The sequence below is a fragment of the Brevundimonas sp. genome (assembly GCF_035999125.1).
GTDB lineage: Bacteria > Pseudomonadota > Alphaproteobacteria > Caulobacterales > Caulobacteraceae > Brevundimonas.
Map to the genome: position 1 here is coordinate 1 of NZ_DASYGX010000002.1, position 108,553 is coordinate 108,553.

General features: G+C 69.3%; 125 protein-coding genes and 2 pseudogenes (1 of these 127 cut by a window edge). 74 read left to right on the plus strand and 53 right to left on the minus strand.

All coding sequences use genetic code 11. The features are described from left to right. Nucleotides 1-241 (plus strand): annotated as a pseudogene (gene tuf / locus VGN45_RS00205) (elongation factor Tu); the annotation flags it as partial. A 67-nt stretch (nt 242-308) separates the two neighbouring features. Here the strand turns inward: tuf and VGN45_RS00210 are convergent. After that, a complete protein-coding gene (locus VGN45_RS00210) occupies nt 309-470 on the minus strand; it encodes a hypothetical protein (RefSeq protein WP_327458190.1) in 162 nt (53 codons plus the stop codon). Between the two features lie 142 nt (nt 471-612). Between VGN45_RS00210 and VGN45_RS00215 the strand changes: the two genes are divergently transcribed. The 31 genes and pseudogenes from VGN45_RS00215 (at nt 613) to rplQ (ending at nt 19,099) form a co-directional block, all read left to right on the plus strand. Further along, nucleotides 613-1,755: a GNAT family N-acetyltransferase gene (locus VGN45_RS00215; RefSeq protein WP_327458191.1), complete on the plus strand. Its 1,143-nt coding sequence runs from the start codon at nt 613-615 to the stop codon at nt 1,753-1,755. Between the two features lie 3 nt (nt 1,756-1,758). Then, nucleotides 1,759-2,658: a transcriptional regulator gene (locus VGN45_RS00220; protein ID WP_327458192.1), complete on the plus strand. Its 900-nt coding sequence runs from the start codon at nt 1,759-1,761 to the stop codon at nt 2,656-2,658. Between the two features lie 159 nt (nt 2,659-2,817). Next, nucleotides 2,818-3,702, plus strand: coding sequence for a GIN domain-containing protein (locus VGN45_RS00225; protein ID WP_327458193.1), 885 nt, complete (start codon nt 2,818-2,820; stop codon nt 3,700-3,702). 284 nt (nt 3,703-3,986) lie between these two features. Beyond that, a complete protein-coding gene (gene rpsJ / locus VGN45_RS00230) occupies nt 3,987-4,292 on the plus strand; it encodes a 30S ribosomal protein S10 (protein WP_003164367.1) in 306 nt (101 codons plus the stop codon). Nucleotides 4,293-4,311: 19 nt separating this feature from the next. After that, the gene (rplC, locus tag VGN45_RS00235) at nt 4,312-5,073 is read left to right on the plus strand and encodes a 50S ribosomal protein L3 (protein ID WP_327458194.1); all 762 of its coding nucleotides are present in this window, start codon (nt 4,312-4,314) and stop codon (nt 5,071-5,073) included. Further along, nucleotides 5,073-5,711, plus strand: a complete 639-nt coding sequence (gene rplD / locus VGN45_RS00240) for a 50S ribosomal protein L4 (protein ID WP_327458195.1) — start codon at nt 5,073-5,075, stop codon at nt 5,709-5,711. Before rplC ends, rplD begins: the two co-directional genes overlap by 1 nt. Beyond that, the gene (locus VGN45_RS00245) at nt 5,711-6,016 is read left to right on the plus strand and encodes a 50S ribosomal protein L23 (protein WP_327451285.1); all 306 of its coding nucleotides are present in this window, start codon (nt 5,711-5,713) and stop codon (nt 6,014-6,016) included. The genes rplD and VGN45_RS00245 overlap by 1 nt, the downstream gene beginning before the upstream one ends. A 4-nt stretch (nt 6,017-6,020) precedes the next feature. Beyond that, complete coding sequence (rplB, locus tag VGN45_RS00250) at nt 6,021-6,857, plus strand: 50S ribosomal protein L2 (RefSeq protein WP_327458196.1); 837 nt, start codon at nt 6,021-6,023, stop codon at nt 6,855-6,857. Between the two features lie 3 nt (nt 6,858-6,860). Beyond that, complete coding sequence (gene rpsS, locus VGN45_RS00255) at nt 6,861-7,139, plus strand: 30S ribosomal protein S19 (protein WP_125256857.1); 279 nt, start codon at nt 6,861-6,863, stop codon at nt 7,137-7,139. Between the two features lie 3 nt (nt 7,140-7,142). After that, nucleotides 7,143-7,523 carry a 50S ribosomal protein L22 gene (rplV, locus tag VGN45_RS00260; protein ID WP_327458197.1) on the plus strand — a complete coding sequence of 127 codons (381 nt, stop codon included), beginning with the start codon at nt 7,143-7,145 and terminating at the stop codon, nt 7,521-7,523. Further along, complete coding sequence (gene rpsC / locus VGN45_RS00265; RefSeq protein WP_327458198.1) at nt 7,523-8,275, plus strand: 30S ribosomal protein S3; 753 nt, start codon at nt 7,523-7,525, stop codon at nt 8,273-8,275. Before rplV ends, rpsC begins: the two co-directional genes overlap by 1 nt. A gap of 3 nt (nt 8,276-8,278) precedes the next feature. Then, nucleotides 8,279-8,719 carry a 50S ribosomal protein L16 gene (gene rplP / locus VGN45_RS00270; protein ID WP_327458199.1) on the plus strand — a complete coding sequence of 147 codons (441 nt, stop codon included), beginning with the start codon at nt 8,279-8,281 and terminating at the stop codon, nt 8,717-8,719. Further along, nucleotides 8,719-8,916 carry a 50S ribosomal protein L29 gene (gene rpmC / locus VGN45_RS00275; RefSeq protein WP_055832148.1) on the plus strand — a complete coding sequence of 66 codons (198 nt, stop codon included), beginning with the start codon at nt 8,719-8,721 and terminating at the stop codon, nt 8,914-8,916. The genes rplP and rpmC overlap by 1 nt, the downstream gene beginning before the upstream one ends. Before the next feature lie 10 nt (nt 8,917-8,926). Next, a complete protein-coding gene (rpsQ, locus tag VGN45_RS00280) occupies nt 8,927-9,169 on the plus strand; it encodes a 30S ribosomal protein S17 (protein WP_327458200.1) in 243 nt (80 codons plus the stop codon). Nucleotides 9,170-9,187: 18 nt separating this feature from the next. Next, complete coding sequence (gene rplN / locus VGN45_RS00285) at nt 9,188-9,556, plus strand: 50S ribosomal protein L14 (RefSeq protein WP_327458201.1); 369 nt, start codon at nt 9,188-9,190, stop codon at nt 9,554-9,556. A 1-nt stretch (nt 9,557) separates the two neighbouring features. Next, nucleotides 9,558-9,866 carry a 50S ribosomal protein L24 gene (rplX, locus tag VGN45_RS00290; RefSeq protein WP_327458202.1) on the plus strand — a complete coding sequence of 103 codons (309 nt, stop codon included), beginning with the start codon at nt 9,558-9,560 and terminating at the stop codon, nt 9,864-9,866. Beyond that, entirely contained in the window at nt 9,866-10,426 is a 561-nt protein-coding gene (gene rplE / locus VGN45_RS00295; protein ID WP_327458203.1) for a 50S ribosomal protein L5, read from the plus strand. The genes rplX and rplE overlap by 1 nt, the downstream gene beginning before the upstream one ends. A 19-nt stretch (nt 10,427-10,445) precedes the next feature. After that, entirely contained in the window at nt 10,446-10,751 is a 306-nt protein-coding gene (gene rpsN / locus VGN45_RS00300) for a 30S ribosomal protein S14 (RefSeq protein WP_125256866.1), read from the plus strand. Nucleotides 10,752-10,764: 13 nt separating this feature from the next. Then, nucleotides 10,765-11,163: a 30S ribosomal protein S8 gene (rpsH, locus tag VGN45_RS00305; RefSeq protein WP_327458204.1), complete on the plus strand. Its 399-nt coding sequence runs from the start codon at nt 10,765-10,767 to the stop codon at nt 11,161-11,163. A gap of 1 nt (nt 11,164) precedes the next feature. After that, nucleotides 11,165-11,698: a 50S ribosomal protein L6 gene (gene rplF / locus VGN45_RS00310; protein ID WP_327458205.1), complete on the plus strand. Its 534-nt coding sequence runs from the start codon at nt 11,165-11,167 to the stop codon at nt 11,696-11,698. Between the two features lie 3 nt (nt 11,699-11,701). Continuing rightward, nucleotides 11,702-12,058 carry a 50S ribosomal protein L18 gene (gene rplR / locus VGN45_RS00315; RefSeq protein ID WP_327458206.1) on the plus strand — a complete coding sequence of 119 codons (357 nt, stop codon included), beginning with the start codon at nt 11,702-11,704 and terminating at the stop codon, nt 12,056-12,058. 12 nt (nt 12,059-12,070) lie between these two features. Beyond that, entirely contained in the window at nt 12,071-12,679 is a 609-nt protein-coding gene (gene rpsE, locus VGN45_RS00320) for a 30S ribosomal protein S5 (protein WP_327458207.1), read from the plus strand. Nucleotides 12,680-12,681: 2 nt separating this feature from the next. Then, nucleotides 12,682-12,876: a 50S ribosomal protein L30 gene (rpmD, locus tag VGN45_RS00325; RefSeq protein ID WP_327458208.1), complete on the plus strand. Its 195-nt coding sequence runs from the start codon at nt 12,682-12,684 to the stop codon at nt 12,874-12,876. Nucleotides 12,877-13,012: 136 nt separating this feature from the next. Then, nucleotides 13,013-13,453: pseudogene (gene rplO / locus VGN45_RS00330) on the plus strand (50S ribosomal protein L15); the annotation flags it as partial. A gap of 279 nt (nt 13,454-13,732) precedes the next feature. After that, the gene (secY, locus tag VGN45_RS00335; protein WP_327458209.1) at nt 13,733-15,115 is read left to right on the plus strand and encodes a preprotein translocase subunit SecY; all 1,383 of its coding nucleotides are present in this window, start codon (nt 13,733-13,735) and stop codon (nt 15,113-15,115) included. 65 nt (nt 15,116-15,180) lie between these two features. After that, a complete protein-coding gene (locus tag VGN45_RS00340) occupies nt 15,181-15,744 on the plus strand; it encodes an adenylate kinase (RefSeq protein ID WP_327458210.1) in 564 nt (187 codons plus the stop codon). Between the two features lie 58 nt (nt 15,745-15,802). Next, nucleotides 15,803-16,525, plus strand: a complete 723-nt coding sequence (locus VGN45_RS00345; protein ID WP_327458211.1) for an energy transducer TonB — start codon at nt 15,803-15,805, stop codon at nt 16,523-16,525. A 164-nt stretch (nt 16,526-16,689) separates the two neighbouring features. Next, complete coding sequence (gene rpsM / locus VGN45_RS00350) at nt 16,690-17,058, plus strand: 30S ribosomal protein S13 (protein ID WP_327458212.1); 369 nt, start codon at nt 16,690-16,692, stop codon at nt 17,056-17,058. A gap of 12 nt (nt 17,059-17,070) precedes the next feature. Further along, nucleotides 17,071-17,460, plus strand: a complete 390-nt coding sequence (gene rpsK / locus VGN45_RS00355; RefSeq protein ID WP_141626275.1) for a 30S ribosomal protein S11 — start codon at nt 17,071-17,073, stop codon at nt 17,458-17,460. A 97-nt stretch (nt 17,461-17,557) separates the two neighbouring features. Next, entirely contained in the window at nt 17,558-18,577 is a 1,020-nt protein-coding gene (locus tag VGN45_RS00360) for a DNA-directed RNA polymerase subunit alpha (protein WP_327458213.1), read from the plus strand. A gap of 105 nt (nt 18,578-18,682) precedes the next feature. Continuing rightward, complete coding sequence (gene rplQ / locus VGN45_RS00365) at nt 18,683-19,099, plus strand: 50S ribosomal protein L17 (RefSeq protein ID WP_327458214.1); 417 nt, start codon at nt 18,683-18,685, stop codon at nt 19,097-19,099. 76 nt (nt 19,100-19,175) lie between these two features. On the opposite strand, the gene VGN45_RS00370 is transcribed toward rplQ, so the two are convergent. The 3 genes from VGN45_RS00370 to VGN45_RS00380 are packed head-to-tail and all read right to left on the minus strand — an operon-like array spanning nt 19,176 to nt 21,889. Then, nucleotides 19,176-20,114 carry a hypothetical protein gene (locus VGN45_RS00370; protein ID WP_327458215.1) on the minus strand — a complete coding sequence of 313 codons (939 nt, stop codon included), beginning with the start codon at nt 20,112-20,114 and terminating at the stop codon, nt 19,176-19,178. A 4-nt stretch (nt 20,115-20,118) separates the two neighbouring features. Next, nucleotides 20,119-20,982 (minus strand): hypothetical protein, encoded by an 864-nt coding sequence (locus VGN45_RS00375; RefSeq protein ID WP_327458216.1) that lies wholly within the window; start codon nt 20,980-20,982, stop codon nt 20,119-20,121. Beyond that, a complete protein-coding gene (locus VGN45_RS00380; protein ID WP_327458217.1) occupies nt 20,972-21,889 on the minus strand; it encodes an ABC transporter ATP-binding protein in 918 nt (305 codons plus the stop codon). Before VGN45_RS00380 ends, VGN45_RS00375 begins: the two co-directional genes overlap by 11 nt. Nucleotides 21,890-22,057: 168 nt before the next feature. Between VGN45_RS00380 and VGN45_RS00385 the strand changes: the two genes are divergently transcribed. Continuing rightward, entirely contained in the window at nt 22,058-23,440 is a 1,383-nt protein-coding gene (locus tag VGN45_RS00385) for a trypsin-like peptidase domain-containing protein (protein ID WP_327458218.1), read from the plus strand. Nucleotides 23,441-23,449: 9 nt separating this feature from the next. Here the strand turns inward: VGN45_RS00385 and VGN45_RS00390 are convergent, their stop codons facing one another. After that, nucleotides 23,450-23,704: a DUF2164 domain-containing protein gene (locus VGN45_RS00390; RefSeq protein WP_327458219.1), complete on the minus strand. Its 255-nt coding sequence runs from the start codon at nt 23,702-23,704 to the stop codon at nt 23,450-23,452. Next, on the minus strand, nt 23,701-25,584 hold the full coding sequence (locus tag VGN45_RS00395) for an ABC-F family ATP-binding cassette domain-containing protein (RefSeq protein WP_327458220.1): 1,884 nt from the start codon (nt 25,582-25,584) through the stop codon (nt 23,701-23,703). Before VGN45_RS00395 ends, VGN45_RS00390 begins: the two co-directional genes overlap by 4 nt. 81 nt (nt 25,585-25,665) lie before the next feature. Between VGN45_RS00395 and ndk the strand changes: the two genes are divergently transcribed. Beyond that, on the plus strand, nt 25,666-26,085 hold the full coding sequence (gene ndk, locus VGN45_RS00400; RefSeq protein WP_327458221.1) for a nucleoside-diphosphate kinase: 420 nt from the start codon (nt 25,666-25,668) through the stop codon (nt 26,083-26,085). A 48-nt stretch (nt 26,086-26,133) separates the two neighbouring features. Here ndk and purN read toward each other — a convergent pair whose 3' ends face one another. From purN to purM, 3 genes are read right to left on the minus strand one after another with little or no spacing between them, the layout of a single operon-like run. After that, complete coding sequence (gene purN, locus VGN45_RS00405) at nt 26,134-26,727, minus strand: phosphoribosylglycinamide formyltransferase (protein WP_327458222.1); 594 nt, start codon at nt 26,725-26,727, stop codon at nt 26,134-26,136. After that, a complete protein-coding gene (locus tag VGN45_RS00410) occupies nt 26,724-28,106 on the minus strand; it encodes a M28 family metallopeptidase (protein ID WP_327458223.1) in 1,383 nt (460 codons plus the stop codon). The genes purN and VGN45_RS00410 overlap by 4 nt, the downstream gene beginning before the upstream one ends. Before the next feature lie 16 nt (nt 28,107-28,122). Then, entirely contained in the window at nt 28,123-29,160 is a 1,038-nt protein-coding gene (gene purM, locus VGN45_RS00415) for a phosphoribosylformylglycinamidine cyclo-ligase (protein WP_327458224.1), read from the minus strand. Nucleotides 29,161-29,240: 80 nt separating this feature from the next. Here purM and rnd point away from each other — a divergent pair, with 80 nt between their 5' ends. Further along, entirely contained in the window at nt 29,241-30,392 is a 1,152-nt protein-coding gene (gene rnd / locus VGN45_RS00420; RefSeq protein ID WP_414643369.1) for a ribonuclease D, read from the plus strand. Here the strand turns inward: rnd and VGN45_RS00425 are convergent. The 4 genes from VGN45_RS00425 to VGN45_RS00440 all read right to left on the minus strand — a co-directional run bounded on the left by VGN45_RS00425 (nt 30,389) and on the right by VGN45_RS00440 (nt 35,450). After that, nucleotides 30,389-30,757: a VOC family protein gene (locus VGN45_RS00425; protein ID WP_327458225.1), complete on the minus strand. Its 369-nt coding sequence runs from the start codon at nt 30,755-30,757 to the stop codon at nt 30,389-30,391. The two genes, rnd and VGN45_RS00425, sit on opposite strands and share 4 nt — an antisense overlap. Beyond that, nucleotides 30,757-32,259 carry a Ppx/GppA phosphatase family protein gene (locus tag VGN45_RS00430; RefSeq protein WP_327458226.1) on the minus strand — a complete coding sequence of 501 codons (1,503 nt, stop codon included), beginning with the start codon at nt 32,257-32,259 and terminating at the stop codon, nt 30,757-30,759. The genes VGN45_RS00425 and VGN45_RS00430 overlap by 1 nt, the downstream gene beginning before the upstream one ends. Then, the gene (locus VGN45_RS00435) at nt 32,243-34,459 is read right to left on the minus strand and encodes an RNA degradosome polyphosphate kinase (protein ID WP_327458227.1); all 2,217 of its coding nucleotides are present in this window, start codon (nt 34,457-34,459) and stop codon (nt 32,243-32,245) included. The genes VGN45_RS00430 and VGN45_RS00435 overlap by 17 nt, the downstream gene beginning before the upstream one ends. A 304-nt stretch (nt 34,460-34,763) precedes the next feature. Continuing rightward, the gene (locus VGN45_RS00440) at nt 34,764-35,450 is read right to left on the minus strand and encodes a chromosomal replication initiator DnaA (protein ID WP_327458228.1); all 687 of its coding nucleotides are present in this window, start codon (nt 35,448-35,450) and stop codon (nt 34,764-34,766) included. Between the two features lie 170 nt (nt 35,451-35,620). On the opposite strand from VGN45_RS00440, the gene aspS reads away from it, so the two are divergent. Continuing rightward, a complete protein-coding gene (gene aspS, locus VGN45_RS00445; protein WP_327458229.1) occupies nt 35,621-37,399 on the plus strand; it encodes an aspartate--tRNA ligase in 1,779 nt (592 codons plus the stop codon). 9 nt (nt 37,400-37,408) lie between these two features. On the opposite strand, the gene VGN45_RS00450 is transcribed toward aspS, so the two are convergent. The 3 genes from VGN45_RS00450 to VGN45_RS00460 all read right to left on the minus strand — a co-directional run bounded on the left by VGN45_RS00450 (nt 37,409) and on the right by VGN45_RS00460 (nt 41,370). Beyond that, the gene (locus VGN45_RS00450) at nt 37,409-38,374 is read right to left on the minus strand and encodes a pentapeptide repeat-containing protein (RefSeq protein ID WP_327458230.1); all 966 of its coding nucleotides are present in this window, start codon (nt 38,372-38,374) and stop codon (nt 37,409-37,411) included. 62 nt (nt 38,375-38,436) lie between these two features. Beyond that, nucleotides 38,437-38,928 carry a pentapeptide repeat-containing protein gene (locus tag VGN45_RS00455; protein WP_327458231.1) on the minus strand — a complete coding sequence of 164 codons (492 nt, stop codon included), beginning with the start codon at nt 38,926-38,928 and terminating at the stop codon, nt 38,437-38,439. Nucleotides 38,929-38,973: 45 nt separating this feature from the next. Next, entirely contained in the window at nt 38,974-41,370 is a 2,397-nt protein-coding gene (locus tag VGN45_RS00460) for a TSCPD domain-containing protein (protein ID WP_327458232.1), read from the minus strand. Between the two features lie 205 nt (nt 41,371-41,575). Between VGN45_RS00460 and VGN45_RS00465 the strand changes: the two genes are divergently transcribed. Both VGN45_RS00465 and VGN45_RS00470 read left to right on the plus strand, forming a co-directional pair. Continuing rightward, on the plus strand, nt 41,576-41,968 hold the full coding sequence (locus tag VGN45_RS00465) for an NADH:ubiquinone oxidoreductase subunit NDUFA12 (RefSeq protein WP_327458311.1): 393 nt from the start codon (nt 41,576-41,578) through the stop codon (nt 41,966-41,968). Next, nucleotides 41,965-42,627: a DUF2155 domain-containing protein gene (locus tag VGN45_RS00470; protein ID WP_327458233.1), complete on the plus strand. Its 663-nt coding sequence runs from the start codon at nt 41,965-41,967 to the stop codon at nt 42,625-42,627. Before VGN45_RS00465 ends, VGN45_RS00470 begins: the two co-directional genes overlap by 4 nt. Here VGN45_RS00470 and aat read toward each other — a convergent pair. From aat to VGN45_RS00490, 4 genes are read right to left on the minus strand one after another with little or no spacing between them, the layout of a single operon-like run. Further along, nucleotides 42,594-43,262 carry a leucyl/phenylalanyl-tRNA--protein transferase gene (aat, locus tag VGN45_RS00475; protein ID WP_327458234.1) on the minus strand — a complete coding sequence of 223 codons (669 nt, stop codon included), beginning with the start codon at nt 43,260-43,262 and terminating at the stop codon, nt 42,594-42,596. The genes VGN45_RS00470 and aat overlap by 34 nt on opposite strands. A gap of 4 nt (nt 43,263-43,266) precedes the next feature. Then, nucleotides 43,267-44,619, minus strand: a complete 1,353-nt coding sequence (gene accC, locus VGN45_RS00480; RefSeq protein WP_327458235.1) for an acetyl-CoA carboxylase biotin carboxylase subunit — start codon at nt 44,617-44,619, stop codon at nt 43,267-43,269. Between the two features lie 5 nt (nt 44,620-44,624). Continuing rightward, the gene (gene accB / locus VGN45_RS00485; protein ID WP_327458236.1) at nt 44,625-45,149 is read right to left on the minus strand and encodes an acetyl-CoA carboxylase biotin carboxyl carrier protein; all 525 of its coding nucleotides are present in this window, start codon (nt 45,147-45,149) and stop codon (nt 44,625-44,627) included. Between the two features lie 33 nt (nt 45,150-45,182). After that, a complete protein-coding gene (locus tag VGN45_RS00490; RefSeq protein WP_327458237.1) occupies nt 45,183-45,635 on the minus strand; it encodes a type II 3-dehydroquinate dehydratase in 453 nt (150 codons plus the stop codon). Between the two features lie 93 nt (nt 45,636-45,728). Here VGN45_RS00490 and thiS point away from each other — a divergent pair, with 93 nt between their 5' ends. After that, entirely contained in the window at nt 45,729-45,926 is a 198-nt protein-coding gene (thiS, locus tag VGN45_RS00495) for a sulfur carrier protein ThiS (protein ID WP_327458238.1), read from the plus strand. Nucleotides 45,927-45,935: 9 nt separating this feature from the next. Further along, a complete protein-coding gene (locus tag VGN45_RS00500) occupies nt 45,936-46,715 on the plus strand; it encodes a thiazole synthase (RefSeq protein ID WP_327458239.1) in 780 nt (259 codons plus the stop codon). Between the two features lie 72 nt (nt 46,716-46,787). Here the strand turns inward: VGN45_RS00500 and VGN45_RS00505 are convergent, their stop codons facing one another. The 3 genes from VGN45_RS00505 to VGN45_RS00515 form a co-directional block, all read right to left on the minus strand. Next, nucleotides 46,788-47,576 (minus strand): thioredoxin domain-containing protein, encoded by a 789-nt coding sequence (locus VGN45_RS00505; protein WP_327458240.1) that lies wholly within the window; start codon nt 47,574-47,576, stop codon nt 46,788-46,790. A 16-nt stretch (nt 47,577-47,592) separates the two neighbouring features. Beyond that, nucleotides 47,593-48,999 carry a M48 family metalloprotease gene (locus VGN45_RS00510; RefSeq protein WP_327458241.1) on the minus strand — a complete coding sequence of 469 codons (1,407 nt, stop codon included), beginning with the start codon at nt 48,997-48,999 and terminating at the stop codon, nt 47,593-47,595. Nucleotides 49,000-49,112: 113 nt separating this feature from the next. Beyond that, entirely contained in the window at nt 49,113-51,626 is a 2,514-nt protein-coding gene (locus VGN45_RS00515) for an Rne/Rng family ribonuclease (protein WP_327458242.1), read from the minus strand. 437 nt (nt 51,627-52,063) lie between these two features. Between VGN45_RS00515 and VGN45_RS00520 the strand changes: the two genes are divergently transcribed. The 3 genes from VGN45_RS00520 to prfB all read left to right on the plus strand — a co-directional run bounded on the left by VGN45_RS00520 (nt 52,064) and on the right by prfB (nt 56,940). Further along, on the plus strand, nt 52,064-53,275 hold the full coding sequence (locus VGN45_RS00520) for an N-acetylmuramoyl-L-alanine amidase (RefSeq protein ID WP_327458243.1): 1,212 nt from the start codon (nt 52,064-52,066) through the stop codon (nt 53,273-53,275). 84 nt (nt 53,276-53,359) lie between these two features. Beyond that, on the plus strand, nt 53,360-55,747 hold the full coding sequence (locus VGN45_RS00525; protein ID WP_327458312.1) for a penicillin-binding protein 1A: 2,388 nt from the start codon (nt 53,360-53,362) through the stop codon (nt 55,745-55,747). A gap of 70 nt (nt 55,748-55,817) precedes the next feature. Continuing rightward, nucleotides 55,818-56,940 (plus strand): peptide chain release factor 2 gene (prfB, locus tag VGN45_RS00530; protein WP_327458244.1). Its coding sequence is split into 2 segments (ribosomal slippage): nt 55,818-55,886 and nt 55,888-56,940, totalling 1,122 coding nucleotides; the frame shifts between segments, so codons are not numbered across the junction. 197 nt (nt 56,941-57,137) lie between these two features. Here the strand turns inward: prfB and VGN45_RS00535 are convergent. The 4 genes from VGN45_RS00535 to tyrS form a co-directional block, all read right to left on the minus strand. Then, nucleotides 57,138-57,674, minus strand: a complete 537-nt coding sequence (locus VGN45_RS00535) for a polymer-forming cytoskeletal protein (protein WP_327458245.1) — start codon at nt 57,672-57,674, stop codon at nt 57,138-57,140. Beyond that, nucleotides 57,664-58,809 (minus strand): peptidoglycan DD-metalloendopeptidase family protein, encoded by a 1,146-nt coding sequence (locus VGN45_RS00540; protein ID WP_327458246.1) that lies wholly within the window; start codon nt 58,807-58,809, stop codon nt 57,664-57,666. The genes VGN45_RS00535 and VGN45_RS00540 overlap by 11 nt, the downstream gene beginning before the upstream one ends. Before the next feature lie 197 nt (nt 58,810-59,006). Continuing rightward, the gene (locus VGN45_RS00545) at nt 59,007-59,474 is read right to left on the minus strand and encodes a peroxiredoxin (RefSeq protein WP_327458247.1); all 468 of its coding nucleotides are present in this window, start codon (nt 59,472-59,474) and stop codon (nt 59,007-59,009) included. Between the two features lie 12 nt (nt 59,475-59,486). Then, nucleotides 59,487-60,743: a tyrosine--tRNA ligase gene (gene tyrS / locus VGN45_RS00550; RefSeq protein ID WP_327458248.1), complete on the minus strand. Its 1,257-nt coding sequence runs from the start codon at nt 60,741-60,743 to the stop codon at nt 59,487-59,489. Nucleotides 60,744-60,946: 203 nt separating this feature from the next. Between tyrS and VGN45_RS00555 the strand changes: the two genes are divergently transcribed. Then, nucleotides 60,947-61,483, plus strand: a complete 537-nt coding sequence (locus tag VGN45_RS00555) for a DOMON-like domain-containing protein (RefSeq protein ID WP_327458249.1) — start codon at nt 60,947-60,949, stop codon at nt 61,481-61,483. Further along, a complete protein-coding gene (locus VGN45_RS00560; RefSeq protein WP_327458250.1) occupies nt 61,480-62,679 on the plus strand; it encodes a DUF1343 domain-containing protein in 1,200 nt (399 codons plus the stop codon). The genes VGN45_RS00555 and VGN45_RS00560 overlap by 4 nt, the downstream gene beginning before the upstream one ends. 76 nt (nt 62,680-62,755) lie before the next feature. On the opposite strand, the gene VGN45_RS00565 is transcribed toward VGN45_RS00560, so the two are convergent. After that, entirely contained in the window at nt 62,756-63,406 is a 651-nt protein-coding gene (locus VGN45_RS00565; RefSeq protein WP_327458251.1) for an alpha/beta hydrolase, read from the minus strand. 151 nt (nt 63,407-63,557) lie between these two features. Between VGN45_RS00565 and VGN45_RS00570 the strand changes: the two genes are divergently transcribed. Genes VGN45_RS00570 through VGN45_RS00610 form a run of 9 tightly spaced genes read left to right on the plus strand, consistent with a single transcriptional unit; the run spans nt 63,558 to nt 71,002 of the window. After that, complete coding sequence (locus tag VGN45_RS00570; RefSeq protein WP_327458252.1) at nt 63,558-64,037, plus strand: Rrf2 family transcriptional regulator; 480 nt, start codon at nt 63,558-63,560, stop codon at nt 64,035-64,037. Further along, a complete protein-coding gene (locus tag VGN45_RS00575) occupies nt 64,034-65,176 on the plus strand; it encodes a cysteine desulfurase family protein (protein ID WP_327458253.1) in 1,143 nt (380 codons plus the stop codon). The genes VGN45_RS00570 and VGN45_RS00575 overlap by 4 nt, the downstream gene beginning before the upstream one ends. Beyond that, on the plus strand, nt 65,176-66,642 hold the full coding sequence (gene sufB, locus VGN45_RS00580; protein ID WP_327458254.1) for a Fe-S cluster assembly protein SufB: 1,467 nt from the start codon (nt 65,176-65,178) through the stop codon (nt 66,640-66,642). Before VGN45_RS00575 ends, sufB begins: the two co-directional genes overlap by 1 nt. Continuing rightward, a complete protein-coding gene (locus tag VGN45_RS00585) occupies nt 66,639-67,244 on the plus strand; it encodes a hypothetical protein (protein WP_327458255.1) in 606 nt (201 codons plus the stop codon). The genes sufB and VGN45_RS00585 overlap by 4 nt, the downstream gene beginning before the upstream one ends. Next, nucleotides 67,245-67,994, plus strand: a complete 750-nt coding sequence (gene sufC, locus VGN45_RS00590; RefSeq protein ID WP_327458256.1) for a Fe-S cluster assembly ATPase SufC — start codon at nt 67,245-67,247, stop codon at nt 67,992-67,994. Beyond that, entirely contained in the window at nt 67,991-69,016 is a 1,026-nt protein-coding gene (sufD, locus tag VGN45_RS00595; RefSeq protein WP_327458257.1) for a Fe-S cluster assembly protein SufD, read from the plus strand. The genes sufC and sufD overlap by 4 nt, the downstream gene beginning before the upstream one ends. Then, entirely contained in the window at nt 68,995-70,233 is a 1,239-nt protein-coding gene (locus VGN45_RS00600) for a cysteine desulfurase (RefSeq protein ID WP_327458258.1), read from the plus strand. The genes sufD and VGN45_RS00600 overlap by 22 nt, the downstream gene beginning before the upstream one ends. Further along, a complete protein-coding gene (locus VGN45_RS00605; protein ID WP_327458259.1) occupies nt 70,230-70,616 on the plus strand; it encodes an SUF system Fe-S cluster assembly protein in 387 nt (128 codons plus the stop codon). Before VGN45_RS00600 ends, VGN45_RS00605 begins: the two co-directional genes overlap by 4 nt. Next, the gene (locus VGN45_RS00610) at nt 70,616-71,002 is read left to right on the plus strand and encodes an iron-sulfur cluster assembly accessory protein (RefSeq protein WP_327458260.1); all 387 of its coding nucleotides are present in this window, start codon (nt 70,616-70,618) and stop codon (nt 71,000-71,002) included. Before VGN45_RS00605 ends, VGN45_RS00610 begins: the two co-directional genes overlap by 1 nt. 85 nt (nt 71,003-71,087) lie before the next feature. Here VGN45_RS00610 and VGN45_RS00615 read toward each other — a convergent pair whose 3' ends face one another. From VGN45_RS00615 to VGN45_RS00625, 3 genes are all read right to left on the minus strand, one after another. Then, complete coding sequence (locus tag VGN45_RS00615; RefSeq protein ID WP_327458313.1) at nt 71,088-71,873, minus strand: 1-acyl-sn-glycerol-3-phosphate acyltransferase; 786 nt, start codon at nt 71,871-71,873, stop codon at nt 71,088-71,090. Between the two features lie 46 nt (nt 71,874-71,919). Beyond that, nucleotides 71,920-72,978 carry a GGDEF domain-containing protein gene (locus VGN45_RS00620; RefSeq protein ID WP_327458261.1) on the minus strand — a complete coding sequence of 353 codons (1,059 nt, stop codon included), beginning with the start codon at nt 72,976-72,978 and terminating at the stop codon, nt 71,920-71,922. A gap of 94 nt (nt 72,979-73,072) precedes the next feature. After that, nucleotides 73,073-74,575, minus strand: a complete 1,503-nt coding sequence (locus VGN45_RS00625; RefSeq protein ID WP_327458262.1) for a DEAD/DEAH box helicase — start codon at nt 74,573-74,575, stop codon at nt 73,073-73,075. Nucleotides 74,576-74,837: 262 nt separating this feature from the next. Between VGN45_RS00625 and VGN45_RS00630 the strand changes: the two genes are divergently transcribed. Continuing rightward, on the plus strand, nt 74,838-75,206 hold the full coding sequence (locus VGN45_RS00630) for a hypothetical protein (protein WP_327458263.1): 369 nt from the start codon (nt 74,838-74,840) through the stop codon (nt 75,204-75,206). 7 nt (nt 75,207-75,213) lie between these two features. On the opposite strand, the gene VGN45_RS00635 is transcribed toward VGN45_RS00630, so the two are convergent. Then, nucleotides 75,214-76,356, minus strand: coding sequence for a GNAT family N-acetyltransferase (locus VGN45_RS00635; protein WP_327458264.1), 1,143 nt, complete (start codon nt 76,354-76,356; stop codon nt 75,214-75,216). Then, nucleotides 76,353-76,811 (minus strand): RidA family protein, encoded by a 459-nt coding sequence (locus VGN45_RS00640; RefSeq protein WP_327458265.1) that lies wholly within the window; start codon nt 76,809-76,811, stop codon nt 76,353-76,355. Before VGN45_RS00640 ends, VGN45_RS00635 begins: the two co-directional genes overlap by 4 nt. Before the next feature lie 100 nt (nt 76,812-76,911). Here VGN45_RS00640 and VGN45_RS00645 point away from each other — a divergent pair, with 100 nt between their 5' ends. Beyond that, nucleotides 76,912-77,802 carry a hypothetical protein gene (locus VGN45_RS00645; RefSeq protein WP_327458266.1) on the plus strand — a complete coding sequence of 297 codons (891 nt, stop codon included), beginning with the start codon at nt 76,912-76,914 and terminating at the stop codon, nt 77,800-77,802. Here the strand turns inward: VGN45_RS00645 and VGN45_RS00650 are convergent. Further along, nucleotides 77,799-78,539, minus strand: a complete 741-nt coding sequence (locus VGN45_RS00650; protein WP_327458267.1) for a polysaccharide deacetylase family protein — start codon at nt 78,537-78,539, stop codon at nt 77,799-77,801. The genes VGN45_RS00645 and VGN45_RS00650 overlap by 4 nt on opposite strands. 24 nt (nt 78,540-78,563) lie before the next feature. After that, nucleotides 78,564-79,835: a DNA polymerase IV gene (locus VGN45_RS00655; protein WP_414643370.1), complete on the minus strand. Its 1,272-nt coding sequence runs from the start codon at nt 79,833-79,835 to the stop codon at nt 78,564-78,566. 117 nt (nt 79,836-79,952) lie between these two features. Here VGN45_RS00655 and VGN45_RS00660 point away from each other — a divergent pair, with 117 nt between their 5' ends. Continuing rightward, nucleotides 79,953-80,330, plus strand: coding sequence for a response regulator (locus VGN45_RS00660; RefSeq protein ID WP_327458316.1), 378 nt, complete (start codon nt 79,953-79,955; stop codon nt 80,328-80,330). Nucleotides 80,331-80,340: 10 nt separating this feature from the next. Then, the gene (locus VGN45_RS00665) at nt 80,341-81,705 is read left to right on the plus strand and encodes a PleD family two-component system response regulator (RefSeq protein ID WP_327458268.1); all 1,365 of its coding nucleotides are present in this window, start codon (nt 80,341-80,343) and stop codon (nt 81,703-81,705) included. A gap of 243 nt (nt 81,706-81,948) precedes the next feature. On the opposite strand, the gene rpmG is transcribed toward VGN45_RS00665, so the two are convergent. Next, on the minus strand, nt 81,949-82,116 hold the full coding sequence (rpmG, locus tag VGN45_RS00670) for a 50S ribosomal protein L33 (RefSeq protein ID WP_003164451.1): 168 nt from the start codon (nt 82,114-82,116) through the stop codon (nt 81,949-81,951). A gap of 109 nt (nt 82,117-82,225) precedes the next feature. Between rpmG and VGN45_RS00675 the strand changes: the two genes are divergently transcribed. Continuing rightward, nucleotides 82,226-82,786: a hypothetical protein gene (locus VGN45_RS00675; protein ID WP_327458269.1), complete on the plus strand. Its 561-nt coding sequence runs from the start codon at nt 82,226-82,228 to the stop codon at nt 82,784-82,786. 22 nt (nt 82,787-82,808) lie between these two features. Here the strand turns inward: VGN45_RS00675 and VGN45_RS00680 are convergent, their stop codons facing one another. The 5 genes from VGN45_RS00680 to VGN45_RS00700 are packed head-to-tail and all read right to left on the minus strand — an operon-like array spanning nt 82,809 to nt 86,843. Continuing rightward, nucleotides 82,809-83,213, minus strand: a complete 405-nt coding sequence (locus VGN45_RS00680) for a DUF5990 family protein (RefSeq protein WP_327458270.1) — start codon at nt 83,211-83,213, stop codon at nt 82,809-82,811. Then, on the minus strand, nt 83,210-85,063 hold the full coding sequence (locus VGN45_RS00685) for a sulfotransferase (RefSeq protein ID WP_327458271.1): 1,854 nt from the start codon (nt 85,061-85,063) through the stop codon (nt 83,210-83,212). The genes VGN45_RS00680 and VGN45_RS00685 overlap by 4 nt, the downstream gene beginning before the upstream one ends. A gap of 31 nt (nt 85,064-85,094) precedes the next feature. Further along, nucleotides 85,095-85,799, minus strand: coding sequence for an NUDIX hydrolase (locus VGN45_RS00690; protein ID WP_327458272.1), 705 nt, complete (start codon nt 85,797-85,799; stop codon nt 85,095-85,097). A gap of 37 nt (nt 85,800-85,836) precedes the next feature. After that, nucleotides 85,837-86,193 (minus strand): VOC family protein, encoded by a 357-nt coding sequence (locus VGN45_RS00695; RefSeq protein WP_327458273.1) that lies wholly within the window; start codon nt 86,191-86,193, stop codon nt 85,837-85,839. Then, nucleotides 86,190-86,843, minus strand: coding sequence for a hypothetical protein (locus VGN45_RS00700; RefSeq protein ID WP_327458274.1), 654 nt, complete (start codon nt 86,841-86,843; stop codon nt 86,190-86,192). The genes VGN45_RS00695 and VGN45_RS00700 overlap by 4 nt, the downstream gene beginning before the upstream one ends. A 154-nt stretch (nt 86,844-86,997) precedes the next feature. Between VGN45_RS00700 and VGN45_RS00705 the strand changes: the two genes are divergently transcribed. Next, a complete protein-coding gene (locus VGN45_RS00705; RefSeq protein WP_327458275.1) occupies nt 86,998-87,519 on the plus strand; it encodes a TetR/AcrR family transcriptional regulator in 522 nt (173 codons plus the stop codon). Between the two features lie 48 nt (nt 87,520-87,567). Then, a complete protein-coding gene (locus VGN45_RS00710) occupies nt 87,568-87,957 on the plus strand; it encodes a hypothetical protein (RefSeq protein ID WP_327458276.1) in 390 nt (129 codons plus the stop codon). A 7-nt stretch (nt 87,958-87,964) separates the two neighbouring features. Here the strand turns inward: VGN45_RS00710 and rnr are convergent, their stop codons facing one another. Beyond that, nucleotides 87,965-90,277: a ribonuclease R gene (rnr, locus tag VGN45_RS00715; protein ID WP_327458277.1), complete on the minus strand. Its 2,313-nt coding sequence runs from the start codon at nt 90,275-90,277 to the stop codon at nt 87,965-87,967. Between the two features lie 105 nt (nt 90,278-90,382). Here rnr and VGN45_RS00720 point away from each other — a divergent pair, with 105 nt between their 5' ends. The 5 genes from VGN45_RS00720 (at nt 90,383) to VGN45_RS00740 (ending at nt 94,842) form a co-directional block, all read left to right on the plus strand. Next, nucleotides 90,383-90,736 (plus strand): hypothetical protein, encoded by a 354-nt coding sequence (locus tag VGN45_RS00720; RefSeq protein ID WP_327458278.1) that lies wholly within the window; start codon nt 90,383-90,385, stop codon nt 90,734-90,736. Nucleotides 90,737-90,803: 67 nt separating this feature from the next. After that, nucleotides 90,804-92,204 (plus strand): cystathionine beta-synthase, encoded by a 1,401-nt coding sequence (locus tag VGN45_RS00725; RefSeq protein WP_327458279.1) that lies wholly within the window; start codon nt 90,804-90,806, stop codon nt 92,202-92,204. Between the two features lie 4 nt (nt 92,205-92,208). After that, on the plus strand, nt 92,209-92,940 hold the full coding sequence (locus VGN45_RS00730) for an alpha/beta hydrolase family protein (protein ID WP_327458280.1): 732 nt from the start codon (nt 92,209-92,211) through the stop codon (nt 92,938-92,940). Nucleotides 92,941-92,965: 25 nt separating this feature from the next. Continuing rightward, nucleotides 92,966-93,682: an alpha/beta hydrolase family protein gene (locus VGN45_RS00735; RefSeq protein ID WP_327458281.1), complete on the plus strand. Its 717-nt coding sequence runs from the start codon at nt 92,966-92,968 to the stop codon at nt 93,680-93,682. Continuing rightward, nucleotides 93,682-94,842 carry a cystathionine gamma-synthase gene (locus VGN45_RS00740; protein WP_414643372.1) on the plus strand — a complete coding sequence of 387 codons (1,161 nt, stop codon included), beginning with the start codon at nt 93,682-93,684 and terminating at the stop codon, nt 94,840-94,842. The genes VGN45_RS00735 and VGN45_RS00740 overlap by 1 nt, the downstream gene beginning before the upstream one ends. Before the next feature lie 4 nt (nt 94,843-94,846). On the opposite strand, the gene VGN45_RS00745 is transcribed toward VGN45_RS00740, so the two are convergent. From VGN45_RS00745 to VGN45_RS00780, 8 genes are all read right to left on the minus strand, one after another. Continuing rightward, nucleotides 94,847-95,215, minus strand: coding sequence for a hypothetical protein (locus VGN45_RS00745; RefSeq protein WP_327458282.1), 369 nt, complete (start codon nt 95,213-95,215; stop codon nt 94,847-94,849). A gap of 242 nt (nt 95,216-95,457) precedes the next feature. Next, nucleotides 95,458-95,709 (minus strand): hypothetical protein, encoded by a 252-nt coding sequence (locus VGN45_RS00750; RefSeq protein WP_327458283.1) that lies wholly within the window; start codon nt 95,707-95,709, stop codon nt 95,458-95,460. Nucleotides 95,710-95,734: 25 nt separating this feature from the next. Then, nucleotides 95,735-95,977 (minus strand): hypothetical protein, encoded by a 243-nt coding sequence (locus VGN45_RS00755; RefSeq protein ID WP_327458284.1) that lies wholly within the window; start codon nt 95,975-95,977, stop codon nt 95,735-95,737. Between the two features lie 6 nt (nt 95,978-95,983). Next, complete coding sequence (locus tag VGN45_RS00760; RefSeq protein ID WP_327458285.1) at nt 95,984-96,196, minus strand: cold-shock protein; 213 nt, start codon at nt 96,194-96,196, stop codon at nt 95,984-95,986. 198 nt (nt 96,197-96,394) lie between these two features. Continuing rightward, nucleotides 96,395-96,988: a fasciclin domain-containing protein gene (locus tag VGN45_RS00765; protein ID WP_327458286.1), complete on the minus strand. Its 594-nt coding sequence runs from the start codon at nt 96,986-96,988 to the stop codon at nt 96,395-96,397. A gap of 126 nt (nt 96,989-97,114) precedes the next feature. Further along, entirely contained in the window at nt 97,115-97,816 is a 702-nt protein-coding gene (locus VGN45_RS00770) for a TorF family putative porin (RefSeq protein ID WP_327458287.1), read from the minus strand. Between the two features lie 55 nt (nt 97,817-97,871). Next, nucleotides 97,872-98,804: a nitronate monooxygenase gene (locus VGN45_RS00775; protein WP_327458288.1), complete on the minus strand. Its 933-nt coding sequence runs from the start codon at nt 98,802-98,804 to the stop codon at nt 97,872-97,874. A gap of 64 nt (nt 98,805-98,868) precedes the next feature. Continuing rightward, nucleotides 98,869-99,639 (minus strand): energy transducer TonB, encoded by a 771-nt coding sequence (locus VGN45_RS00780; protein WP_327458289.1) that lies wholly within the window; start codon nt 99,637-99,639, stop codon nt 98,869-98,871. 67 nt (nt 99,640-99,706) lie between these two features. Here VGN45_RS00780 and queF point away from each other — a divergent pair, with 67 nt between their 5' ends. Then, nucleotides 99,707-100,168 (plus strand): preQ(1) synthase, encoded by a 462-nt coding sequence (gene queF / locus VGN45_RS00785; RefSeq protein ID WP_327458290.1) that lies wholly within the window; start codon nt 99,707-99,709, stop codon nt 100,166-100,168. A 67-nt stretch (nt 100,169-100,235) separates the two neighbouring features. Then, complete coding sequence (locus VGN45_RS00790) at nt 100,236-101,090, plus strand: DUF817 domain-containing protein (protein WP_327458291.1); 855 nt, start codon at nt 100,236-100,238, stop codon at nt 101,088-101,090. Here VGN45_RS00790 and VGN45_RS00795 read toward each other — a convergent pair. After that, entirely contained in the window at nt 101,087-101,671 is a 585-nt protein-coding gene (locus VGN45_RS00795) for a nitroreductase (protein ID WP_327458292.1), read from the minus strand. The genes VGN45_RS00790 and VGN45_RS00795 overlap by 4 nt on opposite strands. 45 nt (nt 101,672-101,716) lie before the next feature. On the opposite strand from VGN45_RS00795, the gene VGN45_RS00800 reads away from it, so the two are divergent. From VGN45_RS00800 to VGN45_RS00810, 3 genes are all read left to right on the plus strand, one after another. Continuing rightward, nucleotides 101,717-102,358: an NUDIX hydrolase gene (locus tag VGN45_RS00800; protein ID WP_327458293.1), complete on the plus strand. Its 642-nt coding sequence runs from the start codon at nt 101,717-101,719 to the stop codon at nt 102,356-102,358. Between the two features lie 17 nt (nt 102,359-102,375). Further along, a complete protein-coding gene (gene cysE / locus VGN45_RS00805; protein ID WP_327458294.1) occupies nt 102,376-103,197 on the plus strand; it encodes a serine O-acetyltransferase in 822 nt (273 codons plus the stop codon). Nucleotides 103,198-103,265: 68 nt separating this feature from the next. Then, nucleotides 103,266-103,475, plus strand: a complete 210-nt coding sequence (locus VGN45_RS00810; RefSeq protein ID WP_327458295.1) for a DUF3126 family protein — start codon at nt 103,266-103,268, stop codon at nt 103,473-103,475. A gap of 6 nt (nt 103,476-103,481) precedes the next feature. Here the strand turns inward: VGN45_RS00810 and VGN45_RS00815 are convergent, their stop codons facing one another. Beyond that, on the minus strand, nt 103,482-103,853 hold the full coding sequence (locus VGN45_RS00815) for a response regulator (RefSeq protein ID WP_327458296.1): 372 nt from the start codon (nt 103,851-103,853) through the stop codon (nt 103,482-103,484). Next, a complete protein-coding gene (locus VGN45_RS00820) occupies nt 103,853-105,352 on the minus strand; it encodes a sensor histidine kinase (protein WP_327458297.1) in 1,500 nt (499 codons plus the stop codon). The genes VGN45_RS00815 and VGN45_RS00820 overlap by 1 nt, the downstream gene beginning before the upstream one ends. A 107-nt stretch (nt 105,353-105,459) precedes the next feature. Between VGN45_RS00820 and VGN45_RS00825 the strand changes: the two genes are divergently transcribed. The 3 genes from VGN45_RS00825 to VGN45_RS00835 form a co-directional block, all read left to right on the plus strand. Then, the gene (locus VGN45_RS00825; protein ID WP_327458298.1) at nt 105,460-106,986 is read left to right on the plus strand and encodes a carboxylesterase/lipase family protein; all 1,527 of its coding nucleotides are present in this window, start codon (nt 105,460-105,462) and stop codon (nt 106,984-106,986) included. Nucleotides 106,987-107,187: 201 nt separating this feature from the next. Then, on the plus strand, nt 107,188-108,252 hold the full coding sequence (locus VGN45_RS00830) for a LacI family DNA-binding transcriptional regulator (protein WP_327458299.1): 1,065 nt from the start codon (nt 107,188-107,190) through the stop codon (nt 108,250-108,252). Between the two features lies 1 nt (nt 108,253). Continuing rightward, a protein-coding gene (locus VGN45_RS00835; RefSeq protein WP_327458300.1) for a TonB-dependent receptor crosses the window boundary here: on the plus strand, nt 108,254-108,553 show its 5' end (the start). Its footprint extends 2,688 nt past the window's final position; 300 of the gene's 2,988 nt are visible here — the first part of the coding sequence; the start codon lies at nt 108,254-108,256; its stop codon lies off the right edge, out of view.

The following is a 108,553-nucleotide window of genomic DNA, read 5'->3' on the forward strand; positions in this document are numbered from 1 at the left end:
GGAGGGCGGGCGTCACACCCCGTTCTTCACCAACTACCGCCCGCAGTTCTACTTCCGCACGACCGACGTGACCGGCATCGTGCACCTGAAGGAAGGCGTGGAGATGATCATGCCCGGCGACAACGCCGAGCTGACCGTCGAGCTGATCACCCCGATCGCCATGGAAGAGAAGCTCCGCTTCGCCATCCGCGAAGGCGGCCGCACCGTCGGCGCCGGCGTCGTGTCCAAGATCATCGCGTAAGCGACGGTCTCAGAACCTGAAGACTGCGAAGGCCCCGGGGTTTCCCGGGGCCTTCTGCTTTGCGAGCTCAGTCGTTGGGCTTGCCCGTGGCCGGATCCGTGGCGGTCTCGCCGCTGTTCGACGAGCCTTCGGAGCCCGCCGGCTCCTGAGCCGGATGGGGTGGTTCGCCGTCGCGGACGGGCTTTTCCTGTTCGTACTCGTTCTGGCGGCCGGGCTGGCGGGCGGTCATGGCGGGGCTCCGTGGTTTGCAAACGGCAACGCTCCGTTGTGGCGGCAGGTTTCGTTCACCATGCCCCTAAACCGTGCCGCAAGGGCGGATGGGGCAGGATGCGCTCCGGCCCGACGTGCGTTCGGGCGGACGGAGCCCGAGCATGACCCTGACGGTCGATCTGATCGTGCCGGACGAGCTGGACGCGCCGCTGACCGACGCCTGGCGCGGCATGGTCGACGCGAATCCGGATCTGGTGTCGCCCTATTTCCAGCCCGAATTCACCCAGGTGGCCGGAGCCGTGACGCCCGGCGCGCGCGTGGCCGTGTTCCGGCGCGGCGGCACGGTCGTGGGCTTCTTTCCGCACCAGAAGCGCGGCGGCGCGATCCAGCCGCTGGCGGCGCCGCTGAACGACTATCACGGGGTGATCGCCGCGCCGGGCGAGACGATCGGCCTGGAGCAGGCGGCGGACCTGTTGAAGGCGCCGCGTCTGAGCGTGGGCGGCTGGGTGGGCCCCTCGACCGGCGGCGAGCGCCGCGCCACGGTTCAGGCCGCCCTGCCGGACGGCTATGACGCCTGGTACGCCGAGCGGCGCGCGACCTTCGGCAAATACTTCAAGGACAAGGAGCGCGCGCGGCGGAGCCTGGAGACGGAGCTGGGTCCGATCCGGGTCGAGCGCGGCCTGACCGATCCGGCGCTGCTGGATCACCTGATCGAGCTGAAGCGCGAGCAGTATCGGCGCACGGGGCGGCACGACGTCTTCGCCTGCGGCTGGACGCGCGACGTGCTGCACGCGCTGACGCGGGATCACCGCGGCCGTTTCGGCGCGTCCATGGCGGCGCTGTGGGGCGGCGACCGGCTGGCGGCGCTGGAGATCTCGCTGCACGCCACGGACCAGTATCACTTCTGGTTCCCGGCCTATGACCCGTCGGTGGCGCGGTGTTCCCCGGGCATCCTCTTGAGCATGGACACCATGCGGATGGCGGCGGCGGAGGGGTTCCGGGTCTTCGACTACGGATTCCAGGGCGAGAGCTACAAGAAGTACTTCTGCAACGCCGAGCGCCGGATCGTGGAGGCGGTGATCGAGCGGCCGGGGCTGATGCGCAGCGCGGGGCGGGCGGCGGTCGGCCTGCTGAACGCCACCGGCGAGGGCCGGGGCAGCCGGCTGGGCGCCAGCGTGCGGCGCCGCTGGGCCGCGATCGAGGCCTGCGAGGTCACGACGGGGGCCCGGCTGAAGGGCGCTCTGTCCGCCGTGGGCGCCGCCGTCGCCAAACTGACCCCGTCACCCGCCACCGCGAGGGCCTGAGCCATGACCACCCGCTATGCCGGTCCGATCCGCGAGGCCGCCGTCCATTCGCATTCGCTGAACGCCCGGGGCTTCGCCGAGGACGCCTGGCTGGCGGCCCTGCTGGACCGCTGCCCGGCCGATCTGTTCGACATCAACCTGTACGACTACGACGCGGAGGGGCAGGTCAGCCTGCGCACCGGCGCGCGGGGGCGGCTGTCGGGGGCGGAACTGCTGGAGGCGATCAAGGCCGGGCGGCTGTGGGTCAACATCCGCGACGCTGCGGATGCCGCGCCGGACCTTTGGGACGCGGCGATGGCCGAGTTCACGCGCATCCAGAAGTCCTATCCGGGGATGAAGGCGGTCACCAACGCGGGCCAGCTGATCCTGTCGTCGCCCAAGGCGCGCGTTCCGTATCACTTCGATCCGGCCGGCGTGGTGCTGTTCCACCTGCGGGGGCGCAAGCGGGTGTTCGTCTATCCGGGCGACGAGGCGCACCTGCCGGAGCGGTGCATGGAACAGGTGGTGGCGCGCCAGACGACGGAGGAGCTGCCCTACGTCCGCGCCTTCGAGGGGGACGCCACGGTGATCGACCTTGAGCCCGGGCAGGCCCTGACCTGGCCGCTGTACGCGCCGCACCGGGTGGAGAACCTGGACCGGTTCTGCGTCAGCCTGTCGATGGACTTCCAGACCTGGCCGTCGCGCTGGCGCAACGGGGCGCTGTACACCAACGCCGTGCTGCGCGGCCGCGGCGCGCGGCCCCGGCCTACGGACGTGATGGCGACGCCCGAACTGGCGGCTCGCTGGGCGGCCTCGCTGGCGTTGAAGCGGGTCGGCGGGCTGAAGAGCCGGATCGCCCATTTCGAGCGCGACTTCGAGCCGGAGCTGGGCGTGGAGGACGGCGCGCGGGCGATCGTGAACTGATCCGACGTTCGGAGCGAGGAATTCGACGACGCCTCCGGAGAGACTTCGACGAGGACGAACACGACCATGAATTCGGCGTCATGACGTCGAGTTAAAATGACTTCGTCCGCCTCAGGGATCACGTTCCGCTCCAGAGATTTTGGAGAGGGAGCTCCCGCCATGAAGACCTTGTTCGCCGTTTCCGCCGCCGCCCTGGCCGTAGCCGCCGCCGCGCCCGCCGTCGCCCAGTCCGTCGAGATCGAGGACGCCGTGGCCCGCGTGGTCGTGATCGTGGAGGACCGCACGGACGTCGCCGTGTCGGTGGAGGCCGGCCGCGCCGACCTGCCGGCGCTGCGCGTGCGCCGCGAGGGATCCAAGACAGTGGTCGAGGGCGGTCTGGCCGACCGACGCTTCATGATGCGCCAAAGCCGGATCCGCGACTGCCGCTCCGGTCCGGCGGGCGGAACCCAGCCGGGGCAGGGGGCCAGCGTCGAGGTGCGCGGCGTGGGTCGGGTGAATCTGGCCGACGCGCCGCTGATCATCATCCGCGCCCCGCGCGCCGTGAAGGTGGCGGCGGGCGGCGGCGTCTACGGCACCGTGGGTCAGGGTGCGCGCGAGGTTGATCTGTCTATCGGCGGCTGCGGCGACTGGACCGTGCCGAACGTGGCCGGCGACGTGCGCGTGAACATCGGCGGCTCGGGCTCGGCGCTGCTGGGCGCCAGTCGGGAACTGGAAATCAACATCGGCGGCTCGGGCGAGGTGCGCACGGGCACGACTGGCGACTTCCAGGTCAACATCGGCGGCTCCGGCGACGTGATCCTGGCCGGGGCGACGGGCGGCCGGGGCGAGGTCAACATCGGCGGGTCGGGGGACGTCGCGGTGCGGGGCGGACGGCTGGCGGACCTCGGCGTCAACATCGCCGGATCCGGCGACGTGGCCTTCGACGGCACGGTCGGCGATCTGGACGTGTCGATCATGGGCGGCGGCGACGTACGCGTGGCCGAGGTGACGGGACGCACCGAACGCAACATCATGGGCGGCGGACAGGTGACCGTGGGCCGCTGAGGCCCGCCCCGCCACCTTTTCGCCGCTTGACGACGGGCGAGTCACCCGTCATAAGCCCCCACTCTTGTTGGACCGGCTGTGCAGTTCGCTGCAGACGCGGTCCGCAGGAACGCCTCAAGACCCTGTTCTTTGCAGACTCTTGGGTTCATTCGGCCTCACGGCTGCGCCGTGCAGGCCGATCGTTTTTGCGGATTGCGTACCCTGAGGGCTTCGGCCCGAAGGCTTCGGTCTTTGAAATGGTTCACAGGGACGCGGTCCTCCGACCGCTTGGGATAAGCACCGATATGGATCAAAGCATCCGCATCAGGCTCAAGGCCTTCGATCACCGCGTCCTCGACTTTTCGACACGCGAGATCGTCAACACCGCCAAGCGCACGGGCGCGACCGTTCGCGGTCCGATCCCGCTGCCGACCCTGATCGAAAAGTTCACCGTGAACCGTTCGCCGCACGTCGACAAGAAGTCGCGCGAGCAGTTCGAAATCCGCACGCACAAGCGCGTGCTCGACATCGTCGACCCCACCCCGCAGACCGTGGACGCGCTGATGAAGCTCGACCTGTCCGCCGGTGTGGACGTCGAGATCAAGATCTAAGAAGAGAAGGCGGGATCCGATGCGCACGGGCGTGATCGCCAAGAAGCTGGGCATGACCCGCGTGTTCGCCGAAGACGGCGCGCACGTTCCGGTCACTGTGCTTCAACTCGACGGCTGCCAGGTCGTCGGCCAGCGCACTCAGGAGCGGGACGGCTACGTCGCCCTGCAGCTGGGCGCCGGCACGAAGAAGGCCAAGAACACCAACAAGGCCCAGCGCGAAGTCTTCGCCAAGGCCGAGGTGGAGCCGAAAGCCTACGTCACCGAGTTCCGCGTCGACGCGGACGGCCTGCTGGACGTGGGCGCCGAGTTCACCGCCGATCACTTCGTGGTCGGGCAGAAGGTGGACGTCCAGGCGCCGACCGTCGGCAAGGGCTTCGCCGGCGCCATGAAGCGCTGGAACTTCGGCGGTCTGCGCGCCACGCACGGCGTCTCGGTCTCGCACCGTTCGCACGGTTCGACCGGCAACCGTCAGGATCCGGGCCGCACCTTCCCGGGCAAGAAGATGGCCGGCCACCTGGGCCAGGAGATCGTCTCGGTCCAGAACCTGACCGTCGTCCGCATCGACAGCGAGCGCGGCCTGATCCTGGTCAAAGGCGCCGTGCCCGGCCACGACGGCACGTATGTGAAGGTCCGCGACGCCATCAAGAAGGCCCGTCCGGCCGACGCCCCCTTCCCGGGCGGCATCAAGTCCAAGTCGGCCCCGGCCGCCGAGCAGCCCGCCGAGACCCCGGCGGAAGAGACCGCTCCGGCCGCCGAAGCCGTTGAAGGCGGTGAAGCGTAATGAAACTCTCGGTCATCAAACTGGACGGCAAGGCCTCGGGCGACGTGGAGCTGTCGGATGCCGTTTTCGGCATCACCGACATCCGCGGCGATCTGCTGGCCCGCTACGTCAACTGGCAGCTGGCCAAGCGCCGCGCCGGCACGCACAAGGTCCAGACCCGGAACGAGAACTCTCGCACCGGCAAGAAGATGTACAAGCAGAAGGGCACCGGCGGCGCCCGTCACGGTTCGCGCCGTGCGCCGCAGTTCGTCGGCGGCTCGCGCGCCTTCGGCCCGGTCGTCCGCGACCACGGCTTCTCGCTGCCGAAGAAGGTCCGCGCCCTGGCCCTGCGCCACGCCCTGTCGTCCAAGGTCGTCTCGGGCGATCTGGTCGTCGTGGACTCGGTGGACGTCAAGGAAGCCAAGACCGCCAAGCTGCGCGAGCAGTTCGGCAAGCTGGGCTGGACCAAGACCCTGATCATCGCCGGCCCGGAAGTGAACGAGAACTTCGGCCTGGCCGCCCGCAACATCCCGCACGTGGACGTGCTGCCGAACGCCGGCCTGAACGTCTACGACATCCTGCGGGCCGACAAGCTGGTGCTGACCAAGGCCGCCGTCGACGCGATCGAGGCCCGCTTCGCCAAGAAGGAGGCCGCGTGATGGCCGGCGCCCAACCCACCGCCAAGCACTACGACACCATCCTGGCTCCGGTGATCACCGAGAAGGCCACGATCCTGTCGGAGCAGAACAAGGTCGTCTTCCGCGTCGCCGACAAGGCGACCAAGGACGAGATCGCCGCGGCGGTCGAAAGCCTGTTCAAAGTCAACGTCGTCAAGGTCAACACCCTGGTTCAGAAGGGCAAGACCAAGCGGTTCCGGGGCATCCAGGGCCGTCGCGTCGACATCAAGAAAGCGATCGTGACGCTGGCCGCCGGCCAGTCGATCGACGTCACCACGGGGCTCTGATCCGATGGCGCTGAAGACCTACAATCCGACCTCGCCGGGCCGTCGCGCCCTGGTGCTGGTCGACCGCTCGGAGCTGCACAAGGGCCGCCCCGAGAAGTCGCTGACCGAGGGCCTGACCAAGTCGGGCGGCCGCGGCCAGGGCGGCCGGATCGCCGTGCGCTTCCGCGGCGGCGGGGCCAAGACCCTGTACCGCAAGATCGACTTCAAGCGTCGCAAGTTCGACGCGGTCGGCACGGTCGAGCGGCTGGAGTACGATCCGAACCGGACCGCCTTCATCGCCCTGGTGACCTATGCCGACGGCGAGAAGACCTACATCATCGCGCCGCAGCGCCTGAAGGCCGGCGACACGGTGGTCGCGGGCGAGAAGGTGGACGTCAAGCCGGGCAACGCCATGCCGCTGCGCTCGATGCCGGTCGGCACGATCATCCACAACATCGAGATGAAGCCGGGCAAGGGCGCCCAGCTGGCCCGTTCGGCCGGCGCCTATGCCCAGCTGGTCGGCCGCGACGCCGGCTACGCCCAGATCCGTCTCGGCTCGGGCGAGCTTCGCATGGTGCTGGACGGCTGCATGGCCACGGTGGGCGCGGTGTCGAACCCCGACCACATGAACCAGAACCTGGGCAAGGCCGGTCGCGTCCGCCACATGGGCTTCCGCCCGCACGTCCGCGGCGTGGCCATGAACCCGATCGACCACCCGCACGGCGGCGGCGAAGGCCGCACCTCGGGCGGCCGGACGCCGGTCACGCCCTGGGGCAAGGACACCAAGGGCACCCGCACCCGCAAGAACAAGGCGACGGACAAGTTCATCATCCGCAGCCGCCACGCCAAGAAGGCCCGCTAAGACATGGCTCGCTCATCCTGGAAAGGCCCGTTCGTCGACGGGTATCTGCTCAAGAAGGCCGACGCCGTCTCGTCGTCGGGCCGCAAGGACGTGATCAAGACCTGGTCGCGCCGCTCCACCATCCTGCCGCAGTTCGTCGGTCTGACGTTCGGCGTCCACAACGGCCAGAAGCACGTGCCGGTGTCGGTCTCCGAAGAGATGGTCGGCATGAAGTTCGGCGAGTTCGCCCCGACCCGGAACTTCCCCGGTCACGCGGCGGACAAGAAGGCCAAGAGGAAGTAACCGATGGCCCAGACCAAGAACGAGCGGCGCGTCGGCGCCACCGAGGCCCGCGCCAAGCTGGTGAACGTCCGGATCAGCCCGCAGAAGCTGAACCTGGTCGCCCAGTCGATCCGCGGCCTGCCGGTCCAGAAGGCGCTGAACGAGCTGGAATTCAGCCGCAAGCGCATCGCCACCGACGTCCGCAAGGCGCTCTACAGCGCCGTCTCGAACGCCGAAAACAACCACAACCTCGACATCGACAACCTGGTCGTCGCCGAGGCCTTCGTGGGCAAGAACCTGGTGATGAAGCGTTTCGCGAGCCGTGCTCGTGGCCGCTCGTCGCGCATCCTGAAACCTTTCGCGGAGATCACCATCGTGGTCCGCGAAGCCGGTGAGGCCGCCTGATGGGTCAGAAAGTCAATCCGATCGGTCTGCGCCTCGGCGTCAACCGCACCTGGGACAGCCGCTGGTTCGCCGGCGGTCAGGAGTACGCCAAGCTGCTGCACCAGGACCTGAAGCTGCGCGAGTGGCTGAAGGAGCGCCTGTCGGCCGCCGGCGTGTCGCGCATCATCATCGAGCGCCCGCACAAGAAGTGCCGCGTGACGATCTATGCCGCCCGTCCGGGCGTCGTGATCGGCAAGAAGGGCGCCGACATCGAGAAGCTGCGCAAGGACATCGCGGCCCAGACCGAAGGCGAGGTTCACCTGAACATCGTCGAGGTCCGCAAGCCGGAAGTCGACGCCCAGCTGGTCGCCGAAAACATCGCCCAGCAGCTCGAGCGCCGCGTGGCCTTCCGCCGCGCGATGAAGCGGTCGATGCAGTCGGCCATGCGTCTGGGCGCCAAGGGCATCCGGATGAACGTGTCGGGCCGTCTGGGCGGCGCGGAAATCGCGCGCATGGAGTGGTACCGCGAAGGCCGCGTGCCGCTGCACACCCTGCGCGCGGACATCGACTACGGCTTCTACGAGGCCAAGACGACCTACGGCATCATTGGCGTGAAGGTCTGGGTGTTCAAAGGCGAAGTGCTGGAGCACGACCCGATGGCCCAGGACAAGCGCTGGGCCCAGGAAGCGTCCGGTCCGTCGTCGAACGAAGGCCGCGAGCGCGGCCCCCGCGGCGACCGCGGTCCGCGTCGCGATCGCGGGCGTGAGGGCTAAGTCATGCTGCAACCGAAGAAGACCAAGTTCCGCAAGGCCTTCAAGGGCCGCATTCACGGCTCGGCCAAGGGCGGCTTCTCGCTGAACTTCGGCTCGTACGGCCTGAAGACGCTGGAGCCGGAACGCATCACCGCGCGTCAGATCGAGGCGGCCCGCCGCGCGATCACCCGCCAGATGAAGCGTCAGGGCCGGGTGTGGATCCGCGTGTTCCCCGACCTGCCGGTCACCGGCAAGCCGGCGGAAGTCCGCATGGGCAAGGGCAAGGGCGCCGTGGACCACTGGGCCGCGCGCTGCCACCCGGGCCGCATCCTGTTCGAAATCGACGGCGTGCCGGACGACGTGGCCCGCGAGGCGCTGCGCCTGGGCGCCGCCAAGCTGCCGGTCCGCACCAAGGTGGTCACCCGCCTGGACGCCGGCGTCGCCCATACGGAGGCCGCCGCCTGATGACCAAGATCGCCGATCTGCGGGCCCAGACGCCCGACCAGCTGTCCGACGAGCTGCTGAAGCTCAAGAAGGAGCAGTTCAACCTGCGCTTCCAGGCCGCCACCGGCCAGATGGAAAAGACCCACCGGGTCTCGGAAGTGCGCAAGGACATCGCCCGCATCTCCACGCTTCTGCGTGCGAACCGCGCGGCGGGTTAAGGAAACACCGATGCCGAAACGTATTCTCGAAGGCGTGGTCGTCTCCGACAAGGGCGACAAGACCGTCGTCGTCAAGGTCGAGCGCACCCTGCTGCACCCGGTCCTGAAAAAGACCGTCCGCCGCTCCAAGAAGTACCACGCCCACGACGAAGCCAATGCGCTGAAGGTCGGCGACGTGGCCCGCATCGTCGAGTGCGCCCCGAAGTCCAAGCTGAAGACGTGGGAAGTTCTCTCCCCCGCCTCGGCGTCGTAATCAGAAGGATCTGACTCCATGATCCAGATGCAAACTAACCTGGAAGTGGCCGACAATTCGGGCGCCCGCCGGGTCATGTGCATCAAGGTGCTGGGCGGCTCGAAGCGCCGCTACGCCTCGATCGGCGACACCATCGTCGCCTCCGTCAAGGAAGCCATCCCGCGCGGCCGCGTGAAGAAGGGCGACGTCGTGCGCGCCATCGTCGTGCGCACCGCCAAGGACATCAACCGCAAGGACGGTTCGGTGATCCGCTTCGACAAGTCGGCCGCCGTGATCGTGAACAAGCAGAACGAGCCCGTCGGCACCCGCATCTTCGGCCCGGTTCCGCGCGAGCTGCGCGCCAAGAACCACATGAAGATCATCTCGCTGGCTCCGGAGGTCCTGTAACATGGCCGCCAAGATCAAATCGGGCGACACCGTCGTCGTCCTGACCGGCAAGGACAAGGGACGCACCGGCAAGGTGACCAAGGTCCTGCCGACCGAAAACCGCGTCGTCGTGCAAGGCGTCAACATGGTTCAGCGCCACACGCGCCCGACCCAGGCTGACCCTCAGGGCGGCATCAAGAACAAGGAAGCGTCGCTGCACGTCTCGAACGTCGCGATCGCCGACGCCAACGGCAAGGCGACCCGCGTCGGCTTCCGCATGGACGGCGACAAGAAGGTCCGCTTCGCCAAGACGACGGGAGACGTCATCTGATGGCCGCCACCGAGAAATACACGCCGCGCCTCAAGGCCGACTACAACGACCGCATCAAGAAGGTGATGACCGAGAAGTTCGGCTACACCAACCCGATGCAGACGCCCAAGCTGGACAAGATCGTCCTGAACATGGGCATCGGCGAAGCCGTGGCCGACTCCAAGAAGGCCACCGCGGCCCTCAAGGACCTGACCATGATCGCCGGCCAGAAGGCCGTGCCGACCAAGGCCCGCAACTCCATCGCCGGCTTCAAGCTGCGCGAGGGCATGGTCGTGGGCGGCAAGGTCACGCTGCGCGGCGACCAGATGTACGAGTTCCTGGACCGGTTCATCACGATCGCCCTGCCGCGCGTGAAGGACTTCCGCGGCCTGAAGGGCACCTCGTTCGACGGTCGCGGCAACTACGCCACCGGTCTGAAGGAGCACATCGTGTTCCCGGAGATCAACTACGACCAGATCGACCAGATGTGGGGCATGGACATCATCGTCTGCACCACGGCCAAGACCGATGAGGAGGCCAAGGCCCTCCTCACCGAGTTCAAGTTCCCGTTCGTGAACTGATCGGGAAGGAAAGAGCACAATGGCAAAGAAGAGCGCCGTAAACCGCAACGAAGCCGTCAAGGCCCTGGTTGCGAAGTATGCCGCGAAGCGCGCCGCCCTGAAGGCGATCGCGAACGACGAATCCCTGCCGCTGGAGGAGCGCTTCGACGCGCGCCTGAAGCTGGCCGCCCTGCCGCGCAACTCGGCTCCGACCCGGATCCGCAACCGCTGCGAGGTGACGGGCCGTCCGCGCGCCTATTATCGCAAGCTGAAAATGAGCCGGATCGCGCTGCGCGAGCTGGGCAACAAGGGCCAGATCCCCGGCCTGACGAAGTCGAGCTGGTAAGGGGAACACGACCATGATGATCAACGATCCCCTGAGCGACATGATCGCCCGCATCAAGAACGCCGCGACCCGCAAGCGTTCCAAGGTGCTGACCCCCGCCAGCCGCCTGCGCCAGCGCGTCCTCGACGTGCTGCAGGACGAGGGCTACATCCGCGGCTACTCCCTGGTTCAGAACCCGGGCGAGTTCCCCCAGTTCGAGATCGAGTTGAAGTATTTCGACGGCCAGCCGGTGATCGCCGAGATCGCCCGCGTGTCGAAGCCGGGCCGTCGCGTCTACTCCGCCATTTCGGATCTGAAGCCGATCAAGAACGGCCTCGGAATCTCGATCCTTTCGACTTCGAAGGGCGTCATGTCCGACGCCGCCGCCCGCGACCAGAACGTCGGCGGCGAAGTCCTCTGCAGGGTCTACTAAGATGTCGCGCATCGGCAAGAAAACCATCGCCGTGCCGAAGGGCGTGACCGTCACGCTCGACGGCCAGACCGTCTCGGTCAAAGGCCCCAAGGGCGAGCGCTCCTGGACCGTGGCCGACGAGATCGAGGTCAAGCACGAGGGCGACGAGCTGTCGCTGGGCCTGAAGGCGGACACGCCGCGCGCCCGCGCCATGTGGGGTCTGTCGCGCACCCTGGTCGACAACATGGTCACCGGCGTCACCACGGGCTTCGAGAAGACTCTGGAGCTGGTCGGCGTGGGCTACCGCGCCGCCATGAAAGGCCAGGCCCTGTCGCTGCAACTGGGCTTCAGCCACGAGGTCGACGTGCCCGCCCCGGCCGGCATCACCTTCGCCGTGCCGAAGCAGACCGAGATCAAGATCTCGGGCCCGGACAAGCAGGCCGTCGGTCAGGTCGCGGCCGTCATCCGCAAGCTGCGTCCGCCGGAGCCCTACAAGGGCAAGGGCGTCCGCTATGCCGGCGAGAAGGTCCGCCGCAAGGAAGGCAAGAAGAAGTAAGCCATGGCCACGACTCTCAAGCAAAACGCCAAGCGTCGCGCCGAGCGCACCCGTCGCCGCCTCAAGGCGGTGGCCAACGGCCGTCTGCGTCTGTCGGTCTTCCGCTCGGACAAGAACATCTCGGCCCAGATCATCGACGACGCCCAGGGCGTCACGGTGGCCGCCGCCTCGTCGCTGGAAGGCGGCCGGGGCAAGAAGGGCTCGGACACCGCCGCGGCCGCTCAGATCGGCAAGCTGATCGCCGAGCGCGCCATCGAGAAGGGCGTCAAGGACGTCGTCTTCGACCGCGGCGGCTACATCTATCACGGACGGGTGAAGGCGCTGGCGGAAGCCGCGCGTGAAGCCGGCCTGAACTTCTAAGGGATCTGACAGATGGCACAGGCGCCCCAACGCGGCGGCGGCGGCAACGATCGCAACCGTCGCGACAACCGAAACGCTCCGGCCGTCGACGGCCCGGATTCGGACATCGTCGAGAAGCTGGTCCACATCAACCGCGTCGCCGCCACCGTGAAGGGCGGCCGCCGGTTCTCGTTCGCGGCCCTGATGGTCGTCGGCGACGGCAAGGGCCGCGTCGGCTTCGGTCACGGCAAGGCGCGCGAAGTGCCCGAAGCCATCCGCAAGGCGACCGAGGAAGCCAAGAAGACCATGATCAAGGTTCCGCTGCGCGAGAACCGCACCCTGCACCACGACGGCAATGGCCGTTGGGGCGCCGGCAAGATCATGATGCGCGCGGCCCCTCCCGGAACCGGCGTCATCGCCGGCGGTCCGATGCGCGCCGTCTTGGAAACCCTGGGCGTGCAGGATGTGGTGGGCAAGTCGACCGGCTCGTCCAACCCCTACAACATGATCCGCGCCACCTTCGAGGCGCTGAAGGTCCAGTCGTCGCCGCGCATGGTCGCGTCCAAGCGCGGCAAGAAGGTCTCGGACCTGATGGGCCGCCGCAACGACGGCGCCTCGGCGCCGGAAGCCGTGGAGTCCTGATCATGGCCAAGAAAGACGCCAAGACCGTCACCATCCGCCAGACCGGCAGCCCGATCCGCCGCAAGTCGGACCAGCGCGCCACCCTGGTCGGCCTGGGCCTGAACCGCCTCGGCCGCGAGGCCACCCTGGAGGACACCCCTTCGGTGCGCGGCATGATCGCCAAGGTCGCCCACATGGTGGAAGTGGTGGAAAAATAGGCAGTAGGTCTTAGGCAGCAGGCATTAGGGACGTTCGATCTTCTACTGCCTACTGCCTACTGCCTATTGCCTGATCAAATCCAAGCCGAGTCCGCGGCCACGTCCGCGGGCGCTAGCACCCGAAAGGATCAGGCACATGAAACTGAACGAAATCCGCGACAACGAAGGCGCCCACAAGAAGCGCATGCGCGTCGGCCGGGGCCCCGGCTCGGGCAAGGGCAAGACCTCGGGCCGCGGCGTGAAGGGCCAGAAGTCCCGCACCGGCGTGTCGCTGCTGGGCTTCGAGGGCGGCCAGATGCCGCTGTACATGCGCATGCCCAAGCGCGGCTTCAACAATCCGAACGCGCTGAAGCTGGCCGAAGTGAACCTGTGGCGTCTGCAGGACGCCGTGGACGCCAAGAAGCTGGACGTGAAGTCGGAGATCACGGGCGAGGCCCTGGTGGCCGCCGGCGTCATCCGCCGCGTCAAGGACGGCGTGCGCATCCTGGGCACGGGCGAGCTGAAGGCCAAGCTGAACCTGGTCGTCTGGTCGGCCTCGGCCGGCGCGGTGAAGGCCATCGAGGCCGCCGGCGGTTCGGTGACGCAACAGCGCATCGCGGCCGAGGAGAAGGCCGCCGCCCGCGTCGAGAAGCGCAACGCCGCCAAGGGCAAGGCTCCGGCCCCCAAGGCGCCGAAGGGCGACGCCAACAAGGTCTCGGCCCGCGCCAAGCGCACCGCCGCCCAAGGCGCCGGGAAGGCCGGCAAGTAACGAAAAGAGCGGGGCGGTCTGGCTGACGGACCGCCCTTCGCCTATCTGGACGCAAGCGCCGACATCGGGTCCGATGCGCCGCGTTCTGATCAGTCGGGGTGACGACACATGGCTTCGGCCGCCGAACAACTCGCAGCCAACATGAACATGGGCTCGTTCGCCAGGGCGACCGAGCTTCACAAGCGGCTGCTCTTCACGCTGATGGCCCTGCTGGTCTACCGCATCGGCACCTTCGTGCCGATCCCGGGGATCAACTCCGCGGCCTTCCTGCAGTTCTTCGCCGACCCCGACGGTCAGCGCGGCATCCTGGACATGTTCAACATGTTCTCGGGCGGCGCGGTGGAGCGGATGGCCGTCTTCGCCCTGAACGTGATGCCGTACATCTCGGCGTCGATCATCGTGCAGCTGATGGCCGCCGTGTACGGCCCGTGGGAGAAGCTGCGCAAGGAAGGCGGCGAGGCGGGCCGCAAGCAGCTGAACCAGTACACCCGGTATCTGACCGTGGCCCTGGCCCTGATGCAGTCGTTCGGCATCGCCGTGGGCCTGAACGCCCAGCCGGGTCTGGTCGATCAGCCCGGCCTGTTCTTCATCATCTCGACGGTCACCGTCCTGACGGGCGGCACCATGTTCCTGATGTGGCTGGGCGAGCAGGTCACCGCGCGCGGCGTCGGCAACGGCATTTCGCTGATCATCTTCGCCGGCATCGTGGCGGTGTTGCCGTCCACGACGGCGCGCCTGCTGGGCTTGGCCCAGCAGGGCCAGCTGTCGGCCTTCGTCCTGCTGTTGATCGGCGCCTTGGCGATCGCCACCGTCGTCTTCATCGTCTTCATGGAGCGGGCCCAGCGCCGTCTGCTGATCCAGTATCCCAAGCGTCAGGAAGGCAACCGCATGGCGGGCGGGGAGCGCAGCTTTCTGCCGCTGAAGGTGAACACCGCCGGCGTCATCCCGGCCATCTTCGCCTCGTCGTTGCTGCTGCTGCCGGCCACGGTGGCGCAGATGACGGCCAACGCCGACCTGCCGACCTGGATCTCGTCTTGGCTGCCGACCCTGACGGCTCAGCTCCAGAACGGCCAGCCGCTGTTCATGGTGCTGTACGCCGGCCTGATCATCTTCTTCTGCTTCTTCTACACGTCGATCACCTTCAACCCGGAGGACACGGCCGAGAACCTGCGCAAGTACGGCGGCTTCTTGCCGGGCATCCGTCCGGGCAAGCGGACGGCGGAGTATCTGGACTACGTCCTGACCCGTCTGACGGTGATCGGCGCGGCCTACATCACCCTGGTCTGCCTCGTGCCCGAGTTCCTGGTGGCGGGGATGGGCAACGCCGTCTACTTCGGCGGCACCTCGATCCTGATCGTGGTCTCCGTGACGATGGACACGGTCTCGCAGATCCAGTCGCACCTGCTGGCGCATCAGTATGAGGGCCTGATCAAGAAGGCCAAACTGCGCGGCCGCGGCGGCCGGGGCTCACCCGCACCGGTCCGGCGCTGACTTTTTGGTGGGCCAACGCGCTTCGCGCTACTTGAGCCCGAGCGCTTCGGGGAGGGGCTGACGCAATGAACCTGATCCTGTTCGGCCCCCCCGCCGCGGGCAAGGGCACCCAGGCCAAGCGCCTGGTCGAGACGCGTGGCATGGTCCAGCTGTCGACCGGCGACATGCTGCGCGCCGCCATCGCCTCGGGCTCCGACCTGGGGCTTAAGGTCAAGGACGTGCTGGCGCGCGGCGACCTCGTCACCGACGAGATCGTCATCGCCCTGATCGAGGACCGTCTGCCCGAAGCCGAGGCCGCGGGCGGCGCGATCTTCGACGGCTTCCCCCGCACAGTGGCCCAGGCGAAGGCCCTGGATTTCATGCTCGCCAAACGCGGCGCGCGCATTCACCGGGTGGTGCGGCTGAAGGTCGACGACGCGGCTCTGACCGCGCGGATCACCAAGCGGTTCGAGGATCAGGGCCGGCCGGACGACAATCCGGAGACCTTCAAGGACCGGCTGGCGGTCTACAACCGCAACACCGCGCCTTTGCTGCCCTATTACGAAGCCAAGGGCCTGCTGACCGAAATCGACGGCATGGGCTCGATCGATCAGGTCGCCGGCGCCATGGACGCCGCGCTCGACGCCTGAACGAAGCCTGACCGTTCGGCCTTTCGTGCGTTAAGCGCGGATGTGGCAAAACAGGCATATGACCGGAGTCCGGATCCCGCGTTCGTCCCCGCGCTGGCGCAAGCCGGCGATCTATGCCGCCGTGATCGCAGCGCACGCGGCCGTGCTGGCGGTCGTGGCGCGCACGGCGCCCACCCCGCTGCCGCCGCTGCCGTCGCCGCCGTTCCAGATCACCCTGCTGCGTCCGCCGCCTCCGCCCCCGCCTCCGCCGCCTCCCCAACCGGCCGTCGAAGTGGGCGGCGGCGCGCCGGCTGCGCCTTCGGTCGTGCGGCCGGCCCGAACCCCGCCGCCGCAGCCGGAGGTCGTCGCTCCGCCTGAACCCGCCCCTGAGCCGCCGGAGACCGTCGTCGGCGTCTCGCCCAATCCCGGCCCGACGCCGGGGCAGGGACAGGGCGGCGAGGGTACGGGGCAGGGCGGCGGCACGGGTGCGGGGACGGGCCCCGGCTCGGGCACGATCAGGGCGCGCCCCATCCGTCAGGCCACACTGGCCGAACTGCGGGCCCTGCATCCGCCGGCGGCGCGCGGCCGGTCAGGCCGGGCCGTGGTCACGTGTCAGGTCCAGCCGGACACACGGCTGGACGGCTGTCGCGTGACGTCCGAGACGCCCGTGGGGCAAGGGTTCGGGGCCGCCGGCGTGGCGGTGGCGACGCGCCATTATCGCTTCACCCCCTACGTCCGCGACGGCCGCGAGGTGGTGGGCGACATCACGGTGATCGTGGAGTTCGGCCGGCCCGGCAGGTGATCGGAGCGGCCCTTGGGAACCTTCCTGCCCGCCAAGTCTTGCCGGACGGTTGACGCGCGCTGAATCACGTCTATAAGAGCGCCCTTCCGCGAAGGGCGCCAACGCTCCAGGTCTGTTGACCGGAGCGTTTGTTGCGTCCGGTTTGCGCGTATCTGGAGATCTTCGTGGCCCGTATCGCTGGCGTCAACATTCCGACCAACAAGCGCGTCATGATCGCGCTGCAGTACATCCACGGCATCGGCCCGGCCGCCGCCAAGGACATCACCGGCAAGGTGGGCATCGAAGACGCCCGTCGCGTCAATCAGCTGACCGACGCCGAGGTTCTGCAGATCCGCGAGACCATCGACCGCGACTACACCGTCGAGGGCGACCTGCGTCGCGAGACGTCGATGAACATCAAGCGCCTGATGGACCTGGCCTGCTATCGCGGTCTGCGTCACCGCAAGGGCCTGCCGGTCCGCGGCCAGCGCACCCACACCAACGCCCGCACCCGCAAGGGTCCCGCCAAGCCGATCGCCGGCAAGAAGAAGTAAGAGAACCAGCTGATGGCCAAGGAACCGGGTCGCGTCAAAAAGCGCGAGCGCAAGAACATCACGTCGGGCGTCGCCCACGTGAACGCCAGCTTCAACAACACCATGGTGACCATCACCGACGCGCAGGGGAACGCCATCTCCTGGTCGTCGGCCGGGCACATGGGCTTCAAGGGGTCGCGCAAGTCGACCCCCTACGCCGCGCAGATGGCCGCCGAGGACGCGGGCAAGAAGGCCGCCGAGCATGGCGTCAAGACGCTGGAGGTGAACGTCTCGGGCCCCGGCTCGGGCCGCGAGTCGGCGCTGCGCGCGCTGCAGGCCGTCGGCATGACCATCACCACCATCCGCGACGTCACCCCGATGCCGCACAACGGTTGCCGTCCGCCCAAGCGTCGCCGCGTCTAAGCGCCGCCGCCGACGACGACCGCCGCATTTCTTTTCCGCCGGTCCCGCCTCACCTGACGAGGTTTAGGGGGACCGGCGACACTCGTTAGGGACACCTATGATCGAACGTAACTGGCAAGAGCTGATCCGTCCCGAGAAGCCGCAGATCGAGCTGGGCGCCGACGCCCAACGCAAGGCGCGCCTGGTGGCCGAACCCCTCGAGCGTGGCTTCGGCGTGACGCTCGGCAACGCCCTGCGGCGCGTGCTGCTGTCCTCGCTGCAGGGCGCGGCCGTCACCGCCATTCAGATTGACGGCGTGGTGCACGAGTTCTCGTCGCTGGAAGGCGTGCGCGAGGACGTTGTCGACATCGTTCTGAACATCAAGCAGCTGGCCCTGCGCATGCACGCCGAAGGGCCCAAGCGCATGACCCTCCGCGCCACGGGCCCCGGCCCGGTGACCGCCGGCCAGATCGACGTGCCGGCCGACATCGAGGTGCTGAATCCCGATCACGTCATCTGCACGCTGGACGACGGCGCGACTGTGCGCATGGAACTGACCGTCCAGAACGGCAAAGGCTACGTCGCCTCCGAAAAGAACCGTCCGGAAGACGCGCCGATCGGCCTGATCGCCGTCGACGCCCTGTACTCGCCGGTCAAGAAGGTCGCCTATCGCGTCGAGCCGACCCGCCAGGGTCAGTCGCTGGACTATGACAAGCTGATCATGGAAGTCGAAACGAACGGCGCCGTCTCGCCGGTCGACGCCGTGGCCTACGCCTCGCGCATCCTCCAGGACCAGCTGCAGATCTTCATCACCTTCGACGAGCCGAAGAAGGCCGAGGCCCTGTCGGAAGGCAAGCCCGACCTGCCGTTCAACCCGGCTCTGCTGAAGAAGGTGGACGAGCTGGAGCTGTCGGTCCGTTCGGCCAACTGCCTGAAGAACGACAACATCGTCTACATCGGCGACCTGATCCAGAAGACCGAGGGTGAGATGCTTCGCACCCCGAACTTCGGCCGCAAGTCTCTGAACGAGATCAAGGAAGTGCTGGCGACCATGGGCCTCAGCCTCGGCATGGACGTGCCGAACTGGCCGCCGGAAAACATCGAAGACCTGGCCAAGAAGTTCGACGACCAGATCTGAGTTCAACCCTCCGCCCGTCTCCCGCAGGGAGAATGTCGGGGCGGTTAGAAGAATACGGGCCAAGGTCCCTCAGGGGAAACCAGGCACGGAGTAGGAGAGACCCCGATGCGCCACGGCGCCGCCCATCGCAAGCTCGGTCGCACGACCAGCCACCGCCAGGCCATGTTCGCCAACATGGCCGCCTCGCTGATCAAGCACGAGCAGATCACGACGACCCTGCCCAAGGCGAAGGAACTGCGTCCCTTCGTCGAGAAGCTGGTCACGCTCGGCAAGAAGGGCGACCTGCACGCCCGTCGTCAGGCCATCAGCCAGGTCCGCGACGTGACCCAGGTCGGCAAGCTGTTCGACACCATCGCCCCGCGCTACACGGAGCGGAACGGCGGCTACATCCGCATCATGAAGGCGGGCTTCCGCCACGGCGACAACGCCGCCATGGCCGTGATCGAGTTCGTCGACCGCGACGTGGACGCCAAGGGTCAGGACTCCGGTCCGGTTCAGTCGTACGACGACGGCGAGGAGTGATCGCCGCCCGTCACGGGCGACGCTGAAAGCTTGAAGGGGCGGCCGGGGCGACCTGGTCGCCCCTTCTTCTTGGGCGTCACTCGGGGGCTTCGGCTTCGGCTTCGTCCTCGGCCGCCCGGCGCCGGTCGCGGTACATCAGCGCGGCGACGGCGCCGGCTTGGGCGTTGGGACTGCTCTGACGCAGCTCGGTGCCATAGAGGGCCGCCAGAAAGGCGTGATCCCACTCGGTCATCTCCTGCGCCACGGTCGGATCATCGACGACGTTCAGGATGGTGCCGAAGTTGGCGACGTCGACGTCCGGATCGATCTGGGCGAAGGCCACCATGGCGACGTAGTCGCTGAGCTGGCGGAAGGTCAGGTCTTCGATCTGGTCCACGTCCACGATGACGTAGGCGCGCATCATGACGTTGCGGACGGGGGTGCTGAGACGCCCGGCCATCCTGGAAATCATCGGGGCGTTTTCATAGCCGGGCAAACGCACGGCCGGTGCGCCGGAGTCCTCATGCACCGGCATCATCACATGCCACCAGCGGACGGCGCGATCCGACTCCGTGAAAGCCCTGAGATCCCGCACGGTCCCTGCGGCGCCGGCGTAATCCGGGCGGAAGGCGTTGGGGCTGCGATCGACCAGCCCCCTCGCCAGGGTTCCGGCGTCGTCGGTGGCGATGATCAGGATGTTCGGGCTGCACCCGGGCTCACCGATCGGCAGCCCCACACCGTCCGCGATCTCCGACACCCGGTCGGCCATGGCCTGCGCCGCTTCGGGTCTCAGGTTCACGATGCCCACACAGACGCCGCCCCGGTCGCTCCAACGAGCGATCCCCCGCCCGCGCGGCGGCTCGATCACGTCGTCGACGAAGGCGCCGACCTGGTCATGCAAAGGCTCGCCGCGGACGATGATGTCGTCCACGCGCGTCGCCTCCGGTTCTGTCGGTCGGTCCTGCGCCGCCGCCGTCCCGGCGAGGGCCATGAGCGGGGCCAGGCATCCGGCGACCAGCAGGCGGAAGGATCGCATCGTCCTATTCCTTCGACAGGTCTTGTCGCCGAAACCATGCCAGCGCACCTGCCAGCGGCAGGATCGTCCAGCCCAGCAGGCTGGTCCAGCCGCGCACGACAAGATCGGCCGTCGGCGCGTCCGGGCCTCCACGCACGGCCGCGGCGATGACGTCGTAGCCCTGGCCGGGATTGACGAGGAAGGTCAGCCAGCTGTCGTTGGCGATGCCCATGCCCATCAGGGCGAAAGGCGACAGAGCCTGCAGAATGCTGACGACAACGGGCACGAACAAGCCGGCCAGCAGCGAGCGTCCCACGACGCCCGCCAGCAGACCCAGCATAGTCACCTGCAGGATGCGCAGCCCCGACAGGCCGAACAGAGCCAGGGCGTCGACCAACCGGCCCTCGCCGGCGTCGAAGGTGATCGGGCGCGAGAAGAAGCCGGCCGAGATCGACTTCTCGATCAGGGCTCCCGCGACCAGCACCAGCATGGCGACCAGGGCCAGCAGGGCGAAGGTCAGCACCTTGCCGGCGACCAGAGGCACGCGGCCGTTGCGGGCGCTGATCAGCCGCCACGTCTCCCAGCGGTAGTCGCCGGTGTACAGGGTCGCCGCGCCGATAAGCAGGAACAGCAGGGCCACGGGATTGGCCACGTTGCCGGCCGCGGACACCAGTTCGGCGGCCAGGTTCATCGGACCGCCGGCCATGGCGATCATCAGCTCCGGCGGCATCTCTTCGCCCGCCAGCTTTTCGGCGTTCGCCTTCAGCACGGCGTTGCCGACGGCGCCGAAGACGACGCCGATCAGCGGCACGAACAAGACCGACCAGAACAGCACGGTTCGGTTGCGCATCAGCCGATAGGTCTCGGCGCGGAAGGCGTCAGCCAGCATGGATCGCCTCCTGGGCCTGCACGGCGCCGGTTTCGGTGAAGAAGATGCTCTCCAGGTCGGCGCCCACCCAGCGGGCCTCCTCGATCTCGACGCCACGTTCGATCAGGGCCTTGAGCAGGGCGGGGGCCTCGGCTCGGGTCACGGCGGCCATGACGGCGTCCTCGCCCTCGGCCGACCCCTTCTGGCCCAGCAGGTCCAGCGCCGCCGCCTGGGTGCGCAGCTTCAGCCGCAGCCGTTCGCCCGAGCCGGTCAGCTCGCTGACCGCGCCTTCCAGCACCAGTCGACCCTTGTTGAGAATGGCGACACGGTCGCAGACGCGTTGGACCTCCAGCAATTGGTGGCTGGCCAGCACGACCGTCAGGCCGTCGTCGGTCGCCAGGGATCGGATAAGCTGGCGCATCTCCTGGATGCCGGGCGGATCCATGCCGCTGGTCGGCTCGTCCAGGATGACCAGCTCCGGCTCGGTCATCAGCGCCGCGGCCACGCCGAGGCGCTGCATCATGCCGACGGAGAAGCCCCGCACCTTGCGGTTCGCCGCCTCGGTCAGGCCCACGCGCTCCAGCCAGCCGTCGATCCGGCCCGGGTCGCCGTTCAGCCCGTGCGCGGTCGCCAGCCATCCCAGCACCTGGCGCGCCGTCAGGAAGGGCGGAAACCGCGGCGTCTCGATCATGGAGCCGCTGCGGCGCATGGTGGCGATCTGGCCGATCGGCCCGCCCATCACGGTCGCCGATCCGTCCGTCGGCCGGATCAGGCCCAGCAGGATGCGGAACAGCGTCGACTTGCCGGCCCCGTTCGGCCCCAGCACGCCATAGACGCCCCCTCGCGGAATGGTCAGGTCCAGCCCGTCCAGGGCGCGCACGGCGCCATAGTGTTTCGACAGGCCTCGGGTTTCGATCACGGCGCTCATGGGCGCGACAGTGGCACGGGATTCCCGGCGTGGGTGTTAAACTTCCGCAACGTCGCGCCCGCCCGCCGGAACGCGCCGCCGGGCGCGGCCGTTTGACGCCGCGGACGCCTTGATCGTGCCGAAAAGCATCGGCGAGATGCGGCCATGGCCCAGCTTGCGAGACCCCGAATGACCCTCAGGCACATCCTCCTGACCGGCGCGCTTCTGCTGTCCGCCTGCGGCTCCCCGGATCAGGGAAAGGCCCAGGACGCCACCTTCGGACAGGCTGAGGAGCGCGTCGTCCCGCGCGACGCCGGGGTGGTGAAGGCCAGCTTCGCCCCCGTGGTTCAGGCGACGGCCCCCGCCGTGGTCAACATCGCCGCCCAGGGCGTGCAGACCGTGCGCGACCCCTTTTGGGGCCAGTTCTACAGCCAGCCGACGGGCTCGGTCGGCTCCGGCGTCATCGTGCGCGCCGACGGCATCGTGGTGACCAACACCCACGTCATCGAGGGCATGAGCGACATCCGCGTGTCCCTGGCCGACCGGCGCGAGTTTCCGGCGCGGGTGCTGTTGGCGGACGCCCGGTCCGACATCGCGGTGCTGCAGCTGGAAGGCGTGAGCGACCAGCTGCCGGTGCTGCGGATCGACGCCGGCGAGGACCAGCAGGTCGGCGACCTGGTGCTGGCCATCGGCAATCCCTTCGGCGTCGGCCAGACGGTCACCAACGGCATCATCTCGGCCCTGAACCGCACCGAGACGGGCATCAGCGACAGCGGCTCCTTCATCCAGACCGACGCGGCCATCAATCCCGGCAACTCGGGCGGGGCCCTGGTCGACATGGACGGCGACCTGATCGGCATCAACACGGCCATCTTCTCGCGTTCCGGCTCGTCGTCGGGCGTCGGCTTCGCCGTGCCGGCCACCATGGTGCAGCAGGTGGTGTCCGCGGCGCTCGGCGGCGAAAGCGCCGTCGTGCGGCCCTGGCTGGGCGTGTCGGGCGAGGCCGTGACCAGCGAGCGCGCCAGAGAACTGGGGCTGGACCGACCGCGCGGTCTGGTGGTCACGCGCGTGTGGGACGGCGGTCCCGGCGACGACGCCGGCATCCGCGAGGGCGACGTCATCGTCTCGATCGACGGCGCGGCGGTGGACGATCAGGGCGGGCTGAACTTCCGCGTGGGCGCCAACGCGCCGGGCGACACGGTTCGCGTCGGTCTGCTGCGCGGCGGGCGCGAGCAGACGGTCACGGCGCGCGTGGAGCGCCTGCCCGGCGACGCCGGCCTGGAGGCCGCCGCGGTGATCCAGTCCGGCGCCCTGACCGGCGCCCAGGTTCTGGCGCTCAACCCGGCCGTCGCCGACCGGTTGGGGGTCGATCCGACCACCCGCGGCGTGATCGTGGGCGCCGTGGCGCGCGGCAGCTACGCCCGCCAGCGGGTCGGCCTGCAGACCGGCGACGTGGTGGTCGAGATCAATGGTAGAGCCGTCACCGCCGCGTCGCAGTTGAACGACGTTCAGCGCGGCGCCGAGATCACCATCCTGCGCCGGGGCGAGCGGGTCAGCGGCACGATTCGCTGACGTGAGGGCTCAGCGCAGACCGCTGTCGCGGTCCAGCGCGTGCAGGGCGTCGTCGATGTCCTCCGCCTTGGCCGCGACCACCGCGCGGGCGTCGGCCAGGGCGCGGTTGTAGAAGACCGCTCCGACCTCCATCGCCAGCCCGTCCAGCAGGGCCTCGGCCTCCAGCCCGCCGATCTCGACGTCCAGCTGGTCGGCCAGAAGGGCGCGCAGGCGGGCGGCGGCGGCGCGGCGCTCCTCCGGCGTCAGCGCGATGGGCGTCTTCATGCGACCTCCGCCAGCGCTTCCTCGGCCTCAAGCCAGGCGGCCTCCGCGGCGTCCAGATCGGCCTGCGCCTTCGTCCGGGCCCGGGTCAGGCCTTCCAGCGCCTTGGGGTTCGACACCGCCGCATTCGCCAGTTCGTCGTCGATGCGGGCCAGCTCGGCGGTCAGGGCGGCGACGCGCTCCTCCGCCTTCTTGACCGCATGCCGAAGGGTCGACGGCGAAGGCCCGCCCTTCTTCTTCACCCCTTTGGGCGAGGGAGAACTGGCCGCGACGACCTCAGGTTCATGCTTCACCTGCGACGGCTTCATGCCGGCCTGTTTCGCGCGGTCGAGCACGAACTTGGCGTAGTCGTCCATGTCGCCTTCGAACGGCTTCACCGTGCCGTCCGCCGCCAGCCACAGCCGGTCGGCCACCAGCTCCATCAGCGACCGGTCGTGGGTGACCAGGATGACCGCGCCGGTGTACTCGTTCAGCGCGTCCAGCAGGGCGCGGCGACTGTCGATGTCCAGGTGGTTGGTCGGTTCGTCGAGGATCAGCACGTGCGGCGCGTCCATGGCGACCAGGTTCAGCAGCAGGCGCGCCCGTTCGCCACCGGACAGAGCTGCGACCTTGGTCTCCTGCTTCTCGAACGGCAGGCCGAACTGGGCCAGACGCGAGCGGCGCGAGCTTTCCGACGCCTCCGGCATGGCGCGCCGGATGATCTCCAGCGGCGTGTCGGTCGGGTCCATCGCTTCGATCTGGTGCTGGTGGAACCAGCCGACGCGCATCTTGCCGTCGCGATGGAACTCGCCGGTCTCGATGTTCAGAGCCTTGGCGATCAGCTTGGCGAAGGTCGACTTGCCCGCGCCGTTGACGCCCAGCAGGCCGATCCGGTCGTCCAGATCCATCCGCAGGTTCAGGTTCTTCAGGATCGGCTTGCCCGGCTCATAGCCGACATAGGCCCGCTCCAGCCGGATCAGCGGCGGGGGCAGGGGGCGCGGCGGCGAGGGCAGGATGAACGGGGCCACGCGCTCCTCGGGCGGCAGCTCGATCCGCTCCATCTTCTCCAGCTTCTTGACCCGCGATTGGGCCTGGGTGGCCTTGGACGCCTTGGCCTTGAACCGGTCGATGAACTTCTGCAGGTGCGCGCGTTCGGCTTCCTGCTTCGACTTCGTCGCCTCCATCAGCCGCAGCTTCTCGGCGCGGGTCTTTTCGAAGGTGTCGTAGTTGCCGGTGTAGAGGTCCAGCTTGCGGTTCGAGAGGTGCAGGATGTGGGTGCAGACCTCGTTCAGCATCTCGCGGTCGTGGCTGATGATCAGCGCGGTCGCCGGGTACTTCTTCAGCCGCGCCTCCAGCCACAGCGCGCCTTCCAGATCGAGATAGTTGGTCGGTTCGTCCAGCAGCAGCATGTCCGGCTCGGCGAACAGGGCCGCCGCCAGCGCCACGCGCATGCGCCAGCCGCCGGAGAAGTGCGACATCGGCCGGTGCAGGTCTTCCTGACTGAAGCCCAGACCGACCAGAATTTCGCTGGCGCGGGCGGGAGCGGCGTCGGCGTCGATCTCGATCAGGCGGGACCATATCTCGCCCATTTCCTCGGGCTCGGCGGTCTCCAGCCGGCTCAGCAGCTCATGCCGCTCCACGTCGGCTTCCAGGATGGTCTCCAGCACGCTGACCGGCGTGGCCGGATGCTCCTGATCCACCGAGCCGATGCGCGCCGTCTTGGGCAACGACACCTCGTCGCCGCCGGCGACCAGCTCGCCCAGGATCACCTTGAACAGGGTCGACTTGCCGATGCCGTTGCGTCCGACCAGCCCGACCTTGGCCCCCGGCGGCAGGCTGACCGAGGCGTCGTCGAGGAACGAGCGGCCCCAGGCGTTCAGAGTGAGGTTCTTGATCTGCAACATGCGAAAGCGTGAGGGTTGGAAGCCGGGGAGGGCGCGTCTATAAGCCCGCGACCTTCAAACTCCCACACAAGAAGTCGCCCCATGACCGAACGCACCTTCTCGATCATCAAGCCCGACGCCACGCGTCGCAACCTGACCGGCAAGGTCAACGCCGTGATCGAGGACGCCGGCCTGCGCATCGTCGCCCAGCGCCGCATCCGGATGACCGATGATCAGGCGAAGAAATTCTACGAAGTCCACGCCGAGCGCCCGTTCTACGGCGAGCTGGTGGAGTTCATGACCTCGGCCCCGGTCGTGGTTCAAGTGCTGGAAGGCGAGAACGCCGTCGCCCGCTATCGCGAAGTGATGGGCGCCACCAACCCGGCCAACGCCGACGAGGGCACCATCCGCAAGCTCTACGCCGAAAGCGTCGGCGAGAACTCGGTCCACGGCTCGGACTCGCTGGAGAACGCGCAGATCGAGATCGCCCAGTTCTTCACCGACGACCAGATCGTCGGCTGATCTGCCGATGATCGACTGAACGAGGCCCCGGCGACCCCGGGGCCTTTTTCATGAACGCCGCAGGTCGCGGCAGAAGCGGGCGAGCACGTCGGGATAGAGCTTCAGCTCCTCCACCTTGACCCGCGCGGCCAGCGCGTCGGCCGTGTCGACCGGCAAGACGGGCACGCGGGCCTGACCAAGGATCGGCCCTTCGTCCACGCCCGCGGTGACCAGATGCACCGTGCAACCGGCCTCGACGTCGCCGGCCTCCAGCGCACGGGCGTGTGTGTTCAGGCCGGGATGGTCGGGCAGCAGGCTGGGGTGGACGTTCAGCATCCGCCCCTCCCACTGGCCGACCAGCCAGGGCGTCAGGATGCGCATGTAGCCGGCGAGGGCCACGACCTCGATCTGCCGATCCAGGAGCACGGCGTGCACGGCGCGTTCATGCGCCTCCCGATCCTTGCCGAATGGGCGGTGGTCGATCGCGACCGCCTCGACGCCGAGATCCCGGGCACGGCCCAGCGAAGGCGCAGCCGGCACGTTGCAGACGACGACTGCGGCTTTGAAAGGCGCGTCGGCCGGCCGCGACGCCGCGATCAGGGCGGCCATGTTGTCGCCCGTGCCTGACGTCAGGACGGCGACGCGGACGGGCGGCAAGCTCACTGGGCCGGCGCGGCGGCCGGCGCGGGCGCGCGGAAGTCGCCGGCGGGGCCGGGGAAGACGACCGGGCTCTCATAGCCGTCGGCCGAAATGGCCGAAACGCCGAAGAACCAGTCGTCGATCACGATCCCACGCAGCACCGCCTCGGTCGCTTCGGGGCCGAAGGCGCGGCTGTGGGTCCACTGCGGCGCGGTGGTCGAGCGCCACCAGACGCGATAGCCCGCCGCGCCCGGCACGGCCTGCCAGCGCACGGTCGTGTCCGGCCGCACGGCGCCGGTGATGGTCACGCCCGTCGGGGGGCTCGGGGCTTTGGCCAGCGCCGCCAGCGACACGATGTTCAGCCGCGCCACCTGGCCGAGATAGTCGAAGTCCACGCCCTCGATCACGTCGCCGTAGTGAATGCCGTTCTCGACGCGCAGATCCTGATGCTGGCGGTCATAGTGTTCGGCGCCCTCGGAAATCCGCACGGCCGGGAATCCGGCGCGCAGCATCTCGACCTGGTCGCCGCCGCGCCCATAGCGGTCGGTGCGATAGATCATCTCCACGTCGAAGTTCGCCACATAGCGGTCGGCGATGCCGTCCACGAACCGCGACAGGTTACGCGAAGAGGAGTCGACCTCGCCGCCGTTGTAGCGGCGCTGGGCGGCCTGCTGCTCCGTCTCGACCGTCTTGGTGCCTTCCGAGAAGACGCGCACCCGCGTGGTGTCGCGCACGCCGTTGGAGCCTTCGGAGTTGCCCACGATGTCGTTGTTCAGGTTGGCCTCTACGAACCAGCCCTCGGCCTTGGCGTAGTCGGCCAGGATCTTGCCGCCCAGCAGACCCTGCTCCTCGCCCGACAGGACCGCGTAGACGATGGTCGCGTCGAACTCGTGCTTCGACAGCACGCGCGCCGCCTCGAACACCGTCGCCACGCCCGAGGCGTCGTCGTTGGCGCCCGGCGCGTCGGAGGTGAAGTCCATCACGTCGCTGACTCGCGAATCCAGATGACCCGAGATGATGATCACCCGGTTCGGATCGCCCGTGCCCCGCTGGATGGCGACGACGTTGACCACCTCGGTCGGCGTTGTGATCCGCTGATTGGTGACGGTGTCCGACGGCGTCACGATCTCCAGGCAGCCGCCGCAGTCGGCGGATATGGCCTCGAAGCGCCGGGCGGACCAGCGACGGGCGGCCCCGATGCCGCGCGTTTCGGACTGCGTCTCCGACATCGTGTGACGCGTACCGAAGCCGACCATGGCCTCGATGTCCTCGCGCATGCGCTCCGGGCGGACCTGGATCGCCAACTCATGCAGGAAGGGCTGCTCGGTCGCGGCCGGGGTCTGCGCGACGGCCGCGCCTCCGCCCAGCAGCATGAGGGTCAATCCCAGGGCGAGAGCGCGCATGCGGAACTCCTCGAATTCAGGCGGCGTCCAGACGTCCGCACACGAAAGCGGTTTCCCCGGCCTCCAGCAAGCCGGACAGCACGTCCTCCACGTGCTCCGGCCCGACGATGAGGACGAAGCCGACGCCGCAGTTGAACGTGCGGCGCATCTCGTGCGCCTCGATCCCGCCTGCCTCGGCCAGCCAGCGGAACACCGGCGGCATCGGCCAGGCCTCCCAGTCGAACACCGGCTTCAGATGATCGGCGATGCCCCGCTGCGGGTTCTCGATCAGGCCGCCGCCGGTGATGTGCGCCGCGCCCTTGACCCAGCCGGCCTTCATCAGCGGCAGGACCGACTTCACATAGATGCGCGTCGGCTCCATCAGGGCCTGCGCCAGGGTGCGGTCACGGTCGAACGGCGCGTCGTCGCCCCAGGTCAGGCCCGCCGCCTCGATCACCCGTCGGATCAGGGAATAGCCGTTGGAGTGCGGGCCCGACGAGGCCAGGCCGACGATCACGTCGCCGGTGTTCTGCAGATCGAAGCGGGGCAGGGCGTGCCCCCGCTCCAGTGCGCCCAGCGAGAAGCCCGCCAGGTCATAGTCGCCGCCGGAATACATGCCCGGCATCTCCGCCGTCTCGCCGCCCACCAGGGCGCAGCCCGCCCGGCGGCAGCCCTCGGCGATGCCCGCCACCACGCGGCGCGCGGCGTCCACGTCCAGCTTGCCGGTCGCGTAGTAGTCCAGGAACAGCAGCGGCTCCGCGCCCTGGGCCAGCAGGTCGTTGACGCACATGGCGACCAGGTCGATCCCGACGCCGTCATGCCGCCCCGTCTCGATGGCGATCTTCAACTTGGTGCCGACGCCGTCGGTGGTGGTGACGATCAGCGGATCGGTGAAGCCCGCCGCCTTCAGGTCGAACAGGGCACCGAACCCGCCCAGCGACGGCTCCGACCCCGGCCGCGCGGTCGATTTTGCCAGCGGCTTGATCGCGTCCACCAGCCGCTCGCCCGCGTCGATGTCCACGCCGGCGTCGGCGTAGGTCAGCCCGTTGCGGACGGAATTCGGGGTGTCGCTCATGGGTCACGGGCCTGAATCGGTTGGCGGACTTGTGCGGCGGCTCTTGCCACACGGGGCGCGGGCGGGGCTATAGCATCCGAATGACGCCGATCACCACCACCGAGGCCCTGCGCGACTTCTGCGCCAAGCTGTCGGACCAGCCCTTCATCACCGTCGACACCGAGTTCATGCGGGAGACGACCTACTGGCCGAAGCTGTGCCTGATCCAGGCCGCCTCGCCGACGGACGCCGCCATCATCGACCCGCTGGCCGACGGTCTGGACCTCGAGCCCTTCCTGAAGCTGCTGCGGGACGAGAAGATCCTCAAGGTCTTCCACGCCGCCCGTCAGGATGTGGAGATCTTCGTGCGCCTGGGGGCCATGCCCAGGCCCATGTTCGACACCCAGGTGGCCGCCATGGCCGCCGGCTTCGGCGATCAGGTGTCGTATGAGGCCCTGGTCCGCCAGATGATCCGCAAGGAGGTGGACAAGGGCAGCCGCTTCACCGACTGGGCGCGGCGCCCGTTGTCGGAGGCCCAGCTGGTCTATGCCCTGGGCGACGTCACCCATCTGGCGGCGCTGTATCCCAAGCTGCGGGACCGGCTGCAGCGTGACGGTCGTCTGGACTGGGTCATGTCCGAGATGGAGGACCTCACCGATCCCAAGCTCTACGACACCACGCCCGAGCTGGCGTGGAAGCGTCTGAAGCCGAAAAAGTGGTCGGCCAAGTATCTGGTCGCCTTCGTGGCCACAGCCACCTGGCGCGAGCGCGCGGCGCAGGAGCGAGATCAGCCGCGCGGCCGCATTCTGAAAGACGAGGCCATCGACGAGATCGCCACCCAGGCCCCGACCGACGCGGACGCCTTCAACCGCCTGCGCTCCGTGCCCAAGGGCTTCGGCGGCTCTCGTCTGGGTCAGGAACTGATCGAAGACCTGAAGCGGGTCCTCGCCGATCCGGAGGCCCATGCGCCGGAGGTGCAACGTCCCGGCCGCAACGACCCCGCGCCGCCGTCGGTGGTCGAGTTGCTGAAGGTTCTGCTGAAGGCCAAGAGCGACAACGCCGGCGTGGCGTCCAAGCTCATCGCCACGGTCGCCGACCTTGAGAAGATCGCCGTCGACGACGAGGCGGACGTCGAGGCTCTGCACGGCTGGCGCCGCCAGTTGTTCGGCGACGACGCGCTGAAGCTCAAGCGCGGCGAGATCGCCCTGGTGCTGAACGGCCCCCGCGTCGAGGTGGTGGAGATCGAGGGCTAGGCGGGCGCCTTCGCCGGCTCCCACAGCTCGATCGGATTGCCTTCCGGATCGTGGATGCGGGCGAAGCGGCCGACTTCCGGCATCGTGTCCCACTCGGCTTTTTGGATGACCTCGATCCCCGCCGCCTTGAGCGAGGCGATCAGGCCGTCCAGGTCGTCGACCCTCAGGTTCAGCATGTACGCCTTGTCGGCGGCGAAATAGTCGCTGTCCTGCTTGAAGGGCTGGAACACGGTCGGGCCCGCCTGTTGCGGCCAGATCCAGACCCCCTCCGGCGCGCCGACGCCCAGATGCGTCAGATACCATTCCGCCAGGGCCTTCGAATCTTTCGACCGAAAGAAGAACCCCCCGATTCCCGTGACCGCCATCACCCGCCTCCCTCGATGACCAGTTCGGCGCCCAGCGCCTCGGCCAGGGATCTGGCCCGCCGTCGCGTCTGTTCGCCCAGCAGCATGTCGGCATAGGTCGGCGTCGCAGACAAGCGCAAGGCGCCGTCCTCGATCGTCACGGCGGCGTTCGCCAGCAGCTGCGGCGACCGTCCCGACAGGTCGCAGGCCAGGCGGATGGCCAGGCCAAGCGCCCGCGCGCGTCCGCGTCGCTCGTCGCTCAGCAGCCGCGCGATCGTCTCCGGCTCCGGCGTCGCCGCCCCGCCGCCGTATCGCGCGCAGATCGCGGTGGCCAGGAAGGCCCGCTCGACGTGGGTCTGGCCGGGGATCGACGCCCTCAGCACTTGGTCGAAGGCCAGTTCGACCCGGTGATCGGGATGCAGGCGCGCGCCGAGGTCGCACAGATTGCAGGCGGCGCGGGTCAAGACGGCGTCCCGCTCCGCGTCGAAGGCGGGGGGCAGATCCCGGGTCAGCGCGGCGATCCAGCCGGCCACCGCGCCCGGCAGTCCCGGCGAAACGCCCTGACGGGCGCCCAGCGCTTCGGTGCCGGCCAGCAGGGGATCGGCCGCCAGAGTCTTCTCGCCCAGGGCCTCGAACAGCAGGCCCTCGCGCACGCCCCAAGCCGAGAAGCTGATCTCCTCGAACCCGAGCTGGTCGATCAGGCCCTCCAGAACCAGGGCCGCATAGGGCAGGGTTTCGGCCCGGCGTCGGCTGATGCCGGGCGATTTCTCCAGCGACGCCTTCGACTGGCGCGCGGCGAAGCGAGCCACCTCGCGCGCGTCCGCCGCGCTCATGGCGTACTGGTGCACCACCTTCAACGGATAGTCCGAGATCGCCATGTGCAGCTGGGCCAGGCTGCGCCACGCCCCGCCCACGGCATGCAGCCGGCTGTCGCCGTGCGCGCTCTTGGCCGGCTTCAGCCGCTTGGCCACCAGGGCGCGCACGCGCTCGGCGTCGAACGGCTTTCCGTCCGACAGGGCGAAGGGGCCCAGCGCCAGGGTGACGCCCCCCCTGACCATGCCGCCGCCGATGCGGGTCAGTTCCAGACTGGTCCCGCCCATGTCCGCCGCGGTGCCGGAGGCGTCCGGCGCCCCCGCCAGCACGCCCAGCGCCGAGGCGCGAGCCTCTTCCTCCCCCGTCAGCACCCGGATGCGCAGACCCGTCTCGGCCGCCACACGCTCGCAGAAGTCCGGGCCGTCCTCGGCCTCCCGCACCGCCGCCGTGGCGGCGACGAAGGTCAGGTCGGGGCGCACGCCCTCCAGCACCGCCGCGAACCGCCTCAGCGCGGCCATGGCGTCGGCCACCCCCGCCTCCGACAGGCGGCCCGTGCGCGGCAGGTCGCGGCCCAGGCCGGCCAGCACCTTCTCGTTGAACACGGTCCAGACGGCCCGACCCTCCAGCCGATACAGCACCATGCGGACGGAGTTGGAGCCGACGTCGATCACCGCCGCCTGGGCGGGCGCGGCCTCAGCGAGGGCGGTCATAGCGCAGCTGCTGCGGCAGGGTCTTCACCTTGCGCCCCCGACCCGACAGGCTGGGGTTGGTCATGAAATACTTGTGCGCCGAGAAGGGCCGCGCCGGATCGATGGCGTCCAGCCGGCGATGGACGCCGTCGGCGCCCAGGATCCAGCTCTGGGCGTCATCCTTCAGATTGGCGACCATGATCTGGTCCAGCACCTGATCGTGCACCGTCGCATTGCGCACCGGCGTCATCAGTTCGACCCGGCGATCCAGATTGCGCGGCATCCAGTCGGCCGAGGAGATGAACAGTTTCGCCTTGTCGTTCGGCAGGTCGCGCCCGTTGGCGAAGGCGACGATCCGGCTGTGCTCCAGGAACCGCCCCACGATCGATTTGACCCGCACGTTCTCGCTCAGGCCCGGCACGCCCGGCCGCAGGCAGCAGATGCCGCGGATCACCAGCTCGATCCTCACCCCGGCCTGGCTGGCGCGGTACAGGGCGTCGATGACCTGCGGGTCGACCAAAGAGTTCATCTTGGCCCACAGGGCCGCCGGCTTGCCCTTGGCCGCCGACGCCATCTCCGCCTCGATCAGGCGGATCAGCTCGGCCTTCATGTTCAGCGGAGAGACGACCAGCGCCTCCAGCTCGTCGGGCGCGGCATAGCCGGTGATGTAGTTGAACACCCGCGTGGCGTCCCGCGCCAGCACCGGGTCGCAGGTGAACAGGCTCAGATCGGTGTAGATGCGCGCCGTCACCGGGTGGTAGTTGCCGGTGCCGAAGTGGCAATAGGTGCGCAGACCCTCGCCCTCCTTGCGCACCACCGCGCTCAGCTTGGCGTGGGTCTTGTACTCCACGAAACCGAAGACGACGTGGACCCCGGCCCGCTCCATCGCCCGGGCCCATTTCAGGTTCGCCTCCTCGTCGAACCGCGCCTTCAGCTCGACCAGGGCGGTGACGTTCTTGCCGTTCTCCGCCGCCTCGATCAGGGCCGCCACGATCGGGCTGTCCTTGGACGTCCGGTACAGCGTCTGTTTGATCGCCAGAACGTTCGGGTCGCGCGCCGCCTGCCGCAGGAACTGCACCACCACGTCGAAGCTCTCGAACGGGTGGTGGATCAGCATGTCCTTCTCGCGGATCGCCGCGAAGATGTCGCCGCCGTGGTCGCGAACCCGTTCGGGATAGCGGGGCTCATAGCCCTTGAACTTCAGGTCCGGATGGCCGGTCGGGATCAGGTCCGACAGCTGGGCCAGGCCCAGCATCCCGTCGATAAGGACGACGTCTTCGGGTTCGGCCTCCAACTCGCCGATGATGAAGGTGCGCAGATCCTCGGGCATCGACGCCTCGATCTTGATGCGCACCACCGAGCCCAGGCGGCGTTGCTTCAGCGCCTCCTCGAACTCCATGACCAGATCCTCGGCCTCCTCCTCGATCTCGATGTCGCTGTCTCGGATCAGGCGGAACACCCCACGCTCCAGCACCTCGCAGCCGGGAAACAGATGATCGATGAACAGGGTCAGCAGGCTTTCCAGCGTGACGTAACGCTTCTTGCCCGGCGTGGACCGGCCGTCGGTGGCCAGCGGCCAGAACCGCTTCACCTGGGTGGGCACCGGCACCAGGGCATAGAGCTGACGGTTGTCCGCCTTGCGCCGCAGTTTCAGCGCCAGCGAGAAGCCCAGGTTGGGCAGGAAAGGGAAGGGGTGCGCCGGATCGATCGCCATCGGCGTCAGGATGGCGAACAGCTGGTTCAGGAACTCGGGCTCCAGCCGTTCCCGTTCGGTCTTGGTGGTTCGGGCCGCGTCGACGACCTCGATGCCGGCGGTGGTCAGCTCCTTGCGCAGCTTGCGCCAGCGGCGCTGCTGCTCGGCCATCAGAAGACCGGCGGCGGCGTTGACCTTCTCCAGCGCCTCGGCGGGCGTCAGGCCGTCGGGTGAGACGATCCGCACCCGCTCGCGCACCTGGCCCTTCAGGCCGGCGACGCGCGTCATGTAGAATTCGTCCAGATTGTTCGCCGAGATCGACAGGAACCTCAGCCGCTCCAGCAGCGGATGGTCCGGGTTCGCCGCCTCTTCCAGCACGCGCGCATTGAAGGCCAGCCACGACAGTTCGCGATTGAAGAACCGCTGCGGCGACGCCATCAGCGCCTTGTCCAGCTTCAACTGCGGCGCCCGCGACGTCGGGACGTCGTCGCCGCGGGTCGGATCGCTGATGACGGCGGAGTCGCTCATGCCTTGGTCATGGCCCGGCAGGGCCCACGCCGCAACCGCGAAGGTGTGACGCGTGCGCGCCCCAGGATCTCTGTGCGGGAAGCGGATCGGCTGTCTTTCTTGGCTCGACCGCGGGTTCTGCAACGCCCCCCCACGCCTTGCGACCGTTTCTGACGTCCCTGGGCGTCACAGTGTTTCCGTCGGAGATCCGGCGCGGAGAAAGTGCACTCGAAAGTCCACCATGTGCACTCGAAAGTGCACTGTCAGGAGGCAAGAAAAGTCAGCTTGGACAAATGGATGAGGAAAAATTGTGCACTATGTGCACTCAGTTTTTTTCTTCCTCGTCACCGGGCCCTAGCGCCCCGAATATGCGACGGGCCGTCGCCCGGCTGACGGACCCTGGTTCGGCGTCGAGGCGCGACACGGCGGTTTCGACGGCCCCGGCCGATCGTTCGATCCGGCGCAGCAGCCAGGGGATCAGATCCGGCGGCGGGGCGATGGCGCGGCGCGCGAACTCGGCCTCCAGCATCTCGGCCAGGACGGCGTCGTCCGGCGCGTCCAGGGACACGGTCGGGATCGAATCCAGCCGCGAGCGCAGGTCGGGCAGGGCGGTCTCCCACGCCGACGGCGCGCTGCGCGCCACCAGCAGCAGGGCGCCCCCGCCCGAACGCGCCAGATTGATCAGGTGGAACAGGGTCTCATCGTCCGCGTCCGGCGCGCGGTCCAGCAGGATCGGCCGGCCTTCGACCTCCAGCGGGTCCAGCAGCGAGGCCTCGGCCCCGTGCACCGGCACGGCGCCGACCCGTTCCGCCCATTCCGCCGCCAGCCGGCTCTTGCCGCTGCCGCGCGGCCCGACCAGCGCGAGCACGGGGGTCAGGGCGTCGGGCCAGGCGGCCAACCGGGCCACGGCCGCGGCGTTGCAGCCGGACACGACGAACGGCCGCTCCCGCCCCGCGTCGTCGCGCGTCAGATCCAGCCTCAGCTGGCCACGTCCCGGTTCGTCGCCCGTCATGTCCGCCCCATAGCAGAAGCGCGGCGGTGGGGCAGGGCGCCGGTGGGTCGTTCCGTGGACGGATCACGCCCCGTTGGGGACGGCCAGCCTTGACTTTGCGGGGCGATGATGCGCCCTACGCGCTCCCCGAATTGCGCCCGTTTGGGCCCTGGATTCCAAATCGACACGCCATGCACGCCTATCGCTCCCACACCTGCGGCGCCCTCCGTTCGACGGATGCCGGATCGAACGTGCGGCTGTCGGGCTGGGTGCATCGCAAGCGCGATCACGGCGGTCTGCTGTTCATCGACCTGCGCGACCACTACGGCCTGACGCAGCTGGTCCTGCACCCCGAGACGCCGGGGTTCGAGATCGTCGAGCGGGTGCGGGCCGAGAGCGTGATCCGTATCGACGGCGAGGTCGTCCTGCGCGAGGCCGGGACCGTCAACGCCAACCTGCCGACCGGCGAGATCGAGGTGCGGGTCAAGGCGGTCGAGGTGCTGTCCGAAGCCGCCGAGCTGCCGCTGCCCGTCTTCGGCGAGCCGGAGTATCCGGAGGAGATCCGGCTCAAGCACCGCTATCTGGATCTGCGCCGGGAGACGCTGCACAGGAACATCGTGCTCAGATCGAAGGTGATTTCCTCGATCCGTCGGCGGATGGTCGATCAGGGCTTTCTGGAATACCAGACCCCGATCCTGACGGCGTCCAGCCCTGAAGGCGCGCGCGACTTCCTGGTGCCGAGCCGCCTGCATCCGGGCAAGTTCTATGCGCTGCCGCAGGCCCCACAGCAGTTCAAGCAGTTGCTGATGGTCTCGGGCTTCGACCGCTACTTCCAGATCGCGCCCTGCTTCCGCGACGAGGATCTGCGCGCCGACCGGAGCCTGGAGTTCTACCAGCTCGACGTCGAGATGAGCTTCGTCACGCAGGAGGACGTGTTCGCGGCCATCGAGCCGGTGATGCACGGCGTGTTCGAGGAGTTCGCCGACGGCAAGGCGGTCGATCCCTATCCCTTCGTGCGCATCCCCTACCGCGAGTCCATCGCCAAATACGGCACCGACAAGCCGGACCTGCGCAACCCCATCGAGATGCAGGACGTGTCCGAGCATTTCCGCGACGGCGGGTTCGGCCTGTTCAACAAGATCCTGGCGGCTGATCCCAAGAACGCCGTCTGGGCCATTCCGGGGCCGAAGGGCGGCTCCAGAGCCTTCTGCGACCGGATGAACAGCTGGGCGCAAGGCGAGGGCCAGCCGGGGCTGGGCTACATCTTCTGGTCCGACGACCAGGGCGGCTGGGGCGGTCCCATTGCCAAGAACCTGGGCGCCGAGGCGACCGACGCCCTGATGAAGGCTGTGGGTCTGGGTCAGGGCGACGCCTGCTTCTTCGCCGCGGGCGACCCGGCCGTGTTCCACAAGTTCGCCGGCAACGCGCGGACCAAGCTGGGGCAGGACCTGGGCCTGATCGCCGACGACGCCTTCCGCTTCTGCTGGATCGTCGATTTCCCGATGTTCGAGTGGTCCGACGAGGAAAAGAAGGTCGACTTCAGCCACAACCCCTTCTCCATGCCGCAGGGCGAGCTGGAGGCGCTGAACACCAAGGATCCGCTGGACGTCCTGGCCTATCAGTACGACATCGTCTGCAACGGTTATGAGCTGTGCTCGGGCGCGATCCGGAACCACAAGGCCGAGATCATGCTGAAGGCCTTCGAGATCGCGGGCTATGACGCCTCGGTGGTCGAGGAGCAGTTCGGCGGCATGCTGAACGCCTTCCGCTATGGCGCCCCGCCGCACGGCGGCCTGGCGCCGGGCATCGACCGCATCGTGATGCTGCTGGCCAACCAGACGGCGATCCGCGAGGTCATCGCCTTCCCGCTGAACCAGCAGGGCGAGGACCTGCTGATGAACGCGCCGACGGAGGCGCAGGAGCGTCAGCTGAAGGACGTCCACATCCGCACGGCCCTGCCGATCAAATAGGCGTCGGGATCAGCGATCCGCGACGACGATGTTGCGGGTCGTCTGCGGCGGCGACGGCGGACGCGGCGGGGCCGGCGGGCGGATCACCACCATGCGGCCGCGGCAGGCGTTGACGCGCAGGCCGCCGGGCAGGCGGGTGGAGGCGTCGCCGCAGGCTTCCGATACCTGGGCCTGCGTCAAGCCGCGCGCGCCGGACAGGTCCGTGCCGCGGATGTCGGTGCGGTCCAGAGTGGCGCCGCGGAAGTCGGCGCCGCCGAACCGGCCGCCGGTCAGGCGGGCGCCGTCCAGCGAGGCGTTGCGGAACACAGCGCCCTGGAAGTTGCCGTTCGACAGGTTCGACGCGTCGACCGAGGCGCCGGTGAAGTTGACGTTGCGCGCGTCGACGTTGGCCAGGGTGACGCCGAACAGCTCCGCGTTCGACAGCACCGCCGACCTCAGGTTGGCGCGGTTCATGTTGGCGCCGTTCAGCTCCGCGCCGGTCAGGTTCGCACGGCCCATGTTGGCTGAGATGAACACCGAGCCCATGGCCTCGACGCCGGTCATCTGGGCCGAGCTGAAGTTCGCCGAGCTGAAGTTGGCCCCGACCAGGGTGGCGCCGCTCAGATTGGCGCGCGAGAAGTCCGCGCCGGAGAAGTTCGAGCCCACCAGTTCCGCCCCGCGCAGGTTCGCGCCGACCAGGGTCGATCCGGTGAAGGTGGCCGAGATGAAGGTCGCGCCCGACAGGTCGCGCCCGGACAGTTCGCAGCGCACGCAGGACCCGCCCAACGACACGGTGCGGGCGACGTCCGGATCCTGGCCGTAGTACGGGTTCTGCTGCAGATATGGCGTCTCTTGCCGCGGCTGCGGGATCACCTGGACCTGAGGAACGGCTCCGGGCTCACCCGTAGCCTCTCCGGCCAGCGCCGGCGAACCGGCAAGGGCCAACACGGCCGAGGCGGCGATCAGGAGCGGACGGGGGCGGGCGAACTGGGTCACGAGGTCTAGATGATCCGATCCACGCGAAATCCCTACTTAAATCGACGTAAGGTGCGCCGCATTCAGCAGGCGGGAATGTGAAGGCCGCGCGGCAGGCGCGTCGAAGCGTCCCCGCACGCCTGGCTCAGCCGCCCCTGGGTCAGGCCCCGCGCCGTGCCCATTTCCGCGCCCGAAAAGTCCACGCCCGACAGCACGGCGCCCGAGAAGTTCGCCCCTTCCAGATGGGCGCCCACGAAGCTGGCGTTCGTCAGGTTCGCGCCGCTGAAGCTCGCTCCGCCGAACACCCCGCCATAGGCGTCCACGTCCCGCAGGTCGGCGCCGGAGAAGTTGGCGCGGTTCATGACCGCGAGCGCCAGCGACGCCTGACGCAGCCGGGAACGCGACAGGTTCAGGCCGGACGCCTCCAGCGCCGTGAAGTCGCCTTGGAACAGGTTGCAGCCGGCGCAGGAGCGGCCCTGCTGCACGCGCGCGATCTGGCCCGCGTTCTGGGCGGCGGCGGGAGCTGCGACGCACGCGGCGGCGAGGAACAGGGCGACGACGATCAGGCGAGGCATGGAACGCTCCGGATGCGAAGACCTGCGCCCTGCAAGATTCGCGCCTCAGGCGGAGGGGCGGTTCGCGGCTCCCGGGGCGGCCCCGCAGGTGTCGCACACCAGAGCGCCGCCCTTGCGCAGGATAGCCATGCCGCCGCAGGCCGGGCAGGGAGCTTCGGACGCCTCTGCCGCGCCGCTCGTCGCCTGCCGCTCCTCGCGGGCCTTGCCGAAGGGCAGGACCACCAGATTGTCGGGCGCGGCTCCCCGCGCGAAGCCCTTGGAGATCAGGCTGGCCGCAGGCACCGCCTCCGCCTCGTCGGGGGGCAACAGACCGTCGCGATCGCCGCCCTCGGCCCCGTCCGCCAGATCGTCCCGTCCCAGATAGGACACGCCCAGCTCGCGGAAGATGTAGTCCAGGATCGAGGTCGCGGAGCGGATCGAGTCGTTGCCCGTCACGCGCCCCGACGGCTCGAAACGCGTGTGGGTGAAGGCGTCGACGAACTCGTCCAGCGGCACGCCGTATTGGAGTCCGATCGAAACCGAGATGGCGAAGTTGTTCATCAGGCTGCGGAAAGCGGCGCCTTCCTTGTGCATGTCGATGAAGATTTCGCCCAGTTCGCCGTCTTCATACTCGCCGGTGTGGACGTAGACCTTGTGCCCGCCGACGGCCGCCTTCTGGATGTAGCCCTTGCGGCGGTCGGGCAGTTTGCGGCGCGCGCGTTCCTTCTCGACCACCCGCTCGACCACGCGCGTCTCGACCTGGGGCGGCGCGACCTCGGTGCGTCGGGGCGCGGGCTCTTCGGGCGCACGCAGATCCAGCGCAAAGGACGCGGGCGGCGTCGTGCGGCGCAGGCGAAGCCCCGACCGACCTTGGGCCGCCGCCGCGTTGAGCAGCCCGGCCGCGTCGGCCGCCGTCGCCCGCCACGGCAGATCGACCGGCCGCAGGTCTGGGAGGTCCGAAACCTCGGCGACGACCGTCTCGAGGCGGTTCACGACGTCGCCGCCTTCCGCCACCCATGGCCGCAGCGGCTCGGGGATCTCGGTCCAGTCGGCCAATGAGAGGGCGCCCAGAGCATGACGCTGTGCCGCTTCCACGGCTTCCTGCGTGAACCCAAGGCGCGTCAGCAGATCGCCTGCGACCGGGTCCAGGCCCAGCACGTCCCGCACGAAGCCGGCGTCCAGGAAGGGTTCGCCGAACGCCGCGTCCAAGCTTTCGACGTCGTTCAACGCCGCCTCGATCGACTTGAGTTCCGCGTCGGTGAAGCCGGCCCGACGCAGAGCGGCGTGATCGATGCCCGGCGCCTCGACCAGCGTCCGCCGACCGAACAGCCGCCGCTCCGCGGCGTCGACCAGCTCCGGATGGACGGCGTGCAGCGCCGCGGCCAGATCAGGCTGAAGCCGACGCGCGACCCGGCCGTCCGCCGTCTCGAACGACTCCACCACCGACCAACCGCCGCGACCCAGCCGCAGCGCCGCTTCGGCGTCGTGTGCGAACAGGTCGAGCCGCCCACCGATCGCGCCGACCGCGTCCTTCATGGCCCCCAGCAGTGCCCTGAGATCCGTCTCGGCCGCGTCCAGATCGCCGGCCTTGAGCCCGCGTTCGGCCAATCCGCAAAGCTGGACACGCAGGAGATCACCGCCGCCGCCGAGGCCGCCGACGACTTCGAACAAGGCGCCCAGCGCCTCGCGTTCCGTGCCCGCTTCCGGATGGGCCGTGCGCCAGGCCGCCAGGTCCAGCGCAAGGACGGCCGTCGGAGCCGGACCCTCGGCTTCGTCCTCGAACAGGGCGATCAGGTCGCCGTTGAGCAGACCGTTCAGCAGAACCGGATCGGTCTCCTGCGCCGTCTTGCGATCCAGCCGGAGGCGGGCCGGCGCAGCGGACTTCGGTTCGTGCAGGGCCCGCACGCTGAAATCCTCGCCGTCCACCGCACGCGCGATCTCAGCGTCTGAGGCGCCGGCCTTGCGCGCGGCCCAGGCCGCGCGGGCAAGAGCGGGATTGCGCAGGGGATCGCCGCAGTCGGCCGCCGGGCCCTCGCATCGCCGCACCGCCTCCGTCACGGCGGACAGCGCCTGTGACAGAGCCTCGACCGCCGCGTCCCGCAGTCTCCTCCTCGCCGCCGCCCCGACCCAGGCGCGGGCCTCGTCGAGCCCGGCTTCGCGGCGCGCCTCGATCCGTGGGCCCTCGGCTTCCGCCGCTCCGAAGGCGATCAGTCCCACCCGGGCCGCCAGCGCCAGATCGGCCGCCGAAACCGCGTCCGCCCCCAGGCTCCTCAGGCGCAGCTCGATTCCGCCGATCACGTCGCCCTCCGGCGCCTCCGCCCAGTCCAGCCAGGACTCCAGTCGCGCGGTCGTCCAATCCATGGGCGCCAGGACCGCCTCGATTCCGCTCCCGCGCTCGACCTCGCGCTCCACCAGGGGAGCCAGGGCGACGGCAGGTTCCGGAAATCGTCGGCGTCGGGGCATCGGCGTCCTTCAGCGGTGGCCAGCTTAGGGGAAGGATAGCGCTCTCACCGATCGACGCAATAAATCTGGGCCCTGCTGGCCGCTTCGCCCACAAGATATGGATCGACCGACCGTGCACGCGGCGCTGGACCTGGGGCGGTCGGGTTTCTATGATCCGGCCACCCGTCGCGGCCCTCGCGGCGCATGGCGAACGGACGGACGACGCGTGCTGGCAAAGTTGTTTTCGTGGTGGAACGGCGCGACGGTCGGCACCCTGGTGACCGTCAAGGGCCGGGGCGATTTGGTCGGGACGGACGAGTTCGGCAACCGTTATTTCCAGTCGCGCGACACCGTCAGCTATGACGGCCGCCGCCGCCGCTGGGTGCTGTACAACGGCTATGCCGAGGCGTCGAAGGTGCCGCCGGACTGGCACGGCTGGCTGCGTTACACCTATGACGAGCCGCCCAGCCAGACGCCGCTGCCGCGCAAGGGCTGGGAAAAGCCGCACCTGCCGAATCTGACCGGCACGCCCATGGCCTGGCGACCTCAGGGCTCGCTGGCTGGACAGGGCGTGCGCCCCGCCGCCGACGGCGACTACGAAGCCTGGACGCCCGAGTGAGGCGCCCCCTGCGTCTGGCCCTGATCGCCGGCGTCGCGGCCCTGGCCGTGGGCGGCGCCGGCGTGAGCGCGGCGCTGATGGACATGCCCCAGGACGCCGTGCCGGCCCAGGATCCGCCGCAGGACCCGCCGTCCGAGCCCGCCCCCGCCGGCGACCCGGCGCCCGAGCAGCCTGTGCCCGTGACCCCGCCGGGCGGAGCCGACGCCATCGCCTCGGCCGTCGCGGCCGTGCAGGAGGCGGGCGCGGCCGACGAGGAGGCCGAAGCCGAGGCCGAGGAGGAAGAGGCCGAAGAGGAAGAAGTCGTCGCGGCCCCCCCGGAGCCCGAAGGTCCGCCCGGCCTGCGCCAGCGCCGCCGCTACGCCATCGTTCAAGCCGTGGACAAGGTCACGGCCGAGACCATGCGTTTCGAGGTCGAGGTGAACGGCCGCCCTGTGGCCTTCAACAAGACCCTGATCTTCCGCGCCCGCGCCTGCGAGGTGTCGGCGTCCGACGAAATTGCCCGCGACGCCGTGGCCTATCTGGAGATCAGCGCCCAGCCGCGCACCGGCGGCCAGGAGACGCGCCAGCTGTTCCGCGGCTGGATGTTCGCCTCCAGCCCGGGCCTCAGCGGGCTGCAGCACCCGGTCTACGACGCCTGGGTCGTGGGCTGCCGGGCATAGGCGACGGCCTCGGCCCCGGTCAGGGACCTGCGGAACGTCTCCAGATCGGGTTCCAGCGCCTTCGATGCGTTCAGCAGCCGAATGTAGTCGCCATGAGGCATGGCCCGCGCCCCGAACTGGTCCAAGTGCGGGTTCTCGAACTGAGCGTCCAACAGGCCGAAACCCGCGCGGTTCAGGCGGCCCGCCAGATGCACCAGCGCGATCTTCGACGCGTCGGTCGCCCGGCGGAACATGCTTTCGCCGAAGAAGGCGCCGCCCATGCGCAGGCCGTACAGACCGCCCGCGAGTCGCGTCCCGTCCCAAACCTCCACGCTGTGCGCCAAGCCCGCGGCGTGCAGACCCATATAGGCTTCGCGGATCGCGCCGTTGATCCAGGTCTCCTCGCGCCCCGGCGCGGCCTCGGCGCAGCAGGCGATGACCTGATCGAACGCCCGGTCCAGGGTCACCGAAAACGGCGAGGCGCGGATCGTGCGGGCAAGGCGTTCCGGCACGCGGAACGGATCCAGCGGCAGGATGGCGCGCACATGCGGACGGATCCAGCGGACCTCGGCGTCGTCCGCTGTCTCGGCCATGGGAAACGCGCCCTGCGCATAGCCGCTCAGCAGCAGCTCCAGCGGGATCGGCCCCCGCGACATGAGCTCAGGACCCGGCGGCGCGCCGCTTGGCCCACTGCTCCAGCCAGTGGATGTCGTAGTCGCCCGACAGGATGTCCGGCTCCTGAAGCAGCCGCTGGAACAGGGGAATGGTCGTGTCGATGCCGCCGACGACCATTTCGTTCAGGCTGCGCTTCAGACGCGCCACGCACTCCTCACGGTCGCGGCCGTGCACGATCAGCTTGCCGATCAGGCTGTCGTAGAAGGGCGGGATCGAATAGCCGGCGAAGATGGCGCTGTCCAAACGGACCCCCAGGCCACCCGGCGCGTGGAAGTCGGTGATCCGGCCCGGCGAGGGCGTGAAGGTGTCGGGGTTCTCCGCGTTCACCCGCACCTCGATGGCGTGCCCCTCGAAGTGGATGTCCTCTTGGGTGAAGCTCAGCGGCAGGCCGGCGGCCACGCGGATCTGCTCGCGCACCAGGTCGACGCCGGTGATCGCCTCCGTCACCGGATGCTCGACCTGCAGGCGGGTGTTCATCTCGATGAAGAAGAACTCGCCGTCCTCCCACAGGAACTCGATCGTGCCGACGCCCAGATAGCCGATGGCGGCGATGGCCTTGTTGACGGTATGGCCGATCTCGGTGCGCTGCGCGGCGGACAGGGCGGGGGAGGGCGCCTCTTCGAGCACCTTCTGGTGGCGGCGCTGCAGCGAGCAGTCGCGCTCGCCCAGGTGCACGACGTTGCCGTGGCTGTCGGCGATCACCTGGATCTCGATGTGACGCGGCTTCTGCAGGTAGCGCTCCATGTAGACCGCGCCGTTGCCGAAGGCGGCCAGCGCTTCGGACTGGGCGGTCTGCACCGCTTCGACCAGGTCGTCGGGCGTCAGGGCCACCTTCATGCCGCGCCCGCCGCCGCCGGCCGCGGCCTTGACGATCAGAGGGAAGCCGATGGTCTTCGACGCCTCGATGGCGGCCTCGACCGTCTCCACCTCGCCGTCGGAGCCGGGAACCACCGGGATGCCCGCGTCCTTCACCGTCTGCTTGGCGGTGATCTTGTCGCCCATGACGCGGATGTGCTCGGGCCGGGGCCCGATGAACGTCATGCCGTGGGCCTCGACGATCTCGGCGAAGCGCGCGTTTTCGGACAGGAAGCCATAGCCGGGGTGGATCGCCTGGGCGCCGGTGATCTCGGCTGCCGCGATGATCGAGGGGATGTTCAGATAGGATTTCGCCGCCGGCGCCGGGCCGATGCAGACGCTCTCGTCGGCCAGACGCACCCACATGGCGCCGCGATCCGCCTCTGAGTGAACGGCGACGGTGGAGATGCCCATCTCCTTGCATGCGCGATGGACGCGCAACGCGATCTCGCCGCGGTTGGCGATCAGGACCTTCGTGAACATGGCGCTCAGGCCTCGAGCAGGACGAGGGGTTCGCCGAACTCGACCGGCTGGGCGTCGCCGACCAGAACCTCGACGATCTTGCCGTCGCGTGGGGCCTGGATCGGGTTCATCGTCTTCATGGCCTCGACGATCAGCAGGGTCTGGCCCTTCTTCACCGTGTCGCCCGGCTGAACGAAGGCGGGCGCCTCGGGCGAGGGCTTCAGATAGGCGGTGCCGACCATCGGCGACTTCACCTCTTCGCCCGACCGGGCGACGATCGTCGCCGGGTCGCTGGGCATGGCGGCCGGCACGGCGGCGGGCGCGGACGCCGGGGCCGCGGCGGGCGGCGGAGCGGGCGCGGCATAGGCGACCGGCGCGGCGGTCATGGTGATCTCGCGGGCCACGCGGATGCGCAGATCTCCCCGCTCCACCTCGATCTCAGTCAGCTCCGTGTCCTTCAGGATGTCGGCGAGGGAGCGCACCAGACCGGCGTCGATCTGGTCGGACTTCGGCGCGGCCGGCTTGGCGGCGGGGGACTTGCTGACGGCCATGTGGGACCTCTGTTTCTTCTATGTCGAACGGGCTTACGCCAGCCCGCGTTCCTGTGCCAGTTCGACGGCGGCCCGGACCGCCAGTTCATAGCTGCGCGCGCCGTGGCCCGCGACCGTCTTCGCCGCCACGAGGGCGACGTAGGAATGACGCCGGAACGCCTCGCGCGTCGCCGGGTCGGACAGATGGCATTCCACGATCGGGATGCTCAGCGTCTTCAGGACGTCCAGCAGGGCGATCGAGGTGTGGGTGTAGGCCGCCGGATTGATCACCAAGGCCGCCGCACGCGTCTGCGCCTCCTGCACCCAGTCGATCAGCACGCCTTCATGGTTGGTCTGGCGGAAAATCACCGTCCAGCCCGGCGACGCGCGCTCGCACAGGGCCTGCACGTCCGCCAGCGTCTCGCGCCCATAGATTTCCGGCTCCCGTTCCCCCAGCAGGTTGAGGTTCGGGCCGTTCAGGACGTAGAGGACGGGGGCGTCGGGCATGCGCTCGAGGTGATGCGGCCTTACGGGCCGGAATCGGACCGGCCTTTTAGCCGAGCCGTCGCGTTCGTCCAATCCGGAGATTGACCCCGCGTCATGCGCATTCAGCTGAACGGCGAGCCCCGCGACGTCGCGGCGACTGACATTCTGGCCCTCGTTGAGGAATTAGGGCTGGACGTCCGCAAGGTCGCCGTGGAGCGCAATCTGGAGATCGTGCCGCGGTCCCTGCATGCGGACACGCCGGTGGCGGAAGGCGACCGCATCGAGGTGGTGCAGTTCGTGGGGGGCGGCTAAACCCCGCGCATGACTTCTTCCCCCGACACATGGACCGTCGCCGGTCGCACCTTCTCCTCCCGCCTGATCGTCGGCACCGGCAAATACGCCAGCTATGAGCAGAACGCCGCCGCCGCCGAGGCTGCGGGGGCGGAGATCGTCACCGTGGCCGTGCGCCGGGTGAACCTGACGGACACCACCCAGCCCATGCTGGTGGATCATGTGAAGCCCGACCGCTTCACCTTCCTGCCCAACACCGCCGGCTGCTTCACCGGCGAGGACGCGGTGCGGACACTGCGTCTGGCGCGCGAGGCGGGGGGCTGGGATCTGGTCAAGCTGGAGGTGCTGTCGGACACCGCCCACCTTTATCCCGACATGATCGAGACGCTGCGGGCGCTGGACCTGCTGATCAAGGACGGCTTCCAGGTCATGGTCTACTGCACCGACGACGTGGTGATGGCCAAACGGCTGGAGGACGCCGGCGCCGCCGCCGTCATGCCCGCCGCCGCGCCGATCGGCTCGGGCCTGGGCATCCAGAACAGGGTCAACATCGGCCTGATCGTCGAGCAGGCGAAGGTGCCGGTGCTGGTCGACGCGGGCGTGGGCACGCCGTCGGACGCGACTCTGGCGATGGAGTTGGGCTGCGACGCCGTGCTGATGAACACCGCCATCGCCGGGGCGAAGGATCCGATCCTGATGGCCGAGGCCATGAAGCATGCGGTGATCGCCGGCCGTCAGGGATGGCTGGCGGGTCGGATGCCCCGCCGGACGTACGCCAGCCCCAGCTCGCCGCTGTCGGGCCTGATCTGAAGGAGCGCGGACCTCCAGGTCCGCGACTTGCATCGCCGCCGGCTTCGCGGACCTGGAGGTCCGCGCTCCCTGCTATTTCGCGGCCTGGATCGCCCGGCCCAAGGTTTCAGGGTCGTTGCTGGCCATGGCGCGGCCGTTGACGAAGAAGGTCGGAGTGGCGTCCAGCCCCATCTGGCTGGCCCCGATCTGCACGTCGGCCAGCACCTGCGCCACCGGCGCGGCCTGCAGGGCCTCGCGGTTCGCGCCGATCGCGACGCCGTTCTCCGCCAGGATGCGGTCCACCGCCTCGACGGTCAGCGACCGCTCCGCCATCAGCGCCTGATGGACCGGCAGATACTTGCCCTGCGCGTGCGCCACCAGCGCGGCGCGGGCGGCGTACTGGGACGTGATCTCGCCCTCGCGGTCCAGGATCGGCCATTCGCGGAAGACGAAGCGGACGTCGGGGTTCGCGCGCATCAGCTCGATGTACCCGGGCGCCGCGACCTTGCAATAGGGGCAGCGGTAGTCGAAGTACTCGACCACGGTCACCTTGGCGTCCGCGGGGCCGAAGGCGGGCTCGTTGGGGCCCGGCTGGAGCAGGGTCGGATTGGCCTGCACAGCGTCGGTCAGTTGGTTCACCCGATCGGCGTTGGCCTTGACGTCGCGGGCGCGCACCACCTCGTCCAGCACGTCCGGATTGGCCAGCAGATAGGCCCGCACGCGCGCGCCGAAATCGCCGCTCCCGCTCACCTGCGGCCATGCGGCGACGCCCAGGGCCAGAACCGCGACCGCCAGGGCCGCGGCGGTCGCGCGTGAGTCGCCGAAGCGGGCGAAGGGGTCGCGGCGCGGCGCGGGCGCCTCGGGCTTGGCGTCGTCGGTCATGCGGTTCCGTTCGGGCTCAGGTCGTGGGCGGGATCACGCCGGGGCGGCGGCGTGCGTTTTCTTCGTCCAGACGGCGCAGGTCCTCGGTCGTCGCACCCGAAGCCAGGATGATGTCCATGGCGCGACGCCATTCTATCGATCCAGGTTCCAGCATGTCGCGGGCGCGCAGGGCGAACTGCACCGCCTGCTGCTCCTGCCCGAGGGCCGCGTGAAGCTCGGCCGAAGCCAGACGCGCCTCACCCTCCTTGCCCTGACGCGCATAGGCCTGACCCAGCAGGCGCCATGCGAGGGTGTTCTCAGGCTCGAGCGTGACTGCGCGCTTGAGGTTCACGACGGCGTCCTCAACGGCCTCGGTGCGGCCGGACTCCAGCAGGGCGTGGGCGAGATTGACGTGCAGCAGCGGTGCGTCGGGCAGCAGCTCCACGGACTTGCGATGCGCGTCGACGGCCTCGGCCGCGCGGCCTTCCTCGAACAGAATCTGGCCCCGCAACTCCCACAGGAAGGGGTTCTCCGGCTGTTCGGCCAGCAACTCGTCCACCGCCGCCAGCGCCACCTCCGTCTCGCCCGCGCGGTAGCGGGCGATGGCCCGCGCATACCGGGCCGGATAGCTGGCGTCGCTGGCCGGATAGCGTCGCAAGGTCTGCGTCGGCGGCTCCATGAAGGCGTGAATCTTGGCGATGACCAAGGCGTGCTCCGCCAGCTGAACCGGCGTGTCCCCCACGTCGTAGTGTTCGCCCTCCATGACGATGGGACGAAGCTGCTCGATCCGTTGGGACGACAGGGGGTGGCTGCGGAAATAGGGGAAACGGCGGGCCTCGGAGAAGACCTCTTGGGACCGAAAATTCTCGAAGAAGGCCAGCAGGCCGCGACCTGACAGACCGGCCCGCTCCAGAGCCCGGGCGGCGGTGATGTCGGCCTCGCCTTCCTGACCCTGGACGTAGCGCAGAGCCGACAGAGTGCCGAAGTACTGGCTATTGCCGATCAGCACGGCGGCCGCGTCGGGGGCTCCGGCCAGCGCGGCCAGCGCACCCAGCGCCATGGTCATCAGGAAGGGCTGCATGCCCGCCTGTTCGGCCCCGTCGCGCAGCGTGTGGCGGTTCTTGATGTGCCCCGCCTCGTGGGCGATCACGCCGAGCAGTTCGTTCGGGTTGCGCGTCCGCATGATCAGGCCGGTGTTCAGACCCATGATCCTGCCCCGTGTGGCGAAGGCGTTCAGCTCCTGGTCGTTGACCAGCAGAACCGTGATCTCGTCCGGCTCCAGGCCCATGGCCACGAAGACCGGCTCGGACCAGTCGTGGATGATGCCCTCGATCTCGGTGTCGCGGATCAGGCTCTGAGCGGAAGCGGCGTGCGGAAAGGCCACGATCGCCGCGGCGCCGAGGACGGCGGCGATGCGGGTCGCGGTTCGGGACAGCCAGCTCATGGGACGCTCACTCCTGCCGATCCCCCGCCTCGACCTTAAGGGCTGACGGCCGCAGGGGGAACTGCAGCGTCCCGCCCTGCGTCCGAAAGCATCATGGCCGCCTGATGGCGCCCTTACAGGCGCCACCAGCCGCGCTTCGGCTTCGGCGGCGGCGCGGTGATCTGGGCCGGGTCGTCCTCAGTGGAATGCAGCGGCGCGCGCACGCGCTCGGCTTTCGGCGTGGGTTCGGCGGCGACGTGTTCCGGTTCCGCCGCCTGCGCCGGTTCCGGATCGGCCATGACGTGTTCCCCTTCGGGTTCTGCGGAGGTTTCCGCCGCAACCTCCAGAGTCGGCGTGTCGAGCGCCGGAGCGGCCTCCGTGACCTCGGCTTCGTCGGCGCCTTCTCCGGCGGCGGTCACCTTGCGGCGCACCCGACGACGTTTGGGCTCGGCCGGTGTCGGAGCGGGACTCTCCGCATCGTTCGCGGCGTCCACATCCGACGGCGCGTCGCCCTCCGTCCCGGTCGCCTCGACCGTCGGCGCCGCGGACTCACCGCGTTCGCCGCGGCCGCGCCCGCGACGGCGACGGCGGCGGCCGCCGCGTTCGCCTTCGCCGCGCGCGTCCTCCATGCGGACGTCGTCGGCCAGACGAGGTTCGCTCTCCGCGTGGGGCTGGGCGTCGACGGCGGCCTGCGGCTGAAGCGGGTCGAACCAGACGAAGGGATCCTGAAGCGACGGCGTGCGGCCGCGCACCCAGACGAAGCCGTCGGCCTCGCCGGCATCTTCGCGCGCCCGGCGTCCGCCGCGGCGACCTCGGCGGCGCCTACGGCCGCCGTCGCCGTCGTCCTCGCCCTCGGCGCGGCGCGGACCGCGAGCCTCACGTCGGGACTCTCCCTCCTCGGAGTCGCCGTCGTCATCCTCGTCGTCGGCCGCGCCGTCGTCGAACTCCTCGACCGGCTCTTCCTCGTCTTCGACGTCGTCATAGACGAAGTCGTCGGCCAGATCGGCAGGGTCGAAGTCCGAGGCCGGCGGCACGAAGTCTTCGTTCGTCTCGATCCTGTCGACCGCGCTCTCGGCTTGATTCAGGCGGTCGTCGACCATGACCACCAGCGTCACGCCGCGCTGTTCCTGCAGCCGGTCCAGGTGACCGCGCTTGAAGTTCAGGATGTACAGGGCCGTGGCGGTGGGCACGCGCAGATGCACCACGCCCGCGCCGTTCTTGCCCACCTCGATGTCGACGGCGCGAAGCGCCATCAGGGCCGCGCTCTCGGCCGAGCGCACGCGCCCGGCGCCTTGGCAGTGCGGACAGGCCTCGGTCGCGCCTTCGATCACCCCCAGGCGGCGTCGCTGGCGGCTGATCTCCATCAGGCCGAAGCCGGAGATCTTGCCCATCTGGATGCGGGCTCGATCCTGGGCCAGGGCGTCCTTCAGGCACTTTTCGACCGCCCGGTTGTTCTTCGACTCCTCCATGTCGATGAAGTCGATGACGATCAGGCCGGCCAGGTCGCGGAGGCGCAGCTGGCGCGCCGCCTCGGCCGCAGCCTCCATGTTCGTCTTGAACGCCGTCTGCTCGACGTTCCGCTCCTTGGTGGCACGGCCGGAGTTGACGTCGATGGCGACCAGAGCCTCGGTCTGGTTGATCACCAGATAGCCGCCGGACTTCAGGTTCACGACCGGCTGGTGGATCTGGTGCAGCACCTCCTCGATGCCGTTGGCCGCGAACAGCGGCTTGGACCCACTATACAGGTGCACCTTCTTGGCCTGGCTGGGCATCAGCACGCGCATGAAGTCGCGCGCCTCCTTCCAGCCCTCGACGCCTTCCACCTGGATGCCGTCGAAATCCTTGTCGAACATGTCCCGCACGGCGCGGCGGACCAGGTTCTCCTCCTCGTGGATCATCGCCGGGGCGTTGGACCGGAGGGTCGTCTCCCGGATCGTCTCCCACAGGCGCAGCAGATACTCATAGTCGCGCTTGATCTCGGCCTTGGTGCGCTTGGCGCCCGCGGTACGGATGATCAGACCCATGCCGCGCGGCACGTCCAGAGAGGCGGCGGCCGCCTTCAGGCGCTTGCGGTCGGTGGCCTGGGTGATCTTGCGCGAGATGCCGCCGCCCTTGCCGGTGTTGGGCATCAGCACGCAGTAACGGCCGGCCAGCGACAGCCAGGTGGTCAGGGCCGCGCCCTTGCCGCCCCGCTCGTCCTTGACGACCTGCACCAGCAGGATCTGGCGGCGTCTGATGACGTCCTGGATCTTGTAGCGCCGCATCAGGCGGCGCTTCAGGCGCTCCTCGTCGGCCAGCTTGCCTTCGCTCTCGCCTTCGTCGTCCGAGCTTTCGCGGCCCAGATCGTCCTCGTGATCCTCGTCCGTGGCCGCCTCGGCCATGATGGCTTCGCGGTCGGCGACCGGGATCTGATAGTAGTCGGGGTGGATTTCGTTGAAGGCCAGGAAGCCGTGGCGGTTGCCGCCGTACTCGACGAACGCCGCCTGCAGGCTGGGCTCGACCCGGGTCACCTTGGCCAGGTAGATGTTCCCGCGCAGCTGACGCCGCGCCTTGGATTCAAAGTCGAATTCTTCGACCTGGCGGCCCTGGACGATGGCGACGCGGGTTTCTTCCGCGTGCGCCGCGTCGATCAACATGGTCTTTGACATCAAAAGTCTCTCTCTGGCGCGCTCGGTCGTCCGCGCCGGGGCCTTGCCCGGTCGCCGCGACGGCTCGCCGAATGGAATGAGGGGCGCACGCAGGGGCCGACGCGCCGCACAGCCCGTGGGGCGGCGGCGTCTGGGTCCAGTCGGACCGCGGGTTGGCCAAGGCGTGCAAGCCCATGGGTCAGGTTCATCCGGGGGATCGGCCGTCCAGCGACGTCCGCCCCCTTGATCGGGCGGCGGAAGGCCGGCCCGGATGGCGTCAGGGGCGCCGCGGGGAGGGCGCGCCGGTCAGGAAGATTCCCTCGGCGCGATCAGACGCGGACGGCCGAACATAGGGCCGCATGTCGGGAATTGAAAGCGGTGCGCAGCTTAACGGAATCCACAGGACGATGCGGCACCCTGTGGCCTGATCTTCGTGTCCCGAGTTCAAGACCGGCAGAATGCGCGCTCTTCCGACCTTTTCCGTCCAGATCTGGACCGCCCGCGACTGGGCCCTGACGGCGCTGGCCTTCGTGGTCGTGTGCGTGGCCGGGCTGACGGCGGGACGGGGGCTGGCGGAATGGGGCGGCGACGTCCTGCGGCTGCGGCTGGGCGGCGACGCTGAGGCGACCCGTGTGGTGGTCGACCTGGATGGTCCCGTGGACGGCTCCGTCGTCGAGGACGGCGGCCAGGGACGGGTCGTCCTGAGTCTGCGCGGCGCCCGCGCCAGCGCGGCGCTGGAAGGCGAGGGGCGAGGGCTGGTCCGTCGCTGGCGCGTCACCTCCCAGGCGGGCGGCTCGCGCGTCGAACTGAATCTCGCCGCCGGCGCGAGGATCGAACGCCGCTTCCTGTTGCCGCCCGGCGACGGGGTCGCGCATCACCGCTACGTCGTCGATTTGGCCGCCAACGGCCGCCCCGCGGCGACGCCGGCTCCGGAACGCCGGGCGCCGGCTCGTCGCGAAAAGCCGTTGATCGTGATCGACGCCGGCCATGGCGGCCGTGATCCCGGAGCCTTGGGGCATGACGCCCGCGAAAGCGCTCTGGCGCTGGCCGCCGCCGTCGCCCTGAAGACCGAGCTGGAGCGCACCGGCCGATACCGGATCATGATGACCCGCGACCGGGACGTCTATGTGCCGCTGCAGCGCCGGGTGGAGATCGCCCGCGCCGCCGGCGCCGACCTGTTCATCTCGCTGCACCTCGATTCGTCGGCCGATCCGGCCACGCGGGGCGCCAGCGTCTACACTCTGTCGGAGCAAGGCGCGGGCCGCGCCATCCGCGAGTTCACCGGCCGCGACGACTGGACCCGCCAGTTGGACCTGCCCGGACACGATCCCGGCGTGGACCGCATCCTGCTCGACATCACCCAGCGCTCGACCCAGAATCAGTCGGCCCGGTTCGCCCGCGGCCTGCTGGGCGAGATCGAGGGCGCCGGCCATCCGCTGCTGCGCCGCAGCCACCGCGACGCCGGTCTGGCCGTGCTGCTGGCGCCGGACGTCCCGGCCGTCCTGCTGGAGATGGGCTTCATCACCAATCCCGACGACGCCCGCGCCCTGGGCTCCGAGGCGGGCCGCCGCCGGGTCGTGCGCGCGGTGGTGCGCGGCATCGACGCCTTCTTCCTGGACGCGGCGCCGACGCAATATGCCTCGGCCCAGAACGGCGCCGGACGCCCCTGACCCTTTCCGACCGCTCCGACGCGGGCTAAACCGTCTCGTCGAAAGTCGGAGTCTAAGGTGAAGATAGCGGAACGCTGGATCGTGATGGCGGGCGTCGGCCTGCTCGGGGCGATCGCCCTGGCCGGTCTGGTCGTCACCGTCTACGCGGCCTGGCTGTTCCACGACCTGCCGGACGCGGCCGAACTGGCCGATTATCGCCCGCCGACGGCCACCCGCGTCTACGCCGCCGACGGCACCCTGATCGGCGAATTTTCCGAAGAGCGCCGGATCTACGTCTCCTACGACCAGATCCCGCCGGTGGTGATCCAGGCCTTCCTGGCCGCAGAGGACCGCAACTTCTTCCGCCACGGCGGGATCGACGTGTCCGGCATCGGTCGAGCCATGTTCAAGAACGTCTTCAACGTGGTGACCGGCCGTCGCCTGGAAGGCGGCTCGACCATCACCCAGCAGGTCGCCAAGAACGTCCTGCTGACCTCCGAAAGCAGCCTGAACCGCAAGCTGAAAGAGGCCGTGCTGGCCAGCCGCCTGGAAGGCACGCTGGCCAAGGAACAGATCATTGAGCTGTATCTGAACGAGATCTTCCTCGGGTATCGCTCGTACGGGATCGCCTCGGCGGCCTATAACTACTTCGGAAAGTCGCTGACCCAGCTGACGCCGGACGAGGCGGCGTTCCTGGCGGCCTTGCCCAAGGGGCCGAACAACTATCATCCCAAGCGCCGGCCGGAGCAGGCCAAGGCCCGCCGCGACTGGGTCATCGGCGAGATGGGCGAGAACGGCTTCCTGACCGACGCCCAGGTGGCCGCCGCCATCGCGCGCCCGCTGGTCACCCAGGACGCCCCGCGCCGCGCCCAGTACGCCGACGCCGACTTCTTCGTAGAGGAGGCGCGCCGCCAGGCCATCGCCCGTTTCGGCGACCGGCCGGTCAACGCCGGCGGCCTGTATCTGCGCACCACGCTGGACCCCGCGCTGCAGTCGGCCGCGCGCGCGGCGCTGATGACGGGGCTGGAGAACTATGACCGCCGCCATGGCTGGCGTGGGCCCTGGGGCACGACCGACTTCGCCGCGGGCTGGCAGGCCGAGGCGCAGAAGAAGACCGCCCCGCCCGAGCGGCGCGCCTGGCGGGCCGCGGCGATCGAGAGCGTGTCGGGCAACAGCGTTCGCGTCCGTCTGGCCGCCGACGACCGGACCGGAACCCTGATCACCGCCGACGCCGCCTGGGCCAACGCCAACCGACAGCTGCGGCGCGGCGACCTGATCTTCGTGGAGCCGCGCAACGGCCAGTTCGCTCTGAAGCAGATCCCGGCGGTCAACGGCGCTCTGGTCGCCATCGACCCCCACACAGGCCGCGTGCTGGCCATGGTCGGCGGCTATTCCTATGCCCTGTCCAGCTTCAACCGCGCGACCCAGGCGGAGCGCCAGCCCGGCTCGGCCTTCAAGCCCTTCGTCTACGCCGCCGCGCTGGAAGGGGACTTCACGCCCGCCTCGATCGTGCTGGACGCGCCGATCAGCTTCGCCGGCGGGCCGAACGGCACGCGGTGGACGCCCGAGAACTACAGCCGCGAATACTACGGCCCCCAGACCCTTCGTCGCGGGCTGGAGCTGTCGCGCAACGTCATGACCGTGCGCCTGGCCCAGGACGTGGGCATGCGCAACGTCGTCGACCTGGCCGACAAGATGGGCGTCGGCAAGCTGGAGCCGAACCTGTCGGTGTCGCTGGGGGCGGGCGAGACGACGCCGCTGCGCTTGACCGCGGCCTATTCCGCCTTCGTCAACGGTGGGCGGCGCGTCGATCCCTACATGATCGAATACGTCCAGGACCGGACGGGCGAGATCACCTGGCGCGCCGACGGGCGCAGCTGCCGCGAATGCGGCCGCGGCTTCTCGGGCCAGGCGTCGCCCCGACTGCCGGCGCGCGGGGAGCAGGTCATCGATCCGATCACCGCCTATCAGGTCAGCTCCATGCTGGAAGGCGTGGTCCAGCGCGGCACCGCCGCCAGCGCGCGGGGTCTGGGCCGCTGGGTCGGCGGCAAGACCGGCACGACCAACGAATACCGCTCGGCCTGGTTCGTCGGCTTCTCTTCGGACATCGTGGTCGGCGTCTTCATCGGCTTCGACGACAACCGTCCGATGGGTTCGGGCGAGACGGGCGCCACCACGCCGGTGCCGATCTTCAACGAGTTCATGCAGGCGGCGCTGAAGGCCCGCCCGGCCCGGCCCTTCGTCAAGCCGAAGAACGCGGTCTTCCGCACCGTGAACGGCATCGAGGAGGCCTTCCGCCCCGGCACCGAGCGTCGCCGCGAGGAAGAGCGCGCGCCCGAGCCGCAGACGCCGACGGGTCCGCAGATGTACGACGACTTGATCCGCCGAGAGCGCGAGGCCCAGCAGGCCGAGGAGGCCGGCCCCCCGCCGCCCACCGCGCCGCCGCCGCCCAAGAAGCACGATCCGCCCGAGGATCTGAGCGGACTGTTCTGACGCGGGGGCTTCCCCCCGGGGGCGGACCCCTCTATCTCCGCGCCTCACCTTTTGGATCGCGGAGTTTGCGATGAGACCGGATGTCGAGGCCATGAAGGCCGACATCGAGCAGAGCGTCGCTCTGCTCAGGAGGCGTCTTTGACTGGGATGCCGCTCTAAGAAAGCTCGATGAGCTGAACGCCCGGGTCGAGGACCCGACCCTGTGGGACGACCCCGATCAGGCGCAGGCCGTCAGCCGCGAACGCTCACGGCTGGAGGCCCAGGTCAACGCCGTGCGCGAGATGGAGCAGGGCGTCGAGGACGCCATCATGCTGGCGGACATGGCCGACGAGGAAGGCGACGAGGAGGCTCTTGAGGGCGCTCGCGCCGACCTGAAGACCATCAAGGACCGCGCCGCGCGCGCCGAACTGGAAGCCCTGCTGTCCGGCGAGGCCGACGCCAACGACGCCTATCTGGAAGTGAACTCCGGCGCCGGCGGGACCGAGTCCAACGACTGGGCCGGCATGCTGCTGCGCATGTACTCGCGCTGGGCCAAGGCCCACGGCTATGAGGTCGAGGTCGAGGCCGAGGAGTCCGGCGAACAGGCCGGCATCAAGTCCGCGACCATCCAGGTGAAGGGGCCGAACGCCTACGGCTGGCTGAAGTCGGAATCGGGCGTGCACCGGCTGGTGCGCATCAGCCCCTATGACGCGGCGGCGAAACGCCACACCAGCTTCGCCTCGATCGGCGTCTCGCCGGTGGTGGACGACGCGATCGAGATCGACATCAACCCGGCCGACGTGCGCACCGACACCTATCGGGCCTCCGGCGCCGGCGGTCAGCACATCAACAAGACGGACTCGGCCGTGCGTCTGACCCACGTGCCGACCAACACGGTCGTCGCCTGTCAGGCCGGCCGGTCCCAGCACCAGAACCGCGAGCAGGCGTGGAAGATGCTGCGGGCGCGGCTGTACGAGCTGGAGCTGCAGAAGCGCGAGGCGGCGGCCCAGGCGCTGGCGGACGCCAAGACCGACATCGGCTGGGGCCACCAGATCCGCAGCTACGTCCTGCAGCCGTACCAGATGGTCAAGGACCTGCGGACCAACGTGGAGACGTCCGACACTCAGGGCGTGCTGGACGGCGACCTGGACGCCTTCATGGGCGCGGCCCTGGCGGCGCGTGTGGGAGAGACCCGCGGATCGACGGTGGAGTGAGGCGATGTGTCTCCTCCCCGTTCGCGTGGCGAATGGGGAGGTGGCGCGCCGCGAATACGCGGCGTGACGGAGGGGGCGACGCCGTCGCTTCAGGTTCGGACTGTGAAGATGCTTGACGGAGATGCCCCCTCCGTCTCGTCGGCTGCGCCACCGATCCACCTCCCCATCGCCGAAGGCGACGGGGAGGAGACAGGACGTCAGTTCGACATCGAGATCGTCTGGGTCGCCGGCTGGACCGGCGCGGGCGCGGCGGCCGGGGCCGGCTTGGGCGTCGGGGCGGCGTCGCGGCGGCCCTGGATGCAGCGGCCCTGGAAATAGGCGCCGACGTCGATCGACAGCTGCTCGGCGGTGATGTCGCCGTCGACGTAGGCGGTGGACACCAGCTTGACCTGCTTGCCGCTCACGGCGCCCTGAACGCGACCGCGGATTTCGACGTACTCGGCCGAGACGCCGCCCTCGATCGCGCCGGTCTCACCCACGATCAGGCGGCCGACGCGCACGTCGCCCTTGATCTGGCCGTCGATCTGCAGGTCGCCGCCGCCCGAGACATTGCCCTCGAAGTTGAGGTCGGCCGACAGCGTCGAAAGACCGCGGCCGGGGCTGACGGGGGAAGGCGACGCCGCAGTCGACGGCTGGGCCGCGCGCGGGGCGGCCGGCGCCGGAATGTCGGGCAGGGGCGGGATGGCGGTGGATTTGGGGTCGGCCGGGGAGGGCGACTTGGCTTTATTGAACAAGATGATCTCCAGCTCTCATGAAGCGGGCGGGGTTCTGGGCCCGGCCATCCATCCACACCTCATAGTGCAGATGCACGCCGGTGGAGCGGCCTGTGGTGCCCATGGATCCGATCCGTGTGCCCACGGCCACCCGCTGCCCCACCCGCACGGATGTGGCGTTCAGATGGGCATAGCGCGTCTTGAAACCGCGACCATGGTCTATCTCGACGGTGTTGCCATAGCCTGAACGGACGCCGACGAAAGACACGATTCCGGGAGCGGTCGATGCGATCGGCGCATTCAAAGGCCCGGCGAAGTCCTGACCCTGGTGATAGGCGGGGCGGGCGTTGAACGGATCGAAGCGCAGGCCGAAGCCGGAGGTGACGCGCGCGTCGGTCGGGCGGGCGAAGGGCAGGGAGGCCGAGACGGCGGTCAGCGTCCGCATGTCGGACAGGTCGCTGGAGGCGTTCAGAATGCGCGCGGCGAAGGGTTCGTCGACGTCCAGGATGGCCGCCAGGGCGCGGGGGTCGTCGGCGGTGACCAGCGGCCCGCCCAGGCCGGCCCCGCCCGCCGCATAGGCGGCGGGGTTCAGCCCGGCCAGGCGGAAGGCCAGCCGCAGCCGCTCCGCCCGGCCCTGGGCCAAACGCTCGGCCCTGTCGATCAGGGTCTCCTGATCCATGCGCACGCCCACGATGCGCTGGGTCGGCGTCAGGGGCGCGCCGGGGTCCGACACCGTCGGGGTCAGCAGTTCGTCCGCGCCTTCCACGCCCTGGAACATGGTCATGACCTGGGTCAGGGCGACGTGACGCCGCTCGACCATGTGGGCCAGTTCCTCCAGCGAGCCCGACGTCGCCGTCATCCGCACCACGGCGGTGTCCAGTCGCGCGCGCAGGTCGGCGTTGGTGCGCTCGGCCACCGCCCGGGCGCGGTTCATGGCCTGGTCCGCTTGGGTCTGGGTCAGCAGGTCGAGCGTGAAACCGGTCGACGCCACCACCGTCCAAGCCGCCAGCAGGCCGGCGCCGGCTGTCCCCATCACTTGGTGCCAGGGTTTCAGAGCCACCGCCCGGACGTCGTCGCCGGTGCGCAGATAGAGGTAGCGGACCGGAAATCTCCGCTGGAACCAGGATGGCTTCTTGGCCTCGTCGTCGTCGGTCATACGCAACGCCCCCACGTCGGTCTGGGGTTATGCACGGCGGTCTGACCGGCATTCAAGGGCGTTCACGCAATCTTAACCACGTTGACAGGCATTCACGCGAATAACGTCGGTCTGTGAGGTCTATATTCGCCTGTCAGGCGTATTCCAAAACTGACCTTTGGGAAGACTTCACTTGAACCGTCCACAGACGAATCTGGTCAAAGGCCGCGCGTGGCCTCCAGAACGTCCTGCGCATGGTCCTTCACCTTCACCGACCGCCAGATGCGGCGCACCGTGCCCCCGGCGTCGATCAAAAAGGTCGACCGCTCGATCCCCATGTAGGTCCGGCCATACATGGACTTTTCGACCCAGACTCCGAAGGCCTCGGTCACGCCGCCGGCCTCGTCGGACCCCAGGATGACCTTCAGGTCGTGCTTGGCCTTGAAGCGGTCAAGCGCCTTCACAGGATCGCGCGACACGCCGATCACCTGCGCGCCCGCCGCCGCGAAGTCCTCGATCAGGGCCGAGAAATCCTTGGCCTCATTGGTGCAGCCAGGGGTGTCGGCCTTGGGGTAGAAGAACACCACGGTCGCCTGTCCGGCCCCGTCGGTCAGTGTGAAGCGCCCGCCGCCGTCGGTCGGCAGGTCCACGGCGGGGGCCTTCATGCCCTCGGTGATGTCGGTCATTCTTCTTTCCCCTCAGATCGGGCGGACCAGCACGATCTTCTTCTTGCCCGCCGCCAGTTTCAGCACGCCGTCGGCATTTAGGTCGCCGGCGCCGATCAGGGCAGCCCCGTCCGCCACGCTCGCGTCGTTCAGCCGCAGACCGCCGCCCTGGGCCAGGCGGCGCGCCTCGCCGTTGGACTGGGTCAGCCCGGCCTTCGTCGCCACCGCGGCGATCATGGCGCCGATCACCTCGTCGCGCGGCAGATCGACGGTGGGCAGGTCGACCGACAGCCGCCCCTGCTCGAACGCGCCCTCGGCCGCGCCGCGCGCCTTGGCGGCCGCGTCCGCGCCGTGCAGCATCGTCGTGGCCTCGTCCGCCAGCACCTTCTTGGCGTCGTTGATCTCCGCGCCCTGAAGCGCCTCGAGCCGCGCGACCTCGTCCAGCGACAGGTCTGTGAACAGGCGCAGGAACCGGCCGACGTCGGCGTCGTCCACATTCCGCCAGAACTGCCAGTAGTCGTACGGCGACAGCTGGTCGGCGTTCAGCCAGACCGCGCCCTGGGCGGTCTTGCCCATCTTGCCGCCGGACGCCGTGGTGAGGAGCGGCGTGGTCAGGCCGAAGGCGGCATTCTGGTCCACGCGCCGAACCAGATCGACGCCCGAGGTGATGTTCCCCCACTGGTCCGAGCCGCCCATCTGCAGCGTGACCCCGTGGCTGCGGTTCAGCTCCAGGAAGTCCACCGACTGCATCAGCATGTAGTTGAACTCCAGGAACGTCATCGGCTGTTCCCGTTCCAGCCGCAGCTTGACCGAGTCAAAGGCCAGCATGCGGTTGACCGTGAAATGCGTGCCGAAGTCCCGCAGGAACTGGACGTAGCCGTAGCCCGACAGCCAGGCGTCGTTGTCCAGCATGACGGCGTCGGTCGGGCCGTCGCCGAAGGTCAGGAACTTCTCGAAGACGGTGCGGATCGAGGCGATGTTCGCCTGGATCGTCTCGTCGGTCAGTTGGGGCCGGCTGGCGTCCTTGCCGGTCGGATCGCCGACCTTGGTCGTGCCGCCGCCCATCAGGACGATCGGACGGTGACCGGCCTGCTGCAGCCGGCGCAGCATCATGATCTGGATGAGGCTGCCGACGTGCAGCGACGGCGCCGTGGCGTCGAAGCCGATGTAGCCCGACACCACGCTGGCCCCGGCCACCGCGTCCAGCTCCGCCGGATGGGTGATCTGGTGGACGTAGCCGCGCGCCTGCAGCGTCTGGAGGAAGGCGGACTGGAAGGCGGGCTGGGTCATCGGGTCGTCTCTCATGCGGTCGAGGCGCATACCACGGGCGTCTGGACCGGCTTAAGCGGTGAGCGTGAGAGTCAGAAAAAAATTTCCATCATTTCCATCACGACCTTCCGCCCCCTAGTTCACCGCGCATCCTGACGAGGCGGTGCGACCAAATCGGTCGCAGGCGGCTTTGACGGGCGCGCGGCGCGTGGCAGTCAGGCGGGATGTTCGAGCCGACCGACAGTCCGACGATGCGGGAAGTCCGGCTGAAGCCGTATCCGGCCTCGCCCGAGAACCCGATCGACGCCCTGACGGTCCTGTTCGAGCGCGATGGGCCGGTCCTGTGGTTGCGGTTCGTCGCCGAGGGTCAGATGCCCGGGGTGTTGTGGCCGGGCCCCGCCGAGCCGGGCCGCGCCGACGACCTGTGGCGGCACAGCTGCTTCGAGGCGTTCGTTCAGGCCGACGACGGCTATGTGGAGTACAATCTCTCGCCGTCCGGGCAGTGGGCAAGCTATCGGTTCGACTCGCCGCGTCAGGGCATGCGCCGTGCGCTGGAGGTGGCGACGCCCGGCGAGCTGGATCTGGCCTGGGACATGCTGGCGCTGGAGACAAGCATCGAACTGCCGGTCGGGGCGACCCGGATGGGGCTTTCCGCCGTCATCGAGGCCATCGACGGCACCTTCTCCTATTGGGCGCTCGCCCATCCGTCGGATAAGCCCGACTTCCACCATCCCGACTCCTTCGTTCTGGAGCTTCCATGAAGTTCGGCATCGACCGTCTGCTCGCCGATCCCGCCCTGCTGGCCGAACTGAAGGGGCGGCGGGTGGCGCTGCTGGCGCATCCGGCGTCGGTGACGGCGGACCTGACCCATTCCATCGACGCCCTGATCGCGGCGGGCGTGCGGATCAGCGCCGCTTTCGGCCCGCAGCACGGGATGAAGGGCGACCTGCAGGACAATATGATGGAGTCGCCGGACGAGACCGATCCGGTCCACGGCTTTCCCGTGTTCAGCCTGTACGGCGAGGTGCGGCGGCCGACGGGGCAGATGCTGTCGACGTTCGACGTCATCCTGGTGGACCTGCAGGACCTGGGGTGCCGCATCTACACCTTCGTGACGACGCTGCTCTATGTGCTGGAGGCGGCGGCGGAGACGGGCAAGACCGTCTGGGTGCTGGACCGGCCCAATCCGGCGGGGCGGCCGGTCGAGGGGCTGACGCTGAGGCCCGGCTTCGAGAGCTTCGTCGGCGCGGGACCCATGCCGATGCGCCACGGCCTGACGATGGGCGAGATGGGCCGCTGGTTCATCGACCACTTCCGGCTCGATGTGGATTATCGCGTGATCGAGATGGAGGGCTATGACCCCGAGACTGCGCCGGGTTTCGGCTGGCCGCTGGGTCAGAGGGAGTGGATCAACCCCAGCCCGAACGCGCCGAACCTGTCGATGGCGCGCTGTTACGCGGGCACCGTCATGCTGGAGGGGGCCACCCTGTCGGAGGGACGGGGCACGACGAGGCCGCTGGAGCTGTTCGGGGCCCCGGACATCGACGCGCGGGCGGTGACCGCAGAGATGCAGCGACTCGCGCCGGACTGGCTGGGCGGGTGCGTGCTGCGCGACATGTGGTTCCAGCCGACCTTCCACAAGCACGTCGGCCAGCTGTGCTCGGGCGTGCAGATCCACGTCGAGGGGCCGCACTATGGCCACCACGCCTTCCGGCCGTGGCGGGTGCAGGCGCTGGGGTTCAAGGCGGTCCGGCGGCTCTATCCGGACTACGATCTGTGGCGCGACTTCCCGTACGAATACGCCTTCGACCGCCTGCCGATCGACACGATCAACGGCGGGCCGGGTCTGCGCGAATGGGTCGACGACGCGGCGGCGACGCCGGGCGATCTGGACGCCGTCACCCGGCCGGACGAGGCGGCGTGGGAGGAGGCGCGGCGGGCGTCGCTGCTGTACTGACGTCGCTGCACTTCATTGGACATTCGAATGGACATCCGCCGCACATCGCGTGCGCGGATGTCCATGAAGTCCAGGGTCAGGCCGGATTCTCTTCCAGGCGCTTGTCGAGATAGGCGCCGACGCGGCGGTCCACGGCGTCGATGTGGTCCTGCCAGAAGTGGCTGGCGCCTTCCTCCAGCTCATAGTCGATGACGATGCCCTTCTGGGTACGCAGCTTGTTGACCACGCGCTCCACCTCGACCGGGGGCACCACGGTGTCGTTCGTCCCGTGCAGGAACAGGCCGGACGCCGGGCAGGGGGCCAGGAAGCTGAAGTCGTACATGTTGGACGGCGGCGAGACGGAGATGAAGCCGTCCGTCTCGGGACGCCGCATCAGCAGCTGCATGCCGATGTACGCCCCGAATTGATAGCCGGCGACCCAGGTCTGGCTGGCGGCGGGGTTCTGGGCCTGGAGCCAGTCCAGGGCGGTGGCCGCGTCGGCCAGTTCGCCGATGCCGCTGTCGAACTCGCCCTGCGACTTGCCGACGCCGCGGCTGTTGTAGCGCAAGGTGGCGAAGCCGCGCTTCACGAACAGCTGGTACAGGGTCACCGCCACCGGGTTGTTCATGTGCCCGCCGGCCTTGGGGTGCGGGTGCAGGATCAGGGCGATCGGGGCGTTGGGGCGCTTGCCCGGCGAATAGCGGCCCTCGATGCGGCCCGAGGCGCCGGGCAGGATGACTTCAGGCATCGGTTTCCCGTCTCAAACGTCGTTTCAGGCCGCTGAAATACTTGACCGTGTCAGTAGGACTTTCTAAGTCCCGCATACGGCGCGCGGCCCTCTCAAGGGCGCGGGTTCTAGCACAGAGCCCCGCGAATGCGCGTGATTTTTGAGGACCCCCATGCGCCTGTCGACCAAGGGACGCTACGCCGTCATGGCGATGGCCGATCTGGCCCGGAACGGCCGCGCTCCGGCCGGCGAAAGCCGCGCCGTGTCGCTGGCCGAAATCGCCGCGCGGCAGGAGATTTCGCTCAGCTATCTGGAGCAGCTGTTCGCCCGCCTGCGCAAGGCCGGGCTGGTGCGCAGCGTGCGCGGACCCGGCGGCGGCTATCGCCTGGCGCGGACGGCGGCGGAGACGGCGGTGGCCGACATCGTCCTGGCCGTCGACGAGCCGATCCGGGCGGTGCGCTGCTCCGCTCCGGCCTCGCCGCGCGGCTGCATGGCGTCGGGCGAGCGCTGCATCACCCACCACCTGTGGGAGGACCTGGGCGCCGAGATCCATGCCTATCTGTCGGCCGTGTCGCTGGAGGACGTGGTCATGAAGCGCACCGGCGCGCGTCGCCGCGCGGCCCCGGCGCTGGCCGAAGGGGTGGCGGCATGACCGCGAAGACCCCCGTCTATCTGGACTACAACGCCTCCGGCCTCGTTCGCCCGGAAGTCCAGGACGTCATGGCCAAGGCGCTGGCCGACAACGGCAATCCGTCGGCGGTGCATGCGGCAGGTCGCCGGGCGCGGGCGCGGATCGAGACGGCGCGGGCCCAAGTCGCCGATCTGGTCGGGGCCGATCCGACGGCGGTGGTCTTCTCGTCCGGCGGCACGGAATCGAACGCCCAGGCGATCGCCGCCGCGCTGGCGGCCGGGTGCGAGCGGCTGATCGTCTCGGCCACCGAGCACCCCTGCGTGGCGGAGGCCGCGACGGCGTCGGGCAAGCCGGTGAAGATGCTGCCGGTCGACCGCGACGGCGTCGTCGACCTGAAGAAGCTGCAGTCGCTGCTAGCCCTGCCGGGCAAGGCGGTGGTGGCGATCCATCACGCCAACAACGAGAGCGGCGCGATCCAGCCGATAGCCGAGGCGGCGAAGCTGGTGAAGGCGGCGGGCGGCTGGCTGCACGTCGACGCCATCCAGTCGGCGGGCAAGATCGCGGTCGACCTGCGGGCGCTGGGCGCAGACTCCCTGACCCTGTCGGCGCACAAGCTGGGCGGGCCGCAGGGCGTGGGGGCCCTGGTGCTGAAGGAAGGCCGCGAGGCCGTGCGCATCCTGCATGGCGCGGGCCAGGAGCGCGGCCTGCGCGCGGGCACCGAGAACGTGCCGGGCATCGCCGGCTTCGGCGTCGCCGCAGACTGCGCCGCGCGCGACCTGCCGCTGGCCGAGGCGCACCGAGCCTGGCGCGACGCCGCCCAGGCCCGGGTCAAGGCCACCGGCGCCGTCATCATCGCCGAGGGCGCGCCGCGCCTGCCCAACACCCTGTTCATGGCCGCGCCCGGCTGGGACAGCCCGCAGCAGCTGATCACCCTGGACCTGATGGGCGTGATGGTGTCGGGCGGCAGCGCCTGCTCGTCGGGAAAGATCAAGCCGTCGCGGGCCATTCTGGCGACCGGCCGCACCTCGCTGGCCACCAACGGCATCCGCATCTCCGGCGGCTGGGGCACGACCGAGGCCGACTGGGTCCGCTTCGCCGACGCCTGGCTGGAGGCGTGGGCAAAGCGTCAGGCCCGGGCCAGACAGGCGGAGGTCGCCTGATGGCCGCGGTCAAGGAAACCGTCGACGCGGTCGCGGAGCTGGAACGCTACAAATACGGATTCACCAGCGACGTCGACACCGAGTTCGCGCCCAAGGGCCTGAACGCCGACATCGTGCGCTTCATCTCGGAGAAGAAGGGCGAGCCCCAGTGGATGCTGGAATGGCGTCTGGCCGCCTTCGAGCGCTGGCAGGCGATGGAGGAGCCGACGTGGGCGGCGGTGAAGTACGAGCCCGTCGACTATCAGGACCTGCATTACTACGCGGCGCCGAAGCGGAAGGAGGGGCCCAAGAGCCTCGACGAGGTCGATCCGGAGCTGCTGGAGATCTATCGCAAGCTGGGCATCCCGCTGAAGGAGCAGGAGGTGCTGGCGGGCGTGCAGGGCGCGCCGCGCGTGGCGGTGGACGCGGTGTTCGACAGCGTCAGCGTGGTGACGACCTTCAAGGCCGAGCTGACCAAGGCGGGCGTGATCTTCATGCCCATTTCCGAGGCCTTGCGCGAGCATCCTGAGCTGGTGCGGCAATACCTCGGCACCGTCGTGCCGGTCAGCGACAACTATTTCGCGGCGCTGAACAGCGCGGTCTTCAGCGACGGATCGTTCGTCTACATCCCGCCGGGCGTGCGCTGCCCGATGGAGCTGTCGACCTATTTCCGCATCAACGCCAGCCAGACGGGCCAGTTCGAGCGGACCCTGATCATCGCCGACAAGGGCAGCTACGTTTCCTATCTGGAGGGTTGCACCGCCCCGATGCGCGACGAGAACCAGCTGCATGCCGCAGTGGTCGAACTGGTCGCGCTGGACGACGCCGAGATCAAATATTCGACGGTCCAGAACTGGTACCCCGGCGACGCCGAGGGCAAGGGCGGCATCTACAACTTCGTCACCAAGCGCGCCGACTGCCGGGGCGACCGGTCGAAGGTGTCGTGGACTCAGGTGGAGACGGGCAGCGCCGTCACCTGGAAATATCCGTCCTGCCTGCTGAAGGGCGAGGAGAGCTCGGGCGAGTTCTATTCCATCGCCATCACCAACGGCCGGCAACAGGCCGACACCGGCACCAAGATGGTGCACCTGGGCAAGAACTCGAAGTCGCGCATCATCGCCAAGGCGGTGTCGGCGGGGCGGTCGGATTCGACCTATCGCGGCCTGGTGTCGGTGCACCCGAAGGCGACGGGCGTGCGCAACTTCACCCAGTGCGACAGCCTGCTGATCGGCAAGGAGTGCGGGTCGCACACCATCCCCTACATCGAGGCCCGCAACGGCTCGGCCCAGCTGGAGCACGAGGCGACCACGACGCGGCTGTCGGAGGACCAGCTGTTCTACGCCCAGCAGCGCGGCCTGTCGGAGGAGGAGGCGGTGGCCCTGCTGGTCAACGGCTTCGTCCGCGACGTGCTGCAGGAACTGCCGATGGAGTTCGCCGTCGAGGCGCAGAAGCTGGTGGCGATCAGTCTGGAAGGCTCGGTCGGATGAGCGTCGACAGCGCCCTGATCGTCCGCCGCGATGCCGTGCCCGGCACGGCGGAACTGGCCGCCGCCGTCAAGGAACTGACCGGCGTCGACGTCGCCCTTCATCCCGGCTTCGATCTGATCCGCTGGGACGGGGGCTGGGTCCCCGTCACCGTGGACGGCGAGGAAAGCGGGTTCGATTACTATCCCAGCCCAATCGCCGACGAACCCGAGCTGCCCGCGGGGGCCGGCGAGCATGGCGATCACGCGCTCTTCTTCGTGGGACGGGGTGCCCTGTCCACCGAGACGGCCTCCCTGCTGCAGCGCGTGCTCGCCGCCCGGTGGGGCGCCGTCGGCCTGATCGGGGGAGAGATCGTCCCTGTCGAGGAAATGGCGCGGGAGTCGACGCCTTCGCCCGATCTCGATCCCGACCTGGCCGCCACCATGACTGGTTCGCCCGCCGATCGGGCCGCCGCGATCGAGCGCTACGTCGCCAAACACTATCCGCCGACCGAGCCGCCGAAGCGCGACCGGTTCCGTGAATGGCTCAGGCGCGACCACACGCCCGAGATCATCGGCGTCGTCCTCGGCGCCCTCCTGCTCATCTTCCTGATCGTGACCCGCTGAATGCTCTCCATCTCCAACCTCCACGTCTCCGTCGGCGACAAGCCGATCCTCAACGGGCTGACGCTCGACGTCCCGGCGGGCGAGGTGCACGCCGTCATGGGGCCGAACGGGGCGGGCAAGTCGACGCTGGGCTACGCCCTGACCGGCCGCCCCGGCTATGAGGCGACGGCCGGATCGGCGTCGTGGAACGGCGAGGACCTGCTGGCGCTGGACCCCGCCGAGCGTGCGGCCAAGGGCGTCTTCCTGTCGTTCCAGTATCCGCTGGAGATCCCCGGCGTGCCGGCCATGACCTTCATCCGCACGGCGCTGAACGCCCAGAAGCGCGCGCGCGGCGAGGCCGAGGTGTCGGCGCCGGACTTCCTGAAGCTGGTCCGCGCGGCGTCGACCCGGCTGAAGATGAATTTCGACATGCTGAAGCGGCCGCTGAACGTCGGCTTCTCCGGCGGCGAGAAGAAGCGGATGGAGATCCTGCAGATGGCCCTGCTGGAGCCTTCGCTGCTGATCCTGGACGAGACGGATTCGGGCCTGGACATCGACGCCCTGCGCATCGTCGCCGACGGCGTGAACGCCCTGCGCGCGCCCGAGCGGTCGATGCTGGTGATCACCCACTATCAGCGCCTGCTCGACTACATCAAACCCGATCGGGTGCACGTGCTGGCCGCCGGCCGCATCGTCGCCTCGGGCGGGCCTGAGCTGGCGCTGCAGCTCGAAGCCGAGGGCTACGACAAATACGCGGCGGAGGCGGCGTGACGGCGTCCCTGCTCGACCTTCGCGATCCGTCGTCATTCCCGTCGCGGCGCGTCGAGGCGTGGAAATACACGGACGTGCGCCGCCTGCTGCGCGAGACGCCGCCGACATCGCCGGGCGCCGACGTGGCGCCGGGCGGGCCGTTCGCGGCGCTGGGCGGCGAAGAGCTGGCCTTCGTCAACGGCCGCTGCGACGGCTTCCCCGGCATCATCGCCGAGGGGCAGGGCGAAGAGCCGATGCGCCTGCGCTTCGTCTCGACCGCCGACGGCGCCGGGCATCAGCCCGAGGTGGCGATCGAGGTGACGGCCGGGTCGCGGCTGGTCCTGCTGGAGAGCCACGAGGGGCGTGCCTCCGGATACGTCGCCAACACGCGGCTGAAGATTTCCGTCGGCGAAGGCGCCTCCCTGACTCGCGTCGTGTTGGGCGAGGACGCGGCGGACGCCCTGGCCTTCGTGCGCGCCGAGGTGACGCTGTCTGCCGGCGCGACGTTCGAGCAGGTCACCGCGACGTCCGGCGCCAAGCTCCAGAGGTTCGAGACCCACGTCGGCCATCCGGGGCAGGGCGCCTCCGTCCGCATGGACGGGCTCTACGCCCTGTCCGACGCCCGCCACGCCGACCTGACCAGCGTGGTGACCCACGCCGGCCTCGACGGCCAGACCAGCCAGCTGGTCAAGGGCGTGGTCCACGACACGGCGCGCGGGGTGTTCCAGGGCAAGATCGTGGTCGAGAGAGGGGCCGACGGCACCGACGCGCGGATGGCGCACAACGCCCTGATCCTGTCCGAGCGCGGCGAGGTCGACGCCAAGCCGGAGCTGATCATCTATGCCGACGACGTGCAGTGCGCGCACGGGAACACCGTCGGCGCGCTGGACGAGAGCGCCCTGTTCTACATGCAGCAGCGCGGCATTCCGGCCGACGAGGCGAGGGCGCTTCTGACCCAGGCCTTCCTGTTCGAGGTCGTCGACCGGATCGGCCACGAGGGCGCGCGCGAGGTGGTGCGGGAATGGCTGACGGCACGACTGTGACCCCCTTCGACGTTCAGGCCGTCCGCGCCCAGTTCCCGATCCTGTCGCGGCAGGTGAACGGGCAGCCGCTGGTCTATCTGGACTCCGCCGCCAGCGCGCAGAAGCCGCGCGCGGTGATCGACGCCATGACGCGGGCGATGGAGGGCAGCTACGCCAACGTCCATCGCGGCCTGCACACCCTGGCCAACGAGACGACGGAGGCCTTCGAGGCCGCGCGCGAAAGCGTGGCGCGGTTCGTGGGGGCCGAGGCGCCGGAGCGCGTGGTCTTCACCAAAGGCGGGACCGAGGCGATCAATCTGGTGGCGGCGGGGCTTGGCCAGTCCATCCGTCCGGGCGACGAGATCGTCGTCAGCCAGATGGAGCACCACTCCAACATCGTGCCGTGGCACCTGCTGCGCGAGCGGCACGGCGCGGTGCTGAAGTGGATCCCGGTGCGCGACGACGGCAGTCTGGACATGGCCGCCTATGCCGACCTGCTGGGGCCGAAGACGCGGATGGTCGCGGTGACCCACATGTCCAACGTGCTGGGCACGGTGAACCCGGTCGCCGAGATCACGCGGCTGGCGCACGTGGCGGGGGCGCAGGTGCTGATCGACGGCTGCCAGGGCGCCGTGCACTGCGCGCCGGACGTGGCCGCCATCGGCTGCGACTTCTACGTACTGACCGGCCACAAGCTGTTCGGCCCCACCGGCATCGGCGCCCTGATCGGGACCGAGGCCGCGCTGGAGGCCCTGCCGCCTTTCCAGGGCGGGGGCGAGATGATCGAGACGGTCACGCAGGACCGTGTCGCCTATGCCCGGCCGCCGCACCGGTTCGAGGCGGGAACGCCGCCGATCCTGGAGGCCATCGGTCTGGGCGCGGCGATCGAGTGGTACGCCGGCTTCGATCCCGCCGCCGTGCGGGCGCATGAGGCGGCGCTGATGGACCGGGTGAGGGAGCGCCTGTCGGGCGTGAACTGGCTGACCGAGATCGGCACGGCGCCGGGCAAGGGCTCGATCTTCGCCTTCACGGTGGAGGGCGCCCATGCCCACGACGTGGCCCAGGTCATGGACCGCTACGGCGTGGCGATCCGCGCCGGCCTGCACTGCGCCGAGCCGCTGGCGCAGCGTTTCGGGCTGACGTCGAGCGGACGGGCCAGCTTCGCCCTATATAACACTCTGGAGGAGGCCGACGCCTTCGCCGACGCCCTGATCAAGGCCCGAGATTTCTTCGTATGACCGCCCCGATCTCCGACAACGCCGACTTCGCCGCCGCCTGGGACGAGCCGCAGAAAAGCGCCCTGTCGCAGGACGAGATCGCGCGCCTGACCGACGACATCGTGGCGGCGCTGAAGACCGTGTTCGATCCGGAAATCCCGGTCGACGTCTATGAGCTGGGCCTGATCTACAAGGTCGACCTGTCCGACGACCGCGACGTCGACATCGAGATGACGCTGACCGCCCCCGGCTGCCCCGTCGCCGGCGAGATGCCCGGCTGGATCGAGGATGCGGTGGCCAAGGTGGAGGGCGTGAAGTCGGCCCGGGCCAATCTGGTGTTCGACCCGCCTTGGGACCCGTCGCGCATGAGCGACGAGGCCAAGCTGCAGCTGAACATGTTCTGATGATCGAACCCGTCGTCACCCCCGCCCCGCGCAGGCCGCGCCCCTCGGTCGTCACCCTGACGCCCGCGGCCGCCGACCGCGTGCGTGACCTGCTGGCCGCCAATCCGGACAAGATCGGGCTGAAGATCGGCATCAAGAACGGCGGCTGCGCTGGTCAGGAGTACGTCTTCAGTCTGACGGACGTGGCGGGCCCGTTCGACGAGGCGGTCGATTTCGACGGCGCGCGCGTGGTCATCGACGGCAAGGCGATCCTGTACCTGATCGGCACCGAGATCGACTGGGAGGTCACGCCGCTGGCCTCCAAATTCGTGTTCCGAAATCCGAACCAGACCGACGCCTGCGGCTGCGGCGAGAGCGTCACGATCACGCCGGCGGCGGCCGGCTGAGGCTCTCGGCCACCGTCGATCGACGCTCATTGGCGACTTTCGCCGTTTTGATGATCCCCTTGGCGAGGTTGGACCGAATCCTTGGTCAGTTTGTCGTCGGGATCGGTCGACGATTCCGGAGCTCGTCCGGCGTCGGGACCTGAACAGCAGGCGTTACCGGGCTGCCCGTGGCTTCAGAGACCAGATCGGCGGTCCGATTCTCGATCGCCGCCTCCAGCCGGGCCATGAACTCGTCCTTGGGCAGGCCCGTCGGGATGGGGTCGAGGAACTCGACCGTCGCCGTGCCCGGCTTCTTCTCGAAGGCCTCCTGCGGCCAGAACAGGCCGAGATTGGTGGCGACCGGCACCACCGGCATGTCGAAGTCGCGGTACATGTGCCAGACGCCCGAGCGGTAGCGGAATTTCTCGCCCACCTTCGCCAGATTGCCCTCGGGGTAGATCAGGATTTTCCGGCCCTCGCGGTGCGCGTCGGCCCCGCGCTGCTTCAGGGAATTCCGCGCTTCGCGGCCACCGCAGTTGTCGACGACGATCGCCCCCAGCTTGCGCAGCACCGTCGCCATCAGCGGAAATTTCTCCAGATGGTCGCCGGTGACGAAGGCCAGGTCGTCGAACTGGTCGTAGACGCAGAAGCCGTCGCCCCAGCTCTGGTGCTTGGCGGCGATGATGAAGGCGCCGTCCGGCAGGCGTTCCCGGCCGCGAACGTCCACCCGGATGCCGGCCAGGATGCGCATCGCCTGAACCATTCGACGGACGTAGCGTCGGATGATCCAGCCGGTGGCCGCGCGCCCGGGCAACAGGGCGGCGGCGACGGCCATGAGGGTATAGGCGATCGACAGCGACCAGTAGGCGGCGGCGAAAGCCAGGCTGCGGATCATGGGGCGATCATGCTGGGGGTCGTGGCGGCTTCAAGGCGAAGCTTCAGGCCGCAGCCTTGCGCATCGCCTCGGCGTCGGTGATCCGGTTGCGGCCGTTGCGCTTGGACTCGTACAGTGCCGCGTCGGCGCGACCGAGAAGGCACGCGGCCGTTTCGCCCTTCGCCAGCCGGGCATAGCCGGCGGAGATGGTGACGGCGCCCAGCTCATCGTCGGTCGAGCGACGACGCAGGGAGCGCGAGGCGATCTCGTTGCGCACGGATTCCAGGGCGTCCTCGACGCGGGCGGCGTCCTCGGCCGGAAAGATCACCGCGAACTCCTCGCCGCCATAGCGCGCGGCCAGACGCGGCGTCCGCGCCATGCGGCCCAGCACGCTGGCGACGTAACGCAGGACCTGATCGCCGGTCTGGTGACCCCAAGTGTCGTTGAAACGCTTGAAATGATCGATGTCGAGCACCGCCAGCGTCAGCTCTCGCCCGTCGCGGTGCGCGACCTCGACGCAGGCTTCCAGATGCTCGTCGAAGGCCTTGCGGTTGGCCAGGTTCGTGAGCGCGTCGGTCATGGCGTCGCGCCGCACCTGCTCCAGGTGCTCGCGCAGGCGCGCCACTTCGCGGGTGGAGGCGTCCAGACGCTTCTCCAGGTCCTGATTCTGCTTCTGCACCTTGCGCGTGGCGGTGGTCAGGCCGTCGACGACGGCGCGCAGACCTTCCGGCGCGGCGACGCCCTCCATGTCGGCGGAGGCGCCGGCCAGGACCTGGCCGTATTCGGCCTGACTCTTGTGGGCCTTGGCGATGGCGGTGGCGACGCTGGTCAGCTCGCGGTCCAGCACCCGGCCGGCGTCGCGGATCTCTTCCGACAGGCGGCCGCGGGGCAAATACTCGGCGGCCAGCATGTCGGAGACGGCCTCGGTGAACGGCTCGCCGGCCGCCAGCACGCGCTTGATCTCACGCCCAAGAGGACCTTCGGGATCGCCGAGGTAGTGCAGCCAGAGTTCGAAATTGAGGGGCGTCGGCCAGACGCCGACGGCCTCCATCTCCTCCAGCACGCGCCGCGCCAGCCCATAGGCTTCCGGCCCGCGCAGGGTCGTTTCCACGACCTTGGCCATGCGTTCCCCCGCAATTCTTGCTGCCTGAACCTTAGCCGTCGAAGCGTAACGACGGGTTAAGCGCGGGTCGAAGAACGCGGATTCGGGAAGCGGTTCAAGCGCCGATCACGACAGGGCGGCGAAGGAAAGCGGGAATGTCGGCGTCGCCGAAAGGGCGGCCGCGCGGAGCGGGAGCCTCGGCTTCCGCGGTCACCGGACGGGCATCCCTGTCGCGGTCGCGTCCGCGGCCTCGACCGCCGCGTTCCCGACGCGGTCGTTCGGCCCGCGTCTCGTCGGCGACGACTTCGGGCGCTTCGGCCAGAACCGGAGCTTCGACCGCCTCGGCCACGGCCGAGAACTGCGGCAGCGCCGCCGCCGCTTCGGCATCGGCGCGGTCGGCGCCGCGGCGGCGGCTGCGCGAGCGGGCGGGCTGGGGAGCGTCGCCCTCGACGGCGGCGGGCGTCTCGGCGCGCGGCGCGCGCTGGGCCGGGCCGTCCAGGACCAGTTCCTCGGGCGTCATCTTGATGAGCTTCAGGACCTTGTCCAACGCCTTGTCGTCCGACGGCGTCACGATCATGAAGGTCTGACCCTTCTTGCCGGCGCGGCCCGTGCGGCCGATGCGGTGGACATAGTCGTCGGCGTGGTGAGCCACGTCGTAGTTGAACACGTGGCTGACGTCCGGAATGTCCAGGCCGCGCGCGGCGACGTCGGAGGCCACCAGCAGCTTCAGCTCGCCGGATCGGAAGGCCGCCAGAGTCTTCATGCGCAAGCTCTGGTCCAGGTCGCCGTGGATCGGCGCGGCGTCGAAGCCGTGCCGCTTCAGCGATTTGGCGACAACGTCGACCTCGGATTTGCGGTTGCAGAAGACGATGCCGTTCTTGACGTCGTCGCGCGCCACCAGCTTGCGCAGGGCCTCGCGCTTGGCCTTGGGGTCGCCGGTCTTCAGCCGCACCATGTACTGGGTGATCGTCTCGGCCGTCATGGCCGGCCGGCTGGCCTCGATCCGCGTCGGATCCTTCAGGAACTGGGTCGTCAGCCGGGTGATCTCCGGCGGCATGGTGGCCGAGAAGAACAAGGTCTGACGCTTCGGCGGCGTCAGTTTGAAGATTTTCTCGATGTCCGGGATGAAGCCCATGTCCAGCATGCGGTCGGCCTCATCGACCACCATGACCTCCACGCCCGTCAGCAGCATCTTGCCGCGTTCGAACAGGTCGATCAGACGGCCGGGCGTGGCGATCAGCACGTCGACGCCCTTGGTCAGGGCGGCGACCTGATCGGCCATGGACACGCCGCCGATCAGCAGAGCCCAGCTCAGCTTGGTGCCCTTCGCGTACTTCGCGAAGCTCTCCGCCACCTGGTCGGCCAGTTCGCGGGTCGGGGCCAACACCAGGGCGCGCGGCATGCGGGCGCGGGCCCGGCCGGTGGCCAGCCGCTCTATCAGCGGCAGGGTGAAGGCCGCGGTCTTGCCCGTTCCGGTCTGGGCGATGCCCAGAACGTCGCGTCCGGCCAGCGCCACGGGAATGGCCTGGGCCTGGATCGGCGTGGCGGTGGTGTAGCCCGTCGCGGAGACGGCGCTCAGGGTCGTGGGCGACAGGCCCAGCTGTGCGAATTCGGTCATTCGGTCCTTGCACGAAAGCCGCCCTGCGCATCAGCGGGGGCGGCGACAGGGTGATGGCCCCGGACCTCCCGGGGCGTGACGTCTGCGGAACCGCCCCTCATGGGCGTGCGGGCGGCGCGGATCGCCAACCTGTCCCGAACGTGGGCGGCATATGGCTTTTCCCCACGCGGGAGTCAAGTATTCGGTCGGCGCGCGAAACCTCTTGCCATTCGTGAACTTTCGTTAAGATTGCGCCCGGGGACTGTTTTCGGTCGGGGGGATCATGCGGGCACGGGCGTGGTGGATCGGGTGCGCGTTTCTGGTGCTGGCCGCGGCGGGGCCGGCCGCGGCTCAGTCGGGAATGTCCTCGGCGTTCGGCAACACCATCGTGTCGAACTATCCCGACGGCGGCTGGGTGAAGCACTGGTTCAACCCGGACAACACCTACGTCGCCCATTTCAGCGACGGTCGACGCATCAGCGCCCGCTGGCGGGTCGAGGGGCGCAACATCTGCCTGACCAACATCCGGCCCAGCATGATGATCCCGCGCTTTTGCAGCCGCATGGTCGAGGCCGAGGTGGGGGAAACCTGGACGGCGCGCGATCCGCTCGGGCGGCGGGTCAGAAACACCTTGGTCGCCGGGCGAACCTGACGCGCCTTCAGGTCTCGCGATAAGGCGAACCTTCCCGCCGCAGCATCGACATCTCCGCATCCACGGCCATGCGCTCGCCCTCCAGATGGTCGGCGACCGCGCGGCGCAGGCCGTCGTGGGCGATCCAGTGGGCCGAATGCACCCGCTCGGGAAGGTAGCCGCGACCCAGCTTGTGCTCGCCCTGCGCGCCCGCCTCCACGCGGTCCAGACCGCGGGCCAGAGCGAAATCGATCGCCTGATAGTAGCAGAGCTCGAAATGCAGGAAGGGCCGGTCCACCAGCGTGCCCCACTGTCGACCATACAGGGCGTCTCGCCCGATGAAGTTCAGCGCCCCCGCCACCGGCGCGCCGTCGTCGAAGGCCATCACCAGGGTGATCCGGTCGGCCATCGTCGCGCCGATCCGGTCGAAGAAGTCCCGCGTCAGATAGGGCCGGCCCCACTTACGTGATCCCGTATCCATGTAGAAGGTGAAGAAGGCGTCCCACTGCTTTGATTGGATGTCATTTCCGGTCAAAGTACGAATGTCCAATCCCGCCTGCGCCTCGCGCCTTTCGCGGCGGATCGACTTGCGGCGACCGGACGACAGGGCCGCCAGAAATCCCTCGAAGTCGCCATAGCCCCGGTCGCGCCAGACGAACTGCATGTCCTGCCGCTTCAGCAGGCCGGCGGCGCCCAGCCAGTCCCACTCATCCGTGGTCGGGAAGTTGAGATGCAGGGAAGAGACGTCCATCCGCCGCGCCAGTCCGATCGCCGCCTCCAGCAGGCCCGCGCGCACGGCGTCCGCGTCCTCTCCCGGCGCCACCAGCAGGCGCGGCCCGGTCACCGGCGTGAACGGCACGGCGGAAAGCAGTTTGGGATAATAGGCCCCGCCCGCCCGCTCGAACGCCTGGGCCCAGGCGTGGTCGAACACGTATTCGCCCTGCGAATGCCCCTTCAGCCACAAAGGCATGGCCCCGATCAACCGCCCGTTGTCCTCCAGCGTCAGATGCCGCCCGGCCCAGCCCTGTCGCGGCACGGCGCTGCCCGAGGCCTCGCAAGCGTCCAGGAAGTCGAACGTGACGAAGGGGTCGCCGGTCGGCGCGGCCAGGGCGTCCCAGGCCTCGCGCCCGACCTCGGCGACCGTCTGATGGACGCGGGCGGTGAGGGTCACCGCACCTCGACGATCGCGTCGATCTCGACGGCGAAGTTCAGCGGCAGGCGATAGACGCCGACGGCCGATCGGGCGTGCCGGCCCTTGTCGCCGAACACCTCGACCATCAGGTCCGAGCAGCCGTTGATGACGGCGGGGATGGCCGAGAAATCCGGTCCCGCCTGGACGAAGCCGCCCAGTTTCACGATGCGCTCCACCCGTTCCAGATCGCCGTCCAGCGCGGCCGACATCTGCGCCAGAAGGTTGACTCCGCACATGCGCGCCGCCTCCTTGGCTCGTTCCGGCGTCACGTCCACGTCCACCGTGCCCAGCACTCCGCCCGCCGCGTCGTTCGACAGCTGGCCCGAGATGTGGACCAGGTTCCCGCTGCGCACCCATGGCACATAGTTGGCCACCGCCTTGGCGGGCTCGGGCAGGACGATTCCCAGTTCGGCGAGGCGGGCGGACACGGACATGCGGGGCTCCGGAGTTGGTTCGGCCGCTGTTTAGCGAGGCGCGTGCGCCGCGTCACGGCCCTTAAGGGATCACTCACCGCCGTGTGAGAGGGTGACGGCCATGGACATGCACCTGAGCCCCGTCGAGGCGTCGCTGCACGCCGTCATCGCCCGCATGAGCGAGGCCGATCGCGCCCGCGTCGACGTCGCTGTCGAGCCCGCCGCCGCCCGCGCGACCGCCGCCGCCACGCACTGGAACTTCGACCTGCCCGCACAGGAGGTGGACGCCGTGCTGGGGCAGGGCGCGACCGACGACGCCCGCCGTGGTCTGATCGCCATCTGGACCCTGGGCGTCATGGAGCGCGCCCGCTCCGTCGGCATGCCGGCCGCAGTGATGGAGCTCTATCCCTACTGGATCGACCAGACCGCGCAGTTTCTGGCCGGCGACGCGGGCGTATACGACCGCGATTTCTGGGCCAAGGACGTGCGCTTCGCCCTGGCCCTGTCCGTCCCGGGAGCGAAGACCCAGATCATCGACCTGTCCTCGCCCATGGGCCCGGGGGAGAGCGTGCGGCACGCGCTGTCCGGCCGCGGGATCGGACCGCTGATCAACTGGGTCCGGCACGGCGCCAACCGGTCGTGGCTGCAGGTGCACACGGAGAGCCGCCATCTGGAAGACTTCACCGAAGAAGGCTGGAACCGCGCCTGGGCCACGGCCGCCGAAATTTGCAAGGTACGGCCCGAGCTGGCCGGCATGATCGGCTCCAGCTGGTTCTACGATCCGCCGCTGGAGACCATCAGCCCGCGGCTTGCCCACTTGCGGCTCAACCCGCTGAACAACGGCGCCTGGATGGTCCATCAGGGCCCGGGCGAAATCCACACCCAGCGCGCCGCCGCCAGTCCCGGCAGCCGTCGCGCCTTGATCGAAAGCGGGGAATACCTGCCGCGCAGCTGGCTGGTCGCGTGGCCGCGCGAGGCCCTGATCCGCTGGGCCGACGCCCGCCGGTCCTAGGCCGCCAGTCGCCGCCGCCCCTCAGCCACCGGCACGATCGTCAGCCCGGCCGCCTTGGCCGCCAGGATCAGCCGCTCCAGATCGCGTTGCGTGCAGCCATAGGGCGTGGGCGCGTCCGACACGTCGTGGCCATAGGCGATCAGCCAGCCGTCCTTCGCCGCCGCCTCCGCGCACAGGGCGTCCAGGTCGTAGCCGGGCAGGCGGCGGCTCTCCAGGCCGATGGCCTTCAGCGCCACCCGGTCCTCGGTCCCCGCATTGACCCCGTTCCGCACCCCGCGGCCCAGAGCAAACCGCAAATCAATGATCGATTTCGCCCCCAGCGCCACGTCCCCGAACGGATAGGCGAAGGTCTCCATCACATGGCCGTCCAGACGGTCCGCCACCCACAACGCATTCCGCGCCAGGCTGCGCCCCAGCTCCGCTGGGCTCAGCGTCAGGGTCGAGACGTGCTCATAGGTGTGGCACCCCACCTCGTGCCCGGCGAAGAACAGCTCGCGCATCTGGTCGGCGGTGAACTGCGGCAGGCCCAGGTTCTCGCCGCGCTCCAGCCCACCGCAGACGTAATAGGTGGCCTTGACCCCGTGCTGCGCCAACACCGGTCCCGCCTCGGTCCAGGCGCTCTGGGGGAAGTCGTCGAAGCTCAGGCTCAGCATTCCGCCGGGCGCGCGCACCTGCATCGGGCGGCGGTCCAGCCAGCGCCCGGCGCGGCGGCGCATCTTGTCGACGAAGGCCTGCATGCGGGCAACGCTAGGGCAGGGGGCTTAAGACCGGGTTGAGCGCCCCTTCAGGGCCCGCCCCGCCACCACGGCGCCCGGGCCGAACTTGGCGCGCAGGGCATCGACCGTCGTCTCCGTCTTAAGCGTGCGCGCCGCCTCGGTCTGGAACAGGCCCGGCGGCGCGTCGGCCGCGTCCTCGATCTCGGCTAGGCCGATGCCGATCAGCCGATAGGGCCGCCCCAGCTCGGACCCCAGCAGACGCCGCCCCTCGGCGAACAAGCCGCGCGCCGTCTGCACCGGCTCGGCTGGCGTCACCCGCCGCGTGACGATCTTGAAGTCCGCCCGCCGCAGCTTCAGCACCACCGACCGCCCCGCCACCCCGTCGCGCCGGGCTTTCGATGCCAGCTTCTCGCAAAGCGGCCACAGCTCGGCCTCCAGCGCCTCGCGGTCGGTCAGGTCCGTGTTGAAAGTCGTCTCCGCGCTCATGCCCTTGCGGTCGCGCTCGGGGTTCACCGCGCGCGCGTCGCGCCCGTGCGCCAGCTCGTGCAGCCGCAGGCCCCACTCGCCGTACCGCTTCGCCAGATCGCGCAAATCCGCCACCGCCAGATCGCCGACGGTGGCATAGCCGTCGCTGCGCAGGGTTTTCGCGAAGACCGGCCCCACTCCCGGCAGGATCGTCACCGGCCGCCCGGCCAGCGTCGCCGCCGCCTCGGTTCCCAGCACGGTGAACCCGCGGGGCTTGTCCATCTCCGACGCCACCTTGGCCAGGAACCGGTTGGGCGCCAGGCCGATGGAGACGGTCAGGCCAATCTCGTCTTCGATCTCCTTCTGCAGCCGCACCAGCTGGAACACCGGCGGCCCGCCGTTCAGCCGCTCGGTGCCCCTCAGGTCCATCCACGCCTCGTCCAGCGACAGCGACTGCACCAGCGGCGTCAGGGCCCGCACCTTGTCGAAGATGCGTTTGCTCTCGGCGACGTATTTTTCGAAGTTCGGCTTGATCACCACGGCGTCCGGGCACGCCTTCAGCGCCTTGAACATCGGCATGGCCGAGCCGACGCCGTACAGCCGCGCGACGTAGCAGGCGGTGGCCACCACGCCCCGCACCCCGCCGCCCACGATCACGGGCCTGTCCCTCAGCTCCGGCCGGTCGCGCTTCTCCACCGAGGCGTAGAAGGCGTCGCAGTCCAGATGCGCGATGGCGTGGTCCGTCAACTCCGGGTGGTTCACGACCCGCAGCGAGCTGCAACCCTCGCACGTGCGCCGCGCGGCGGACGCGGTCTTCAGGCAGTCGCGGCAGATGCTGGCGAAATCGCCCACGGAAAGGACTCGGAAAGGTCGCGCTTACCCCAACTTAAGACCGATGGGTCAGGGTTGCACATGAAGTCGGCGGAAATCCCCCGCATCCACGCGGGGGCATGCCGGCCCCAGGTGTCGATGACCAAGACCGTCCTCATCGTCGAGGATAACGAGCTGAACATGAAGCTCTTTCATGATCTGCTCGATTCCCAGGGGTTCCGCACCCTGCAGACCCGCGAGGGGTTGTCGGCGCTGGCGATCGCCCGCGAGCACCGGCCCGACCTGATCCTGATGGACATCCAGCTGCCCGAGATTTCGGGCCTGGAGGTCACCAAGTGGCTGAAGGACGATCCTGACCTGGCCCACATCCCGGTGATCGCCGTCACCGCCTTCGCCATGAAGGGCGACGAGGAGCGCATCCGAAACGGGGGATGCGAGGCCTACATCTCCAAGCCCATCTCCGTGCTCCATTTCCTCGAAGTCGTCCGGCGCCACCTCGGCGTCGTGGCGGCGTGAGGGCCCGCCGATGACGGCGCGCGTCCTGGTCGTCGACGACGTCGAGCCCAACGTGCGCCTGCTCGAGGCCAAGCTGACGCTGGAATACTACGACGTCCTGACCGCCCATGACGGCCCCACGGCCATCGAGGTGGCGACCCGCGAACAGCCGGACCTGATCCTGCTGGACGTCATGATGCCGGGCATGGACGGGTTCGAGACCTGCCGCCGCATCAAGGCGGTTCCGGCCCTGCGTCACGTGCCGATCGTGTTGGTCACGGCGCTTGACGGGCGCGAGGATCGCATGAAGGGGCTGGAGGCGGGGGCCGACGACTTCGTCACCAAGCCGATCGACGACCTGATCCTGATGGCGCGGGTGCGCTCCCTGACCCGGCTCAAGGCCATCGTCGACGAACTGCACGACCGGGAGGAGAGCAGCCGCCGGCTGGGCGTCGACGCCGACGCCGCGGGCCGCCTGCGCGCCACCGGCGGCCGGATTCTCGTCGTCGACGACGGCGAGCGTCAGGCGGCGAAGATCGTCGAGCGGCTGTCGGAAGAGCACCGCCCGACCGTCGAGGCCGACCCCGCCGCGGCGCTGGAGGCGGCCAAGGCCGGGCTGGACCTGATGATCGTCAACCTGGCGGCGGCCGAGTTCGACGGCCTGCGCCTGATCGCCCAGGCCCGCTCCACCGAGGCGGCGCGGCGCACGCCCATCCTGGCCGTGGTCGACCCCATCGACCGCCCGCGCATGGTCAAGGCGCTGGAGCTGGGCGCCAACGACATCCTGATGCGCCCGGTGGACGTGGAGGAGCTCCAGGCCCGCGCCCGCACCCTGATCCGGCGCAAGCGCTATCAGGACTTCCTGCGCCAGAAGCTGGATTACAGCCTCGAAATGGCCGTCACCGACGCCCTGACGGGCCTGCACAACCGCCGCTACATGGCCGGCCAGCTTCAGGCCATGGTCGGCCGCGCGGCCCAGGGCGGCGAGACGGTGTCGGTGCTGGTGCTCGACATCGACCACTTCAAGGCCGTGAACGACGGCTTCGGCCACGACGCCGGCGACGAGGTCCTGCGCGAGTTCGCCGTGCGCCTCGCCACCAACGTCCGCGCCGTGGATCTGCCGTGCCGCATGGGCGGGGAGGAGTTCGTGGTCGTCATGCCCGGCGCCCCCATCGAAGCCGCCCTGCGCGTCGCCGAACGCATCCGCCGCGACGTCGCCTCCGTCCCCTTCCGCGTGCTGGACGGCGAGGCCGCGCTCGACGTCACCGTCTCCATCGGCGTCGCCACCGTCTCCGGCCCGAACGACACCCCCGACGCCCTGCTCAAGCGCGCGGACGAGGGGGTGTACGAGGCCAAGCGCCGGGGCCGCGATCAGGTGGTGGCGCGGGCGGCTTGACCTGTCTCCTCCTCGTCGGCGTCGCCGATGGGGAGGTGGCGCGGCGCGAATACGCGCCGTGACGGAGGGGGCGGCTCGGTGTCCGACGCCCGAAACGCCAATCCCTTTCGACTGAGATGCCCCCTCCGTCTCGCCCGCTGCGCGGTCGATCACCTCCCCATCCGCTTCGCGCACGGGGAGGAGACAGCAAAAACGCCCGGCCATCGCTGACCGGGCGTTCGAAAATCAGCGAGGCGGTTCGCCTTACTTGATCTTGCCTTCCTTGAACTCGACGTGCTTGCGCACGACGGGGTCGTACTTCTTCACGACCATCTTCTCGGTCATGGTGCGGGCGTTCTTCTTGGTGACGTAGAAGAAGCCGGTGTCGGCGGTCGAGTTCAGGCGGATCTTGATGGAAGCCGGCTTGGCCATCGGACAATTACCTTTGCGACGGCGAGAGCCGCTGGAAACGAGAGGCGCGGAACATACTCAGGCGCGCCCGGAAGTCAACGCCGCCGCGCGGGCGTGCTAGCGTCGCGGCATGAAAGCCCTGACCGCCCCGATCCCCGCCGCCGTCCTGGCCCTGTCCGCCTGCGCCACGGCGCCGGCGCAAAGCCCCCAGGACGCCTTCTTCGCCCGCCTGACCGACCTGTGCGGCCGGACCTTCCACGGCCGCGTCGCCGCCGACGACACCAACGACCCGAACTTCGCCGGCAAGGCCCTGGTCATGCACGTGCGCGACTGCTCTCCGACCGAGATCCGCATTCCCTTCCACGTCGGCGAGGACCATTCCCGCACCTGGGTCATCACCCGCACCGGCGCCGGCCTGCGGCTGAAGCACGACCATCGCCACCATGACGGCACGCCCGACGTCCTGACCTGGTACGGCGGCGACACCACGACGCCGGGCACGGCCGAGCGCCAGGAATTCCCCGTCGACGCCGACTCGATCGCCCTGTTCACCCGCGAGGGCCGCACGGTGTCGAACACCAACGTCTGGGCGATCGAGGTGCGGCCGGGGCGGGAATACGTCTACGAGCTCTCCCGCCCCGGCGGCCGCCTGTTCCGCGTGGCGTTCGATCTGTCGAAGCCGATGTCTTGAACCCTCTCCCGGCGGGAGAGGGTCAGGCGATGCACCAACGCCTGACCGGGCGCACCGTCGCGCAGGCGGGCGTGCCGTCCTTGCCGCGCCCCGGCAGGCCGATCTCCAGCACCGCGCCCGCGCGCGCCCGATCCAGCAGTGCTGGCGGAATGTCATGCACGTCGATCTTGGCCCGCCGGTTCAGCGTCGTGGCGTGGTCGCCCGCCGCGATGCCGATCCGGATGTAGACGAACCGCCTCTCCTTGCTCTCGCGCCGCACGAAGGGGCCGGTCATCCGCCCGTCGTCGTGCAGGGTGATCGGCACGTCGAAACTCACCGGCCCGCCGCCCGCAGTCACAGGCTCGAACGGCATGTCGTCCTTCTGCAGGCTGTAGCGCACGCCCGGCACGGGATCGTCGATCGTCAGCCTGAGGCGGATCTCGGTCACCGGAAGGCCCGCAGCCGCTCGCGCACGGCCTCCAGCCCCGGCAGGACGCGTTCGATCTCGGCGGCGTTCTTCTTCCACTTGTCCGGCCGCGGCGGCTCCAGCGTGTGCCGTGAGTCGGGCAGGGGACCGCCGGTCCGCTCCGTCAGCGCCGCGTCGACCTCAATCCCGGCGAAATTGGCGATCCCGGCGATGACCTTGCCCGGATCGGCGACGAAGTCGGCATAGCGCACCACGTGCCGCCGTTCGGCCGGCAGGGCCTTCAGGTCTTCCATGATGGTCGTGTTGGTCACGGCCCACTGGTGCGCCGCGATCTCCTCGACCGGATTGCCCTTCAGCCCCCGCCACTCCGGCGGCAGCAGCAGCGACCACGGCCCGTCCCAGCCCTGCAGCTGCGGATAGGTGACCCAGCCGCCCGAGCGCCAGGCGTCGATGATGCTGGACACGTTCTCCTCCGGCTCGCGCCACAGGAACACGTACAGCGCGTCGGGGAACACCTTGTCGAAGAAGGGGATGCGTAGGGCGTTCTTGGGCGTCTTTTCCAGGAACCGCACCGAGGGGGCGTTGGCGAAGGGCGTTCCGCCGGCGCCGACCAGCTTCTCGGCCACCCGCGCGTGCATGGCCAGGCCGATCTGCGGGTCGAACTGCGCCGCCGTCAGCCGGTTGGAGTCCACGCCCGGCGCGCCGGGCCGCAGGCGGGGGAAACCCTCCGCCAGCCAGTGCGCCTCTCCGCCCACGGTGTGCAGCTGCGGCGTGACCGCCAGCGTCTCGAACAGGGCGGTCGAGCCCGACCGGGGCGCCGCCACGATGATGATCGGCCGGTCATAGGTCGGTACAGTCCGTACCGACGGCGCCGGCCGCGCTCCGCCCGCCGGGGCGTGACCCGGCACGGCGGCAGCCGCCTGTCCACGCGCGCCCTCATTGACGGCATAGGCGGCCACCCGCGCGCCGGCGACGCGCAGCACCGGCATGTCGTTGGGCCCGACGCGCAGGTCCTCGCCCAGCCCCCGCACCTGCTGCAGGAAGCCGTCGATGCGCTTGCGGTAGTGGGGGACGCCCCGGTCCTCGTCGGCGAACAGGGACCACAGTTGGCGCCAGTCCTGACGGAAGCCCCAGCAGGCCCGTTCCAGCGCCCGCACCTCGGCCTCGCCCGCGGCGCCGCCCTTGGTCGAGACGGTCTCGGACACCAGGTCCGCCAGCAGCTGGTCGATCTCCGACGGCGGCATGACGCGATGCACGTTGAACCGCTCGAACGCCAGCGGCGCCTTCTCTCCCGGCCGGTACGGCACGGGCCGGGCGGCGATCGGCCCGTCGGCGGCCGCGTCCGCCATGTCCCAGAACCGGGCGTTGCCGGTGGTGTCGGCCACCAGGTGGATGCGCTCCACGTCCGACCCGTTGACCACCCGATGCGTGCGCCAGTTGTCGAAGATCCACGATTCCCCGGCGGCCATGTTCACGACCCGGTCGTCGCAGTGGAACATCACCTCCGGCGTCGTGACGATCGGGATGTGCATCCGCACGCGGTGGAACCAGTGATAGTTCACGTCCGTGTGGGTCGGCACCTCCGACCCCGGTCCCAGCTTCATCAGCCGCGACCGGCTCCACACGACGCCAAAATGGCTCAGCACCTGCTGCAGATAGGGCGCGGCCAGCAGGTGCGGCGTCGGCGCCATGGCCCCGGCCACGTCGTCGTTCTCGGTTCCGCCGACGGTGATCAGGCGCAGCGCGCTGTTGCCGGGGATCTTGTTCGGGTGCGGGGCCCAGGCCTCGGCCGGAAACGCCAGCACCTCCTGGCGCAACCGCTCCACGTCGAAGGTGAATGGCAGTTTGATGAAGGGGGCCTTGAGCTTCATCCCGAACGGATACCGGCCGGGCGGGGCAGGGTCAAAGACGTTCGATCCTATGGCGCCCATGCACCTGCCTTATGAACGGCAGGCCGTCGGACCGGTCTTCGAGTGCGGCGTTCAAAACAAACCGCGTGATGGCCGCCAGATCGCGCGTCAGGGCGTCGTCGGCTCTCAGCCAGGCCACGTCCTCCAGCTCGTCCGCCATGGGACGCGGATCGTCACCCATCAGGGCCGAGGCGTCGGCGCGAAAGAACCGCGCGTCAAACCGCCGGCTGCGCCCCGGCGGCGTGATCGCCCGCGCGACGTAGGTCATGGCCGCCAGGTCGGGCAGGGCGCCGCCGGCCCGAAACTCCCGCCATGGCCCCGCCACCGACTGCAAGTGCGCGGCGCGCGCCAGCCTCAGCCCCGTCTCCTCGAACGTCTCGCGCACCGCCGCCAGCATCAGCGCCCGCGCCCGATACGGCCCGATCTCCGCCTCCAGCCGCGCCCGCGTCTCGCCGACCGGGTCGGTGGCCGAGGCCGCGCGTCCGTCCGACCGGTCCACGCGCCCGCCGGGAAAGACCCACTTGCCCGCCATGAACACGTGCCCCGCCGCCCGCCGGCCCATCAGCACCTCCAGCCGGTCGCCCGAGCCGCGCGTCAGGATCAGCGTCGCCGCATCCCGCGGTCGCATCCGCCCGCCAGTGCGCGGCGCGTCCTTCAGGTCTTGGTCGGGGTCGAAGGGCTGGGTGGCGGAAGGCATGGCCCGTTCCTAGAGCTTCGGCCGCCGTCGAGAAACCTCAGCCGACGATCCGGCCCACGCGCACCTGCGTGCCGACGGGATCGCTGACGACGAACTCGTAACAGCCCCACGGCTTCAGTTCGGGGCGATGCGGCGCGAGCACGAGATCACCCATGCGATCCGCCGCCGCATCCACGTCCTCCACATAGACATAGAGGCCCAGAGGATTGTCCTCCAACCGCGTCGGCCAGTGCGGCGTCCTCGTCAGATGCAGATGCCAGCCGCGTCCGTCGGACAGGATGCGGTAGTCGCCCCAGTCGCCGACCAGCTCCAGTCCGAGCCGGGCATAGAATGCGGTGCTCGCCTCCATGTCCCGGGCGGGCACGATGGCGGCGATGCGATGGGCGTCGGTCATCCCGGTTCCTTCGTCGAGGGGGCGCGGGTCAGTGCGGCGCCGGCCAGCGCGGCCCAGGCCGAGAACAGCGCCATGGAGATCACCGCGTCATGGAGGTTGAGGTCGCCCCCCGTGGTCAAGGCCCAGATCGGCGCCAGGACGGCCATGACCACGCCGACCGCGCCCGCGATCCGGAGCAGGCCGCCGACGCGGACCATGGATACGGCCAGAAGTCCCGTCGCCAGCGCCGCCGTCACCAGGCCGAAGGCGCCCAGCACCTGGTTCAGCGTCCACAGGGCCGTCATCGCCGCCTGCCTGCCTTCGGATGGGGGCAGGGCGGCGGCCACCCGGGCCAGGGCGAAGCCGTTAATCAGGGCGGCGGCGATCAGACCCCCGGCGCCCAGGTTCCACGCCCACCGTCCCGCCACGACCGAGGCCTTGCCCCCGCCCAGTCGGCGGCTCAGCGCGTCCACCCCCACCCCCAGGCCGATCAGGCACGCGATCATCCCGCCGTGCACCAGGTCGTTGGCCATGTCGCGGGCCAACAGGCCGTCGTCCGGGCCGTTCAGCGAGGTCGGATGGTGCATCATCAGGAACAGGGCGGCGGCGGCCGACGCCGTCATGACCAGGCCGGCCGGTCGCACGTCGGGTTTGGTCTCGGTCTGGTTCATCGCTTCCCCCCTCGTTTTGGAAGGCCACCCTGCCTCGGCGCGGACGGGCGATCGACGGACGCGCCCCTTCGCCCGTCCGCTAGCGGACTTTCGGCCCGCAAAGTCCGCTTTCGACCCGCTCACGCCGCGGCGCGGCTTGCGCTAGGCTGGCGCCATGACGCTGCCCGCCGTCGAGGATCCGGATCGCCGCAAGGCGCGCACGCGGCAGGCTGTGGCCGGCGCCATGACGCGCCTGATCTTCACGCGCCGCTACGGCGACATCCGGACCGCCGAGCTGATCGAGGCGGCGGGCATCGGCCGATCGACCTTCTACGAGCATTTCCGCGGCAAGGACGACGTCCTGGTGGCCATCATCGATCCCATCTTCACGCCGTTGGCCGATGCTGCGGCCGGGAGGGGCTCCGTGATCGCGGTGCAGGGCATGCTCGGGCATGTCTGGGAGCAGCGGGCGGCCGCACGCCAGCTGTTCGAACCGCCGCTGGCGAATCGGCTGCAGCGAAAGCTCGCCGTCATGATCGAGGAAAGGCTGGCCCCGGCAGCGGGACCTGCGCCTAGGGCGCTCATCGCGACGGGACTCGCGGCTTCGACGCTGGCCACTTTGCGGTCGTGGCTCGCCGGCGAGACGCCCTGTTCGGCGCTCGATCTGGCGCGTCATCTGGTGGGCGTGAAGGGCTGAGTCCTGATAGACTGGAGCCGCCGCGGCATCGCGGATTCGGGGTTTCACATGATCGCCATCGGGGCGCAGGGCACGGCGGTGGCGCTGGGCCTCTGGATGATCGGGCTCGGCGTCTTGATGGCCGTGGCGCCGCGCCGGGCGCTCGCCGCGCTCGCCGCCATGGGCGGGACGGCGCGCGTGCATTTCGGCGAGATGGGGCTCCGCTTGATCGCGGGCGCGGCCCTGATGGTCGTCTCCGGCGCCTCGCGGTTTCCGCAGGCCCTTTGGCTGATCGGCGCGTTTCTGATCGTCTCGGCCGTCGTGCTGATGCTGCTGCCGCGCCGCTGGCATTCGGCCTATTCGCGGTGGTGGGCCGCGCGCATTCCTGTCTGGGCCGTCCGGGTGGTCGCGCCGACGTCGGTCCTGATCGGCGCGGTGCTGATCTGGACCGTGGTCTGAGGATTCGTCAGCGCCGCTTGCCCTTGCGCACGCCCTTCAGTCCGCCCGACGGCTTTCCGCCGCGGGGTTTCGGTCCGCCGGGACGTCCCTTGCCGCGCGTCGGAGGGCCGTCGCCGCGGCCCCTCATGCCCAGTCGCGGCGCCGGGGCGTTCGGATCGCGGGGATCCGGATCGGACAGCATCTCGAACAGCAGGCCGCCCGTCGCCGGCGTGGCTTCCACCAGCTTCACCTCCACCGACCGGCCCAGCGTCCAGCGCACGCCCGTCCGGCTGCCGACCAGCGCATGGGTGCGGTCGTCGTGAGTGAAATACTCGCCGCCCAGCGAGGACACGGGCGCCAGCCCGTCGGCCCCCGTCTCCTCCAGCCGCACGAACAGGCCGAAGCGGGTGACGCCGGTGATCCGTCCCCGGAAGGTCGCCCCCACGCGGTCCTGCAGGAAGGCGGCGACGTATCGGTCCATGGCGTCGCGCTCGGCGGCCATCGACCGGCGCTCGGTGGTCGTCACCTGTTCCGCGATCGACGGCAGTTCAGTGATCTCACGATCCGTCAGCCCGTCCTTGCCGAAGCCCAAGGCGCGGATCAGGCCGCGATGGACGATCAGGTCGGAGTAGCGCCGGATCGGCGAGGTGAAGTGGGCGTACCGGTCCAGGTTCAGCCCGAAGTGGCCGACGTTCTCGGGCGAATAGATCGCCTGCATCTGTGTGCGCAGCACGACCTCGTTGACGACCTCGGCGTGCGGCCCGCCGCGCGTCTGGTCCAGCAGCTTGTTGAACCGCTTCGTCGTCGCCGGCTCGCCCTTGGTCCAGGGGATGCCGATCGTCTGAAGAAAGTCCGCCAGGTTGAACAGCTTCTCCTGACTGGACGCTTCGTGGACGCGATAGATCAGCGGCGTCTTCTTCTGCTCCAGCGTCTCGGCGGCGCAGACGTTGGCCTGAACCATCATCTCCTCGATCAGCCGGTGAGCCTCCAGGCTGACCCGCGCCTCGATCGAGGCGATGCCGCCGTCCGGGGCCATCCTGATGCGTCGCTCGGCGCTCTCGATCTGCAGGGGGCTGCGCTTGATCCGCCCCTTCAGCATGGTGCGATAGGCGTTCCAGAGGGGATACAGGATCGCCTCCATGATCGGCCCGGTGACGTCGTCCGTCTGGCCATCGACGGCGGCTTGCGCCTGCTCATAGCTCAGCTTGGCATGCGATCTCATCAGTCCACGGACGAACTTGTGCCCGACCTTCCGCCCCTCCTTGTCGAAGACCATGCGCACCGCCATGCAGGCGCGGTTCTCGCCTGCCTTCAGGCTGCACAGCCCGTTGGACAGACGCTCCGGCAGCATCGGCTCGACGCGGTCGGGGAAGTAGGTGCTGTTGCCCTTGTCTCGCGCCTCGCGGTCCAGCGCCGTGCCCGGCCGGACGTATGCGGCGACGTCGGCGATGGCGACCCACACCACCCAGCCGCCCTCGTTCTTCGGATCCTCGTCGCGGTGGGCATAGACGGCGTCGTCGTGGTCGCGCGCGTCCGCCGGGTCGATGGTGATCAGCGGCAGCTCGCGCAGATCCTCGCGGCCCTTCAACGACGGCAGTTCCTGATCCTCGGCCTCGCGCTCGACCGCTTCGGAAAAGCCCATGGGCACATTGTGCGCGGCGATGGCGATCAGCGACGCGGCGCGCGGATCGTCCTCGCGCCCGATGGTCTCCAGCACCTTGCCGCGCTTGGGGCCGTACCGATGCTCGCCCTTCTCGATGGCCGCCACCACCAGATCGCCGTCCTTCAGCCCCTCGGCCAGCAGGGGCGCGATGACCAGCACGTCCTTGGACCGCCGGTCCACCGGCTCGACCCGCACCTCGCGGTTCGACTTGCGGACGACGCCCAGCACCTTGTTGGCGCCGGAATCCAGCCGCTTGATCAGCCGCGCCTCCCAGCCGTCCTCCCCCTTCGAGAACCGCACCAGCAGCCGGTCGCCCATGCCGGGCGCGGGGCCGGTCTTGCCGCTGCGGTCGGGCATCAGCACGGCGCGCGGCGCGTCGTCGGACGCCTCGACCAGCCGCACGTAAAAGTCCCCGTCCACGTCGCGCTCGACCACGTCCGCCACGCCCACGGGCGGCAGATCGCCGGCCGGCGACAAGCCCTTGCGTCCTCGCTTGCCCAGCGCGCCTTCGGCTTCCAGTTCGCGGATCATCTCGCGCAGGGCCCGGCGCTCGCCGCCCTTCAGACCGAAGTGCCGCGCGATGTCGGTCTTCTCGGCCGATCCCGCCGCGCGCAGAAAGGCCAGAAGGGTCTCCTTGTCAGGCAGTCCGGCGGCGGGGCGTTTCGGGGGCTTGCTCATGCACCCGACATAACGCGCTTCGGGGACGCGCGTCGTGCGTCATGAACGGATTTGCGACGGACCGTCGAACGGGTCAGCATACGGCGCTCACCATAGGAGAAGCCCATGCCCGCCGCCGCCCTCGTGCTGAGCCTCGCCCTCCTGGCGTCTCAGGATCCACCGGCCTCTCATGATCAGACGGTCACCTGCGTCGGCGTCTTTTTGCTTTTGAACGCCGTCATCGCCGGCACACTCGAAGCCGACCCGTCCGCCGACGCCCAGGAGACGGCCGCCGCGGCCGGGCGTCTGCTGAAGGCCGCCGACGACGACCGCGTTCTCGCCGCGCAGCGTGAGGAGGTGAGCGCGGAGGTCAGTCAGCAGGCCGTCCGGGACTGGGTCGACCTCCACGTTCGGCGTCCAGACGGGGTCATGTCCCGGGAACTGGACCCCTGTCTTCAGCGATACATGGCGGCGCTCTGACCGCTTCGGCTTGACCGGGCTCCGCCGGGCGCTCAGCTTCGCGCCGTCGCGTTTTCCGGAGTCGTTCATGTCCACCGCCGCCCCGACCGTCGGCGCGCCTTCGGGTTCGCTCCTCGACCTGATCGGCAATACGCCCATGGTCGAGGCGACGCGGCTGGACACGCGGCCGTGTCGGCTGTTCCTGAAGCTGGAATCCCAGAACCCGGGCGGCTCCATCAAGGACCGCATCGCCCTTTCCATGATCGCCGCGGCCGAGCGCGAGGGCTTTCTGAAGCCCGGCGGCACGATCGTGGAGGCGACCGCGGGCAACACCGGCCTGGCGCTGGCTCTGGTCGGGCAGGCCAAGGGCTACAAGGTCCTGCTGGTCATCCCCGACAAGATGTCCAAGGAGAAGATCCAGCACCTGCGGGCCATGGGCGCCGACGTGCGCCTGACCCGCTCGGACGTGCCGCACGGCCACCCCGAATACTACACCGACATGGCCGAGCGGCTGGCCCAGCAGATTCCGGGCGGCTTCTACGTCAACCAGTTCGCCAACGACGCCAACTCCGCCGCCCACTTCGAGACGACCGGCCCGGAGATCTGGGCCCAGACGGGCGGCAGGATCGACGCCTTCGTGGCCGGCATCGGCTCGGGCGGGACCATCACGGGCATCGGGCGCTTCCTGAAGTCGAAGGGCTCCAAGGCAGAGATCATCCTGGCCGACCCCGTCGGCTCAACCCTGGCCGGCCTCATCAACGACGGCGTGCCGGGGCCGGAGGGCAGCTACACCGTCGAGGGCATCGGCCAGAACTTCGTCCCCGACACCGCCGACGTCACCCTGATCGACAAGGCCTATTCGATCCCGGACGCCGAGGCGATCGCCACCGTGCGGGAACTGCTGCTGAAGGAAGGCGTGCTGGCCGGCTCGTCGTCCGGAACTCTGATCGCCGCCGCCCTGCGCTGGTGCCGCGAGCAGACCGAGCCGAAGACCTGCGTCACCTTCGTCTGCGACACGGGGGCCAAGTATCTGTCCAAGGTCTATAACGACGCCTGGCTGGCCGACCAGGGTCTGACGGAGCGGCCGATCCACGGCGACCTGTCCGACCTGATCACGCGCAGACCCGAGGAAGGCGCGGTGGTCACCGTCGGCCCGGACGACACCCTGGACACCGCGTTCAAGCGCATGCGCGGCGCCGACGTGTCGCAGTTGCCGGTGCTTCAGGACGGGCGGCTGATCGGCATCCTGGACGAAAGCGACATCGTGCATGTGCTCGACACCGACGAGATCACCCGTCAGGAGCGCTTCGCCAAGCCGGTGTCCTCGGCCATGACCCGTGATCTGGACACCGTCCAGGTCACCGAGCCCCTGGACGCCCTGATCCCCCTGTTCGATCGGGACCGCGTGGCCATCGTGCTGGACGGCCAGCGCTTCGTGGGCCTGATCACGCGAACCGACCTGATCAACCACCTCAGCCTGAACAGGTGATCGGATGGACCTGACGCCGACACGTCGGGCGGTGGCGGCGGGCCTGCTGGCTCTCGGCGGCGCCGGTTCGGCCGCATGGGCGCAGGAGGGCGTGCCGGGTCTCACAGTCCAGGCGTTCCGGACCGGCGGCGTCGAGGCCGCTGCCGTCGTCTTCTCTCCTCTGCGGCCGGACGCTCCGATGAGCGGGGCGGGCATCGTCCTGCTGAACGGAGGCGGGGGGACGGACAATGATCTGCGGCGGTTCTGGCGTGATGCGGTCCGCATGCGCGATCGCGGGTACGTCGTCGTCATGCCGAACTACCTCGGCGTCACGCCGACCGCGGCGCCGGACAACCGTGCGATCTGGGTCCAGACGGTGGTCGATTGCGCCGACTGGCTGACCGCGGCGCAGGGCGTCCAGTCCGAACGGACAGCGCTCATGGGCTTCTCGCGCGGGGGATGGCTGGCCACCGAGACCGCGGTCACCCGGCCCGGCTTCGCCTGCGCGGTCGGCATCGCCTCGGGCGGTGACCTGCCCATTGAGGCCATCGTGCACCGGCCGCCGATTCTGCTGATCCATGCCGACGCCGATCCGGTCGTGCCGCCCGACGCCACGCGGGCCTGGAGGCGGCGTCTTCGCGAGGCGGGGGTGGGCGTCGATCTGGAGGTGCTGGATTCCGACAATCACGTCTTCGACCCGGCGGAATGGCGTGACGTTTTCGGCCGGGCGGAAAGGTTCGTGCGTCGCCATGTCTGAGCCGCCAGTTTCGGATCGTCGGGGCGTGGTCGCCGGGTTTTGCGGCCTGGCCCTGCTCGGCTTCACGCGTGTGGAGCAGGAACCGCCGCCGTTCTACGAAGGCATGACCTTCCGCAGCCACGGCAAGGACATCCGCGCCATCCACTATCGCCCCGTCGGCGTCGAGCGGAGGTCGGCGATCGTCATGATGCACGGCTCCGGCGGCCGGATACGCAACGACGGGCCATGGCACGATCTGGCCATGCGGTTCGCCGGCGACGGTTATGAGGTTCTGACGCCGCTCTACACCGACGCCTATCCCGACGACGGCATCCGGCCGGAGCGCATGATGGAGGCGTGGCGGGACGTCGGCGAACACGCGATCGACTGGCTCATCGACCGGGGGATCGATCGGCGGCGCACGGCCATGTTCGGCTATTCGCTGGGCTCCTACGTCGCCGTCGACGGAGCGCTGGGCGCCAGCCGGGCGGCGGCGGCGATCGGGCTGGCGGGCGGCGTCGACGTCTACACGCCGCGTTCGCCGAGGCGGCGCATCCCCGTGCTGATGATCCGCGCCGAGAACGACACCCACGTCCTGCCCCGCAACACCGACGCCTGGGTCGATTTTCTGCGCGAGCGCGACATCTCCGTGCGTGAGCACACGATCCGGGGCGCGGGTCATCTGTTCCGGCCTGAGGAATGGGTGGAAATCTTCCAGGTCTCGGCCCAGTTCTACGGCTCGAACATCGGCCGGGAGACCTGATGACCATCCGCAACCGCCAGGGCTTCTCGACCCGCGCCATCCACGCCGGCCAGCGCCCGGATCCGACCACCGGCGCGGTCATGACGCCGATCTACGCCACCTCGACCTATGCCCAGGAAAGCCCGGGCGTGAACAAGGGGTATGAGTACGCGCGCGGCAAGAACCCGACGCGTGAAGCGTTCGAGGCCTGTCTGGCGGACCTTGAGGGGGGAACCCAAGCCTTCGGCTTCGCCTCGGGCATGGCGGCGACGTCGACGGCGTTGGAGCTGCTGGACGCGGGCTCGCACATCGTCACCGGCGACGACCTGTACGGCGGCTCGTGGCGTCTGTTCGAGCGCGTGCGGCGGCGCTCGGCGGGGCTGGACTTCACCTATGTGGACATGGCCAACCTGACCAATGTCGAGGCGTCGATCACGCCAAAGACTCGAATGATCTGGGCCGAGACGCCGACCAACCCACTGATGAAGCTGGCGGACATCCAGGGCCTGTCGCGGATCGCAAAGGCCCACGGGCTGATCCTGGTCGTCGACAACACCTTCGCCACGCCGTGGAGCCAGCAGCCGCTGTCGCTGGGCGCCGACGTGGTCATGCATTCGGCGACGAAATACCTGAACGGCCATTCCGACGTCATCGGCGGCGCCTTGGTCACCGCGAACGCCGACCTCGCCGCCCAGCTGAAGTTCCTGCAGAACTCAGTCGGCGGCGTCATGGGCCCGTTCGACGCCTTCCTGGTCAACCGGGGGCTCAAGACCCTGGGCGTCCGCATGAAGGCGCACAATGAGAACGCGCTGGCCGTCGCCCGCTGGCTTGAGGACCGTAAGGGGATCGCCCGCGTCGTCTATCCCGGCCTGATCTCCCACCCGCAGCACGATCTGGCCGCGCGCCAGATGAACGGCCGGTTCGGCGGCATGGTCACGGCCATAATCGACGGCGACCTGGCCCGCACGCGTCAGGTGCTGGAGCGGGTTCAGGTGTTCACCCTGGCGGAATCCCTGGGCGGCGTCGAAAGCCTGGTCAACCACCCCGCCATCATGACTCACGCCAGCGTGCCCAAGGAGCTGCGCGAGGCCGGCGGAGTGACCGAGAACCTGATCCGCCTGTCGGTCGGCGTGGAGGACGTCGAGGACCTGATCGCCGACCTGGATCAGGCGCTGGGCTGAAGCGTCAGGGCGCGACCCGCCACCCCTCTTCGCGGCGGACCCAGATCACCCGTTCGTCCTCGCTCTCGAAGATCTTGCCGTCACGGTAGTAGCGCGGCCTGAAGGCGCCGTTTCCGAGAGGCTCATAGACCGTGCAGAGTTCTTCGCCGCCGATCTGATCCCGGACGACCTCAGCGACCGCACGACGGACGCCGCGTTCGTCGTTGGAATCGTCGAAGATCTGACCATCCACCTCGACGCTCACGATGGCGTCGAGGTCGTCCTTTACGTGTCCGCACACGGCTTCGTCCCGCATGAAAACGGGGTCCTTGAAGCGCGCGATGATGACCGGCTCCCCGAACGACAGCACGACCTCGGCGTCGTTGACGATCATTCCGTCCGGCATCCGACTGTAGCCGGCCATGGCTCGGCAAGTCCTTTGCTGCTCGTCCGGGGCGTAGCACTGAACGAGGCCGTCCCAAGCGGGCGCCAGCGGATCGAAAAGCAGCGCCGTGGCCAGAAAGGCGGCAATGTTCGTCAGCATGTCGGCTCCTGCTTCGGACGCCGATTGTATAGTACCTGATGTCGCGAGTGCGATCGTGACCCGGCAGAAATCGGCCCCCGGGGGTTTCGCCGTCAGCCCGGCAGGGCGGTCTGGTGACCGGTCGCCGGCAGTTCCTTCTTCTTGCGCATCGACGCCTTGCGCACGACCGGCGTCGGGGGCAGAGCGGCACGGCGGGCGCGCTCCTCGTCGATCACGGGCAGCAGTTCGGCGGCCGCCGTCATCTGGGTGTTGGAGCCGTGCGCGACCAGCCGTTCGGCGTTGGCCCGCAGGGTCTTCAGATCGTCGTCGTTCATGTGAGGGACGCGTTCGCTCAGCGGGGTCATGGGCAGCTCCTTTGCGGTGACGGCCTCAGGGCCGGCGTCCTTTCAGACGCCAGCCCCTCAGCTGATTGAAGGCGATCTCGATGTTCACGGCGTCGCCGACCAGGTACAGCGGCTGGTCCTTGCCGCGCGGCGGCAGGACCGTGACCATGTGCCCGTTCGTCAGCCGCACCCGGCGCAGACCCAGCGGCAGAAGACCGACCACCTCACCTTCGAAGGCGATGGGTTCGGGCGACGTCGCCGGGGCCGGACGGCCGGGATCGACGGGCATGTGGGCCTACTCCGCCGCCTTCAGGCGACCGGCCGATTCCTTGCCCGACCGGGCGTCGCGTTCGACCTCGTAGGAGACCTTCTGGTTCTCGTTCAGGCCGTCGAAGTCCGAGACCTCGACCGCCGAGGCGTGAACGAACACGTCCTTGCCGCCGTCGTCAGGCTGGATGAAGCCGTAACCCTTTGTGGAATTGTACCATTTGACTGTGCCGGTCGCCATGTCGTGACCTCCGATAAGGCATTGGCCACCGGGAGTATTCCGTGGCGGCCCGTCGGGTCCTGATGGGATCGGCTTAACCTCGGTGCGCGGTGCAAAGGGGCAGCGGCGTTTCGCAACGAGTGTTCGACGACATTCAAATGGGGATGCTTCCCCAAAGAACAAGGGCGGGCGGCCCTGCGACCGCCCACCCCGCCGGCGTCAGTTCGGCATCGAGACCGTGTCGGTCACGTGGATCACGCCGTTGGACTGGAACACGTCCGCCTGCGTCACTCGCGCCACGCTGCCTTTTTCGTCGGTCAGAACGACGGCGTCGCCCTGCAGTCGGGCCGTCAGGACGCCGCCCTCCACGGTCGTCAGGCGGGCCTGGCCGCCGCCGGCACGGATCTGGCCGATCAGATCGGCCGCGGACACCCGGCCCGGCACGACGTGATAGGTCAGGATCTTGGTCAGCGTGGCCTTGTTCTCCGGACGCACCAGACTTTCGACCGTGCCCGCCGGCAGTTTGGCGAAGGCGGCGTTCGTCGGCGCGAAGACGGTGAAGGGGCCGGGACCCGACAGGGTCTCGACCAGGCCGGCGGCGGTCACCGCGGCGACCAGGGTCGTGTGATCGCGCGAATTGACGGCGTTCTCGACGATGGTGCGGCTGGGGTACATGGCCGCGCCGCCGACCATGACGGTGGCCTCGGCGTCCATTCCGGCGTCCATGCCTTCCATGGGCGCGCAGGCCGCGGCGGTCAGGGCCGCGGCGGCGACGCCGGCGGCCAGGGCGAGGTGAGGGGTGCGAAGGGTCATCGGGTCGTCTCCTGAGCCGGCCGTCCATGCGGCCTGGCGGAGAGACGGGTCAGGGGGTGCAGGAGATGCCGAGTGCGGCGTCTGGCCGCGCGACGGAACGCGGTTCGGCGCCCCTCGTTCGCGCGATCAGAAAAAGGCCGACAGGCCGATCACGAACCGGCCCTCATAGGTTTCGTCGTCGCCCACGGCCATGGAGCCGTCCACGTCGGTGTCGTGCCAGCGCCCGTCCAGCTCGAACCGGTCGCTCAGCCGCCAGGTGGCGCCCACGTTCCAGCCGACGTAGTCGATCCCGACCTCCTGCTCGCGCTGGCCCACGGCGGCCGACCAGCTCCAGGTCGGCGTCTGGTCCCAGCTGACCTGCGCCTCGTACCAGGTCCACGCCTCGCGCGCTCCGACGCCGTCGGGCGTGTGCTGCAGCCTCAACCGGCCCTCGACCGGGCCGATCGACCGCATCACGTCGGCGGTGAGTTCGAACGCGTCGTCGTCGGCGCCCGGGTTCGCGTCGATCAGCCATTTGTGCTCGACGTTCAGGTCCAGGTCGAAGCCCATCACCTGCGGCCGCCAGCCGGCGAAGACCGACGCCTCCAGCTCCGATCCGTTGGACCGCACCGTCTCGAACGCCGACCCGGCATAGAAGGCGCCGTCCGCGCTGGACCATTCGGCCAGACCCCAGACGTAGGGGTTCCCGTCGGACTTCGACACGTCCTTGGACCTGTTGTCGGTGGCTGCCCCCACGCCGAAGACCCAGCTCCCGGCGGCGACGGGCGGCGGTTCCTCCTGCGCCAGGGCGGGAGAGGCGAGGGCGGCCGTCAGGCCCGCCAAGGTCAAGCTTGCACGAATCATGGTCGCCATACGCACCACAGGCCAACCGGTTCCGCAATGCTCAGTATGCGGATCGATCGTTCGACAGCCCGTCCAGCGACTCGCGCCACTCCGACTTCAGCCGCGCGACCAGATCGGCGGTCGGGATCACGTCGTGGACGGCGCCTGAGCCGTGCCCGGCGGACCAGACCGTCTTCCACGCCTTGGCCTCGTCCGCCATGTCCAGCTTGTGCTCCGGCAGGGTCTTGGGGTCGATGCCGTTGGCCACCAGCGACTTGGTAAGGAAGTTCGCCGGAATGCCCGAGACCGCGGGCGTGTAGGTCACGTCCATGGAGCCGCTGTCGACGATCATCTGCTTGTACTCGGCCTGGGCCGCGCTCTCGGTCGTGGCGATGAAGCGCGTGCCCAGATAGGCGAAGTCCGCGCCCAGCGCCCGCGCCGCCGCCACGTCGCGCCCGGTCGAGATGCAGCCCGACAGGATGATCGTGCCCGAGAAGAAGCTGCGCACCTCCTCCACCAGGGCGAAGGGGTGCACCACGCCCGCGTGCCCGCCCGCGCCGCCCGCGACCAGGATCAGGCCGTCGACCCCCGCCTCGGCCGCCTTCCGCGCATGGCGGACGTTGGCGACGTCGTGGAACACCGCCCCGCCGTATCCGTGCACCGCATCGACCACGTCGCGCACGGCGCCCAGGCTGGTGATGATCAGCGGCACCTGCTCCTCGACCGACACCATCATGTCGGCCATCAGGCGCGGATTGGTCGGGTGCACGATGTGATTGACGCCGAACGCCGCGGCGCCGGGCTGCAGCCGCGCCTTGATCTCGTGCAGCCACTCCCGATAGCCCTCGGTCGTGCGCTGGTTCAGCGACGGAAAGGTGCCGATCACCCCCGCGTTGCAGCACTCCACCACCAGATCGGGCCCGCTGACCAGAAACATCGGCGCGGCGATCACCGGCAGCGTCAGCCCGGACCTCAGCTTCTCAGGAATCGCCATGGACGTTCACCCCGTTGCGTTTCGCTACGGATATGACGGCGCCCCTGGGGAAGGCAAATGTGCGTCAGATGCCGACGTGAAAAGTTATGGTCGTCCGCACGATCGGGCGAGCGCCGGACGGATCGGCGGCGACCGGCGTCTCCAATCGACCTCGCCTTGCGATGCGGACCGCGGCCGCCCCGACGCCGGCGCCTCGGGGCGTCTCGTCTTCGGCGCGGCAGTCCTCCAGACGCCCGTCTTCCCGCACACGGCAGGCGACGACTGCGCCAGCGTGCACCGGACCACGCGTCCGCAACAGGGCCGGCGGCAGGTCTCCAGCAGTGGGCGTGGGACGCCGAGTCCAGCGTGGGGAGTCGCCCATGAGACGGCCGTCGGCGGCATAAAGCCCGCCGTCCGCCGGCGGAGGCGACGGCGCTTCGGCGGGGTCGGGCAGGCGAAAGCGCGCCGTCCACGTCGCTTTGCCGTCTTGGGCCAGGCCATCGACCGTGCGCGGCGAAACTCGAGCGGTTTCCGCTCCGGCCAAGGCGGCCTCGGCGAACCCATATCCGGGCGTGACGTCCTCGCGGACCTCGCAATCCGTCAGCCGGCCATCCCGCGAGACCGTGCAGCTCAGCGTCACAGCGCCTTCCAGGCCGGCGTCCAGCGCCGCCTGGGGATAGGCCAGCTGCGGTTGCCGCGCCCAGGCGGGGTTCGTGATCATCGACGGCCGCGCCGGGAGCGGTTGGGATGACGGCGTCGCGACGATCACCGGCGGCCGGGCGTCCTCTGACTGCGCCCATGCAGCTGCCGGCATGAAGGCCAGCGCCGCCGTCAGCACCAGACTTTGAGATTTCATGCCCAAGCGACTAACTCCCCCAAACCCACCGCATCTTGATCGCCCGTCGAAAGCCCCGCCGCAACCCATGACCACCGACACCTCCGGCCTGTCCCAGCTCGGCGCCCACGCGCCCATTCCCGCCAGCCCCGAAACGGCGGCGCTGGAGCGCGTGCCGAACCCGCATCCAGACGCCCTGTACCTGGCCCGCTTCACGGCGCCGGAGTTCACCAGCCTGTGCCCCGTCACCGGCCAGCCGGACTTCGCCCACCTGGTGATCGACTATGCTCCCCAGGACTGGCTGGTCGAATCCAAGTCGCTGAAGCTCTACCTGAGCAGCTTCCGCAACCACGGCGCCTTCCACGAGGACTGCACCGTCTCCATCGGCCTGCGGCTGCACGCCCTGCTCCAGCCCCGCTGGCTGCGCATCGGCGGCTACTGGTATCCGCGCGGCGGCATCCCCATCGACGTCTTTTGGCAGTCCGGCGAACCGCCCAAGGGCCTCTGGCTCCCCGACCCGGGCGTCCCGACCTACCGCGGGCGGGGCTGAGGCGCTTTTCGCCGTTTGCTCATAGGGCGCTCATGCGTTGACCCGCCCGGTCTGCTGAGCTCGACGCATGACCGACGCGCTCCGTCCCCCGCTCGAAACCCTCGGCCGCCGCTGGCTGACCTCGGCCCAGACCTGGGCGGACCAGAGCCGCTGGCGCACCGCCGCGTTCGAATTCCTATGGTTCGGCCTTAAGCAGGCCTGGGCCTGCCTGTTCGGCGGCCTTCTGCTGGCGCTCATCCTGGCGACGCATCTCCTGTGGCCAGACGACGCCCCCGTCGCCCGCTACGATTTCCTCGTCATCGGCGCGCTCGCCATCCAGGCCGGCATGCTGGCCTTCCGGCTGGAGACCTGGGCCGAGGCGCGGGTGATCTTCCTGTTCCATCTCGCCGGCACTGTGATGGAGCTGTTCAAGACCGCCCACGGCAGCTGGATCTATCCCGAGCCCAGCAGCTTGCGCATCGGCGACGTGCCGCTGTTCTCCGGCTTCATGTACGCCGCGGTGGGCAGCTACATCGCGCGGGTCCAGCGCATCTTCCACATCCGCGTGCGCCGTTTTCCGCCCTTGTGGAGCCTGTGGCTGCTGGCGGCGGCGATCTACGTCAACTTCTTCGCCCACCACTGGCTGCCGGACGTGCGGATCGCCCTGTTCGCCGCCAGCGCCCTGATGTTCGCGCCGGGCAGCTTCAGCTTCGTCGCCGACCGCGCGCGCCGCCGGATGCCGCTGCTGCTGGGCTACGGCCTCGTCGCCCTGTTCATCTGGATCGCGGAGAACCTGGCCACCTTCGCCCGCGCCTGGACCTATCCCGATCAAGACGTGCTCTGGCGCATGGTGTCGCTGCAGAAGTTCGGCAGCTGGTATCTGCTGATGCTGGTCAGCGTGGCGCTGGTCGCCATCGTCCGCCCGCCCGAGCGGGAGGCCTAGGGCAGTCGCCGCACCTTGTCCGCCATGACGGGCCGCGGCCGTTCCAACAGGGCCTCCGCCGCCGTTCCCACATGCACGAAGCCGGCCACGACCTCGCCCTCGGCCAGCCCCAGAAGCTCGCGTGCCCGCGCGTCATAGGCGTACCAGTCCGTGATCCAGCTGACGGCATAGCCATGGGCATTGGCCGCGTGTTCCAGGTTCATGCACAGCGCCCCCGCCGACAGCTCCTGCTCCCAGCGCGGGACCTTGGCGCTCTCGACCGGCGCCGAGATCACCATCACCGTCGCCGGCGGCGTCGCCAGCTTCCTCAGCACCGCCCGCTCCTTGTCCGTGGCCGCCAGCGCTTCCAGCTCGCCGACCCAGCGCGCCCGCGTCTCCGACCCGATCACCACCAGCCGCCACGGGAACAGCTTGCCGTGGTCCGGGGTGCGCAGGCCGATCTCCAGGATGGTCTCAAGCTCCGCCGCCGACGGGCCCGGTGCGGCCAGCTCCTGCGCCGGCGCCGACCGCCGCGTTTTCAGCCGGGCGATCAGGGCGTCGTCGCGGACGGGGTGGGGCAGGGCGGTTCCGAATTCGCTCATGCGCCTCACCTAGTCGCCGCTCGCCCGATCCGCCATACCGTCCCGATGACCGGCCGCGACGACCCCCGCCAGGACCCGCCGTGGGACGACGGCGCCGACCGCCCCCCGCCCTGGATGGACCACGGCGCCCGCACGGTGTTCGAAAACCCCTGGATGCGCCTGACGCAGCATCAGGCGACGGCCCCCACCGGCGCCCCGGCCGACTACGTCGTCATGCGCCCCGCCGCCCTGGCCGTCGGCGTCCTGCCCCTGCACGGCGACGGTACGGTCACCCTGGTCGGCCAGCACCGCTTCGCCCTGATGGCGTGGTCGTGGGAGATGCCCGAGGGCGGGGCTCGCCCCGACGAAGAGCCGCAGATCGCCGCTGCCCGCGAACTGGCCGAGGAGGCCGGCCTGGCCGCCCGGTCATGGCGCGAGGTCCTGCGCATGGACCTGTCCAACAGCGTCACGGACGAACGGGCCGTCGCCTTCCTGGCCTGGGATCTGGCCCCCGTGCCGACAGCGCCTGACCCGACCGAGGCCTTTCGCGTCGCCCGCGTGCCCTTCCTCGACCTGCTCGACGCGATCGGCGCCGGACAGGTGCGTGACGCCTTCACCGTGGCGACGGCGCTGCGGGCGCACCATATGGCCGTCACCTCGCAATTGCCCGGCTGGCTGTCTCACGTCATGCTGGGACGCCCGCGTTGATCGTTCCGGAGGCCGCATTGGCCAAGCTCGAAGTCGTCCCGACCGCTCCGTCCCTGTGGTCCCGCCTGCGCGATGCGGCGGCCGAAGCGGCGGCGCGCGAACCGGGACTGGCCTCCCAGATGAACGCCGTCGTCCTGTCGCACGACGACCTGGCCGGCGCCCTCAGCTTCCAGATCGCGCGCAAGCTTGGCGACGACGAGCTGAACGCCATGACGGTGCGCGAGACCTGCCTGGCCGCCTATGCCGAACGCCCCGACATGATCGCGGCGGCCGAGGCCGACCTGCGGGCGGTGGAGGAACGCGATCCCGCCATCCGCTCGCTGCTGCAGCCGTTCCTGTATTTCAAAGGCTTCCAGGCGCTTCAGGCCTGGCGCGTGGCCAACTGGCTGTGGACCCGCGACCGCACCACCCTGGCCCTGCATTTCCAGAGCCGCATGTCCGAACTGTTCCAGGTCGACGTCCATCCCGCCGCGCGGCTGGGGCAGGGGATCTTCATCGACCACGGCACCGGCGTGGTGATCGGCGAGACGGCGGTGGTCGGCGACGACGTCTCCATGCTGCACGGCGTGACGCTCGGCGGCACGGGCGCCCAGCGCGGCGACCGCCATCCCAAGATCGGCAAGGGCGTCCTGCTGGGCGCCGGGGCCAAGGTGCTGGGCGCCATCGCCGTCGGCGACTACGCCAAGGTCGCCTCGGGCTCGGTGGTGCTGAAGCCCGTGCCCGCCGGCTGCACCGTCGCCGGCGTGCCCGCCCGGCTGGTCAACTGCCCGACAGAGGCCGCGCCCGCGCGCACGATGGACCACACTCTGGCCGACGTCGTCTACGACTTCGTCATCTGACGGGGTTTCGTCGGGACGCCGTCTTCTCTAGGGTCCGCCGCCAACCGCTTCGACTGGAAGGCCCGACCGTGAAAGACACCGACATCAAGCGTCTCGAGACGCATCTGAAGCGCACCTTCAATCACGGCGGCATACAGGTCCGTGCCCGGAAGCAGGCGGATTCGGTCGAGGTCTACGTCGACGACGAATTCGTCGGCATCGTCTTCGAGGACGAGGACGGCGACGGCTCCTTCATGTTTGAAATGGCGATCCTGGGCGAGGATCTGCCGAACGCCTGACGCCGGTCAGGCGGTCGCCACGCCCATCGCCTTCATGAGGGCGTCGCGGATCACCGCCTCGGTGAACGGCTTCTGCACGGTCGGCCGCCCGCGCCAGTTCTCGGGCAGGCCGCCCTCGCCGTACCCGGTGGAGAACACCAGCGGTATCCCCCGCGCCTCCAGCGCCTCGGCCACCGCGAACACCGGCGTTCCCGCGACATTGACGTCCAGCAATGCGGCGTCCAGCCGTTCCTGCGTGGCCAGCCTCAGCCCTTCATCGACGGTCGAGGCTGGCCCCACAGTGGCGCAGCCCATGTCTTCCAACATGGTCTCCAGCAGCATCGCCACCAGGGACTCGTCCTCGACCACGAGCACTCGCCGGTCGTTCAGCGCCGTCATCAGCTTCGCCCCATCTCCGCGGGAAAGGTCATCGACGCGACCAGTCCTTCAGTCCCGTAGTTCATCTCGATCTCCCCGCCCAGATCGTGGCGCACCGAACGTTCGATCAGTCGGCTGCCGAATCCGCGCCGCTCCGGCGCGATGACAGGCGGTCCCCCCGTCTCGCGCCAGACGATGGCCAGCCAGCCGTCCGGCGAGTGCGTCCAGTCCACCAGGACGCGACCCTGCGGCGCGTGAAGGGCGCCGTACTTTGCGGCGTTGGTCGCCAACTCGTGAAAAATCATGCCGAGGGACAACGCCGCCGAAGGCTGCAACGGCACCGCCGGTCCGTTCAGCATCACCCGCTGACGCCCGTGCGCCTCGGTTTCGTGCTCCAGCACGTCGTGCAGTTGGGCGCCTTCCCAATGGCTGCGGGTCAGCAGGTCGTGGGTGTGCGACAGGGCCAGCAGGCGCGCCTGAAAGCTCTCGGCGAAACGCTCCGGCTCGACGTTCGTGCGCGCGGTTTGCATGGCGATGGACTGCACCGTGGCGAGAGTGTTCTTCACACGGTGATTCAGCTCGTCGATCATCAGCCGCTGGCGTCGGTCGGCGAGCACGGCGTCGGTCACGTCGTGCCCCTGCACGAACACCCCCGCCACCGAACCGTCCCCGTCCCTCAGCGGTTGGTAGACGAAATCGACGTAGACCGTCTCAAGCCCGCCGCCCCGAGACCGCGCCAGCTGCACCGGCACGCCGCGCCCCTGGAACGCTTCTCCGGTGCGGCGCACCTCGTCCAGCAGGTTCAGGAAGCCTTGGTCCAGCACTTCCGGCAGAGCGTCGCGCAGCGGCCTGCCGTCCAGATCGTCGCGCCCCACCAGATCGGCATAGGCGCGATTGTGCATCTGGAACACGTGGTCCGGTCCCGTCAGCACGGCGATGAACCCCGGCGTCTGCAGGAAAATGTCCAGCAGCCGATTCCGCTCGCTCTGAAGGCGGCGATTGTCCTCCTGCACGTGCTGCGCGCGGGCCAGCACGTTGCCGCCCATCATGGAGTCCACGGCTGATCTGTCCTCATCGCCCTCGACCCGGCGACGCAGCCGCTCCAGCTCGGTCACGTCCTGGGTGTGCTGGAGGATGTAGACGACCTCTCCGGTCGCGTTGCGCACAGGCGTGTGCGTGGCGCTCCACCAACGGTCTTCGGTCAGTGTGCGGCCTTCGGCGTCGACGATCTCAATGGGATAGTGGATCAGCGCCAAATGGTCGCGCTCGCCCGTCGCCACCACGCGTTCCAGCGACCGTCGAAGCTGGGTCACGCTGGCGCTCTCTCCCGCCGCGTCGAAAACGTCGAAGATCGGTCGATCCACAAGGTCGTCGCGAGTGCGGCCTACGGCGTCCAGATAGGCCTGATTCATCCCCGCGTACCGAAGGTCGGGGGTCAGTAACATGTAGGGATTGGGAGACGCGTCGAACGCCAGTGCGATGTCGCGCGCCAGCTCCCCGCTGAGCTCGAGATGCTTCACTCCGTCCCCCGCATGCGGGTGGCTGAACGCAGCACTCACCATACGGTTCCGTCGTACGAAACTTTTTGTTCGTTGCCGCGTCGAGCCGCCCCATCCAGTCTGGCGACATGTCCGTCCTCGCCGCCCTGGCCGCCGTTCTCATGACCTTCAGCCCCGCCCAGGATCCCGATCGGCCCATCGTCTCCACGTCCCACGGGCCCGCGCGCGGCGTGACGGACGAGGGGGTGTCGGCGTTCAAGGGCCTGCCTTATGCCGCGCCGCCGGTGGGCGACCTCCGCTGGCGTCCGCCCCAGCCGGCCGCCTCCTGGACCGAGGTTCGCAACGCGACGACCTACGGCGCGATCTGCATCCAGCCGCCGGCCAACGGCGACCCCGGCGTGGGGCCCCTGCCCATGAGCGAGGACTGCCTGACGTTGAACGTCTGGGCGCCGACGGACGCGCGGAACCTGCCCGTCATGGTCTGGATTCATGGCGGCGGCTACAATAACGGGTCCGGCACCGCGGCGCTTTACGACGGTTCGGCGCTGGCGCGGCGCGGCGTCGTGGTGGTCACGATCAACTATCGTCTCGGCCGCCTCGGCTTCTTCGATCATCCCGCGCTCGCGGCCGAGCGGGCGGCGGACCAACCTGCGGCCAACTATGGCGTGATGGATCAGATCGCCGCGCTGGAGTGGGTTCGCGCCAACGTCGCGGCCTTCGGCGGAGATCCGGCGAACGTCACCGTGTTCGGCGAATCCGCGGGCGGCGTGGCGGTGACACAGCTGATGATCGCGCCGCAGGCGCGGGGCCTGTTTCATCGCGCGATCGTGCAGTCCGGACTGGGTCGCCAGAGGTCCGCCGAATTGGCGCTCGACCGTCCTGGCCGTCCCTCGGCCCAGTCTCTGGGGCGGGCGTGGTCGCGCGGGGCCGGCCTGCCCTCCGACGTCGACGCCGTCGCGCTGCGCGCCGTGCAGGCGGAGGCGCTGCTGACGCCGATGCCGGCCTTCTATTCGGACAACCTGATCGTCGACGGCCGGGTGCTCGTCGAAGACGTGGTCGAGGCCTTCGAGGCGGGCCGACAGGCGCCCGTGCCCCTGTTGCTGGGGACCAACAGCGCCGAGTTCTGGTGGATACGTCCCGCCGACGCGGGCGCCTACGGTCGCGACGACGACGCGATGACCGAGGGAGAGCACGACGCCCTCCTGGCCGCCTATGGTGGGCCGCTGGACTATGACCGGCACGTCGTGAGCGATCTGATCTTCAATGAGCCGGTGCGTCATCTGGCCCGCCTTCATGCGCGGGCGGGTCATCCGACATGGCTTTATCGCTTCGACGTCGTGCCTGACTCCAATCCCGAGCCCAGCGGCGGGGCCACCCATGCCTCCGAGCGCCCCTATGTGTTCGAGACCCTTCACACCGTCGGACGCGTCATGGGAGACCGGGATCGAACGGCGTCGCGGAACATGGCCGGTTACTGGACCGACTTCGCGCGCACAGGCGACCCCAACAGCGCCGCGCGTCCTTCCTGGCCGGATTTCCGCGCCCGCCCGGATCTTTTGCTTGAGTTCACGAACGGCGGGCCTGCCCCCCGACCCGTTCCACACCCCGGGCGCCTGGACGTGATCGAACGCTTTCGCGCACGAACCCGCCCCTGATCCCTGGCTGTGTCCGGCGCGGCACATGCGCGGATGTGACCGAAAAGAGGCCCTTGCATGGCCGGATGCGTCCATGTCATGTAACCGATTACAGGATCGCGTTCGGACGGACCTCGCAAAGGGGCCGGGATCGATGCGGACCGTCCAGGAGGATGCCTTGAGGTCAAATCCGTCCCGTCCCGGGGATCGCGGAGCGTCGGCGTGAAGCCGGCCAACATCCGCGACGTCGCACGCCGCGCCGAGGTCTCGGTGGCGTCCGTGTCGCGCGTGCTGAACGGCGCCGGCCCGGTGACCGAGGGCACGCGGAAGAAGGTCATGGAGGCCGTGGAGGCTCTGCAATACGTCCCGCATTCGGGCGCGCGCAGTCTGTCGACCAACCGCACCCAGACCGTCGGAGTCATCCTGCCCGACCTCTATGGAGAGTTCTTTTCCGAGCTGATCCGCGGCATGGATCTGGCGGCGCGGGAGCGGGGCTATCACCTGATCGTCTCCAGCTCGCACGACGACGCCGAGCAGGCGGCGGCGGCCGTACGCTCAATGCGGGGCCGGGTGGACGGCCTGATCCTGATGTCGCCCCACGCCACCGTGGGCCAGGCCGCGGCCGGCCTGACCGGAGGTCTGCCGGTCATGCGGCTGAACGACGACGCGGCTGAGCCGGATCGACCGTCCATCGTCGTCGACAATCACGGCGGCGCCATGGCCGCGGTGCGCCACCTCGTCCACCTGGGGCGCCGCCGCATCGCCCACGTGTCCGGACCGTCCGACAACCTTGAAGCCGAGGCGCGACTGTCCGGCTATCTGGAGGCCATGGCCCAGGCGGGTCTGGACGCCCGTGTGATCGAGGGCGATTTCGACATGGCCTCGGGACGTCGAGCGGGGCTTGAGCTCGCGACGCCGGGGCAGGGCGTGGACGCGGTCTTCGCCGGCAACGACATGATGGCGCTGGGCGTCCTTCTGGCGCTTCAGGACGCGGGCGTCCGCTGTCCCCAGGACGTCGCGGTCGTCGGCTTCGACGACGTGCCGCTGGCCTCTCTGGTCAGGCCGGGCCTCACCACGCTGCGCATCGACATCGCCGGGACCGGGCGAACGGCTCTGGAGCGCCTGCTCGGCCTCATCGACGGCCTGGCCGACGCCGGACGTCAGATCGTCCGCCCCGAACTCGTGACGCGAGGGTCGACGCGGTCCGAATTTTCAGAAACGCGACCGGCGGGCGGGCGGCCGTCGGTGGTGAACGCTTCCGCTCAGGGGGACAATCAGGATGTCTAGGATGAACATGCGCTATCTCGGGGCGGCCTCGGCGCTGGCCCTCGCCGTCTCGCTGGGCGTCGCCGGCACGGCTGCGGCCCAGGTTTCCAGCGCCACGCTGCGCGGCACAGTCACGGACGGCGGCCAGGCCGAGGCCGGCGGCACGGTCACGGCCCGCGACGTGGCCACCGGCTTCACTTCGCGCGGCCGGATCGGCGCCGACGGCGGCTATGTGATCCCCGGCCTGCGCCCCGGCACCTATGAGATCACGGTGGCGACGGCCGACGGCGACGCCGCCGTCGACACCGTCACCCTGTCTCTG

Coding starts and splice junctions, on each gene's coding strand:
- queF (WP_327458290.1), top strand. CDS start 99,707: ATGACCACCGACACCTCCGGCCTGTCCCAGCTCGGCGCCCACGCGCCC.
- VGN45_RS00385 (WP_327458218.1), top strand. CDS start 22,058: ATGACCCTCAGGCACATCCTCCTGACCGGCGCGCTTCTGCTGTCCGCC.
- rpsJ (WP_003164367.1), top strand. CDS start 3,987: ATGGATCAAAGCATCCGCATCAGGCTCAAGGCCTTCGATCACCGCGTC.
- VGN45_RS00210 (WP_327458190.1), bottom strand. CDS start 470: ATGACCGCCCGCCAGCCCGGCCGCCAGAACGAGTACGAACAGGAAAAG.
- VGN45_RS00395 (WP_327458220.1), bottom strand. CDS start 25,584: ATGTTGCAGATCAAGAACCTCACTCTGAACGCCTGGGGCCGCTCGTTC.
- VGN45_RS00380 (WP_327458217.1), bottom strand. CDS start 21,889: ATGAGCGCCGTGATCGAAACCCGAGGCCTGTCGAAACACTATGGCGCC.
- VGN45_RS00605 (WP_327458259.1), top strand. CDS start 70,230: ATGACCGCCCCGATCTCCGACAACGCCGACTTCGCCGCCGCCTGGGAC.
- VGN45_RS00525 (WP_327458312.1), top strand. CDS start 53,360: ATGGCGGGCGTCGGCCTGCTCGGGGCGATCGCCCTGGCCGGTCTGGTC.
- VGN45_RS00570 (WP_327458252.1), top strand. CDS start 63,558: ATGCGCCTGTCGACCAAGGGACGCTACGCCGTCATGGCGATGGCCGAT.
- tyrS (WP_327458248.1), bottom strand. CDS start 60,743: ATGACCCAGCCCGCCTTCCAGTCCGCCTTCCTCCAGACGCTGCAGGCG.
- VGN45_RS00545 (WP_327458247.1), bottom strand. CDS start 59,474: ATGACCGACATCACCGAGGGCATGAAGGCCCCCGCCGTGGACCTGCCG.
- rpsQ (WP_327458200.1), top strand. CDS start 8,927: ATGCCGAAACGTATTCTCGAAGGCGTGGTCGTCTCCGACAAGGGCGAC.
- VGN45_RS00610 (WP_327458260.1), top strand. CDS start 70,616: ATGATCGAACCCGTCGTCACCCCCGCCCCGCGCAGGCCGCGCCCCTCG.
- rplN (WP_327458201.1), top strand. CDS start 9,188: ATGATCCAGATGCAAACTAACCTGGAAGTGGCCGACAATTCGGGCGCC.
- VGN45_RS00375 (WP_327458216.1), bottom strand. CDS start 20,982: ATGCTGGCTGACGCCTTCCGCGCCGAGACCTATCGGCTGATGCGCAAC.
- ndk (WP_327458221.1), top strand. CDS start 25,666: ATGACCGAACGCACCTTCTCGATCATCAAGCCCGACGCCACGCGTCGC.
- rpsN (WP_125256866.1), top strand. CDS start 10,446: ATGGCAAAGAAGAGCGCCGTAAACCGCAACGAAGCCGTCAAGGCCCTG.
- rpmC (WP_055832148.1), top strand. CDS start 8,719: ATGACCAAGATCGCCGATCTGCGGGCCCAGACGCCCGACCAGCTGTCC.
- VGN45_RS00430 (WP_327458226.1), bottom strand. CDS start 32,259: ATGACCGCCCTCGCTGAGGCCGCGCCCGCCCAGGCGGCGGTGATCGAC.
- VGN45_RS00685 (WP_327458271.1), bottom strand. CDS start 85,063: ATGAAGCTCAAGGCCCCCTTCATCAAACTGCCATTCACCTTCGACGTG.
- VGN45_RS00500 (WP_327458239.1), top strand. CDS start 45,936: ATGACTTCTTCCCCCGACACATGGACCGTCGCCGGTCGCACCTTCTCC.
- VGN45_RS00800 (WP_327458293.1), top strand. CDS start 101,717: ATGACCGGCCGCGACGACCCCCGCCAGGACCCGCCGTGGGACGACGGC.
- VGN45_RS00625 (WP_327458262.1), bottom strand. CDS start 74,575: ATGACCGAATTCGCACAGCTGGGCCTGTCGCCCACGACCCTGAGCGCC.
- sufB (WP_327458254.1), top strand. CDS start 65,176: ATGGCCGCGGTCAAGGAAACCGTCGACGCGGTCGCGGAGCTGGAACGC.
- VGN45_RS00775 (WP_327458288.1), bottom strand. CDS start 98,804: ATGGCGATTCCTGAGAAGCTGAGGTCCGGGCTGACGCTGCCGGTGATC.
- VGN45_RS00510 (WP_327458241.1), bottom strand. CDS start 48,999: ATGAGCTGGCTGTCCCGAACCGCGACCCGCATCGCCGCCGTCCTCGGC.
- VGN45_RS00710 (WP_327458276.1), top strand. CDS start 87,568: ATGATCGCCATCGGGGCGCAGGGCACGGCGGTGGCGCTGGGCCTCTGG.
- VGN45_RS00825 (WP_327458298.1), top strand. CDS start 105,460: ATGTCCGTCCTCGCCGCCCTGGCCGCCGTTCTCATGACCTTCAGCCCC.
- VGN45_RS00370 (WP_327458215.1), bottom strand. CDS start 20,114: ATGCGATCCTTCCGCCTGCTGGTCGCCGGATGCCTGGCCCCGCTCATG.
- rplE (WP_327458203.1), top strand. CDS start 9,866: ATGGCCGCCACCGAGAAATACACGCCGCGCCTCAAGGCCGACTACAAC.
- rplX (WP_327458202.1), top strand. CDS start 9,558: ATGGCCGCCAAGATCAAATCGGGCGACACCGTCGTCGTCCTGACCGGC.
- rplR (WP_327458206.1), top strand. CDS start 11,702: ATGGCCACGACTCTCAAGCAAAACGCCAAGCGTCGCGCCGAGCGCACC.
- VGN45_RS00490 (WP_327458237.1), bottom strand. CDS start 45,635: ATGCCCGACGCCCCCGTCCTCTACGTCCTGAACGGCCCGAACCTCAAC.
- VGN45_RS00675 (WP_327458269.1), top strand. CDS start 82,226: ATGAAAGCCCTGACCGCCCCGATCCCCGCCGCCGTCCTGGCCCTGTCC.
- rplF (WP_327458205.1), top strand. CDS start 11,165: ATGTCGCGCATCGGCAAGAAAACCATCGCCGTGCCGAAGGGCGTGACC.
- VGN45_RS00645 (WP_327458266.1), top strand. CDS start 76,912: ATGGACATGCACCTGAGCCCCGTCGAGGCGTCGCTGCACGCCGTCATC.
- purM (WP_327458224.1), bottom strand. CDS start 29,160: ATGAGCGACACCCCGAATTCCGTCCGCAACGGGCTGACCTACGCCGAC.
- VGN45_RS00660 (WP_327458316.1), top strand. CDS start 79,953: ATGACCAAGACCGTCCTCATCGTCGAGGATAACGAGCTGAACATGAAG.
- rpmG (WP_003164451.1), bottom strand. CDS start 82,116: ATGGCCAAGCCGGCTTCCATCAAGATCCGCCTGAACTCGACCGCCGAC.
- VGN45_RS00460 (WP_327458232.1), bottom strand. CDS start 41,370: ATGCCCCGACGCCGACGATTTCCGGAACCTGCCGTCGCCCTGGCTCCC.
- rplB (WP_327458196.1), top strand. CDS start 6,021: ATGGCGCTGAAGACCTACAATCCGACCTCGCCGGGCCGTCGCGCCCTG.
- VGN45_RS00440 (WP_327458228.1), bottom strand. CDS start 35,450: ATGACGGGCGACGAACCGGGACGTGGCCAGCTGAGGCTGGATCTGACG.
- rplV (WP_327458197.1), top strand. CDS start 7,143: ATGGCCCAGACCAAGAACGAGCGGCGCGTCGGCGCCACCGAGGCCCGC.
- rnr (WP_327458277.1), bottom strand. CDS start 90,277: ATGAGCAAGCCCCCGAAACGCCCCGCCGCCGGACTGCCTGACAAGGAG.
- VGN45_RS00815 (WP_327458296.1), bottom strand. CDS start 103,853: ATGACGGCGCTGAACGACCGGCGAGTGCTCGTGGTCGAGGACGAGTCC.
- accC (WP_327458235.1), bottom strand. CDS start 44,619: ATGTTCACGAAGGTCCTGATCGCCAACCGCGGCGAGATCGCGTTGCGC.
- VGN45_RS00630 (WP_327458263.1), top strand. CDS start 74,838: ATGCGGGCACGGGCGTGGTGGATCGGGTGCGCGTTTCTGGTGCTGGCC.
- VGN45_RS00555 (WP_327458249.1), top strand. CDS start 60,947: ATGTTCGAGCCGACCGACAGTCCGACGATGCGGGAAGTCCGGCTGAAG.
- VGN45_RS00650 (WP_327458267.1), bottom strand. CDS start 78,539: ATGCAGGCCTTCGTCGACAAGATGCGCCGCCGCGCCGGGCGCTGGCTG.
- VGN45_RS00425 (WP_327458225.1), bottom strand. CDS start 30,757: ATGGCGGTCACGGGAATCGGGGGGTTCTTCTTTCGGTCGAAAGATTCG.
- VGN45_RS00565 (WP_327458251.1), bottom strand. CDS start 63,406: ATGCCTGAAGTCATCCTGCCCGGCGCCTCGGGCCGCATCGAGGGCCGC.
- VGN45_RS00520 (WP_327458243.1), top strand. CDS start 52,064: ATGCGCGCTCTTCCGACCTTTTCCGTCCAGATCTGGACCGCCCGCGAC.
- VGN45_RS00640 (WP_327458265.1), bottom strand. CDS start 76,811: ATGTCCGTGTCCGCCCGCCTCGCCGAACTGGGAATCGTCCTGCCCGAG.
- VGN45_RS00225 (WP_327458193.1), top strand. CDS start 2,818: ATGAAGACCTTGTTCGCCGTTTCCGCCGCCGCCCTGGCCGTAGCCGCC.
- VGN45_RS00600 (WP_327458258.1), top strand. CDS start 68,995: ATGGCTGACGGCACGACTGTGACCCCCTTCGACGTTCAGGCCGTCCGC.
- VGN45_RS00620 (WP_327458261.1), bottom strand. CDS start 72,978: ATGGCCAAGGTCGTGGAAACGACCCTGCGCGGGCCGGAAGCCTATGGG.
- rpsK (WP_141626275.1), top strand. CDS start 17,071: ATGGCCAAGGAACCGGGTCGCGTCAAAAAGCGCGAGCGCAAGAACATC.
- secY (WP_327458209.1), top strand. CDS start 13,733: ATGGCTTCGGCCGCCGAACAACTCGCAGCCAACATGAACATGGGCTCG.
- rplP (WP_327458199.1), top strand. CDS start 8,279: ATGCTGCAACCGAAGAAGACCAAGTTCCGCAAGGCCTTCAAGGGCCGC.
- rplC (WP_327458194.1), top strand. CDS start 4,312: ATGCGCACGGGCGTGATCGCCAAGAAGCTGGGCATGACCCGCGTGTTC.
- VGN45_RS00435 (WP_327458227.1), bottom strand. CDS start 34,459: ATGAGCGACTCCGCCGTCATCAGCGATCCGACCCGCGGCGACGACGTC.
- VGN45_RS00760 (WP_327458285.1), bottom strand. CDS start 96,196: ATGGCGACCGGCACAGTCAAATGGTACAATTCCACAAAGGGTTACGGC.
- VGN45_RS00700 (WP_327458274.1), bottom strand. CDS start 86,843: ATGAACCAGACCGAGACCAAACCCGACGTGCGACCGGCCGGCCTGGTC.
- VGN45_RS00730 (WP_327458280.1), top strand. CDS start 92,209: ATGGACCTGACGCCGACACGTCGGGCGGTGGCGGCGGGCCTGCTGGCT.
- VGN45_RS00345 (WP_327458211.1), top strand. CDS start 15,803: ATGACCGGAGTCCGGATCCCGCGTTCGTCCCCGCGCTGGCGCAAGCCG.
- VGN45_RS00340 (WP_327458210.1), top strand. CDS start 15,181: ATGAACCTGATCCTGTTCGGCCCCCCCGCCGCGGGCAAGGGCACCCAG.
- VGN45_RS00220 (WP_327458192.1), top strand. CDS start 1,759: ATGACCACCCGCTATGCCGGTCCGATCCGCGAGGCCGCCGTCCATTCG.
- VGN45_RS00740 (WP_414643372.1), top strand. CDS start 93,682: ATGACCATCCGCAACCGCCAGGGCTTCTCGACCCGCGCCATCCACGCC.
- VGN45_RS00410 (WP_327458223.1), bottom strand. CDS start 28,106: ATGCGCGCTCTCGCCCTGGGATTGACCCTCATGCTGCTGGGCGGAGGC.
- rpsC (WP_327458198.1), top strand. CDS start 7,523: ATGGGTCAGAAAGTCAATCCGATCGGTCTGCGCCTCGGCGTCAACCGC.
- VGN45_RS00390 (WP_327458219.1), bottom strand. CDS start 23,704: ATGAAGACGCCCATCGCGCTGACGCCGGAGGAGCGCCGCGCCGCCGCC.
- VGN45_RS00780 (WP_327458289.1), bottom strand. CDS start 99,639: ATGAAATCTCAAAGTCTGGTGCTGACGGCGGCGCTGGCCTTCATGCCG.
- VGN45_RS00695 (WP_327458273.1), bottom strand. CDS start 86,193: ATGACCGACGCCCATCGCATCGCCGCCATCGTGCCCGCCCGGGACATG.
- VGN45_RS00755 (WP_327458284.1), bottom strand. CDS start 95,977: ATGCCCGTCGATCCCGGCCGTCCGGCCCCGGCGACGTCGCCCGAACCC.
- aat (WP_327458234.1), bottom strand. CDS start 43,262: ATGTCGCGGGGGCCGATCCCGCTGGAGCTGCTGCTGAGCGGCTATGCG.
- VGN45_RS00505 (WP_327458240.1), bottom strand. CDS start 47,576: ATGACCGACGACGCCAAGCCCGAGGCGCCCGCGCCGCGCCGCGACCCC.
- VGN45_RS00245 (WP_327451285.1), top strand. CDS start 5,711: ATGGCCGGCGCCCAACCCACCGCCAAGCACTACGACACCATCCTGGCT.
- VGN45_RS00765 (WP_327458286.1), bottom strand. CDS start 96,988: ATGACCCTTCGCACCCCTCACCTCGCCCTGGCCGCCGGCGTCGCCGCC.
- VGN45_RS00790 (WP_327458291.1), top strand. CDS start 100,236: ATGACCGACGCGCTCCGTCCCCCGCTCGAAACCCTCGGCCGCCGCTGG.
- rplD (WP_327458195.1), top strand. CDS start 5,073: ATGAAACTCTCGGTCATCAAACTGGACGGCAAGGCCTCGGGCGACGTG.
- VGN45_RS00690 (WP_327458272.1), bottom strand. CDS start 85,799: ATGCCTTCCGCCACCCAGCCCTTCGACCCCGACCAAGACCTGAAGGAC.
- VGN45_RS00540 (WP_327458246.1), bottom strand. CDS start 58,809: ATGACCGACGACGACGAGGCCAAGAAGCCATCCTGGTTCCAGCGGAGA.
- rpsH (WP_327458204.1), top strand. CDS start 10,765: ATGATGATCAACGATCCCCTGAGCGACATGATCGCCCGCATCAAGAAC.
- aspS (WP_327458229.1), top strand. CDS start 35,621: ATGCACGCCTATCGCTCCCACACCTGCGGCGCCCTCCGTTCGACGGAT.
- accB (WP_327458236.1), bottom strand. CDS start 45,149: ATGGCCGTCAGCAAGTCCCCCGCCGCCAAGCCGGCCGCGCCGAAGTCC.
- VGN45_RS00585 (WP_327458255.1), top strand. CDS start 66,639: ATGAGCGTCGACAGCGCCCTGATCGTCCGCCGCGATGCCGTGCCCGGC.
- rpsS (WP_125256857.1), top strand. CDS start 6,861: ATGGCTCGCTCATCCTGGAAAGGCCCGTTCGTCGACGGGTATCTGCTC.
- VGN45_RS00705 (WP_327458275.1), top strand. CDS start 86,998: ATGACGCTGCCCGCCGTCGAGGATCCGGATCGCCGCAAGGCGCGCACG.
- rplQ (WP_327458214.1), top strand. CDS start 18,683: ATGCGCCACGGCGCCGCCCATCGCAAGCTCGGTCGCACGACCAGCCAC.
- thiS (WP_327458238.1), top strand. CDS start 45,729: ATGCGCATTCAGCTGAACGGCGAGCCCCGCGACGTCGCGGCGACTGAC.
- VGN45_RS00725 (WP_327458279.1), top strand. CDS start 90,804: ATGTCCACCGCCGCCCCGACCGTCGGCGCGCCTTCGGGTTCGCTCCTC.
- VGN45_RS00665 (WP_327458268.1), top strand. CDS start 80,341: ATGACGGCGCGCGTCCTGGTCGTCGACGACGTCGAGCCCAACGTGCGC.
- sufC (WP_327458256.1), top strand. CDS start 67,245: ATGCTCTCCATCTCCAACCTCCACGTCTCCGTCGGCGACAAGCCGATC.
- VGN45_RS00720 (WP_327458278.1), top strand. CDS start 90,383: ATGCCCGCCGCCGCCCTCGTGCTGAGCCTCGCCCTCCTGGCGTCTCAG.
- rpmD (WP_327458208.1), top strand. CDS start 12,682: ATGGCCAAGAAAGACGCCAAGACCGTCACCATCCGCCAGACCGGCAGC.
- VGN45_RS00455 (WP_327458231.1), bottom strand. CDS start 38,928: ATGCCTCGCCTGATCGTCGTCGCCCTGTTCCTCGCCGCCGCGTGCGTC.
- VGN45_RS00515 (WP_327458242.1), bottom strand. CDS start 51,626: ATGTCAAAGACCATGTTGATCGACGCGGCGCACGCGGAAGAAACCCGC.
- rpsE (WP_327458207.1), top strand. CDS start 12,071: ATGGCACAGGCGCCCCAACGCGGCGGCGGCGGCAACGATCGCAACCGT.
- VGN45_RS00750 (WP_327458283.1), bottom strand. CDS start 95,709: ATGACCCCGCTGAGCGAACGCGTCCCTCACATGAACGACGACGATCTG.
- VGN45_RS00215 (WP_327458191.1), top strand. CDS start 613: ATGACCCTGACGGTCGATCTGATCGTGCCGGACGAGCTGGACGCGCCG.
- rnd (WP_414643369.1), top strand. CDS start 29,241: ATGACGCCGATCACCACCACCGAGGCCCTGCGCGACTTCTGCGCCAAG.
- VGN45_RS00560 (WP_327458250.1), top strand. CDS start 61,480: ATGAAGTTCGGCATCGACCGTCTGCTCGCCGATCCCGCCCTGCTGGCC.
- VGN45_RS00795 (WP_327458292.1), bottom strand. CDS start 101,671: ATGAGCGAATTCGGAACCGCCCTGCCCCACCCCGTCCGCGACGACGCC.
- VGN45_RS00575 (WP_327458253.1), top strand. CDS start 64,034: ATGACCGCGAAGACCCCCGTCTATCTGGACTACAACGCCTCCGGCCTC.
- VGN45_RS00745 (WP_327458282.1), bottom strand. CDS start 95,215: ATGATCGTCAACGACGCCGAGGTCGTGCTGTCGTTCGGGGAGCCGGTC.
- VGN45_RS00360 (WP_327458213.1), top strand. CDS start 17,558: ATGATCGAACGTAACTGGCAAGAGCTGATCCGTCCCGAGAAGCCGCAG.